Here is a 115,343-nt window from a genome sequence, read left to right on the forward strand (position 1 = left end):
GTGACCACGCCACCGCGGCGACAGGCGCTTCGGAGGGGCGCACCAGTGGAAAGCCCGGGGCGAGAAGCGCAAGCGGTGATTTGCCAGACCGGTTGCGCGGGCCATGCGCACCGTTGGTTGGACCAGCAAGGCTTATGCCGGCGCACGGGTGAAATGTGCCAGCCCCAGGGCAGCGCAGAGGATGGGAGCGGTGGCTCAGATCCAAACCAGTGAAGGCTGAAACGCCGATGGGCGGAGCGGCCTATTGCTTTGCCGCGAAATCAACCCCCCGGCCAGACTTGCCAGTGGTTGTCCCAATGCGGTACCGCGGCTGGTGCGGTAGCCAGTTGGGTGGCCCCGCCTGCGCCGGGCCCGGTGTGCAACACGCCCGTGCTGCCAGCGGCCCACCATTGACCCTCGCTCACGGCCACCGCACACGCGTCGGGCAACGGCAGGTTGTGTGTCCAACGGGCCTGGCCGTCGAAGGCTGCGACCACGTTCGCACGGGGACAGCCGATCAGGAATCCACCACCGGGCATTGCGGTCACCGCGCCACCGTAGCCGCGCAGGTCGGGCGGCTCCGGCGTGGGGCTGAGGCGTTCGCCGTCCCATACCGCCAGCACAGGCGCCTGCCAGCGTTCTTCAGGGGTGGGGTGTTCGGCCTGCAAGGCAATGCCCAGGCGTTTGAAGCGCGCGTCCCAGGCGAGGTGGCGGATGCTCAGGTAGGGGTCAGCGAGCCGCCATTGCCCCAGCAGCTCGCCGCTATTTGGGTTCAGGGCCACCAATGAGGCGTCCATGCGGTCGAGGTGGCGTTTGCTGCGTCCGGTCTCGGGCAGGGTGGGAATGCCGCCATTGGCCACCAGCAGGGTGCCGGCCGGGAAGCGGCCGAGCTGCTCGGGCAGCACCTGCAACTCGTGCGGGTCCATGCCGTGGGTGGCCCATTCATCCGCCTTCTCCAGGCTGCGCGCATCGCGCACACCCAGGCGACCCTGCGCAGTGTCCAGATCGGTTTCAGTGGTCCAGATGTGCGACCCGTCGGCGCTGGCGATCGCGTGGCCGTTGAAGCGTCGGTCGCCCCCTATCCAGTGCCATCGCTGTTGTTCTGGGACACCAGGTCGCCAGCGCAGCAACCAGTCGCCGGGGCGCCGTGCGATCGCCAGCACCGTGCCACCCGGTTCGGTCAGCAGGGCGTGGGGCCGTGTGGGCACCGAGACCGACTGTTGGGCCGTCCAGGTGTCCCCTGCTACTGCGATCAGTCCCACCCGGTATTGGTTGTCGGCCACCCAGGCCGCAACCAAGGTGGTTTTAGAAAGGGACACATCGGCCCAGGCACTGGGCAAAAAAACGCTCCCTGCGGCCGCCTTAAGGCACTGGCGGCGGGAGAGGCCTTTGGGCAGGAACGCGTTCATCGGGGGGGCATTGGCCGTGTTCGGGTTCAGTCGCCATCGGCCGATGAAAACCCGAGCGGCACATCGAGTGCTGCCGCCACTTCGTTTTGGTAGAGCAGAGTCACGGCTTTCATGCGCTGGGTCATGGCCAGCAGCTCGGTTTCGCCGGCCTGTGGCGTGAGCGCAGCGAGGTCGGCGCTGGTGCGGTCAATCGCCTGTGCCCAGCGCTGGGCCAGCGGCCCCAGCCCCTTGCCAATCAGCAGCGCCTCAATGGGCACGAGCGCTTTGCCTGGCAATGGCGGCGCAGCGTACTGGCCGGGTCGCAGACGCGCCATGGTCAGCAGGCTCTGCCATTGCGCGCGCCAGTCGGCGAGATTGGCCTCACGCGAGAGGCGGGGAAAGGCCACGGGTTCGCTGCTCGGCGCTCCGGTGGTGCGGTGGGTCTGAATGGGTTTTTCGATGTGCGCCCACTGCAGCCGCTCAAGCCCGCCCAACCACTGGTTGATCCATTCGGCAAATGCGCTGCCCGCGTCTTCTGGCGACTCGCTCCAGTCCTTTTCGACCAGTGCGGTCACCTCGTGGTCCAGTGAGCGGGCTTCGGCAGCGATGCCCTGGGCAACCAGGCCAGCGTAGTGACAGGTGGCGGGTGCCAGGGCTGGCTCAGAGGCGGTGGCCAGCAATTGTTCAAAGGCCGGAAAACCCTTGGCGGGTGTGCCCACGCGCTCCATGTCGGCCAGCGTCTGGGGTGCCTTGGCCAGGGCTTGTCGCAAAAGTCGCTCTCGCGTGGGCCAAAAATCGATTTCGCGCTGTGAGCGGCGCGTGACCAAGGGCCCGAGCTCGGGGCTGGACAAGGCTTGCCAGCTCACCAGTGTCTGCTGCCACTGCAAACGCAGTTCGGTCAGTGTGGCCTGTCCGCTGCAATGCGCGTTGGTGCGGCTCAGCAGTTGATCCGACGCCTGCTCGAAGGCCTGTGCCTGCGCAGGCAACTGGTGGGCGTAGACGCCTTGAAGCGCTTGCTCAGCACTGTAATAAGGCATGGGCTGGGCGGCGGCCTCGGCGGCCGTGGGCGTGGTGGCAGGCGGGACCAACGCCCCTTGTGCCCAGCCCAGTGGTGACAGCAGGGTGAGGGAGAAAGTGGTGAGGAAGATGGCGGCAGGGTGCTTCACAGGGACTCCACAAACTTCACGAGCGCAGCGCGGTCGGCGGCGTTGAATTTCAGCACGTGCTCTTTCGCGAGCCGGGCTTCGCCACCGTGCCACAACACCGCTTCGAGCACGCCGTTGGCGCGGCCATCGTGCAGCAGACGCTGGTGGTCGTTGACATCCTTGAACAGGCCGATGCCCCAGAGCGGCGGTGTTTTCCATTGACTGCCGCTGGCCAGAAAATCTGGGCGCCCGTCGGCGAGTTCAGGGCCCATGTCGTGCAAGAGAAGATCGGTGTAAGGCCAGATGCGCTGGCCGCTCACGCGGGGGGTGCTCAAGCTCGGGAACAGGGCTTTACCGGTGGTGTAGCCGGGGCGGTGGCAGGCGGCGCATTGCGCCTGAGCAAACAGCGCCTGGCCACGCAACACCTGGGGCTCTCTGGGATGGCGGCGGGCCGGTGGCGCAAGGGTGGCTGTGTAGAACGCCACCTGGGCGAAAGTCTCGTCGTCTATTTCAGGCGGCGAGGTCAAGGCCTGGGCGGCCGGAATAAGCCCCGTGCCGCCCTTGGCTTTTCCGCCGCCGTGGGGCGCAGCCAGGCAGTCTTTCTGGGCTGGTGTGCAGGCTTCGCCAGGGAAGACGCTGGTGGTGATGCCCATGTCGCCATTGAAGGCGCCGGCCGATTGGTGGGCCACAGAGCCCACGTTGGCCTTCCAGCCGAAGCGCCCGACCAGTTCCTTTTGGGCAAAGACGTCCCATACACGGTTGGGCTGGCCCTTGATGGGGCCAGTACTGGCCGCCTGGTCCCGTGCGTTGGCCAGAATTTCGCTTTCAGGAATGGCTTCCAGCAACCCCATGCCGATCATCTGCGGTGCGATGCGCGGGCTGATCATCACGTCTTTGGCCATGGGGCCATAGGCCAGATCGGTCAGTGTGTAGAGGGGTTTTTGCAGCGTATAGGGCGTGCCATCGGCGAAGCGACCACGCGAGGTTTCGCTGCGAATTTCAACCCGCCCTTCGGGCTTCACGCCCTGCACGGCGGCGTTGTTGAACTGGTCTCCGTAGGTGGGTTCCGGCACCACGCCCGCGTGGGCACTGGCCTGGCCTGGAATCGACAGGCGCACCAGCAGTGCCACGGTGTTTTCGGGCTCGGTGCCCAGGGTCTTGGGCCAGTCGGGTGGTGAGCCCCGCCCATCCATGGTGTGGCATGCCGCGCAGGAGCGCGCGATGAAATGAGGGCCCAGCCCGTCGCGCGCGGTGGTGGATGCCGGGGCTTCCACCCAGTTGCGCTTGAAGAAGGAGTTGCCGATCACAAAGCGTGTGCGTTCCGGGTCGCTCAGGTCGGCCAGCGGGAACGAAAAAGCATTGCGGCCAGTGGCGTAGACGGTGCCACTGCCTCCGACCTTCTCCCCCAGAGGATCGGGGTCGGCTTCAGCGCCGGCTTGTCCGTGCAAAGCGAGTACCGCTGCAACAACCGCAGCGGCCCCCATGGCTGGCGCAAAGCGCGTGGCTTTGGGAAGAAGGGTCATGATGGGCGTTTTGGGTTCAAAGGTAGGGATTCAACGCCTGTTCGGAACCGGCTTGGCGAACCTCACGGGCGCCCCTTTTGAAGGGGTGACGCCGAAACGCGGCGCAGGCGCTGCAGCCGTTCAGGGCGCCACCAGTGTCAGCTTGGTGATGCCGACCGCAGACGCTGATTCGCCCAGCAGCTTGGACTGCGCCACCAGGCTGGCCACGGTCTTCTCGATCGCAGGGCGACCGGGTGCACCTTTGGCAATGGCTTGATCAAAGGGGGCAGGAATCGCTTCTGCACTGGTCACCGAGGCGTTGATCTGGGCGGTTGTCTTGTCCGCCAGTGTGGTGTCTTTGACTGCGACCAGATCGCGCAGACCCAGGCCCGTCAGGGACTTGCCGTCGCGCTGCTGGTACCGACCCAGCCAGACGTTTTGAATGCCTTTGGCGTTGGTGACCACATCGCGGTGGGTGTTGTCGGAAAAGCAGGAGTGCTCGTCTTCCTGGTCTTGCGAGTTCAGCGCCACTTCCATGCGTTCGCCCGAGAGCTCACCACGGGACAGGGAACCCAGGCCCACAATCATTTTGCGCACCGATTCTTTGCCGCCTTTTTCAAACTGGGCGCGGTAGTTCTTCGCGTTGGGTGCCCAGGCCTGGGTGACCCCGGTGAGGTCGTCCACGAGCAAGGCGGTGGCGACGGTGAGGTATTGGGCCCGGCGCTCGGCGTTGGCGCCTTTGCCCGCGACGTAGTCTTCAAACGAGCGGTTACCTGGGCCGGTTTCGCTCAGATCCTGACCCCACAGCAGGAATTCGATGGCGTGCCAACCGGCGCTGATGTTTTCTTCGCCGCCGCGCTCGTTGGCCTTGATCAAGGCCGCCTTGGTGATTTTGATTTTGAGGTTGTTCACCAGGCCCGCCTTGGGCTTGCCTTCCACGTAGTCCACATAGGCTTCGTCCAGCGGCCAGGCATTGATCTGGCCTTCGGGTCCATTTTTGTCGTCGATGGGGCCACCGTAAAAACGGAATGCCTCGGTCTGACCGTAGAACTCGCGCGCATCGCGCCAGGCCTGACGGGCCTGCTTCAGCCCGTCTTCCGAGGGCGATTTGACGAACACAGCGATTGCGGCCTGCAGGTCTTGGGCGGACGCCAGCGTGTCGCTGTAGTTGGCAAATACCAGCGCGGCATAGTGGCGGGCGACGGCGTCTGGGCTGGCGGCGGCGGCGGTGATTGCCGCTTGTTCAGGGGCTGCGGCCATGGCAGGTAGGCTGCTCAGCGAGAACGAGGATGCGGCCAAAATGGCGGCTGCAAGGGCATTGAAATGCATGGTGTGTTGAATCCTGTATGTGAATGAGAACGATTCTGGTTTGCATTATGCACGATGGCACCAGCGGTCCATTCAACAGATGTTTGGGACATTGCCGGGCGGGTTGCCGATGAAAACGCGGCTCGGGCGAAGGCGTTTTGCTGTCCGGCGTCCGGCGTCCGGCCGCTCGGTGGCGTGGTGGCGGACCGTAGGCCATCGCCCTGCTCGACAGTGCCGCGAACGGCGGCAAGCCTGGCAAGCCGGGTGAAATCAGGCCGCGGCTGGGTTCGGGTCTTGGGTGAGCCGAACCCGGGGAAACAGCTGCTGAGCATCTTCTCGTCGGGACAGGCCTGTGCTCACCGACATCAGGGCCGCCGACCCGGATGCGACCCCCCAGGCGAACGCGTCCGGCAGCGACAAACCGCTTTGCAGTCCCCAGACCATGCCGCCCACAAAGCTGTCGCCTGCCCCTACCGCACTGGCGACTTCGATGGCCAGCGCCGGGGCGCTCCAAATACCCTCCCGGGTGACCAGCAAGGCCCCCAGGTGGCCCAGGGTCAATGCCACCACCTCGGCCTGGCCCCGGGCCACACACCGAGCGGCCGCGGCTTGCCATTCGACTGGCGTGCGCAGCGCCAGCCCAGTGAACTCGGTCAGCTCCTTGAGGTTGGGTTTCCAGAGAAAAACGCCTTCAGCCAGAGCGGCCGCGAGCGCTGGCCCGGAGCCATCCATCACCAGTTTTGACCCCCGCTCCCGGCACAGCTTGGCCAGCCGTGCGTAGAAATCGTCGGGCACGCCGGGCGGCAAGCTGCCACTGGCCACCAGGTAATCGGGAAAAACCGCCATGTGGGTCAGGTGGTCCAGGCAGGCCTGCCATTCTGACGCCGCGAGGCGCGGCCCAGGCATCACGAAGCGAAACTCTTCCCCGGTCTCTCCTTCGTGAACGCAAAAACTCACCCGGGTCTCTTCGGCAATCGGAATGGTGGTGTAACGCAAACCATCCTGGGCCATGCGCACTTCCAGCCAGTGGCCTGAAGGCCCTCCGGCCGGGCAGACCGAGTCGCAAGTACCCCCGAGGCGTGTGATCACGCGGGCCACGTTGATCCCGCCACCGCCGGCGTCGTGCACCGCATCGCTGCAACGCAATTTGTGGGTGGGCAACACACGGGGCGTCTCGGTGGCCAGATCCACCGAGGGGTTCATGGTGAGGCACAACACGCGAGGCGCTGCCGTTTCGGCAAGGTGTGGAGCGGGCATAGATCGTGGGAAAAGGTGGGGCAGGGTCTGCGGATATGCCATTGTGCGACAGCGCTGTCCACCGACCCTCCGCCTCCCTATACTGAGCCGACCTGGGCCCATTTCGCGACGCGATCTGTTGCTCGGTCATCGTTCGACCCGCCGATTTTTTCACCTGGGCCCACTTCATGAACCCCGATTTCAGCCAGCTTGTTGTGGACTTCATGGGGCGCACCCTTTTCTCGATCGGAACCAGCGTCATCACAGTGGGTGGTTTGACGAGTGCGGTGGTTTTTGTGGTGGTGCTCTGGTGGGTGGCGAGCCTGATGGAGCGCATGGTGCAGCGCATCGTGGCCCGACGCGCAGCGACCGAGCCCTGGAAATACGCCGGCATGCTGATGTTGAGCCGGCTTCTGCGCTATGTCGTCTGGGCGGTCGGTACCTTGATCGGCCTGGAGTACCTGGGCATCGATCTCTCCAGCATCGCGCTGCTGGGCAGTGCGCTGGCGGTTGGTCTGGGTTTTGGCCTTCAACATGTGGTGAGCAACTTTGTGTCGGGCGTCATCATTCTCCTCGAGCGCAGCCTGAAGGTGGGTGACTTCGTGGAGCTGGAGTCGGGTGTGCGCGGCCACGTGAGCGAAATCGCGATGCGCTACACCCGCATCACCAGCAACGATGCCCTCGACGTAGTCGTCCCCAATTCGGAGTTCATCAACGGGCGCGTGGTCAACTGGACTCTGGGTGATGCCTACCGCCGCATGCACATTCCGTTTGGCGTGGCCTACGGCACACCCAAGGAAATGGTGCGCGAAGCCGGCATTGCTGCCGCCAAGCGAATCCCCGGCGTGATGGAAACCGACAAGAAAAAAAGCACGGTCTGGCTGGTGGCCTACGGCGACAACGCCATGAACTACGAGTTGGTCGTGTGGGCCGACCGCATACTCACCACACGCCCCGGATCGGCCCATGCCGACCTCATGTGGGCTCTGGACGACGAGTTGCACCAGCGGGGCATCGCGATTCCCTTTCCCCAGCGCGACCTGCACATCCGCTCTGGCACCCTCGATGTGCGCGTGGCCGCGTCGGAAGGGCGCTCGCCATGGCCCTCAACAGCCGCATCGACGAAGGAACGCGACCGGCTGCAGGACTGAGCTGGGCGGGGGCCCATGAGCCAGCGCGGCAGATGGGACATCGGCTCAATGCACGACAAACCGGTCCAATGCGGTTTCGCCTTCTGCGCCCAGAGGCACACCCTGCGCTTGTCGGTCGCCCCACACGATCCTCGGGTTGCGTGCGTTTCGCTGCGATGCCTTCTGCCGCGCCGACGCCTAGCCTGACTGGGTCAGCGGCCCCATTTCCGAATCTTCGGGATCGCGTTCGATGAGCATTTTCTGGGGCAGCGCCGGCGCCACCCACAGCGATTTGCCTTCCGGGCCCTTGGGCACACCCACCCCAAGGATGTTGTGTCGCATGGTGGCGCGCGCGCGCTCCTGACCGCAGCACAGCAGATGATCGCCCTCTTGCAGCGGCGTGTGCAGATGGGGCAACAAGATGCGCTCTTTGCCGCGCTGCAGCAGCAAAGGAATGGCGCGCACCAGGTACTGGCTGCCATTGGGGCGCACCATCAGTTGCTGCAGTTCTACTGTTTCACCGCGTTTCAAAGCGGTGCACACCGCCCGCGCTTGCGCCGGCATGATGTCCAGGGACCATGACTCCACGACCGAGTCACCAAACGTGGCGCGCATGCGCAGCAACAGCTGCTCCGCCCAGGCTTCGTCTTCGTCCCGTGCCTTGCGCAAAAACGTGGCCAGCTGGGGGGCTCGAATCACGCGCAACACCTCAGCCGCTGCCACGTGACCGTTGAGCATCACCAGTTGGGCCGGGCTGGCCTTGAACACCTGGGTGTTGCGCTGCTGGGTTTGACGCGCCACGATGACCAGCGTCTTGTTGAGCGGGCGCGCGGCCAGGGCGATGGCCAGGTTGTCCACGTCTATTTCGGTGCCCGCCACGATCGCATTGGCGTCTTCGATGCCGGCCTCTCGCAAGACAGAGGGGTCGGTGGGGTCGCCGTGGAAGTTGTGTGCGTCGATGTCTTCGTCGGCCAGGTGCGGGTCAACGATCACTGTTTCGATGTCCAGCCGCTCGAGCTGGCGCCGAAGCGTGCGGGTGAACAGGCCCGTGCCGCAAAGCAGCCAGCGTCCGTGGGGCAGGTCGGGCCGCGCATGCATGGCTGTGCCGTGTTGCAGCGTGAGCGCGTTGTAGATCACCTGCAGGCTGGGCGTGCGGATCGAGGTGGCCACCCGCTCGGCGAACTGGTCGTAAGGATTGATGATGTGGTCCGCGCCAGCGGCGGCCATGCGGGCATGCGAGGCATGGTCCCGTGCGGTCGACAGCACCGGCACCTCCGGGTTCAGCAGGTGCGCTGTGAGCGCGATCTTGGTGTTGACTTGGTCGTCGCCCGTCAGCGCGAGCACGCCAGCGCAATGCGGACTTCTGAGGCCGGCCAGTACCAGCGACATGGGATCGCTGGCATCTCCTTTGAGCGCGGGCACGCTGAAAGTGAGGTCGTCCACCTCCACGGTGTCCACGCGCTGGGGCATGATGTCGATCACCACCATGCGCGCACCGTCTTCCGAGAGCTCGCGGGCCACGCGGCTGCCGGTGTCGTCGTAGCCGCAGATCAGGTAGAACGGCTCGCGGATGCGGCGCACTGCGCGTTCCACGCCGTTCTCATGCAGGATGCGGCGAAACAGCGGGTCTTGCAAGATGCCGAACAGGGCGCCAATGCCGTACAACCAGGCCACCACCGTGCCGTAGATCGAAGCCGTGGCCCACAGGCGTTGCGGGTCGGTGAAAGGGTAAGGGATTTCGCCCAGGCCAATGGTGGTGCCCAGGAAGCTGACGAAATAGAACGCATGCAAAAAACCCATGCGCCACGGTTGGCCGTCGGGCGCCTGGCCTGGGATCAGGGTGAAGCCCAGCACGGCCACGGCGTACACGCCAATGAGCACCACCAGCGGCTGGCGCAGGCGGCGCAGCAGAATGAAGATGCCGTGGCGGGTGCGGTTGCCGGGGGTGATCATCGGCGCAATTTCAGCGGCGCAGGTTGGCCATCTCGATGATGAGCAACACCACCGAGACCACGTTGGCCACCGCAGCACCGATGGACAACGAGACCACCGTTGCGCCTTGGTGGGCGGTGAGGGCGGCGCCCCCAGAAGCGTAAAACCCCCAGGCGGTGGCGGCGGCGATGAGCTGCAGATCGGCCACCAGACTGGTGGCCAGCATGCTGGAGCCCAGAGGGGAGCGATCACCGAACTTCATCACCGTGGCGATCAGGCTGACCACCAGCGCGGCGAAGAGTTCGTAGACGTTGTGGTGGTTGATGTCGTTGATGTCGCCAGCGATGAAACCGACGTTGAGCGTCAGCGCCAGCACGATGACAAAGGCAAACAGAACGCGTTCGGTGCTCATGGGGTGGTGTCTCAGGAAAGTGGCTGGAATCGAATCACGCCATTGTCGCCCGTTCGCCGCAGGAACAACGGATTGAACGGCCCCCACAGCATAAGGGTGAAAGCGTCGCGGGCGTTCAACGCAGGTGCTTGATGCGCTTGGCCTGAAAGGCTTCGCTCACCGTCAGCCCGCGTTGACCGGGCTCCAGTGTGAACGCCTGACCCGCCTGGATGTGGCCTGTTTGCGCCACCGACAGGTAAAAGCCGGGGCAGCCTTGCTGCATCATGCGTTTGCCAGCCTGGGAGAAACCCATGATGGCGGTGAATTTGAAGCAAGGCTCACGCGGCGCTGTCACACGCAGGGCGCAGTCGGGAAAGTGCAGGGTATCGCCGATCCAGACCTCCGCCTCCAGCAGGCCGGAAATGCTCAGGTTTTCGCCCATGAAGCCGAACGGCAGGGGGGCGTCGAACAGGCTCACACGGTGTTCGCACCGCTCTTGCGCCCAGAAAGCCAGGTGCTCGGTCGGGTAGGCATAGACCGCCTTGTCCAGACCGCCGTGAACGCTGGGATCGGCCTGATCGTCCCCCTGCAAACCCATCGCCACGACAGCCACAGGACCCGCCACCGGGGCCTTGCCGATGGCCGACAGCACACTGCGCCCACCGGCCACGCGCAAAGGCCTGGACAGGCCGGTGTTGACGCTCAGCAGTTGCATGGCAGGTGGTCTGGCGTTCAACCGCGCATCAGCGCTTCGATCTCGTCCGCTGTCACCGGCACACCACGGCTGATCAGCTCACAGCCCGTGTCGGTGACGATGGCGTCGTCCTCGATGCGGATACCGATGTTCCAGAACGGCTCCGGCACACCCTCGGCGGGGCGCACATACAGGCCCGGCTCGATGGTCAGCACCATACCCGCCCGCAGGATGCGGCTGGGCCGGTCCTTGATGACTTCGCCTGACAGCGCATCCTTGCGCTCCTTCACCTGGCCCAGTTCACCGGGTTCGACATAGCTGCCGCAGTCGTGCACGTCCATGCCCAGCCAGTGGCCGGTGCGGTGCATGTAGAACGGGAAGTAGCTGCGGTTGGCGATCACGTCCTGCGCGGTTCCGACCTTGTTTTTGTCCAGCAGGCCGACATCCAGCAGACCCTGGGCCAGCACGGCCACCGTGGCATCGTGTGGATCGGTGAAGCGTGCGCCGGCTCGGGTCGCTGCCACGGCGGCCTCTTGTGACGCCAGCACCAGGTCGTACAGCGTGCGTTGTGGGCCGGTGAACCGACCGTTGGCGGGGAACGTGCGCGTGATGTCGCTGGCGTAGCCGTCCAGCTCGCAGCCGGCGTCGATCAGCACCAGCTCGCCGTCGCGGATCGGTGCGGCATCGGCGCGGTAATGCAGGATGCAGGCGTTTGCCCCGGCCGCCACGATGCTGCCGTAGGCGGGGTACTGCGAGCCCTGCTGCCGGAATTCGTGCAGCAGTTCGGCGTCCAGGTGGTATTCGCGCACATCCTGCCCCGCCCGCAACATGGCCGCGCTGCGCTGCATGGCACGGATGTGGGCCCGCGCACTGATCTGCGCTGCACGGCGCATCACATCCTGCTCGTGGGCGTCTTTGATGAGCCGCATTTCGTCGAGCGGCCCGCAGAGATCGCGCTGTTGTTCGGGACACACGGCACCGAAGCGCACCCGCGCGCGCACCGGGTCCAGCCAGTCGTTGACCCGGCCGGCCAGGGTCTTGTGGGTGGCGAAGGGGTACCAGACCGCGCTGCGGTTCTCCAGCAGCTTGGGCAGGCGGGAGTCGAGGTCTGCGCTGGACACGGCAGCGCTCACGCCCAACGTGTCGGGCGCGGCTTCAGGGCCCAGGCGCAGGCCATCCCACACTTCGCGCTCGGCGTCTTTGGGGTTGCAAAACAGCGTGCTCTCGCCCTCGGCGGTCAACACCAGCCAGGCGTTGGGCTCGGTGAAGCCGGTGAGGTAATAAAAATAGGAATCGTGGCGAAACAGGAAATCGCTGTCGCGGTTGCGCGGCTGTTCGGGCGCCGTGGGCACGATGGCGATGCCACCGGCGCCCAATTGGGCAGCCAGGCGTGCTCGGCGTTGGGCGTAAATCGTGTGTGGGTTGGTGTTGTCCATGGTCATGATTGTGCGATGGCTTGGCGATTCTTCGGGGATGAGGGGCAATGGGTGTTCACAGACCCTAGAGCGCCAGCAGCCGCCGTTGCACGTCCAGTTTGAGGGTCAGGACCCGGCGCATGCGCGGGGCGGCAAAGCTGTGCGCCAGCAAAGGATTGTCGAAATCGCGCAGCAGCGGTGGACGGGGCGCGTTGAAGTACAGATCGGCGTTGTGCAGGATTTCCGAGGACGCCGCCTGTTGCACATCCTCCATTGAGGCACAGGGCTGGATCAGACAGGGCGCGTGTGTCAGGCCCAGGGCGCGCAGGGCCAGTGCCCGGTGGTGACCGTTGTTGAGGGCGATCCGTCCGTTGAAGCGCACGGCATTGAGCAGGTTGGCGCTGAACCCCACGGTGAGCGCCACCACCGCTTGCGGGTGTCCCATCACGGGCGCCTGCTGCACGCTCAAGGGCTCAATCACCTGGGCATCCAGAAAACGCATGTCGTGGGCATCTGAGACAAAAGTGAATTCCCGTTCGGAACGCCCGGCCAGGCGAAAGCTGGCTGCGGGCGCTTTCAGGGGCAAGCACAGCTCGGCCAGACGCCGTGGGCTGATGGGTGCCGGGTGCCCGGCTGCGATGTGGTCCACCACCGCCCGGGTCATGCTGTACTGCGAAACGATGAGGGCATCCAGCGGCACGAGCCCGAAGGCGACGGGCACTGTGTCGAAGGTGCGGCTGACGCCCTCGCGCTCGACCAACGCGGCGATGTGCTTGTCCATGGCTTTGGGCAAGGGCTTGACCGCGGGGCGGTCGGCAATGCCGGGTTCGCTGAGCTCCAGCCTGGCGTACTCGGCCTGGCCCGCGCGCCACAAATCGGTCAAGGCAGCGCGGTCCGGCATGGGTTGGCTGAGGCGCAACGCCTCGGCGTCCTCCAGCCAGCTGTCCAGTTGCCCGGGACCCATGAGGAAGCGCTCTTCGGTGGTGGCGACTGCGCCGAACGCTGGCGACGCTGAGGGGTAGGCAGGGCGTGACATGCCGCAATTGTGCGCGCACCCTGCTGTCGCCGGGCGGGCGGGCTTGTCTCATGCGTTTTCGGAAATCCCCGCCCCTCATTTGCCAAATTTGTCACATTGCTTATAATGCCTTTTCCGTACGAAACAAAATGTGATGATTCGTTTTGTACTCATTTTGAGGCGATGTCACATCGCTTGTATGGATGCTGCGGGCGCAAGCCCCTGTGGGGAAACACTTTGAAGGAGAGATGACGATGCGAGTGTTGAATCTGGAAGAAATGACCGAAGTCAGTGGCGGTCGCGGTTGCGGTTCTTCCTGGACCGGAAGCCGCTGGAAAAAGAGCTACGGCAAGGGTTCCGGGAAAAACTCCGGCAAGAACTCTGGCAAGTGCGGGAGCAAGGGTTCGGGCAAAGACTCGGGCAAGGGTTCCGGTAAAGGCAGTGGAAAATGCACGCCGCCGCCCGTATGTGGGCCAGCGGAACCGCCTCAAGTGCCGTGAGCTTGGCTTGACGTCACGTCAACAAATGGGCCCTTTCAGGGGCCCATTTTTTTGCAAAAATCGCAACTCAGGCGTGTCGGGCCTGGTTCAGCTCGGCAAGGCGTTCCGGGGTACCCACATCGGTCCAGGCCCCGGTGTAGAGCTCGGCGCTGACGAGGCCGGCGTCCATCGCTGCGCGCAACAAGGGCGCCAGGGCCGCCGCGCTGCCCTGTGGGTTGCCGGGCCGCGTGTGGCACCACGGCTGCTCAAACAGTGCGCGCCGGTACAGGGCGATGGTGCTGAAGGTGAAGCGCTCTTCGGCCTGGTTGAGTGCCTTGCCTTCGGCGCTCAGACCAAAATCCCCTTGGGGGTTGTGCGCCGGATTCGGCACCAGCCACAGGTGGGCAAGGTGATCACTGGCCCGAAACCGGTCAACGTTGTCCTGGCTGAAAACAAAGTCTGGCACGTAGACGTCGCCTGCGAGCACCCAGAAGACATCGTCGAGCAGCGGCAGCGCGCGGGAAATACCGCCAGCGGTTTCCAGCGCGTAGCCAAAGTCGACACCTTCATGGGAGTACGCGATGTGCGCGCCGGGGTGCTGGTCTGACCACGACGCGAATCGTGCCTCAATCTTTTCACCCAGCCAGGCCGTGTTCACCACCAGCCGGGCACATCCGGCCTTGTGCAGGGCCTCCATGGGCCACTGCATCAATGGCAGGCCTTTGACTTCCAGCAAAGGCTTGGGGCACACGTCGGTCAGTGGGCGCATGCGCATGCCGCGTCCAGCCGCCAGCACCATGGCGCCAGCGGTGTGGGTAGCGGGGTTGGGGGTGGATATCACCTGCGCATTATTGACGAGCGGCGGGCGCTTTGACACCCCGTTGGCACGGGGCGAATAAAATTCAGGGTTTGGCGCCCCGCCGCCGCCTTCCAACCATCTGGGATTCCATGTCCGACGTAGCCAGCACCACCCCCTCCGCAGCAGCCCCGGCGCCAGCGCCAACCACCGTGTCCGCCCAGACCCAGGCCAACGCGATCCGCGCGCTCGCCATGGACGCGGTGCAGGCCGCCAATTCCGGCCACCCGGGCGCTCCCATGGGCATGGCCGACATGGCCGTGGCCTTGTGGGGCCGCCATCTGCGCCACAACCCCACCAACCCCGCCTGGGCCAACCGCGACCGCTTCGTCCTGTCCAACGGCCATGGCTCCATGCTGATCTACGCGTTGTTGCACCTGACCGGCTACAAGCTGCCCATCCAGGAACTGAAAAACTTCCGCCAGCTCGGCAGCAAGACCGCTGGTCATCCTGAAGTTGGACACACCCCCGGCGTGGAAACCACCACCGGTCCGCTGGGTCAAGGCCTCACCAACGCCGTGGGCATGGCGCTGGCCGAGAAGCTGCTGGCTTCGGAGTTCAACCGCACCGTTGGCGATGTTCACCATGCCATCGTGGACCACAACACCTTCGTGTTCCTGGGCGACGGCTGCCTGATGGAAGGCATCAGCCACGAGGCCGTGGCCCTGGCCGGCGCCTGGAAGCTCAACAAACTGATCGCCCTGTACGACGACAACGGCATTTCCATCGACGGCCAGGTCGCCCCCTGGTTCATCGACGACACCCCCAAGCGTTTCGAAGCCTGCGGCTGGAACGTGATTCGTGCCGTGGACGGCCACGATGCCGATGCCGTGGACAAGGCCATCGCCTTCGCGAAAAACTGCGCCGACAAACCCACGCTGATCTGCTGCAAAACGGCGATCGGCCAAGGCAGCCCCAACCGCGCCAACACCGCCAAGGCCCATGGCGAGCCACTCGGCGCCGAAGAAATCCAGCTCACCCGCGAAGCGCTGGGCTGGCCCCATGCGCCGTTCAAGATTCCCAAAGATGTCTACGCCGCCTGGGACGCTAAAGCTGCTGGCAAGGCCATGGAAGCCGAGTGGAACGGCAAGTTCGCCGCCTACAAGGCCGCCTTCCCGGCAGAAGCCAAAGAGTTCGTGCGCCGCATGAAGGGCGACTTGCCCAAGGGCTTCAACCAGCTCGCATTCGACACCGTGGTTGCCGCCCACACCAAAGCCGAGACCGTGGCCAGCCGCAAGGCCAGCCAGATCGCGCTGGAAGCTTTTACCGCGGCCGTGCCTGAGTTGCTGGGCGGCTCTGCCGACCTCACCGGCTCCAATCTGACCAACACCAAGTCGACCCCCAGCCTGCGTTTCGACCTGGCTGGCAATGTGGTGAAAACCGAAGCCGCGAACGGTGAAATGGTGGGGGGCCGCCACATCAACTACGGCGTGCGCGAATTCGGCATGGCCGCGATCATGAACGGCGTGGCACTGCACGGTGGCTTCATCCCTTACGGTGGCACCTTCCTCACGTTCTCCGACTACAGCCGCAACGCCATTCGCATGGCCGCGCTGATGAAGCAGCGCGTGATCCATGTGTTCACGCACGACTCCATCGGCCTGGGCGAAGACGGCCCGACCCACCAGTCGGTGGAACACGCCGCCAGCTTGCGCCTGATCCCCAACCTGGATGTCTGGCGTCCGGGCGACACGGCTGAAACGGCTGTGGCCTGGGCCGTGGCCCTGCAAAACACCACCCGCCCAACCGCTTTGTTGCTGAGCCGCCAAGGCCTGCCCTACGCACCCAAAGACGAACTGGGCGACATCAGCCGCGGCGCTTATGTGCTGTCCGAGCCGGCCGATGTGGGCATGAAGAAAAAGGCGCAAGCCATCATCATCGCCACCGGCTCTGAAGTGCAGTTGGCGCTGAAGACGCAGGAGTTGCTGGCCAAAGAACACAAGATCGCCGTGCGCGTGATTTCCATGCCCAGCACCACCACATTTGACCGCCAGGACGCTGCGTACAAAGCCAGCGTGTTGCCCAAAGGTCTGCCGCGCGTGGCGGTGGAAATGGGCTCCACCGATGGCTGGTGGAAGTACGGAGTGGCCGCTGTGGTGGGCCTCGACACCTACGGTGAGTCGGCCCCGGCGCCGGTGTTGTTCAAGCACTTTGGCTTCACACCCGAGAACGTGGCCGACACGGTGCGCACCGTGCTGGCGAAGTAAGACCTCAAGCAAGTCGGTTTCTTTTTTAATTTTCAGGAGTACAGGACATGACCATCAAGATCGGTATCAACGGCTTCGGCCGCATCGGGCGCAACGTGTTGCGCAGCGCGATTCAGAACTTCGCTGACATCGAAGTCGTCGCCATCAACGACCTGCTGGAGCCCGACTACCTGGCTTACATGCTCCAGTACGACTCGGTGCACGGCCGCTTCAAGGGCGATGTGAAGGTCGAAGGCGGCAACATCGTCGTCAACGGCAAGACCATCCGCCTGACGCAAGAGCGCGACCCTGCCAACCTGAAATGGAACGAAGTCGGTGCCGACATCGTTATCGAAGCGACCGGCCTGTTCCTCACCAAAGAAACCTGCCAGAAACACATCGACGCCGGCGCCAAGAAGGTCATCCAGAGCGCGCCATCCAAAGACGACACCCCCATGTTCGTCTTTGGCGTGAACCACGCCACCTACGCCGGCCAGGCCATCATCTCCAACGCCAGCTGCACCACCAACTGCCTGGCCCCTGTGGCCAAGGTGTTGAACGACAAGTGGGGCATCAAGCGCGGTTTGATGACCACCGTGCACGCTGCAACCGCCACGCAAAAGACCGTTGACGGCCCGAGCAACAAAGACTGGCGCGGCGGCCGTGGCATTCTGGAAAACATCATTCCTTCGAGCACTGGTGCTGCCAAGGCCGTGGGCGTGGTGATTCCTGAGCTGAACAAGAAGCTCACCGGGATGAGTTTCCGCGTGCCCACGTCCGACGTGTCGGTGGTCGACCTGGTGGTCGAGCTGAACAAGGAAGCCACCTACGCCGAGATCTGCGCCGAGATGAAGGCACAAAGCGAAGGCGCGCTCAAAGGCGTGCTGGGCTACACGACCGACAAAGTGGTGGCGACCGACTTCCGCGGCGAGACCTGCACCAGCGTGTTTGATGCCGATGCCGGCATTGCGCTGGACGGTACGTTTGTGAAAGTGATCGCCTGGTACGACAACGAGTGGGGCTACTCGAACAAGTGCCTGGAGATGGTTCGCGTCGTGGCTGGATAAGGCCCACCCCTGCGCCGCACCTGCGGTGCGTCACCCCCTCAAGGGGGCATCACGTGTGGCCCGGCGAAGCCGGTTCCACCGTGATCACTGGGTTAAGGCATTTCGCACCGGAGGCTTTTTCACCTCCGCCGCGCTTCGCGCGACCCGCTCAAGGGGGCAACGCTGGCCGACCGGCAAAGCCGGACCGGCGGCGTTCTGGGTTGAGACACCTCACGCCGGGTTGCACTGCAAAGTGCAGCCCGGCGTTTTCGTTTTTGGAGAGAACGCTCTACCGCTGCCGGAGAGGGTTCTCCAAACGAGGATGCCGCGCTGAAAGCGTGCGCGGGGGGTGCTTTATCCACCACCCCCACAGGACCGCAGTGTCTTGCCAGCCAGGGCGCTGCCCAGGCTCTGCACGGCGGCGCGCTCATCGCTGGTGATGGACGGCAGGCGCAGGGTCACGGAGATGGAGGGGTCGCGCTCCTGGGCCACTCTTGCAGAGCGCACGCCCTTGTTCGTGACGTTCTTCAAGCCCTGTTCAGCGGCGTCTTCGCTGGAGAAGGTGCCCAGGGCCAGTCCGGGGCCCAGTGGTGGGGCGGTCAGTGTGCGGAACTCGATCTTCAAGTCTCGCAATTCTTCCTTTTTGCGCTCCATCAAATCGTCGTTGTAGCGGCCCATGTAAACCACCCAGCGGCCACCGCTGCGCGATTCTTCCAGGCGCCAGCTGCCCTTGGGCAAGCCCAGGCGGGGCAGCGCACGCCTCAAGGCATCGGCTTCGGTTTCATCGAAGCCTGAGGCCAACCAGCAGGCGGTGGTGACCGTGGGTGAAAGGGGCGGCGGCGCGGGCGTTGGATCACCCGGCGATGCAGGCAAAGGGGCTTCGTCGGGTGGGGCTGGCGCGGCAGAGGCGGTGGCGGCTCCGCTGCTGGGTACCGGCGCTAGGGCGCTGTCAGCCGCAGCGGACGGTTGGGGTGCGTCTGCGGGGCGGGGCGCGTTGAGCAAATGCAGCACATCGGGCTGGATCTGGCCAGCCATGCGCTCAGGTTCGCGTTGTTCGGTTGGGGCAAATCCCAGGGGCGCCAGATGGCCCTGGGTCCAGGCGTAGTACACCCCGTTGGCGACCAGCAGCAAACCCACCACCCATCTCAGCATGGCCTCACGCTCACTTCCGAACTGGTGATCGCCTGCACCAGGCCATCGATGTTGACCAGCAAAGCCCCGCTGGCGTCAACGCCCTGGGCCAGGCCCTGTCGGCCGTCGGAAAGCCGCACCGCCTGTTGAAACAAGGTGTCGCGCTCGGCGAATCGCGCTGCGAAGGCCCCAAAGCCCTCGGACTCAAATCGCAACACATCCCGGACCAGGGCCGGCACCACGGCCTCCAGCGTTTCGCCGGCGGTTTGGCCCATGCACACCTCGGCCAGGCCGGCTGGTGGCATGGCGGGCATGCCACCAGGGGCTGCTTCAGGCACCGCGCCGAGCTGGCTGACCTCGGGGCGCGATATGTTGATCCCGATCCCGATCACCACCAGCCGCCGCCCTTCGGCTCCCTGCCCCACGCTGGCTGTTTCCACCAGGATGCCGCCGAGCTTGCGTTGGTACAGCCACAGGTCGTTGGGCCATTTCAGGCGCAGATCGGTGTGCAGCTGTTCGGCCAGACTCAGGCCCACCACCAGCGACAAACCCGACCAGCTGACGGGAGACAGCGGCAACGCGAGCGAGAACGTGAGCGACTGCCCGGCCCGGCTGCTGTGCCAGCCCTTGCCCATGCGACCCCGGCCTGCGGTCTGTTCTTCGGCCGCCAGCAACACCGGATCCAGGGAGCCCTCGCGGGCGCGGCGCATCAGTTCGCTGTTGGTGGACGCGATGCTGGGCACCACCTCGACGGTGAAGCCCGGCAAGAGGTTGACGGTGGACAGCCAGACGTTTTCGGCGTGTTGGGTGAGGTGGGTAGGGCGCATGTCGGTGGCAAGGGTCAGGCCTCGATTGTGGCCTGAAGTTTCAGCGGTGTAACGCGGCCACCTGTTCGGCCTGAACAGGGGCGTTGTGGGGCGGGGGCTGCAGGGCCCACCCAGTCGTGGGGCTGTCGGCCCCAACCCGGCCCTGAGTCGCGGCCTGCAGATGCTCGCTGGTGCGCTGTTGAAGGGCTTTTCCCACATCCAGTTCGCTGAGCTGGTGGTGCTCGTGGCGCACGGCGATGCGCGAGCCGTCTTTGCTGACGAAAATGCCTTGGGCACCACCCTGGGCGGTGTGGCGGCCCAGGTGCGCAAGCGTGGCGGCGCTGAGCTGATCGACCTGTTCGGCGCTGTAGCCCTTGGCCCCCAGGCTGGGCGCCAGCTGGGCGTGGATGGCCTGCACCTGGGCCTGCTGGGCCGGGGACAGCGAGGGTGACGCTCGGGTTGCAGTGCCGGTGTTCAACTCCGCAGCGGCGAGCTCCTTCACCTGCATGGCCTCGGGGTGCCGGGGGTCCAGCGTGACCAGGGTGCGCCGGCCGTCGGTGTGTCGGTGATCGAGCGCCACCTCGCCCGAGGCCACATGGATGCGCATGCGCTGGGTGGAGCCGTCTTCCCGCGCGATCTCGAAGCGGTGGTAGGCCGAGGTGGCGCCGTCGTGGGTCTCCCCGCGCTCGGACTGGTACACCTTGGTCACTGGTGAGGTGCTGAGCTCGGCAAACTGCTGGCGCACCTTGGCGGGGATCGCAGCAAAGTCGACGTGGCCCTCGGGAATGCGGTAGGCACCGCTTTTGGTATCGATGCCCAACCCGTATTGCGCGTCAAACATCGCGCCCATGCGGTGGTCGTTGCCCATGATGGCCAGACCAGCCGCCGCCCCCACCTGGCTGGTCATCAGCGCGGCCTTGAGCAAGTTGGGGATCGCCGCGCCCGGCAGCTGCTGGATGCCGGGTGGCACGGCGTCGCTCAGGTACTGGTTGCGCGCGACGGTGTCGTAGGTGAAGGTCGCTATGTCGTTCGGCGTGCGGATGTCGTGCACCGTGCGCCCGCTGGCCTGGTAGCGGGTCAACGCCGCGTCAAAGCCGCCTGCGTCCTGGAAGTAGCCGCCCTGGATGGTGTTGCGCGCGATGGGCAGGCTGTTGTAGACGTAGGCGTCGAGGTTGTTCTTGAGGGCAAAGCTTTGAGCCATGCCGCCGCCCAGGCTGTGGCCGGTGGCGGCAAAGGTGAACCCTTTGTAGCGCTCATCGGCCTGCAAAGCCAATAAGGCTTTTTGTGCTTGTCCCTCAATGCGTGCGAATTCGCTGGCGCCAGCGTTCCCGAAGTCGGACTTGAAGTTGCTGACATTGTCCGAGCCCTTGAAGTCGAAGGTGATTTGCTGGGTGGTCTGATTGATCGAGACCATGAACTGGTTGATCAGTTTGCCTTGGGCGTCGTGCTGGGTACTCCACCCTTCTTGAGCGGGCTGTCCATTCTGGGCAGGGATGTAAGCATTGAATCCAGGAGGAAGATCATCACCAGGCGCAGCGTGCTTCCACGACTCCGGATATTTTGCAACCTTCTCTGCGGTTTGAATGTCCTTGTGCGGGTACGACCAGAAAGCCAAACGTATCGCGATGGCCGCATCGAGAGGGTTCAACTGGGTGGCTTGCTCGCTCATGGCAGCCTCTTATGGTTTGATCCACTCAAACTGAGGGATCGTGCACTTGCGATGAATGTCCTCCCACAGTTTCTGACGCGCGGGATCTTTCAACAGAACCCGAGAGCCATCCCCGTTGTATTGGAAGTAGCCATTCCTGAAATGTGGCCAGACGTCGTAGGCGATGGAGTAATAGCTGGTCCGGGCCCGACCGTCATCCACGACCAACCTTCGCACGCTGCATTGCTGCTGAACCAGTGGCAGCAGCTGCCCCAAGCCTTGTTCCCATTTGCCCAGGTCTTTGCTCGGCCCATGGCTGTAGTCCAAGCGGCCCGGCAGCGCATCGTCCGACGCCAGCTGCAACGCCAGCAAAATCTTCGCATCCATGGACCCCTTGGCCGCCGCTTTCTCAAACAACGCCGTGATCGCCTGGGGATCGCTCACATCGGCAATCCATCCATCGGAGTTGCCCAGAGCGTAGTAGTAGTCGCCCAGCGGGTCGCCAGCGGCCTGCAGCTTGCTGATGTGGGCCCGCAGCAGGGTGATGCCCTGTGTCGTTTCGCTGATCCGGGCCTGGTTGTCGAGGTTTTGCGCGATGTGAGCGGCGGACATGCAGCCGCTCAGAAGCAGGCTGGCGCACGAAACCCAGGCCAGGCCGATCAGCGCGTGGCGCAGGCGGTTGAGGGCGGCGATAGGGCGCGAAGAGGCGAGAGGTGTTGACATGGCTTCCCTGGGATCAGTGGACCGGCAACACCGCAAGGCGGGACCGGCTGTCGATCCTGCAATGTACCCGAAGGTGTTAGTTTTGGCCGCAGGGGGCCGCGCGTACTCCCTCCCTTGGGGTAGCGAGGCTCAGCCCAGTTGGGACTTCTTGCCCTTTTTCTGGGGCGCCAGCAAGGTGCCGCGGCACTTTTTCGCACCACACCAGCAGGGGTATTGCTTGAGCAACTCGGGTGTGTGGGGTTCATCGATCACCAGGCCGTAGTCGTAAAACAGCTCTTGGCCCGCCTCGATGTTTTTCCTGGCCCGGATGAACACGCGGTCGTTGTCGATCTCGGCTTCGCAGTTGGGCTTGCAGCTGTGGTTGATCCAGCGCGAAGAGTTGCCACCGTGCTTGGCGTCGATCACGTGTTCTTCGTCAATGTGGAAGTAAAACGTGTGGTTGGGGTCTGTGGGATCGTGGGGGTGGCGGTTCAGCGCCTCTTCCCAGGTGATGACCTCGCCCACGTATTCGATCAGCGTCTCGCCTTCGGCCAGGTCCACCACCGCATACACCCCTTTGCCATGCACGCCGGAGCGGCGGGTCTGGATGCGGCGGCCAGTAGGCACAGCGCCAGTCTCGGCGGGCTTGGGCGTTTTGCGGGTGGTTTTCGTCACAGCCAAAATATTTGGTAAGGTTGATTCATGCAGGTGCGCACGTGTGTGTGCGCACCCTTGTGTGTGCGCGCATGTACGTGTGCGCGAGAAAACAGATTGTAGAGATGAAAACCCTGGTCATTGCCGAGAAGCCATCCGTGGCCCAAGACATCGTTCGAGCGCTCACCCCAGTGGCGGGCAAGTTCGAGAAACACGATGACCACTTTGAGAGTGAAACCTACGTGGTCACCTCCGCGGTGGGCCACTTGGTGGAAATCGCTGCGCCCGAGCAGTTTGATGTCAAGCGCGGCAAATGGAGCTTTGCCCATTTGCCGGTGTTGCCCCCCTATTTCGATCTCAAGCCGATCGACAAGACCAAGTCGCGCCTGTCGGCGGTGGTGAGGCTGGCCAAGCGCAAAGATGTGAGCCGCCTGATCAACGCCTGTGACGCGGGCCGCGAGGGTGAGCTCATCTTCCGCCTGATTGAGCAGTACGCCGGTGGCTTGAAAGGTGGGCAATACGCTGGTCTGGGCAAGCCGGTGAAGCGCCTGTGGCTGCAGTCCATGACGCCAGCCGCGATTCGCGATGGATTCGAGCACCTCAAGACCGACGAGCAGATGCAAGGCCTGGCCGATGCCGCGCGCAGCCGCTCCGAAGCCGACTGGATGGTCGGCATCAACGGCACCCGCGCCATGACGGCCTTCAATTCCCGCGACGGGGGCTTTTTCCTCACCACCGTGGGCCGGGTACAGACCCCCACGCTGTCCATCGTGGTCGAGCGCGAGGAAAAGATCCGCGCCCACAGGAGCCGCGACTACTGGGAGATCCACGGTGGATTCCTGGCCGAGGCGGGTGAGTACCCTGGCAAGTGGTTCAATCCCGATTTCAAGAAGCCCACGGCTCAACAAATAGAAGAAGGCGCCGACGCCGAACTGAGGGCCGATCGCCTCTGGAGCGAGCGCGAAGCCATCGAAGTCGCCGACGCAGTGCGCGGCAAAACGGCCAGCGTCAAGGAAGAAAGCAAGCCCACCACGCAAGCCAGTGGCTTGCTGTACGACTTGACCAGCCTGCAGCGCGAGGCCAACGGCCGCTTTGGCTTCTCAGCCAAGACCACGCTGCAGCTCGCGCAGAGCCTGTACGAGCGCCACAAGGCCCTCACCTACCCGCGGACCGACTCGCGCGCGCTGCCCGAAGACTATTTGCCCACGGTCAAAGAAACCTTCGCCATGCTGGCCGACAGCGGCATGAAGCACCTGGCGCCCCACGCCAAGACCGCCATCGATGGCGGCTACATTCGCCCGTCCAAGCGCGTGTTCGACAACAGCAAGGTCAGCGATCACTTTGCCATCATCCCCACGCTGCAAGCCCCGAGCGGGTTGAGCGAAGCCGAACAGAAGCTCTACGACCTCGTCGTGCGCCGCTTCCTGGCCGTGTTTTTCCCGTCGGCCGAATTCACAGTGACAACGCGCATCACTTCCATCAGTGCCCCCACGCTCCCCGCTTCGCGTGGTTCGCTGCCCCCCGAGGGGGCTGCCGAAGTCTTGGGGCGGCCCGGCGACTCGGCCCGCGTCGTCCACCATTTCAAAACCGAAGGCAAGGTCCTGGTCAAACCGGGCTGGATGGCGGTCTACGGCAAAGAAGCAGCCGAAGACGTGACCGATGCCAAAGAGGGCGACAAGGGGCAAAACCTCGTGCCGGTGCGCGAAGGCGAATCCGTGCGTGCTGAAAGCGTCGACCCCAAGGCCCTGAAAACCAAGCCGCCCGCGCGCTATTCGGAAGCCACGCTGCTGGGCGCCATGGAAGGCGCAGGCAAGCTGGTGGACGATGACGAGTTGCGCCTGGCCATGCAGGAAAAAGGCCTGGGAACGCCCGCCACGCGCGCGGCGACCATAGAAGGTTTGTTGACCGAAAAATACATGCTGCGCGAAGGCAGGGAAATGATTCCCACCGCCAAGGCCTTCCAGCTCATGACGCTGCTGCGTGGCCTGGGCGTGCAAGAGCTCTCCAAGGCCGAACTCACGGGCGAGTGGGAATACAAGCTGTCGCAGATGGAGCAGGGCAAGCTCAGCCGCGCCGAATTCATGGGCGACATCGCCTCCATGACCGAGCGCATGGTGATGAAGGCCAAGGAGTACGACCGCGACACCATCCCGGGCAACTACGCCACCCTGGAAACGCCCTGCCCGACTTGCGGCGGTGTGGTGAAAGAAAACTACCGCCGCTACACCTGCACGGGCAAAGACGGTGCCGGCGAAGGCTGTGGGTTCTCTTTCGGCAAATCGCCGGCTGGGCGCACCTTTGAGCCCGAAGAAGCCGAGTTGCTGCTGGCGAACAAACACATTGGCCCTCTGGAGGGTTTCCGCTCCAAAGCGGGCTGGCCTTTTGTGGCCGAAATCGTCATCAAGTTCAACGAAGAAGACAAGAACTGGAAGCTGGAATTCGACTTCGGCGACGACAAGAAAAACGAAGAATCCGGCGAGATCGTTGACTTCACCGGAAGCGAAAGCCTGGGGGCATGCCCCATCTGCGGCAGCCCGGTGTTTGAGCACGGCAGCAACTTCGTCTGTTCCAAGACCGTGCCCACCGAGGCCCAGCCCACACCGAGCTGCACCTTCAAGAGTGGCAAGATCATCTTGCAGCAACCTGTCGAGCGCGAGCAGATGCAAAAGCTGCTGGCCAACGGCAAGACCGATTTGCTGGACAAGTTTGTCTCCATGCGCACGCGCCGTTCGTTCAAGGCCTTCCTGACCTGGGATGCCGAGGCGGGCAAGGTGAACTTCACGTTTGAGCCGCGCACCTCCAAGTTCCCTCCGCGCAAGACGGCGGCTGGAGCCCCGGCCAAAACGGCGGCCGCCAAGAAGGCCGCTCCGGCCAAGAAGGCCGCGGCCAAAAAGACGGCGGCTGCCAAGACGCCCAAAGCACCACGCAAGACCACCGCGGCCAGCGGCAAGCAACCCAGCCCCGCCCTGATCGCCGTGATCGGTGACGGCCTGGTCTCAAGGCCCGAGGTCACGAAAAAGCTATGGGACTACATCAAGGCGCAGGGGCTGCAAGACGCGGCGGACAAGCGCAAGATCAACGCCGATGCCAAGCTGGAGGCCGTGTTCGGCAAGCCGCAGGTGACCATGTTCGAAATCGCCAAGCTGATCGGCCCGCATCTCAGCTAAGCCGATCTAAACCCTTCCCCCATCGACAAGGAAATACGCCCCATGAGCCTGAAACTGTTTTTCGCCCCCGGGGCGTGTTCTTTTGTGCCCCACGCCATGCTGGAAATCGCGGGCGTCAATTTTGAACCGGCCATGATCAAGCTGCACAAGGGCGAGCAGCGCACGGCCGACTACCTCTTGCTCAACCCCCGCGGGCAGGTGCCGGTGCTGGTGGACGAAGGCGATGTGATCACCCAGATCGTGGCCATCCTGCTGCACCTGGACGCCAAGCTGCCGCAGGCCCATATCTTCCCCGCCTCGGGTCAGGCGCGAACCCATGCGCTCTCGATGCTGGCCTGGATGAACAACACCGTGCACCCCACGTTCACGCACTTCTTCATGCCGCAGAAGTTCAGCGACGACGAAGCGGCGCAGCAAGCCATGCGCACGTTTGCCGTGGAGCGTTACCGCGAATGCCTGCAAGAAATTGAAGCCCTGGCCGCCAAGGCTTCACCCTGGCTGTTCGGCGAACACCCGGGTGCTGTGGATGCTTATGCGCTCACCTTGCTGCGCTGGGGTGGTTATGCCGGCATCGATCCGACCACCCTGCCCGCCACGTGGGCGCTGGTGCAGCGCTTTGCCGCTTTGCCCGCCGTGGCGCAAGCGGTGGAGCGGGAGCGCCTGCAGCTGAATGTGTACCAGGCCCCAGCGACTTGATCGCTGGCGGCAACGCTTCGGGTCAGGTTGACCCTGCTGGGCGCCGGGCCTCATAACCGCTTGCCATCCCTGTGAAAACAAGACGGACCAACGCCGTTGTCGCTTTGACCGCAAACGGGTATCAAGCGCCCATGTGTGCGCTTTGCAAGGCTTGCAGAAATGCCTGGGCCATCCGCAGCGGCCCGGGCGCATGGCGCCAGATGCAGGCAAAGCGGCAGTCGTAGCGCAACACGGCGGGCGCCACGGCCCGCATTTGCCCGGCTTCCACAAACTGCCGAGCATAGTGATCGGGCAAAAAACCCACGTAAGCGCCCGAGAGAACGAGCGTGGCCACGGCCTCTTGGTCTGAGGCGGTGGCCGCGCGCTCCAGGCGGCGGGCGTGGGTGAGGGCCATGTTGGGTGAGTGGTATCCCAGGGCAGCGAGTTGTTGCTGGCTCAGGGCCGTCCAGTCGCGGGCGGCGTCGCCCGTGCTGTCGACCCAGGGATGGTCTGCGCTCGCATACAGCTGCATGGTTTCACCAAACAGGTCCAGGTAGTCCAGGCTCTCCGAGCGCCGGTGCTCGGGGATGATCCCCAGGTGGTATTGCCCGTCAATCACACCCCGCTCGATCATGCCAATGGGCCCCACATGCAGGTGCAGGTGAACCTGTGGCGCGATGTCGCGGAACTGGCGAATGGCCTGCGGGATGTGCGAGGCCGGATTGGAGGCGGTTTTTTCAAACAGCGCCACGTGCAGGTCGCCGCCCATGCGGCGGTGGATGTCGTGCAGCTGGCCGCGAAAGGCGTCGGTGGCCGCGAGCAGGTGTTGGGCGGCAGCGTACACCTGGGTGCCCTCGGGGGTCAGGGCGAAGCCGCTGCGCCCGCGCCGGCACAACACCAGCCCCAGCCGGGTTTCCAGGTCCTTCACATGGCGGCTGATGGTGGACATGGCGAGGTTGAGCTCCAGCTCGGCCGCCGCCATGCCGCCGCAGTCGGCCACAGCCCGAAACACCCTCAGGAGGCGCAAATCCACGTCGGCCATCTGGCCGATCAGGGCCTTGGCTTTATGTTGCATAAATTGTCAAGTAAAGTGGTGTGAGTTGTCATTTTCATTGAGTGACAAGATTCTGACAATGGCCTGTCTGACCACCCCTTTCTTGAAAGCCTCGCATGGACCTCAGCGATACCCAGCAATTGCAACAACCCGCCATCCGCACCGACGCCGAGTGGCTGGCGGCCCACTGGATGCCGTTCAGCGGCAACCGCCAGTTCCAGCAGGATCCACGCCTGATCGTGCGCGGCGAGGGCGCGTACTACACGACCGCCGATGGCCGTCAGGTGTTCGACGGCCTGTCGGGGTTGTGGTGTTGTGGCCTGGGTCATGGGCGCAAGGAAATCGTGCAGGCGGTGAGCCAGCAAATCGCCACGCTGGACTATTCGCCTGCGTTCAACTTTGCACACCCGCTCTCCTTTGAGCTGGCCAACAAGATCGTGGAGCGCATGCCCGAGGGCCTCAACCGCGTGTTTTTCACGGGATCGGGCTCCGAGTCGGCCGACACCGCCTTGAAAATGGCCCGCGCTTACTGGCGCGTGCGTGGACAGGCGAGCAAGACCCGTCTGATTGGGCGCCTCAAGGGCTACCACGGTGTGAACTTTGGCGGCATTTCGGTGGGTGGCATTCTGGGCAACCGCAAGCACTTTGGACAGGGCATTGAGGCCGATCACCTGCCCCACACACAGCCGGTGAACGGCACTTTTGCGCGCGGCATGCCCAAGACCGGCGCCGAGCTCGCCGACGAGTTGCTCAACGTGATCGGGCTGCACGACGCGTCCAACATCGCCGCCGTCATCGTCGAGCCGTTTTCGGGTTCAGCGGGTGTGATCATCCCGCCTGAGGGCTATCTGCAGCGCTTGCGCGAGATCTGCACGGCCCACAACATCCTGCTGATTTTCGACGAGGTCATCACTGGTTTCGGCCGCACGGGTTACTGGACCGGGGCCGAAGCGTTTGGCGTCACGCCCGACATCCTCACCTTCGCCAAGCAGATCACCAATGGCACGCAGCCGCTCGGCGGCGTGGTCGTCAAGCAGGACATCTGCGACACCTTCATGGCCGCTGGCGGCCCCGACTACGCCATCGAGTTTCCCCACGGCTACACCTACTCGGCCCATCCTGTGGCCTGTGCCGCGGGCCTGGCTTCGCTGGATCTGCTCGGCAGCGACCATGCGCTGGAGCGCGTGCGCGAGCTCACGCCGGTGTTGGAGCAGGCGGTTCACGGCCTCAAAGGGGTCAAGCATGTGGCCGATGTGCGCAACTTTGGTCTTGCCGCCGGCATCACCATTGACCCGCTGCCGGGCGAGCCCGCGCGCCGGCCTTTCGAGATCGCGATGGCCATGTACAAGAAGGGCTTTTATGTGCGCAATGGGGGCGACACCATCCAGCTCGCGCCGCCGTTCATCAGCACGCCGGCGGAGATCGATCGCATGGTGAGCGCGCTGGGCGAGACGCTGCAAGAACAAGCCTGAGGACCCGGCTGCGTGCCCAGCGTGATGTGGGGTGCATCGATCCCATCACACGCGGTGTTCGCGTTGGCCATCAAGGCACCCGACCCAGGCGCCACGGCTTGAGCTCAGTCCTCTGACGGGTGGGCTTTGGGTGCAAACCGCACCGACACCCGCAAGCCCCGGTGGGTGGGGTTGTTGTGGGCGTCTTCCATGTGCACCGTGGCGCCATGCTGCTGGGCGATTTCATGAACGATGGCCAGGCCCAGCCCCGAGCCGTCGACGTTGGTCCCCAGCGCACGGTAAAACGGCTGCAACACCAGCTCGCGCTCGTTCTCCGGAATGCCCGGGCCGTTGTCTTCCACTTGCAGAATCTGCACGCCGCTGAAGCGGTCGAAGAGCACATGCGCGGTCACCACGCCTCCCTTTCCCGAGTAGTGCACGGCGTTGTCGACCAGGTTGCGCACCATTTCCTGCAGCAGGGTGGGGTTGCCGTCCATGATGCCGTTGGGCGGCATCATGTCGGGGCCGTCGTAGCCGAGGTCGACGCCGTGTTCCAGCGCACGCGGCACCGAGTCGCGCACCACGCCGGTCACCAGCCGGGCCAGGTCGATCTGTGCCGTGGGCAGGGTGCGTCCGGTGGTTTCCGCGCGGGCCAGAGCCAACAGCTGGTTGACGGTGTGGGTCGCGCGCGTGCTGGCGCGTGCAATCTGCTGCAGCGAGCCCCGGATCTCCTGGGGGTCGCTCTCCCGCTGCGCCAGCTCGGCCTGCATGCGCAAGCCCGCCAGCGGTGTCTTGAGCTGGTGGGCCGCGTCCGCCAGAAAGCGTTTTTGCGTGGTGAGCGAGGCTTTCAACCGCGTCAGCAAATCGTTGATCGATGAGACCAGCGGCGCCACTTCCTGGGGGATGAACGATTCTTCGATGGGGCTCAGATCATCGGGCTTGCGGGCCCGAATGCGCTGCTCCAGCTCGTTGAGCGGGCGGATGCCGCGCACCAGCGCCAGCCACACCAGCAACACCGCCAGCGGCAAGATGACAAACTGCGGCACCATCACGCCCTTGATGATTTCCGTGGCCAGGGTGGAGCGCTTGCCCTTGGTCTCGGCCACCTGCATCAGCACCAGGTGGCGGGGATCGCTGGTGCGCGAAAGCCAGGCGTAGGCCACCCGCACTTCGTCGCCGCGCACCGTGTCGTTGCGCAGCATCACACGGCCTGGCTCCGGGGTTTCGTTGTCCTGGGGCAGCGGAAAATCGCCTTCGCCGCTGATCAGCAAGTGGCTGCGCGGGTCCAGCACCTGGTAGTAAACAAGATCGCTGTCGTCGGCCCGCAGCAGATCGCGCGCTTGCGGCGCGAGACGGAAGCTGACCACGTTGTCATGGGCCACCACAAACTGCGTGAGCGCCAGCAGGTTGAACTCCAGCGCGCGGTCAAACGGCTTGCTGGCAATGCCCTGCGCCACAAACCAGGTCAAGGCCAGAGAGAGCGGCCACAGCAAAAGCAGCGGCGTGAGCATCCAGTCCAGGATTTCACCAAACAGGCTGCGTTGTTCCCGTTGGAACAGGCCGAAGGACATCGGACCGAAACGCTCGTCCGCCGGGACGGGCGCCTCACCCGACGCGGCGGAGTCAGGGTTTGTTGACACGGGTTCTTTTTCGAGCGGAAACAGAAGGCGAGCGGTGCCAGCAGAGCTTAGCCGGGGATCTTTTCAAGGCAATAACCCAGACCGCGAACGGTGGCGATGCGGATCGGTCCTTTTTCGATTTTCTTGCGCAGGCGGTGGATGTACACCTCAATGGCGTTGTTGCTGACCTCTTCACCCCATTCGCACAACCGCTCGACCAGCTGATCCTTGCTCACCAGCCGGCCTGAGCGCTGCAGCAAGACCTCCAGCAACCCCAGCTCACGTGCGGACAGCTCGATCATCTTGCCGTCGATGGTGGCCACACGGCCCGCCTGGTCGTATTCCAGCGGTCCGTGCTTGATGCAAGAGGTTGCACCCCCCATGCCGCGTCGGGTGAGCGCGCGCACGCGGGCTTCCAGCTCCTGCAGTGAAAACGGCTTGGCCATGTAGTCGTCGGCGCCGTAGTCCAGGCCTTTGACGCGTTCCTCCACGCTGTCGGCGGCGGTCAGGATCAACACCGGGACGGTGGAGCCTCGCGAGCGCAAGCGCTTGAGCACTTCGAGGCCGTGCATTTTGGGCAGCCCCAGATCCAGGATCAGCAGATCGAACTCGTTGTTCGTCATCAGCGCGGCGTCGGCTTCGCTGCCGCTGGCGACATGATCGACCGCGGCGCCGGCAGCGCGCAAGCTTCGCAACAGGCCATCGGCCAGTACCTGGTCATCTTCTGCAATCAGGATGCGCATCCAAGTCTCCTCGTGGGCCTGCGGAAGGCGGCCCCTTTTGTTGTGACGGACCCCGCTGCAGGGCCCCAGGTCGGTGTTGACCACACGGGCCGCGCCCGAATGGCACATGAAACGCCAGCCTCAAGCCATTCTAGGCCGTGATGCCTCGTGTTTTGCGCCCGTGACCCCCGGGGTTTCACCCAGAGACGCGGCGGGACGGGGGGCCGGAAGCCTCAAGGCCATAGGCCTCCAGACCCAGGGTGACCACCGTGGCCACCTCATTGCCCACCAGTCCGTGGAATTCCGTCTGGGCCTGGTCCACCGCGTGCCGAAAGGCCGCCAGCCACAGCAAACCCGTCGCAGTGAACACGATGCGGCGTGCGCGTGCGTCGAGTGGATCGGGTTCGCGCCGCACCAGATCCCACGCCTCACACTGGTCCACCAGGTGGCCCATGGCCTGCTTGGTCATGCCCGCCGCCTGTGCCAGCACGGTCAGCCGTGAACCCTGCAAACCCAGGTGGCGGGTGATGTGGACATGGGCCGCTCCGATCTGATCGCGGGCGGCCAGGTTGGACAGCGCCAGCGGCACATTCGCGTCGTGCGCCATCAGGTGCAGCACCCGCTCATCAAACCGGCGCAGCGCCAGCCCCATGAGCCGACCCAGGTGCGTTTGGCGCCAGCGGTCATCGGGGGTGTGGGGAGGGCTGTCGGTCATGTGGATCGGTTCAAACGGTTTCCGGGGCGCTCGCCGTGGTCCCCTTGAGGAGGAAGGCGCGAAGCGGCGCAGGGGGGAGGCTCATATAGTAAACTAAACTGACCAAAATATGGCTTGTTGGGGAAGTATCTCGCGATAGACTCCTGTTCAAGCATCCAGCCTGTACGCAATCACACAGGCCGGAAAGCGAACCCCCACTCATGGCACAACAACCGATCATCAAGGAGCCCACCATGGACGCAGCCGTCAAACCCAATCCCCTCAACGCCGAAAAAGCCAAGGCCCTGCAGGCCGCGCTGGCCCAGATCGAAAAGCAGTTCGGCAAGGGCACCATCATGCGTCTGGGCGAAGGCGAGGTGATCGAAGATATCCAGGTCGTGTCCACCGGCTCGCTGGGTCTGGACATCGCCCTGGGCGTCGGCGGCCTGCCGCGCGGCCGGGTGGTCGAGATCTACGGCCCTGAATCTTCGGGCAAGACCACGCTGACCCTGCAGGTGATTGCCGAAATGCAAAAGCTGAGCGGGCAGTGCGCCTTTGTCGACGCCGAGCACGCGCTGGACATTCAGTACGCGCAAAAATTGGGCGTGAACCTGCAAGACCTGCTGATCTCCCAGCCCGACACCGGCGAGCAGGCACTGGAAATCGTCGACAGCCTGGTGCGCTCCGGCGCGGTTGATCTGATCGTGATCGACTCGGTGGCCGCGCTCACGCCCAAGGCCGAGCTCGAAGGCGAGATGGGCGACTCGCTGCCCGGCTTGCAGGCCCGGTTGATGAGCCAGGCGTTGCGCAAACTCACCGCCACCATCAAGAAGAGCAATTGCATGGTGATCTTCATCAACCAGATCCGCATGAAGATCGGTGTGATGTTCGGCTCCCCCGAGACCACCACCGGCGGCAACGCGCTCAAGTTTTACGCTTCTGTGCGCCTGGACATCCGCCGCACCGGCACCATCAAGAGGGGCGACGAAGCCATCGGCAACGAGACCAAGGTCAAGGTGGTGAAAAACAAGGTTGCGCCGCCCTTCAAGACGGCCGAGTTCGACATCCTGTTTGGCGAGGGCATCAGCCGTGAAGGCGAAATCCTGGATCTGGGCGCGGCCAACCGCGTGATCGAAAAATCCGGCGCCTGGTACGCCTACAACGGCGAAAAAATCGGGCAAGGCCGCGACAACTCGCGCGAATTCCTGCGCGAGAACCCCGATCTGCGCCGTGAGATTGAAAACAAGGTGCGCGCCGAGCTGGGCGTACCGCTCCTGCCGGTGGAAGAAGCGCCCGCAGGCAAAGGCGCCAAGGGAGCCAAAGCCGACAAGAGCGACAAGGCCGACAAAGCGGACAAGGCTGAAAAGGCCGACAAAGCAGCAGCCGAGTGACGGTTGCCGTGCGGGGGCCTCTGTCGGATGCTTTGCGCGAGAAGATCATCGCGGTATGTGATGCGAAGCTCGCCAGCAAAGGCCCCGGCGTGGGCTTGTCGTTTTACGCATTTTTTGCGAACAAAAACGATACCCCGGGTCTTTTGATCGAAGTGGCCACCTGGTGGATTCAAACCCAGCAGCTGGATCACTTCGAGAAAGCCTCGAAGATCAAGCAGCTGGTACAAGCGCAATGAGCGCAATGACCCACATCTTCCCTGGCACCCTGGCCAAGCTCGCCAGGTTGCCCCCGTGCTCGCGATACGCCCATGGCATTTGATCAACCATCCATGAAGGGCCGCGCCTTGCGTCTGCTCGGTCAGCGTGAGCACTCGCGCTTCGAGCTGGAGCGCAAGCTGCGCCAGCACGAGAATGAGCCCGGCGAGCTCGCCCGGGCGCTGGACGAGTTGCAGGCCAAGGGCTTCATCAATGAACAGCGGGTGCTGGAGTCGGTGGTGTTCCGGCGCGCACCGCGTCTGGGCGCCCAACGGGTGCGCCAAGAACTGCAGGCCAAGGGTCTGGCGCCCGAAGCCATTGCTCAAGCGGTGGCGGACCTGCAGGGCAGCGAGGTTCAGCGGGCGCACGACGTGTGGCACAAGAAATTCGGTGTACCCGCGGACGATGCCCAGGGTCGTGCCAAGCAGATGCGCTTTCTGGCGGGTCGGGGCTTTGGTGCCGAAGCGATCCGGCGCGTGGTCAAGGGCGCGTTCGACGAGTTTGATTGAAGAAGACCGCCCGTGTGCTGTTCGGGCGCAGACGGGTTTTGAGTCCGGTGTGCTTGTTTTCTAGCGCACAACGCCGCGAAACCGTCCCGGGACCGGCTCGGGGCGCGCCGCCCAGGCCGCGCGGGAGAACCTAAACCCCGAGCATCAGCTGCAGGTTTTGCACAGCCGCGCCGCTGGCGCCCTTGCCCAGGTTGTCCAGGCGGGCGATGACCACCGCGTGGCGGTGTGTTTCGTTGGCGAACACGCGAAGTTCCAGCTGGTTGGTGTCGTTCAACGCCGTGGCGCTGAGCTTGCCGTCGGCGGTCGCTGGTTCCACCCGCACGAAGCCGCCCGCTGCTGCACTCGCGGCGTAATGGGCGTGGAGGGCGTCGTGCAGATCGCTGGCCTTGGGTTGACCGGGCAGCGCATCCAGGTGCACCGGCAATTGCACCAGCATGCCTTGCTGGAAGTTGCCGACCGCTGGGATGAAGATGGGGCGGCGGGTCAGGCCGGTGTAGCGCTGGATTTCAGGGATGTGTTTGTGGGTCAGGCCCAGGGCGTAGGCCTCGTGCAGCGGCGCTTCGCCCTTTTCGTACGCTTCGATCATGGCGCGCCCGCCGCCGGAGTAACCGCTCACCGAAGGCAGCGACACGGCATAGTCAGCGGGCAACAGGCCCGCTTCGATCAGGGGACGCAGGATCGCAATCGCGCCGGTGGCATAACAACCGGGGTTGGCCACGCGGTCGGCTTGGGCCACCTTGGCGGTCTGGTCGGCGCTGAGTTCGGGAAAGCCGTAGGCCCATTGATCGTTGCAGCGGTGCGCGGTCGAGGCGTCGATGATGCGGGGCTTTTTGCCGGGCAGTGCATCGATCATGGCCACCGATTCAAGGGCCGCGTCGTCGTGCAGGCACAAGATCACCAGATCCGCCTGGGCCATGAGCTCGCGTTTGGCCTCGGGATCTTTGCGCCGCTCGGAGGCGATGCTGAGCAGCTCGAACTGGGGAAGTTTTTGCAGTCGTTCGCGAATCTGCAGGCCCGTGGTGCCGGCTTCGCCGTCGATGAAGATGAGGGCCATGGTGTGTTCCGCCTTCCTGGTTGTCAGTTGGGATTCAGTGTAGCGGCAATATAATTATGTATTACGCCTCGCGTGATGCCACTGACTGTTGGTGCAGTGCAACATGATACAGTCATAGGTTGCTGTGTCCAATGCCCCCGCGCTGGTGACCCGAACGGTTGCCAGCTGAAACAACCCTTCATTCCTGAGAGAGACCCTCATGAAGATTCACGAGTATCAAGGCAAGGAAATCTTGCGTCAGTTCGGCGTGCCCACTCCCCGTGGTATCGCTGCTTTCACTGTGCAGGAGGCCGTTGAAGCCGCACAAAAACTGGGTGGCCCCGTGTGGGTGGTGAAGGCCCAGATCCACGCCGGTGGCCGTGGCAAGGGCGGTGGCGTCAAGGTGGCGAAGTCGATTGACGACGTCAAGCGCCTGGCCGGTGAAATTCTGGGCATGCAGCTCAAGACCCACCAGACTGGCCCTGAAGGCCAGAAAGTGCGTCGCCTCTACATCGAAGACGGCGCCGACATCAAGAACGAACTGTATGTGTCGCTGGTCACAGACCGCGCCACGCAAAAGGTCGCCCTGATCGCTTCGAGCGAAGGCGGCATGGACATCGAGGAAGTGGCCCATTCCACGCCCGAGAAAATCATCACCGAGATGATCGACCCACTGGTCGGCATCACCACTGAGCAATCGAAGAAAGTCGCAGCAGCCATCGGCCTGACGGGCGCTTCTGTGGACCAGGCTGTTGACATCTTCGCCAAGATCTACAAGTGCTACATGGACACCGACGCGTCGCTGGTGGAGATCAACCCGCTGAACTGCGATTCCAAGGGCAACCTGATGGCCCTGGACGCGAAGTTCAACTTCGATCCCAACGCGCTGTTCCGTCACCCAGATATCGTTGCTTACCGCGATCTCGACGAAGAAGACGCGGCTGAAATCGAGGCCTCCAAATTCGACCTGGCTTACATCAGCCTCGACGGCAACATCGGCTGCCTGGTCAACGGCGCAGGCTTGGCCATGGCCACCATGGACACCATCAAGTTGTACGGCGCCGAGCCAGCCAACTTCCTGGACGTGGGCGGCGGTGCCACCCCCGAGAAGGTCACCGAAGCCTTCAAGATCATGCTGAAAAACGACAAGGTCAAGGCCATCATGGTCAACATCTTCGGCGGCATCATGAAGTGCGACACCATCGCCACGGGCGTGATCACGGCTTGCAAGGCCACCAACCTCAGCGTGCCACTGGTGGTGCGCATGAAGGGCACCAACGAGCAGTTGGGCAAGAAGATGCTGGCCGAGTCCGGCCTGCCCATCATCAGTGCCGACACCATGGCCGAAGCCGCTGAAAAAGCGGTCGCCGCGGTGAATGCCGCCTAAAGCAGCCTAACGCTCGAAGGAATACACCATGTCGATCTACATCAACAAAGACACCAAAGTCATCACCCAGGGCATCACCGGCAAGACCGGTCAGTTCCACACGGAAAAATGCCAGGAATACGCAAACGGCAAAGAGTGCTTTGTCGCGGGCGTGAACCCCAAGAAGGCCGGCGAGTCGATCTTCAATATCCCGATCTACGCCTCGGTCAAGGAAGCTGCTTCTGAAACCGGCGCCACCGTGTCGGTGATCTATGTGCCGCCAGCCGGTGCCGCCGCTGCGATCTGGGAGGCCGTTGAGGCCGATCTGGATATGGCGATCTGCATCACCGAAGGCATTCCGGTCAAGGACATGCTGATCTTGCGCAACCGCATGAAGGCCAAGGAAGCCGCAGGCGGCAAGAAAACCTTGCTGCTGGGCCCCAACTGCCCCGGCCTGATCACGCCCGACGAAATCAAGATCGGCATCATGCCCGGGCATATCCACAAAAAAGGCCGCATCGGTGTCGTGTCCCGTTCGGGCACGCTGACCTATGAAGCCGTGGCACAGCTGACCGAAATCGGTCTGGGCCAGTCGACCGCTGTCGGCATCGGTGGCGACCCCATCAACGGCCTGAAGCACATCGATGTGATGCGCGCTTTCAATGAAGATCCCGACACCGATGCCGTGATCATGATTGGCGAAATCGGTGGTCCGGACGAAGCCGAAGCCGCCGAATGGTGCCGTGACAACATGAAGAAGCCCATCGTCGGATTCATCGCGGGTGTCACCGCGCCTCCCGGCAAACGCATGGGCCACGCTGGTGCGCTGATCTCTGGCGGCGCCGACACAGCCGACGCCAAGCTGGCGGTCATGGAAGCCTGCGGCTTCACCGTCACGCGCAATCCGTCGGAAATGGCGAAACTGCTCAAAGCGCTGCTCTGATTTCAGGCCGCTTCTGCGAAAAAAGGCAACGCTTGCGTTGCCTTTTTTCCGTTTTAGGCCCAGTGAATTTGATTAGCCTTGTGACCCACTGCAGGCACGCCTTGTCGGGAGGCGAGATATGAAACAAAATGCTACAGACCAAGACATGTCTCGGTTCTGAAGCAGCCCGTCTTCGCCCTTCTTCTCCGTCACGCCACCACACTTTGCCGACCCTCCGTCTTACATGAGTTCGCCCGCCCCACCTGCACGCCGCCGCCGCCGGATGTCCGACGCCGTGCTGGTGATCGCCGTCATGGCACTGGTGGTCCTGGCGCAGGTGACGACGCAGCTCTTCAACGGGCTGGAACTCAAGTTGTACGACGTGGCCAGCACCCGGACCGCTCGCCAACCCAGCGACCGCATCGCCATCATCGCCATCGACGACACCAGCATTGCCAACATCGGGCGTTGGCCCTGGCCCCGCGAAGTCCATGCGCAACTGATCGATCAGCTGACGCAAGCGGGTGCCAAAACCATCGCCCACACCGCCTTTTTCTTCGAGCCACAAACCGACCGCGGGCTCAGCAGCCTGCGGGCTTTGCGGGACCAGGTGCAGGCCACACCCACCACGCCAGGGCTGGACGATCTCGGCCCTGGCGCCCGTGCGCACCTGCTGGGTTTCATCGGACAGGCCGAGCAGACGCTGGACTCGGACCGACAATTGGCGCAGAGCATTGAACGCTCCGGGCGCGTGATTCTGCCGTCGCTGTTCACTTTGGGCGAACCCCAAGGGCCGCCCGACCAACCGTTGCCCGACTTCGCCCGGCGCCAGTCTTTGCCGGACGGCGTCTCGCTGGGCCTGCCGGCCACGGCGTCCCAGCAGCCCTTGCCCGCCCTGGGCGCTGCAGCCCTTGCGGTGGCGCACCTCAACCCATCGGTGGACACCGATGGGGCCGTGCGGGACGAACCCCTGCTGGTGCGGTTCGATGGCGTTGCCGTGCCTTCGATGGCGCTGGCATTGGCCGCCCACAGCCTGAACCTGGGCCCTTCGGATCTTCAGGTGTTGCCCGGTGGGGGCGTGATGATGGGCAAGACGCGCATCGCCACCGACGAGCTCGGTCGCGTGCTGCCCCAGTTCTACCCCGAGCGGGACGGTCGCCCGCCCTTCAGCGCCGACTCGTTTTACGATGTGTTGGCCGGCAAAATCCCCGCGAGCAAGTACGCTGGCAAGCTTGTGATCATTGGCGCCACCGCCGCGGGGGTGGGCACGCTGTTCAACACACCCGTTTCGCCCACGATGTCGCCCGCGGCCATCGTCGCTCACACCACGTCGAGCATCCTGCAAAACCACTTCATAGCCCAGCCGGTCTGGGGCGGCGCCTTGGTCCTCGGCGTCATCGCGCTGATCGCGGCCTACTTGATGGCGGTATTGCCGCGCCTCTCGGCCGGTGTGGGCGCTGGCGTGTCGGCGGCTTTGCTGCTGGGTTTGCTGCTCACCGAATTCAGCCTGCTGTCTCAAGGCGCCATCTGGGTGCAGCTGGTGTTTCCCATGGCCTTGCTGCTGATCGGTCACCTCGCTCTGGTCACCCGGCGTTTTGGGGTCACCGAATCGGGCCAACGCCAGACCCAGGCCGAATCGGCTGAAACCAACCGCATGATGGGTCTGGCCCTGCAGGGCCAGGGCCAGCTCGACATGGCGTTTGACCGCCTGCGCCGCGTGCCGCACAGCGAGGCCCTGATGGACAACCTCAAGCACCTCGCACTGGACTTTGAGCGCAAGCGCCAGTTCAACAAAGCCGAAGCCGTCTACGAACACATGGCCCGGCTGGATGCAGCCGATCCGGATGTGAAAAGCCGCCTGCAGCGCGCCCGCCACCTTTCCGAGACGGTGGTGCTGGGTGCGGGCGCATCCCACCCGGGCGGGACCTTGTTGCTCAACGGCAGCGGCGTTGAGAAACCCATGCTGGGCCGCTACCAGATCGACAAAGAGCTGGGCAAAGGCGCGATGGGGGTGGTTTACCAGGGGCGCGATCCCAAGATCGGGCGTGTCGTCGCGATCAAGACGCTGGCGCTGAGTGCGGAGTTTGAGGGCGCCGAGCTGCAAGATGCCCGCGAACGGTTCTTTCGTGAGGCCGAAACCGCCGGACGCCTGCAGCACCCCCACATCGTCACCATCTACGACGCCGGCGAAGAGCACGATCTCGCCTTCATTGCCATGGAGTACTTGCGCGGACGCGATCTGGTGGAGCATGCGCGGGCGGGGCATCTGCTGCCCGTGGCCACGGTGCTGTCCATTGGCGAGCGTGTGGCCCAGGCTCTGGACTATGCCCACCGCCACCAGGTGGTGCACCGCGACATCAAGCCGGGCAACATCATGTTCGACCCGGCATCCGATACCGTGAAAGTCACGGATTTCGGCATCGCCCGCATCACCGATGCCAACCGCACCAAGACCGGCATGGTGTTTGGCACACCGAGCTTCATGTCCCCCGAGCAGCTGGCCGGGCAACGTGTGGACGGTCGGGCCGACATCTACGCTCTGGGTGTCACACTCTTTCAATTGCTGACCGGCAGCCTGCCTTTTCAGGCCGATTCGCTGGCCGCCTTGATGTACCAGATCGCCAATGAGCCAGCGCCCGATGTGCGCTCGCTGCGGCCCGATCTGCCCGCTGCGCTCACGGCGCTGCTGAGCCGTTGCCTGGCCAAATCACCTGCAGAACGCTGCGCAAATGCGGCGGAGCTGGCGAGCGACTTGCGCGCCCTCATCGTCGTTTCCGACCTTGTGTCTGACACTGTCAGCGAGTTGAACGACAATCGGGGTTCTGCAACCGTTGCTTTTGCGCGAACACAAGCTTTGTCCCCACGCTTACCTGATCCAGTCGAGATGCCCGTCAACGTTGCGCCGAGTGCGCGCGCTGCCGAGCCTCCCCCACGATGACGGGCCACCCCCTCTTGCACTTTTACCCGCATCATGATCTTTGAGTATTTCGCCCAGACAGATCCCGGCATGGTCCGGGACAACAACGAGGACTCCATCGTCGTGGACGAGGACAACCAGTTGCTGGTCCTGGCCGATGGCATGGGCGGCTACAACGCAGGCGAGGTGGCCAGCGCCATGGCCACCACCTTCATCAAGACCGAGCTGGGCCGCTGGCTGGCTGAAGGCGGGCATGAGGCTTCAGGACGAGAGCTCAAGCGCGCAATGGAAATCTGCATCGACAACGCCAACCGGTCCATCTTCAATGCGGCCAATGCCAACCCGACCTATGCGGGCATGGGCACCACCATGGTCATGGGGTTGTTCATTGGCTCAAGGGTGATGGTGGGCCATGTCGGGGATTCGCGCTGCTACCGTTTGCGGGGCGAAACGCTGCAACAGCTCACACGCGACCATTCGCTGCTACAAGAGCAGATCGATGCCGGGTTGCTCACGCCCGAGCAGGCGCAATTCGCGACGCACAAGAATTTGGTCACGCGGGCACTGGGTGTTGAAGACACAGTGTTGCTAGAAGTTAACGAATATCGCGTCGAGGACGGCGATACTTACTTATTCTGTTCGGACGGGCTCAGTGATATGGTGCCCGACGAACGTTTGGCTGCCATCCTGCAAGGTGAGGGCTCGCTGGCAGAACGCGGGAGCGCTCTCGTCGACACGGCCAACGAACAAGGCGGGCGGGACAATATTTCGGTGATACTGGCGCATACCCGTTCCAAGCCGATCCGCAGAGGCTTGTTGTCGCGTATGCTAAGGCAACCGTAGTCAAGTAGCTATTTAGAATTAGTTCATCAGGTTCCAGAGGAGTCGGCCATGCCGAAAATGATCGTTTCCATCGATGGCGTCGTCATCAAGGAAGTCCAGCTGACCAAAGACCGCACCACGCTCGGTCGGCGGCCGTACAACGACATCGTGATCGACAATTTGGCGGTCAGCGGTGAGCATGCTGTCATGCAGATGTCGGGTGCCGAGGTGTTTCTGGAAGACCTCAACAGCACCAACGGCACCTACGTCAACGGCAAAGCCATCAAGAAGCAGCTGCTGCAAAACGGCGACACGGTCGAGATCGGCAAGTACAAGATCAAGTTCGTGCACGACGGCGTGCCCGGGGGCTACGAAAAGACCACGGTGATTCACTCCGGCTCTGTGGTTGGTGAGCCCGAGGCCGCCAGTTCGGTGGGCAGCGCAGCGATCAAGGTGATGTCCGGTGCGGCCACTGGGCGTGAAGTGCCGTTGGTCAAAGTGGTCACCACCATCGGCAAACCGGGTGTGGCGGTTGCGGCCATCACCCGCCGCCCCCATGGCTATGTCGTGGCACTGGTCGAAGGCGCGGTCAAGCCCACCGTCAATGGCACACCCCTGGGCGCCGATGCCATCGGCCTCAAGCATGGCGATCTGATCGAACTCGCCGGCACCCAGATGCAGTTCATCCAGAACTGATGCGTCCAACCCGGCCGTGGCCGGGTTGAGTGCGGCACCCCCGATGTGGATGTTATCGCTGGTGCAAGCCTTGAGCCGCCACGGTGCCCGGGTGGCGGTCACGCTGCTCCCACTCGTTTTTGCGGTGTTGCACGCCGTGGGCGTGGCACCCATGGGGGTGCTGAACCGCCTGGACAACATCATCTTCGACGCGCGCCTGCGCGCCACCATGCCGGGCACGCTGGACAGCCGGGTGGTGATCGTCGACATCGACGAAAAGAGCCTGGCCGAAGTGGGTCGGTGGCCCTGGTCCCGCAACCACATGGCGCGTCTGACCGACATCCTCTTTGAGCAGCAGTCCATCGCGTTGCTGGGCTTTGACACCGTGTTCGCCGAGGCCGACACCAGCTCCGGCCTGGCGCAGTTGCAGGCGCTGGCCCGGGGGGCTTTCGCCGATCAGCCCGGTTTTGCCGAGCGCGTGCAGGCCCTGACGCCAGAGCTCGACCACGATGCCCAGCTGGCCCGGGCCATCCAGGGCAGGCCGGTGGTGTTGGGCTATTACTTCACCAGCGACCGCGATGGCCGCACCAGCGGTGTGTTGCCTGCACCGGTGATGGACAGCAGCGCTTTGGGCGGGCGCAGCGTGTTGGCCACACAATGGGACGGCTTTGGCGCCAACATCGCGCCGCTGGCCCAGGCGGCGCCACGCGCCGGGTTTTTCAACGCAATCACCGACGGCGACGGGGTGGTCCGCTCCTTGCCGCTGCTGGCCGAACACGGTGGGCGTTATTACGAGTCGCTGGGACTGGCCATGTTCCGTTTGTTGCTGGGTTCGCCCCAGGTGGCGCCCGGGTTTGCCCAAGTGGGCCTGTTGCCCCGGTCGTACCAGGCGCTGGAGAGTGTGCAGCTGGTGCGTGAGGGATCGCGGCTGGCGATTCCGGTGAACGACCGGGTTTCAACCCTGGTGCCCTTCCGGGGGCGAGGCGGCCCTCAGGGGGGCTCGTTCACCTATGTGTCGGCGGCTGACGTGCTGGCCGGTCGGCTGGCGCCGGGGCAACTGGCCAACAAAATCGTGCTGGTGGGCACCACCGCGCCCGGTTTGCTGGATTTGCGGGTGACCCCGGTGGGCGAGACCTACCCGGGCGTTGAAACCCATGCCAATTTGATCGCCGGCTTGCTCGATGGCGAACTGATCACGCAACCCGATTACGCGCTCGGCTACGAGCTGCTGGTGCTGGTGTGCGCTGGCCTGTTGCTGGCCCTGGCCTTGCCCCTGCTCAGCGCGGCCCGCGCGGTGGCCCTGAGCGTGGCCGTGGTGGCGGCCATTGTGGGCCTGAACACCTGGCTGTACCTGGGTCATGGCCTGGTCTTGCCGTTGGCCAGCACCCTCGTCATGGCCGGCCTCGCCTTTGCCCTCAACATGAGCTATGGCTATCTGGTGGAGAGCCGGTCCAAGCGGGCGCTGGCGCAGCTCTTTGGCACCTATGTGCCACCCACGCTGGTGGAAGAAATGGTCAAGGACCCGGCCAGCTACTCCATGCAGGCCCAGACCCGCGAGCTCACCGTGATGTTTTGCGACATGCGGGGCTTCACCCAGATCGCGGAAACCATGTCGCCCACGGCGCTGCAGGCCCTGCTCAACCAGGTCTTCAGTCGCCTCACACACATCATCCGAAACCACCTCGGCACCATCGACAAATACATGGGCGATTGTGTGATGGCGTTCTGGGGTGCGCCGGTTGACCTGCCCGACCATGCCCACAAGGCGGTGCAAACAGCGCTCGCCATGGCCGAAGCCATTCATGTCATCAACCGCGAGCGAGCCGCCGTCGGCCTGAGTGCCATTGGGGTGGGCCTGGGGATCAACACCGGCGACATGTGTGTGGGCGACATGGGCTCAGACGTGCGCCGCAGCTACACCGTGATCGGCGATGCGGTGAACCTGGGCGCGCGGCTGGAGGCGTTGTCTCGCCTGTACGGCGTGGATATCGTGGTGAGTGAGGCCACCCGTGCGCAAGCGCCTGCCTATGCCTGGCAGCAGCTGGACCGGGTCCGCGTCAAAGGCAAAGCCCAGGCCGTTGACATCTACACCCCGCTGGGCCTGCGTGAACAGCTGTCGCCGGCGCAGACCGATGAGTTGCGTGAATGGAAGCGGGCCTGGGCCGCGTGGCAAGCGCGCGACTGGGACGCCTGCGAGGTGCATTTGCTCAATCTCCGGCGTCAGAACGAGGAAAAAGTCCTTTACCGGCTTTACGCAGAGCGGGTAGTCTCCTTGAAGCGGTCGCCGCCCAGTCCCGATTGGGACGGCACGACCCAACTGAACACCAAATAACCCCCGCCGGACAGGTTGGCTTGCTTGCCGCTTGTCCGGGCTGAACCAACACCAACGCACACCACCAATGAGGGTCAAAGTCCTGGGCTGCTCCGGCGCGATCGCGCAAGGCTGCCGCACCACCTCTTTTTTGCTGGACGACGATGTTTTGATCGACGCCGGCACCGGCGTGGGCGATCTGAGCCTGGCGGAAATGGCGCGCATCAACCATGTGCTGCTCACCCATTCCCACCTGGACCATGTCGCCAGCCTCCCGCTCATGCTCGATGCCGTGGCCGCCTTGCGCCTGGCCGCGAAAGCACCGCCCCTGCAGGTCCATGCCCTGCCCGGCACCATAGCGGCCTTGCGGGTACACATCTTCAACAACCTGATCTGGCCCGACTTCGCCGCCATCCCCAGCGCCGAAGCGCCCTTGATGCGCTTTGTGCCCCTTGCTGAAGGCGAAGTGCTGGACGTGGGCGGTAAATCCATTGAAGTCTTGCCCGCCGTGCACACCGTGCCAGCCGTGGGTTACGCCGCTGCGTCCCCTACAGGCTACTGGGTCTTCAGCGGCGACACCGAGCGCAACCCGGCCTTCTGGCGCCGGGTCAACCAGCTGCAAGTGGCCATGCTCATCATCGAGACCGCCTTCAGCGACCGTGAGAAAGACCTGGCCCACCGCAGCCTGCACCTGGCCCCCAGTGTGCTGGCCTCAGAGCTCGACCAGATCCGCAGCGATCAGCGCTACCCCATCTACATCACCCACACCAAGCCGGCTGAGACTGGACTGATCATGGAAGAGATTCAGCGCTTCGACGAGCTGCCCAGCCGGGATGGTGGTGTGCGCCACGATATCCGTTGGCTGAGCGCGGGGCAGACGTTTGATCTGTGATGGAAGGGCAGGTGAGGGGGTGGTGGTGCGACAGGGCTGGTTCACCGCTTGAAACACGGTGACAAAAAACGTCACCGCCTATGGAGCCCAGGCCGCACAAATTGTCACCTGGTGGGCCCCAACCGTGAAATAGCGCAAGAAAACCCCGTCATTTCTAGTTGGCACGGTCCCTGCTAAATGCGATCCGTCTTTTAACCATCGTGGTTTTTGTTCCACCCTCAGTCAAGGAGTTTTCTCATGAAGCGCAAATTGCAACAAGGTTTCACCCTCATCGAATTGATGATCGTGGTGGCCATCATCGGTATTCTGGCTGCTGTGGCTCTGCCCGCTTACCAGGACTACACCGTGCGTGCTCGCGTGTCTGAATCGTTGGTTGCCGCTTCCGCTGCCAAAATTGCTGTAGCTGAAAATGCCGCCAACGGGCAAGCCCTTGCATCGGGCTGGATCGCTCCTGCAGCGACGCCCAACCTGGCCAGCGCTGCGATTGCCGCTGATGGTGTGATCACCGTGACGACCACGGCTCGCGCAGGTGGTGGAACGGTTACCTTTGTACCAGATCCAGTGCTGGTTGCTGGCACCATCCCAACCGATCGCATCGGTTGGACCTGTACCGGTGGCACATTGGTCGCGAAGTACCGCCCTGCTGCGTGCCGTTAATACGCTTCCGAAATCCCACGGGGTGCAACGCACCTTAGGGACTAGCCGAAAAGCCAACCACTTGTGAAAGCGGTTGGCTTTTGTTTCTTCGTATTCTGAAAAGTTGGCAAACTTGTTGGTTTGAGGAATGCAAAAATCGAGGTCTTCGCCTGAATCTCGAAGGGAATCTATGCCCCGGCCTCTTGCACTGTGCTGTCCTGATTTCAAGTCTGCACCCTCTCGCGCTCGTTTTGCAGGGCGTTGGGCCTTGGCCCATCTGGGCGTCAGCCAGAGCCCGGGCTGATCATGGAGGAGACCCAGCGCTTTGACGAGCTGCCCAGCCGGGGCGGTGGTGCGCGCCACGATGTCCGTTGGCTGAGCGCGGGGCAGACGTTTGATCTGTGAAGGGTGTGCCGGTTTAGGGGTGGTGCGACGGGGCTGGTTCACCGCTTGAAACACGGTGACAAAAAACGTCACCGCTTACCGCATCAGACTGCACAAAATGTCACCTGATGGGCCCCAACCGTGAAATAGCGCAAGAAAAACCGCCTATTTCACGCTGGCACGGTCCCTGCTGAGTAAACCCCGTCGTCCACCTATCGTGGTTTTTGTTCCCCCCATTCAAGGAGTTTTCTCATGAATCGTTCTATGCAAAAAATGCAAAAAGGTTTTACCCTCATCGAATTGATGATTGTGGTGGCCATCATCGGTATTCTGGCTGCTGTGGCACTGCCCGCTTACCAGGACTACACCGTGCGTGCTCGCGTGTCTGAATCGTTGGTTGCCGCTTCCGCTGCCAAAATTGCAGTAGCTGAAAACGCCGCCAACGGGCAAGCCCTTGCATCGGGTTGGGTTGCACCTTCAGCCACTCCTAATATGACATCTGCGGCGATTGCCGCTGATGGTGTGATCACCGTGACAACCACGGCTCGCGCAGGTGGTGGAACGGTTACCTTTGTACCAAATCCAGTGCTGGTTGCTGGCACCATCCCAACCGATCGCATCGGTTGGACCTGTACCGGTGGCACATTGGTCGCGAAGTACCGCCCTGCTGCGTGCCGTTAATACGTTTCCGAAATCCCACGGGGTGCAACGCACCTTAGGGACTAGCTGAAAAGCCAACCACTTGTGAAAGCGGTTGGCTTTTGTTTTTTCGTATTCTGAAAAGTTGGCAAACTTGTTGGTTTGAGGAATGCAAAAATCGAGGTCTTCGCCTGAATCTCGAAGGGAATCTATGCCCCGGCCTCCTGCACTGTGCTGTCCTGATTTCAAGTCTGCACCCTCTCGCGCTCGTTTTGCAGGGCGTTGGGCCTTGGCCCATCTGGGCGTCAGCCAGAGCCCGGGCTGATCATGGAGGAGACCCAGCGCTTTGACGAGCTGCCCAGCCGGGGCGGTGGTGCGCGCCACGATGTCCGTTGGCTGAGCGCGGGGCAGACGTTTGATCTGTGAAGGGTGTGCCGGTTTAGGGGTGGTGCGACGGGGCTGGTTCACCGCTTGAAACACGGTGACAAAAAACGTCACCGCTTACCGCATCAGACTGCACAAAATGTCACCTGATGGGCCCCAGCCGTGAAATAGCGCAAGAAAAACCGCCTATCTCAAGTTGGCACGGTCCCTGCTCCATAAAACATGTCTTCTTCCCATCGTGGTTTTTGTTCCCCCCATTCAAGGAGTTTTCTCATGAATCGTTCTATGCAAAAAATGCAAAAAGGTTTTACCCTCATCGAATTGATGATCGTGGTGGCCATCATCGGTATTCTGGCTGCTGTGGCTCTGCCCGCTTACCAGGACTACACCGTGCGTGCTCGCGTGTCTGAATCGTTGGTTGCCGCTTCCGCTGCCAAAATTGCCGTGGCTGAAAATGCCGCCAACGGGCAAGCCTTGGCGTCGGGTTGGGTTGCACCTTCAGCCACTCCTAATATGACATCTGCTGCGATTGCCGCTGATGGTGTGATCACCGTGACGACCACGGCTCGCGCAGGTGGTGGAACGGTTACCTTTGTACCAGATCCAGTGCTGGTTGCTGGCACCATCCCAACCGATCGCATCGGTTGGACCTGTACCGGTGGCACATTGGTCGCGAAGTACCGCCCTGCTGCGTGCCGTTAATACGCTTCCGAAATCCCACGGGGTGCAACGCACCTTAGGGACTAGCCGAAAAGCCAACCACTTGTGAAAGCGGTTGGCTTTTGTTTCTTCGTATTCTGAAAAGTTGGCAAACTTGTTGGTTTGAGGAATGCAAAAATCGAGGTCTTCGCCTGAATCTCGAAGGGAATCTATGCCCCGGCCTCCTGCACTGCGCTGTCCTGATTTCAAGTCTGCACTCTCACGCGCTCGTTTTGCCGCACGTTGGGCATTGGCCCATCTGGGCGTCAGCCAGAGCCCGGGCCGATCATGGAGGAGACCCAGCGCTTTGACGAGCTGCCCAGCCGGGACGGTGGTGTGCGCCACGATATCCGTTGGCTGAGCGCGGGGCAGACGTTTGATCTGTGATGGGTGTGCCGGTTTAGGGGTGGTGCGACGGGGCTGGTTCACCGATTGAAACACGGTGACAATTATTGTCACAAAGCCCTAAGGTGACGAAAAACGTCACCGCTTACCGCCATCAGACTGCACAAAATGTCACCTGATGGGCCCCAACCGTGAAATAGCGCAAGAAAAACCGCCTATTTCACGCTGGCACGGTCCCTGCTGAGTAAACCCCGTCTTCCACTCATCGTGGTTTTTGTTCCCCCCATTCAAGGAGTTTTCTCATGAATCGTTCTATGCAAAAAATGCAAAAGGGTTTTACCCTCATCGAATTGATGATCGTGGTGGCCATCATCGGTATTCTGGCTGCTGTGGCTCTGCCCGCTTACCAGGACTACACCGTGCGTGCTCGCGTGTCTGAATCGTTGGTTGCCGCTTCCGCTGCCAAAATTGCTGTAGCTGAAAACGCCGCCAACGGGCAAACCCTTGCGTCGGGTTGGGTTGCACCTTCAGCCACTCCTAATATGACATCTGCTGCGATTGCCGCTGATGGTGTGATCACCGTGACGACCACGGCTCGCGCAGGTGGTGGAACGGTTACCTTTGTACCAGATCCAGTGCTGGTTGCTGGCACCATCCCAACCGATCGCATCGGTTGGACCTGTACCGGTGGCACATTGGTCGCGAAGTACCGCCCTGCTGCGTGCCGTTAATACGCTTCCGAAATCCCACGGGGTGCAACGCACCTTAGGGACTAGCCGAAAAGCCAACCACTTGTGAAAGCGGTTGGCTTTTGTTTCTTCGTATTCTGAAAAGTTGGCAAACTTGTTGGTTTGAGGAATGCAAAAATCGAGGTCTTCGCCTGAATCTCGAAGGGAATCTATGCCCCGGCCTCCTGCACTGTGCTGTCCTGATTTCAAGTCTGCACCCTCTCGCGCTCGTTTTGCAGGGCGTTGGGCCTTGGCCCATCTGGGTGTCAGCCTTGTGGTGGTTTCGCTGGCTGTTTGGTGTGTACTCACGTTATGGTATCCCCGCCCTTGGCGAACCATGCTGGGGATTGCCGGCATTCTGTTGATTCTTCTAGTAGTGGACGTGGTTTGTGGACCTTTGTTGACCTTGGTGCTGGCCAGCCCAAAAAAATCCAGACGAGAGCGCTGGGTTGACCTTTCGGTGGTCGCGATGGTGCAAGTGATAGCGCTGGCATACGGACTGACTTCGGTGTTTGATGCGCGTCCTGTGGTGCTGGCATTTGAGACGGATCGGTTGCTCATAGTGACCGCCAATGAGGTTCAGCTTGAGCGGCTGACTGCTGCGCCAGAAGGCTACCGCTCATTGCCCTTTGTAGGCCTGAATATGGTGGGCGTAAGACAAGCCCGTTCGACTGAGGAAGCGATGCAGAGTGCTGAGAGTTCGCTGCAAGGCGTATCGCCGGGAATGCGGCCGGACTGGTGGCTCCCTGTTGATGCGGTTGTTCCTGCGTTGCTGCTCAAAGTACGCCCGATTGATGATTTGATCGCCGCGCGGCCCACTGACCGCAAAATTCTGGAATAGGCGGTGCAGGCGACCGGACAATCCAGCAAAAGCTTGCGATTTTTACCTTTGACGTCGAGCAAACAACTGGACTGGGTCGCGCTTGTGAACGCCCGGGGTGAAATGGTCGGCTACGCGCCGGTGGACGGCTTCTTTTGAAGGCGCTCCCCTTTTAGCTCGGCGCCACAAAATGCCCGCTTTTCCCACCCATCTTCTCCACCAGCTTCACCCCACCGATCGTCATGCCCCGGTCCACGGCCTTGCACATGTCGTAAATGGTGAGCAGGGCCACGCTCACGGCTGAGAGGGCTTCCATTTCCACGCCGGTCTGGCCGGTGCATTCGGCGGTGGTGCGGCAGCGCACGCTGTTGGAGGCTGTTTCGACCTCGAACTCCACGGCCACGCGGGTGAGGGCGATGGGGTGGCACAGGGGAATCAGGTCGCTGGTGCGCTTGGCGCCCTGGATGCCGGCGATGCGGGCAATGCCGAGCACATCGCCTTTTTTGGCGGTACCGCTCTGGATCAGCGCCAGGGTGGAGGGCTCCATGGTGATGCGGCCTTCGGCCACTGCGGTTCGCTTGGTGCTGGCTTTGTCGCCCACATCCACCATATGGGCCTGGCCTTGCGCGTCAAAGTGCGTCAAAGGGCTGGTGGTGTCGGCAGGGGCAGAGACCAGGGGGGCGATGGGGTGGTTGGGGTCAGTCATGGCGAGATTTGCTTGCGCTTTACGGAAACCTTGCGGCGTTGGCGGCATCATACGGGGATGCACGCACTTGCCACCATGCCCATGCCCACCCCAAAACCCGCCCGCCCGCTGTGGCAACGCCTGACGGCGACCGCACTCGCGGCCATGCTGGTTGCCCAACCTTGGGCGCTGGCTCAGGCGCAAACCACGGGATCGGCGCCGGCGGCGTCATCTGCGTCAGCCTCTGGGAACACGGCTTCACCGCCGCTCGCCTCTGGCGGTTTGCCCGGACTGGGCGACGGCTCCGACATGTCGATCGCCGACGAGCGCCGGCTGGGCGACAGCATTGCCCGCCAGATCTACCAGGACCCGGACTACCTGGACGACCCGGTGCTGGTGGACTACCTGCAGGCGATCTGGCAGCCGCTGCTGGCGGCGGGCCGTGCGCGCGGCGATGTGCCGCCGGAGCTTTCGGAGCGCCTGGCCTGGGAGCTGATGATCAACCGTGTCAAGGAGGTGAACGCGTTTGCCTTGCCGGGGGGCTACATGGGGGTCAACCTGGGCTTGATTGCGGTGACAGATTCGCCTGAAGAGGTGGCCAGTGTGCTGGCACACGAAATGAGCCATGTGTCTCAGCGCCACATCTCCCGCATGATCACCCGCCAGGCGCGTGACGCGCCCTTGTTGATGGGCGCCATGATCCTGGGCGCGCTGGCCGCACGCAACAGCGTGGACGTGGCGAACGCGGCCATCGCGGGCAGCCAGGCACTGGCGGTGCAAAACCAGCTGAACTTTTCGCGGGACATGGAGCGTGAGGCCGACCGGGTGGGCTTTGGGGTGATGACCGCTGCGGGGTTTGAGGGGCGCGGATTTGTCAGCATGTTTGACAAGCTGCAGCAGGCTTCCCGCCTGAACGACGACGGCGCTTTCCCCTATTTGCGCAGCCACCCGCTGACCACCGAGCGCATCGCCGACATGCACGCCCGTTTGCCGCTGGCCGCGGCGGCCACGGCCAATGGACCCGTGGGGCCGCTGCGCACGGCGCCGGTGACGCCGCGCATGGACACGGGCTTGTCAAAGACCTTGCACAGCTTGATGGCGGCGCGCGCGCGGGTGCTCGCCGACAGCGCGCCGGATCGCTGGAGCGCCTGGTTGCAGGCGGGCCAGTTGGCGTCGGCTTCGCTGGGTGATCGGTACGCGGCAGCTTTGTCGGCCTTGCGGCTGAACCAATATGCGCTGGCGCAGAAGCTGGCGCAGTCGTTGCGCGAGGCCGTGCCCGCCGAAGAGGCGCAGACGGTGGATGCCTTGCTGATCGAGATCCTGGTCGCTGCGCCCAATGGCGGCCAAGCCCCCCGCCTGGCGGCGCTGCGCGACAAGGCGCTGGCGGGCGACAGCCGGGCCCAGCTCCTGATGGGTGCGCAGGCCGCTTTGGCCACGCAGGCACCGCAGCTTGCCGCCGGGCGTTTGCAGAGCTGGGTGGTGGGCCACCCGCGCGATGCGCTGGCCTGGCAGACCTTGTCGCGTGTGCAGGCGGCCACCGGCCAGCGCTTGCGCTCGGTGCGATCCGAGGCCGAGGCGCGGGCGGCCGTCATGGATTACGAAGGGGCGGCGGAGCGCTTCAAGGCGGCGCAGGCCTTGCCGGCGGCCGATCGCCAGGCCGACGCCATGGAACTGGCGATCGTGGATGTGCGCCGGCGCGAGGTCGAGGCGCAGCTGAAAGCGTTAGCGCGAGAGAAGTGAGCTCACGGCGGTGTTGACCGCCAGCATCAACACCGAATAAATCACCGAGCCGAGCAAGGCGGCCCAGAAGCCGGCGACGTAGAAGCCGTCGAGCACGCTGGCCGCTGCCCAGAACAGCAGGGCATTGATCACAAACAGGAACAGGCCCAGCGTGACCACTGTGACCGGCAACGTGAGCACCACCAGCACCGGCCGCAGCAGCATGTTGAACAGGCCAATGACGGCTGCCGCGATCAGCGCTGAGGGGAAGCTGCGCACTTCAACGCCGGGGTACATGTAGGCCACCAACAGCAGGGCACAGGCGGCGAGCAGCCAGGTCAGGATAAGTTTCATGGGCGCAGCATAGCACCGGGCGCCGCCGGAGCAAAAAGGGGCTTCATACGGCTTCGGCGGGGGGCTGTTTGCTGGCCAGGGCCTTGCCAATCACCAGCACCAGCAACGCACCTGCCACGGCCGCGCCGTACTTCACGATGGACGATTGAGGGATCTTGGCCATCCACTGCCATTGCTCGGGGTTGGCAAAAACCGGGTCGGTGACCAGCATGCCGCCGGCGATCCAGCCCAGCAACATGCCGCCGGCCACGATGATGAAGGGGAAGCGCGCCATGAGCTTGATCACCAGCTGGCTGCCGGCCACGATGATCGGGATGGAGATCAGCAGGCCCAGCACCACCAGCAGTGTGGAGTGTTCGCCCGAGTTTTGCGCCGCGCCGGCGATGGCGATGACGTTGTCCACGCTCATCACCAGGTCGGCCACGATGATGGTTTTGATGGCGGCAAAAAGCTTGTCGCTGCCCTGAACGTTGCTGTGGTCGTCTTCGTCGGGCGCGATGAGCTTCACACCAATCCACACGAGCAGCAGGGCCCCCACAAACTTGAGGAAGGGCAGGTTGAGCAAGGTCATCGCAAACAGGATGAGCACCACCCGCAAGACGATGGCCCCTGCCGTGCCCCACATGATGCCTTTGGCGCGCTGTGCGGGGGGCAATTTGCGGCAGGCCAGCGCGATCACCACGGCGTTGTCGCCGCCGAGCAGGATGTCGATGATGATGATCTGGCCCAGGGCCACCCAAAACGGGGCGGATGTCAGGAATTCCATATATTGCGCCGAGTAGAGTAAGGAGGGAGAAGCGCGTCCAACGGCTTCATCAAAGCAAAGAAGGGGCTAGTGCAACCCGGTGCAACGAAGGCAAACCCATGACCAAGCATTGCCGAGTCATCTACCTTCTAGAGGAGCATGGATTGTATCGATCGATGGCCGTAGGCGTCGGCCCTTGGCCCGCCTGGTTTTTCCAAGGCTCGCTATCATTCTCGTTGAGGGGGCTCCAATGCCTCCCGCAGTCTGCAAGGGCCGAACCATGGCATTCAACCGCATCCTCACCAACATCTGTTCCGACGATCTGCCGCGCAGCCGCGATTTTTATGTGGAGTTGCTCGGCTTCGAAGTCAAATTCGACAGCGACTGGTATGTGCAGTTGCAAAGCCCTGCACACCCAGAAATTGAATTCGGCATCATCAACCGTACCAGCGAATTGGTGCCGTCTGGGTTCCAAGAGCGGCCTACAGGCATGTATGTGACCTTTGTTGTGCCCGATGTGGACGCCGTCTTCGAAGTCGCTCAGCGCATGCAACTCCCCATTCTTCAAGAACCGAAAAACGAGTTCTATGGCCAAAGACGCTTTCTGATCACCGACCCCAACGGTTGCCTGTTGGACATTTGCTCGCCGTGGGGAGAGGGCGGGTGACGCTCGAAGCCTCACCCACGCCGGGTGTCGATGGCAGGCCGAGCGTCCACATTGCCGACATCGAGGCCTCGATCAATTTTTGGCGCAAGCGGGATCCGGTGGATCAGCACCTGGCGTTGCGCCCCGAACTGGCGGCACTGGCCGAGGTGTATGCCTTGATGGTTTACCACCACCAGACAGACGCAGACGAAGCAAACATGCCCGCTGCAGCGCGCGCGGCGTGGATGGCTTGGTTCGACACACAGCCCGACACGCCTTGCATAGCGATTTGTTCGACCAGCCAGGGCGATGAAGTTTGCAAAGGCTGCGGGCGGTACTTCAATGAAGTCCAGCGCTGGACCGAGATGACCCCGGCTGAAAAGCGGGTCACCTGGCGCCGCATCACCCTGGAAGGCGATTCCTGGCGCTTCAACCGCTACGCCGAGCGCGCCATCGAATAAAGCCGCGACCCGCGCAGCGGCGAAGGGTGGGGGCACAGGCGATTCACCGCAGGGCCGCCCCAAGGTGAATCAGCCCCCTCGGGGGGCAGCGACCCGCGCAGCGGCGGAGGGTGGGGGGACAGGCGATTCACCGCAGGGCCGCCCCAAGGTGAATCAGCCCCCTCGGGAGGCAGCGACCCGCGCAGCGGCGGAGGGTGGGGGCACAGGCGATTCACCGCAGGGCCGCCCCAAGGTGAATCAGCCCCCTCGGGGGGCAGCGACCCGCGCAGCGGCGGAGGGTGGGGGGACAGGCGATTCACCGCAGGGCCGCCCCAAGGTGAATCAGCCCCCTCGGGGGGCAGCGACCCGCGCAGCGGCGGAGGGTGGGGGGACAGGCGATTCACCGCAGGGCCGCCCCAAGGTGAATCAGCCCCCTCGGGGGGCAGCGACCCGCGCAGCGGCGGAGGGTGGGGGGACAGGCGATTCACCGCAGGGCCGCCCCAAGGTGAATCAGCCCCCTCGGGGGGCAGCGACCCGCGCAGCGGCGGAGCGTGGGGGCTTTTTACCTCAGATGCGGCGCGCCAATTCGGCGGCCATGCCGGTGTAGCTGCCGGGCGTCATGGCCAGCAAGCGGTCTTTTTCCGCTTGGGGGATTTCCAGGCTTCGGATGAGCTCGTGCAGGGCTCCGGCGGTCACGGTTTTGCCGCGCGTGACTTCCTTCAGCTTCTCGTAGGCCCCCACCACGCCGTAACGGCGCATCACGGTCTGGATCGGCTCGGCCAGCACTTCCCACGACGCATCGAGGTCGTCGGCCAAGGCCTCTTCGTTGAGCTCCAGTTTGCCCAGGCCCACACCCATGGAGTGGTAAGCCAGCACCGCATAGCCCAGGGCCACGCCCATGTTGCGCAACACGGTGGAGTCGGTCAGGTCGCGCTGCCAGCGGCTGATCGGCAGTTTTTCAGACAGGTGCTTGAGCAGTGCATTGGCCAGGCCCAGGTTGCCTTCGGCGTTTTCGAAGTCGATCGGGTTGACCTTGTGCGGCATGGTGCTGGAGCCGATTTCGCCGGCCTTCAGGCGCTGCTTGAAGTAACCCAGGCTCACATAACCCCAGATGTCGCGCGAGAGGTCGATCAGGATCGTGTTGGTGCGCGCCACGGCATCGAACAGCTCGGCCATGTAGTCGTGTGGCTCGATCTGGATGCTGTAGGGCTGGAAGGTCAGGCCCAGGCCCAGGGGCTCCGGCGTTTCGATCACGTTTTTGCTGAAGGCTTCCCAGTCGAATTCGGGCCAGGCCGAGAGGTGGGCGTTGTAGTTGCCCACGGCGCCGTTCATCTTGCCCATGAGCTTGACGCTGGCGATTTTTTCGCGGGCCAGGCTCAGGCGAACCACCACGTTGGCGATCTCTTTGCCCACGGTGGTGGGGCTGGCGGTCTGGCCGTGGGTGCGGGCGAGCATGGGCACGGCTGCAAAGGCGTGGGCCATTTCCCGCAGCTTGGCCATCAGGCTGTCCAGCGCGGGCAGCAAAACCGCGTCGCGACCGCCCTTGAGTTGCAGGGCGTGGCTGGTGTTGTTGATGTCTTCGCTGGTGCAGGCGAAATGTACAAATTCTGCCGATTTCTGCAGCTCTGGCCGGGCCTCAAACTTCGACTTGATCCAGTACTCCACCGCCTTCACGTCGTGGTTGGTGACCTTTTCGATTTCCTTGATCGCCAGGCCATCGGCTTCGCTGAAGTTCTTCACCAGCCCCATCAGGTAGGTGCGGGCGCCAGGCGACAGCGGCTTGAACTCGTCAAAGCCGGCGTCCGACAAAGCGATGAACCAGGCGATCTCCACCTGCACGCGGCGGTGCATGTAGCCCTGCTCGCTCATGTAGGGGCGCAAGTTGGCCAGGCGGCCGGCGTAGCGGCCATCCAGCGGGGAAAGCGCTGAAATGGGCGACAAAGCGGCAGCGGGGTTGGGGGTGATCGGAGAGGGGGCGGAGGATGTTGGGCGCATCCGGGGATTGTAGGAGGCGAGCGCCGCCGCACCAAACTGGTCGTTCCGACACCGGCACCCAGCGCCGCGCGGGGTCTTTTTCACCCCGTTCACCCCGTTTTCCCCTGTCGCGCCTGGGAAAGCCGTGTGAAAAGGCCCCAGGGAGGGCTTGCGTGCTTGAGCGTGCAAACACAATGGAACCGGTGAATTTTTGCTCGGGGCGAGGCGCAAACCCCGGCCGCAGCCTTTTTCCAGACCGAAAAGCCCCGGTTTTATGTGCCTGGGAGCGTGCAACAACACACAAGGACCCCACCTGAATCCGGCTGTCAGCCACATTGGGCGCATCGCTCGCTAAAATGGGCGGCCCGGGGTTTCTTTCCCTCTTTCTGCACCACCCATGAAACTCATTGGCGCCATCACCAGTCCCTACGTGCGCAAAGTGCGCATCGTTATGGCCGAGAAAAAGCTGGACTACCAGTTTCTGACCGAAGACGTCTGGTCCGCCGATACACAGATCGCCACATCCAATCCACTGGGCAAAGTGCCCTGTCTGGTGATGGAAGGCGGCGAAGCGGTGTTTGATTCCCGTGTGATCGTGGAATACCTGGACACCCTGTCGCCCGTGGGCAAGCTGATCCCAGCGTCGGGCCGCGAGCGGGCCGAGACCAAAACCTGGGAAGCATTGGCCGATGGCCTGCTCGATGCGGCCATCCTCGCGCGCCTGGAGGCCACCTGGCCCGGTCGCACCGCCGAGCAGCGCTCACAGGCCTGGATCGACCGCCAGATGGTGAAAATCCAGGCCGCTCTGAACGCCCTGGGCCAGGGTCTGGGCGACAAGCCGTTTTGCTCGGGCGTGCACTTCAGCCTCTCCGATGTGGCCGCCGGCTGCGCGCTGGGCTACCTCGATTTCCGCTTCCCCGAGATCAACTGGCGCAATGACCACCCGAACCTGCACAAGCTGGGCGACAAGCTGGCGCTGCGGCAGAGTTTCGTCGACACGGCGCCGGTGTAACCCCCGCACCGCGCCGAAGGCGCGTCACCCCCCAGGGGGCGGCACTGGCGGCCCGGTGAAGCCGGTTCCGCGGTGCCCTGGCTGGGGGCATGGCTGACCTGATGCTGGGTTTGATGCCCATGCCCCAGCGGCCCGACAACACGGCATCCCTCGGCCTTGCTGGACGTGCGTCCTGCGTTGGCCGGAGTGGGTTGGTGCGGTGTGGCTGACTGGGGAGAAGCGCAGCCGCTCGCCTTGACTCGGCTCGCGCTGGGCGGAAAAAGAAAGGCCTGCGAAGCGCCCCGTGGCGAACAAGGGGGGGAGGGAGGAGGAGTAGCGCCTCGGGATTGCATTCGGGCCGAGGCCCGAGCGGCTTCGCAGAGCTGAAAACGTTGAGGAGAAACAGGCGGCTGAACCGGGCCCATGCCGCCTGCCCTGATGGAGCGTTGGGCGCTGAAAAAAGTTCCGAAGCCTGCTGCAACAAGACGTTTTCGAACCCGACGCGCGCGTTGAAGCGCTGCCCAGCCCGTCTCAAGGGTGCACGGTTTCCTGCCGCGAAGAGGCCGAAGAGGCCGAAGACGCCGGGTTTCGCCGGGCCGCGCGTTTGTCCCATCGGTCCACCAGCCAGCCCATGAGCAAGCCCAGTCCCAGGCCCCAGGCTGCGCCGGTGAAGTGGGCGGCCTGCACGATGGAGATGTCGTTGGCGCTGTCCCACACCACCGGGTGGCTCCAGCCCTGCTCCACCAGCAGCTTGCCCACCAGACCCAGGCCCAGCAGGCTGCCCCAGCGCCGCGCCTTGGGAATGGGAATGCGCTGGCGCACCAGCTGCATCGCCAGCACCATGGCGCCCGCGTGCAACACGCCCGACAAGCCCGCCGCGTAGCCGATCTGGGGCCACCAGAGCAGGGTGATCTGCGCCAGCGGCCAAGCCAGCAGCCAGGCCATGCTGCAAGCCAGCGTCGGGCGCACCACCCAGGCAAACGCCGCCAGGAAGCCCAGGCCGATCTGGTTGATGATGAGTTGCGGGGTGTTCAGGTGCACCCAGGCGCTGGTCCACAGCGTCCAGGGTTGGGACAGCCAGCCGTCGGCGCGCCAGATGAAGGCTTCGAGCGTGTTCTCACCCGCCCACCACAGCAGCATGCTGGCCACACCGTGCAGCGCGCAGAGCAGCAGCCAGCTGGGCGAGCGGCTGCGGGCGGTGCTGCGGCGCTGAGCCCCGCCGGTTGGTGGAGCCATGCGCCCGGTCATGCGTGGGCAGCGCCCAACACAAACGCCCACAGCGCGCGCACCGCTTCAACCTCCTGCACCACGCGCTCAGGATCGATCTGGGTGGAGGTTTCGTCCAGCCGCGCCCGGTGTTGAATCTTGCGCAGCGTGCGGTAAGCGTCGGCCGAAGTGGTGCCCATGCCCGGCGGCAGCAGGCCCACCCGTTCGGCGCGGTGCAACATCTTGATGTTGCCCAGGTTGGGCTGCATTTCCGGGTGGGCGTGTGAATGCGCCAACACCATGTACTGCACCGCAAACTCCACATCCACCATGCCGCCCACGCTGTGCTTCACATCAAACAGCTCGCTGGGTACCCGGTGTGCCGCGCGCACCTTGTCGCGCATGGCGGCGATTTCATCGGCCAGCGCTTCGGCGTCGCGCTCGGCGGTGATCACCGCCAGCCGCACCGACTCAAATCGCTCGGCCATGGCCGGGCTCGCCAGCACAGGCCGCGCCCGCGTCATGGCCTGGTGCTCCCAAGTCCAGGCGGTGTTGCTGCCGCGTTTTTGCTGGTAGTTGGCGTAGGCGTCGAAGCTGGTCACCAGCAGGCCCGAATTGCCGTTGGGCCGCAGGGCGGTGTCGATCTCGAACAAGTCGCCCTCGGCCGTCTTGACCGTGAGCCAGTTGATCATCTTGCGCACAAACGCGGCGTAGATTTCGCCGGCATTTTCATCGTCGTCGTCAAAGACAAAAACGATGTCCAGATCGCTGCCGTAGCCCAGCTCCTTGCCGCCCAGCTTGCCGTAGCCAATGATGGCAAAGCTGGGTTCGTCGCGGTGGCGGTTTTTCAGGCGGCTCCAGCACCAGCGGGCCGTGGTGCTCAAGATCGTATCGGCCAGGGCCGAGAGGTCGTCGGCCACAAACTCCACCGTCAACACCCCCTCCAGATCCCGCGCCAGGGTGCGGAACATTTCGGCGTGGTGTGCGCGGCGCAGCAGGTCGAGCAAGGACTCTTCGTCGTCTTCGCCGGTGGATTGCAGCGCCGCCCGGCGCGCCTCCATATCGGCCTCAAACTGCACGCCGTCAAAGCGCTCGGTCAGCAGCTGTTCGCTGGCCAGCTCGTCGATCACGCCGGGGTGCTTGATCAGGTAGCGCGCCGGCCACTTGGCCGCGCCCAGCAAATGCAGCAAACGCTCGTGCACCGAAGGCCGTTCCTGCAACATCGCCAGGTAACTCTCGCGGCGCAGCAGCGGCTCGATCCAGTCGGTCAGGCGCAGGGCCTCGGTTTCGGTCACGCGGCCCTCTTCGATCCAGGCGCCGGTGCGCTCGATCAGCCGCACCAGCCGCGCGCGGGCATCGTCCCGCAGCGACTGCACCCTGGGGTGGTCGCCCCACGCGGCCACCTTGGCCGCGAAGGCCTCGGGCAAGAGCGGCAAGACATCGGGCAGGTCCGTCGCCGTCGCCTTGCTGCAACCCTTGCCATTGCAGCGGTCCTGGCTCGGGCCGCCCAGCAGGGTGTCAAATTCCTGGGCCACGGTCTCGCGGTGGGCGTCCAGCGTGTGCAAAAACTCGCACAGGCTGGCGCAGCCCATGGTGGCCGCCAGCCAGGCGAGGTCGTCGTCCCGGGTTGGCAATACATGGGTTTGCTGGTCATCGAGGTATTGCACCCGGTGCTCCACCCGGCGCAAAAACTCATAGGCCGAAGCCAGGGCATCGGCCGTGGCCGGGGCCATGAGGTTGGCGCGGCAGAGCCGCTCCAGCGCGTCCAGCGTGGGCCGGGTGCGCAGCTCGGGAAACTGGCCCCCGCGCACCACCTGCAGCAGCTGCACCGTGAATTCGATTTCGCGGATGCCGCCGCGTGAGAGCTTCACATCATTGGCCCGGCCCGGATTGCCGGCGGCGCGCTTGGTGGCGTGTTCGCGGATCTGCCGGTGCAGGATGCGCAGCGCGTCAAACACGCTGTAGTCGAGGTACTTGCGAAAGACAAACGGCAACACCGCCCCGCGCAGGGCGCTGGCGTTGCCGCCCTTCACGCTGGCGCGCGGCGCGATCACCCGGCTCTTGAGCCAGGCAAAACGCTCCCATTCGCGCCCTTGCACCAGGAAATATTCTTCCAGCGCACCCAGCGACACCGCGCTGGGCCCCGAGTTGCCATTGGGCCGCAGCGCCAGGTCCACCCGGAACACCTGGCCGTGCTCGGTGGTCTCGCCCACGGTGTTGTAGATGTGTTTGACCGCTTTGCCGAAGTACTCGTGGTTGCTGATGCGGTTGCGGCCTTGTTCGTTGCCCGCGGTTTCGCCGTCGTGGTCGTAAACGTAGATCAGGTCGATGTCGCTGGACACGTTGAGCTCGCGCGCGCCCAGCTTGCCCATGCCCACCACCCACATCTGGGCCCGTTGGGGTCCCGGGTCGGGTTCGGCTGCCGCCGCATCCGCCAAGGTGCCAAAAGTGCTGTCCCGGCTGGGGTCGATGATGGGGGCGCCGTGCAGCTCGTCGAGGTAGGCCCAGGCCAGCTTGCAGGCTTCGTCCAGTGCGATCTCGGCCAGGTGGGTCATGGCCAGCGTGATCACCGCGAGCGGGGCTTGCAGCTCGCAATCGAGCACCGCCAGCCGCTCCAGCACCAGCTGGCGCAACACCCGCAGCGCCGACGGCATGTCCAGCCCCCGCTCGCGCAGCGTGATCAGTGCCTGCTTCTGCAATTCCCGGGTCGGTACCCCGGGCGGCAGGCAGGCCAATTCGTCGGCGTAACGCCGGCGCACACGCTGAACGTAGCGCGAATGCATCACCGACGCGCCTTCCGTGGGCGTGCAACCCTCTGGAGACCAAGAAGATGCCCGTGATGCGGAACCTTGGTGGGGTCCGCCCGTCATAATTTGCATAGGATATGAATCAAAGCCCGGCTCCTCTCGCCTCTGCCCCGCGAATCCCCAAAATGTTCTCCATGACCGCGCGGCTGTTGTTGTGGATGGTGATGGCCGTCTGGAGCCTTTTCGCGCTCACCCTGGGCGCGATTCATTTGATCATTGTGCCGCGAATCGATGACTGGCGCCCTGCCCTGGAGCGATGGGCGACCCACGCGGTGGGGGTTCCCGTCAAGGTGGGTGCGATCCGCGCCGAAACCCAGGGCGCTGACGCCGAGCAGGGCTGGGCATGGCTGCCCGCGCTGGTGCCGGCGTTTGAGTTGCGTGACGTGCGCCTCTATGACCCCGCCGGCCGCGAGGCTTTGCAGCTGCCGCAGATCAACGCGTCCTTGTCGGTGCGCTCGCTGTGGCGCCTGGGGTTTGAGCAGCTGGTGATCGATTCGCCCACGCTGGACGTGCACCGCACCGCCGACAGCCGCATCCTCGTGGCCGGGCTGGATTTTTCCGGCCCCGCCGAACAAGGCCGTGGTGGGGCCGACTGGTTTTTCTCGCAAACCGAATTTGTGATCCGCGGCGGCACCGTGCGCTGGACCGACGATCTGCGCCAGCAACCTCCGCTGGCGCTCGGTGAGCTGAACCTGGTGGTGCGCAACACCGCGCGCAGCCACCAGTTCCGCCTCGATGCCACGCCCCCGCCGGAATGGGGCCAGCGCCTGAGCTTGCGGGGCCGGCTGCGCGAACCCTTGCTCAGTTTCGCCGCCATGACGCAGCGCCAGCCGGATGCCGCGCCCTGGGACAACTGGAGCGGTGAGCTGTTTGCCGATTTTGCGCAGGTCGATGTCTCGCGCCTGCAGGCCTATGTGGACCTGTCGGCCTGGAACGTGAGCGTGCGCTCGGGTCAGGGCGCCTTGCGCGCCTGGGCCGATCTCAACAAAGGCCGCATCACCGGCGCCACGGTTGACCTCTCGCTGCAGCAGTTCGCCACCCGCCTGGGCGCGCAACTCCCCGAGCTCGCCATCAGCAGCCTGCGCGGTCGCATGAGCGCCCAGTGGGACGTTGCCGGCTTTGCCGTCGCCAGCGACAACCTGCAGTTCACCACCACCGATGGCCAGGCCTGGCCGGGTGGCGTCTTGCGCCTGACCCACCAGCGCGCGCAGGCGCGTAAAGCCGCATCGTCCCAGCTCACCGCTGACCGGGTGGATCTTGCCGCCCTCGCGGCCATCGCCACCCGGCTGCCCCTGCCCGATGCCAGCCGCGCCCTGTTGCTGCGCCTGCAACCGGCCGGCCAGCTCGAAGACCTGCGCGCCGATTGGCAAGGCGCACCCCCGGCCGGCGACGGCAGCGCGCCGGCCGACGCCCTGGCCGCTGCCTGGCAGCCCGATCGCTACCGCGCCACCGGCAAGCTGGTCGCGCTGGCGCTGACGGGCGAGCCGCGCGCGCAGGCGCCCGGCGAACACATCTTGCCCGGGCGCCCCGGCGTGCGCGGGGCCAACGCAGACTTCGATCTCAACCAGGACGGCGGGACGGCCCGCCTCGTGATCGAAGGCGGCGCGGTCGACCTGCCCGGCGTGTTCGCCGAATCGCTGGTGCCCATGCAGCGCCTGGAGACCCAGGCGCGCTGGGCCATCAAAGGCGAGCGCATCGATGCCTGGTTCGAGAAGCTGAGCCTGGCCAACGCCGACACCGAAGGCACAGGCTCCGTGCATTGGCACACCAGCGATCCCAAAACCAGCAACGCCCAGTCGCGCTTTCCCGGTGTGCTGGATCTGAGCGTGCGCCTCACCCGGGGCACCGCCAACCGCGTTTACCGCTACCTGCCCATCGCCGTGGGGCCAGACACCCAGCGCTACGTGCAAGCCGCCGTGTCAGGCGGGCAGGTGGGCCCGGTCGATTTCCGCATCAACGGAGAGCTCTGGGATGTGCCCTACAACCTGCCCGGCGCCCAGGGCGAGTTCCGCATCGCCGCGCAGCTGCAGTCGGTGGATTTCGCCTATGTGCCCGCCTACCTGCAGGCCGAGGGTGATCTCGCCTGGCCGGGCCTGAAGGGCGTCAACGGCCAGCTGGTGCTCGACCGCGCGTCGCTGCAGCTCTCCGGCCTCACCGCGTCCATCGACGGCGCGCCCGCCGTGCGCCTGAGCCAGGCCGAGGTCGGCATTGCCGATCTCGTGAAAGACCCCCTGCTCACCGTGAGCGCCTCGGCCCAGGGCCCGGCCAACGATGTGGTGGCTTATGTGCGGCGTTCTCCCGTGCATTTTTTCACCGGCCAGGTGCTGGAGCGCGCCACCATCAGTGGCGCGACCGACGTGAAGTTCAAGCTGCAGCTGCCGCTGAACCACATCGACAAAACGGCGGTGCAGGGCTCGGTGGCCTTCACCGGCAACGATGTGCGCATCAGCCCCGACACCCCGATGCTGGCGCGAACCGTTGGCCAGCTCACCTTCAGCGAACACGGCTTCAACATCCCGGCGGCGCGTTCCCAGATTTATGGCGGCGAACTGCGGTTTGAAGGCGGCATGTCCCCCAGCCCCCAAGGGGCGGCGCGCATCCGTTTCAAGGGCCAGGGCACGGCCACCGCCGAAGGCCTGCGCAACGGCGAGCTGGGTCTGGTCTCCCGCCTGGTGGAGCAGGCCAGCGGCAGCGCGGCCTACACCGCCGAGCTGGGTTTTCGCGCCGGCGTGTCCGAGCTGAACGTGCGCAGCAACCTGCAAGGCATGGCCTCCAGCCTGCCGGCGCCCTTGTCCAAAGCCGCCGCCGACAGCCTGCCCCTGCACTACGACAACCGCGTGCTCACCGTGTCCACCGAAGCCAGCGGTGAAGTCGCCCGCACCGACCGCTTTTTCTTGCAGCTGGGCGAGCCCGCGCAACCCTTGGCCACGCTCGACTACGAGCGCAGCCTGAGCGCCGGCGCCGAGCCGCGGGTGGTGCGCGGCAGCATCGCGGGCGGCCTGGCGCTGGGCGAATCGGTGCCCATGCCCGCTGCCGGCGTGCAGGCCAACATCCGCTTTCCCCAGATCGACGCCGACGCCTGGGAGCGCTCCTTCGCCCGCATCACCGGCGTCGACCCCCATGTCACCACCAGCGGCGCCAACAAGGGGACCACCGGGGCCGAAGACGACAGCGCCAGCCTGCGCTACCTGCCGACCAACCTCGCGGTGCGAACCGAGCACCTGCTGGTGGGCGGGCGCACCTTCAACAACCTGGTGATCGGCGGTTCGCGCGAAGGCGGGCAGTGGCGCGCCAACGTCAACGCCGAGCAGCTCAACGGCTACCTGGAATACCGCCAGCCCTCGGGCAATTCGGCCGGCAGCATCTACGCCAGGCTGGCCAAGCTCACCCTCGCGCCTTCGGCCAAAGCCGAAGTGGAGCAGCTGCTGCAACAGCCCAACAGCATGCCGGCGCTCGACATCGAGGTCGATGACTTTGTGCTGGCCGGTCGCCAGCTGGGTTTTGTGGCGATCCAGGCGCAAAACCAGGGCCGCGAAGGGCGCGCACGCGAATGGCGCCTCACCAAGCTCAACCTGCGTGTGCCCGAAGCGCGGTTCAACGCCATTGGCGACTGGGCCCTTTCGCCCGCCACCCCGACCACGGGCAACACCACCGCCAGCGGTACACGCCGCACCGCGCTGCAGGTGGAGCTCGATATCCGCGACGCCGGCGCCCTGCTGACCCGCTTCGGCCAGCCCGGCACCGTGCGCGGCGGGCAAGGCACCATCAACGGCACCGTGGGCTGGGTCGGCTCACCCATGTCGCTCGACTACGCCAGCCTCTCTGGCCAGCTCCATGTCGACATCAAAACCGGCCAGTTCCTCAAGGTTGATCCCGGCGCCGCCAAGCTGCTGAGTGTGCTGAGCCTGCAGGCGTTGCCGCGCCGCCTCGTGCTCGATTTCCGCGATTTTTTCTCCGAAGGGTTTGCGTTTGATTTTGTGCGCGGCGACGCCACCATTGCCCAGGGCGTGGCCCGCACCAACAACCTGCAGATGAAAGGCATCAACGCCGCCGTGCTCATGGACGGCAGCGCCGACATCGCCAACGAAACGCAGGATCTCAAGGTGGTGGTGGTGCCCGAAATCAACGCCGGCACCGCCGCCCTCATCGCCACCGCGATCAACCCCGCCATCGGGCTGGGCACCTTCCTCGCCCAGTACCTGCTCAGCCAGCCGCTGCAAAGCGCGGCCACGCAAGAATTCCACATCACCGGCGGCTGGACCGATCCCCAGGTCGACAAGGTGGACCGCCGGGCCGCTGCATCAAAGCCTGCCTCGACGCCACCCCGCAGCCTGCAGTAAGCTCGCCCCTTGGGTCGGCCTGCGCCCGCCCCACCCAACACCGCCCCCAACGCCACCAGGAAACGCCATGAAAGTTGCTGCCATCCAGATGGTCTCGGGCATCAGCCTAGACGCCAACCTAAGCGAAGCCTTGCGCCTGTTGCGCCAGGCCGCCCAGTGCGGCGCCGAGCTGGCCGTGTTGCCCGAATACTTCTGCTTCATGGGCAACAGCGATGCCGACAAGCTGATGCTCGCCGAAACCCCCGGCCTGGGCACCGTGCAAGATTTTCTCTCCGACGCCGCCCGCGATCTCAAGATCACCCTTGTTGGCGGCACCCTGCCCATGGCCACCGACGACCCCACCCACGCGGCCAACGCCTCCATGGTGTATTCGCCCAAAGGCGCGCAGCTCGCCCGTTACGACAAGGTCCACCTCTTTCGCTACGACAACGGCCGCGAAAGCTACGACGAATCGAAGGTCCTGGTGGCCGGGGAAACGCCGGTGGCCTTCGATTGCCACAGCCGCAGCACCGGCACCGACTGGCGCGTGGGCATGAGCGTTTGTTACGACCTGCGGTTTCCCGAGCTGTACCGTGCCCTGGGGGCCGAAGTGTTGCTGGTGCCGTCGGCCTTCACCTACACCACCGGCCAGGCCCATTGGGAAGTGTTGCTGCGCGCGCGCGCCATTGAAAACCAGGCCTATGTGATCGCCAGCGCCCAGGGCGGCCAGCATGAAACCGGCCGCAAGACCTGGGGCCACACCATGATCATCGATCCCTGGGGCGACGTGCTGGGCCTGCAGGCGCAAGGCGCTGGCGTGGTGCTGGCCGATCTGAGCAAAGACCGGCTGCACAGCGTGCGCCAGCAGCTCCCGGCCTTGCAACACCGCCGCCTCTGAGCCCGCCCGCATTGCATGCCGGCGCTAGGGGCTGTAGGGATGAAGGCACGAAGGCGGGGGCCGCAGCCGCAGCCGCAGCCGTGGATCAGCGCTTGGGGCCACCGGCTTCCTCGTCCTTGTCCTCGCCCTTTTCGCCTTTGTTGCCTTTGTCGACCTTCTCGCCCGCCTTTGGCGCACCGTCAGGCAACTCATCCGCCACATCGCTGGGCAACTCGCCATTCTTGCGCCCGGAAAACATGGTCCACCACACAATGAACAGCAACAACACCAGCGCGCCGAGCGCTTCAAGGAACAACAAGGCCATAGAGCAAAAAGGGGTGTGGGTGGACAGGATGGCAAAAGTGAGCAGCCTCCCGGGCCGTCTTCGGCTCTGGGCTTCGGCCTTGGTTTCGGGCCCAGGCAGGCGTTGGTGGCAAACGGGTTTGACCGCGCTCATTGTAGGAAGCCTGGCCGCCTGTGCCGTGGGGACGCGCGATTCAACCCCGCCTGGTGTGGGCCCGGGCGCGGTCGCCAGCGGCTCGTTGCCGCCCGATGTGCTGCGCGGCGGCAGCCGCTGGACGGCCGTGCAGTGGGCCGATCTGCCCGGCTGGGGCCAAGACCAGCTCTTTGAAGCCTGGAACGCCTGGGTGCGCGGCTGTGAGCGCCCCGCGCCCCAACAAGCCCAGCTCTGCGCAGAAGTCCGCCCGCTGGCCATCGCCACCCCCGAAGAACAGCGCGCCTGGATCGAGCGCCGCCTCCAGCCCTACCGCGTGGTTGAGCCCAGCGGCAGCGCACCCAGCGGCCTGCTCACCGGCTACTACGAACCCATCATGGCCGCCAGCCGTGTGCCCACCGCCACCCACCGCACCCCGCTGCACGGGCCCCCGGCCGGCCTGGCCAAGGGCCAGACCTGGTACACCCGCAAAGACATCGACACCCTGCCCGCCGCCCGGGCCGCGCTGCAAGGCAAGGCCATCGCCTGGGTGGCCGATCCCATCGACGCCCTGATCCTGCAGATCCAGGGCTCGGGCCGCCTGCGCATCACCGAGCCCGATGGCCGCCAGCGCGTGGTGCGCCTGGCCTTCGCCGCCCACAACGGCCAGCCCTACCAAAGCGTGGGCCGCTGGCTGCTCGATCAGCGCGCCATCCGCGAAGCCTCGTGGGAGTCCATCAAAGCCTGGGCCGTCAGCAACCCCTCGCGGCTCAACGACATGCTCTGGAGCAACCCCCGCACCGTGTTTTTCCGGGAAGAAGCGCTGAGTGAATTCGATGCCCAGTTTGGCCCGCGCGGCGCCCAGGGCGTGCCCCTCACCCCCGGCCGTTCCATCGCCGTTGACCCCACCAGCATTCCCTACGGCACCCCTGTCTGGCTGGCCTCACAAGGCCAGGCCTTCAACGGGCAAAAGCTCGTGATGGCGCAAGACACCGGCGGCGCCATCACCGGCGCCGTGCGCGCCGATCTCTTCACCGGCTGGGGCAGTTGGGACGATCCGGCCTACCAGCTCGCCTCAAGGCTGAAGCAGCCGCTGCAGCTGTGGGTCTTGTGGCCGCGTTCGGGCGGCTGACGAAACAAAGCCCCAGCGCCCTGGCGGGGGCTGAGGCTGTTGCCGTTGTTTCAGTTGTTTCGGTAGTAGCGGCTTCGTACGCCGCCGCCGTCAGGAATTGGAGCCGTTGAAAATGCAGACCAGATCCGGGTTTTTGAGCTTGGCTTCCTGGCAGATGACGGCAAATGTGGCCTTGTCGCGCTCTTCGGTGCCGGCGCTCCAGTTGCCCATGCCGGCGCCCAGGCCGATCAAGGGGCACAAAACCGCTGCACCGCCGCCCGTGGCGATCGCTGCGATAACACACAGGTTGTTGGCCGCTGCGCCCCAGCCCAGGGCGCCGTACATGCCCCACAGGCGGGGTTGTTCCATGGGTGGGCTTTCCTTGATCCGTTGGTAGGCCACGGCCTTGAGTCCCAGCGTGACCAGCCCCAGCGGGTTGGATTCTGCGGCGCCGAGCAACAGGCCCATGCCGGTGCTGCCCACGTCAGCCGCCTGGCCAACCACCGCGCTGGTCTGCAAGCCTGCGTTGGGTTCGGCTGCGGCCAAGGGCTGCACGCTGGCGGCCCGGGCATGGGTGTCTGTGCTGGCGACGATGAACGCGCTGTCTTCTGCGTGGGCCAGGCCCAGCGAGGTGCAGCAGACCGCCGCGATCAACCAGACGCGCAGCCCGCTTGACTGGGGCTTGCCCAGGGCGCGAGCCGTGGGGTGCGCATGGCTGGAAGGGGCAGCGGTGAGAGACATGATCGGACTCCAGAAGAGGGGGATTCACCGGCCTGCCTTGCTCAGCGCACTGTGCATCGCGGCCGTGTTGTCTCTCCTGTATCGACAGGGGTCTGGAAAAGTTGCGGTGTTTTTTTGAGGAACCTTCAGAAAAGCGGTGTGAAAGGGGGCGTATTCGGCCCATCCCCGGCTCGCCGAACCCGGTCTTGGCCCTGTGAACAGGCGAAAAAAAACCGCATCAGCTCGCGCTGTGCGGTTTTGAAATCAGCCGGCTGAAACAGCCGGTTGAAAAAAATCAGTTGTTGCTGATGGGGGTGTTGTTGCTCTTGGTCGCAACGGACAGCGCAGCCACGCCGCCGACGGCAGCCGCCACGGTGAGCGGCGTGATGGCGCTGGCGGCGCCAGCGTAGGTGGGCGCGGTGCCCGCGGCCTGAGCGGCCACCAGGGATTGGCAGTTGGCCAGCGTGGCGGTGAACGGGCCACCCGGCACGGTAACGGCGCAGGAGCCGCCGAAATTCAGGCTGACTGCGCTGCCCTGGGGCACCACGATCTGTGCGCCGTTGGGAATGGTCATGCCGTTGGTCAAGGTCTGCAGGGTATTGCCCACGGTCATGGTCGGCACGCCAGTGGCGCCGGTCACGGTGGTGGGGGCCGCAGCGGCCTGGGCCATGGCGGAACCGGCCACAGCCAGGGTCAGCAAAGCGAATACGTACTTTTTCATCAAATTCTCCGTAAGTTGTAACAATGATACGAGTTGGAAAAGTGGGCGGTCAAGCGATATGTCTCTTTTTGCGATGGGATTCACGCCTTTCGTCGGAAAAGGCGGAATTTCGACTTCCATTGGCTCCAGTTGGCTGCAAAAGTGCCCACCGCCCCTGTTGGGGCGGGGGCCTCGGGCAGCGCCCAGTCTTGCGGGGGCCGGTCGTCCAGCACCGCCTGGGGCCGGCCCACCACCAGGCGCTCGGCTTCTTCTTCTCCAAGCAAGCGCCGCGCCAGCTCGCGCGCTTCGCTCAGGCGCGGCAGGCGCCGCCCGGCGGAATGGGCGTCGCTGGCGATCAGGTGGGTGTGGCCCTCGCCCAGAAAGCGTTCGCCCCAGTATTTGGCGCGGGGGCCGAAGGTGCCGGTGAGGGCGCCTGCGGTGAGCTGCATCCAGGCGCCTTGTTCGATCAGCCGCAGAAACGTGGGGTAGTGGGTTTCGACCCAGGTCAGGCGTTCGGGGTGGGTGATGATGGGGGTGTAGCCCGAAGCGATCAGGTTGAACACCGATTCTTCGAGCCGCGGCGGCGGCGTGGTGTGCGAGGGCTCCAGCAAAAAGTAGCGTGAACCGTGCAGCGTGGGCACGCGCCCGCTGCGCAGGCCATCGAGCAGGCCGGGCACCAGGTGCACGTCGGCCCCCACCACCAGTTTCAGCGGTATGCCCTCGGCGTCGAGCGCGGCTTGCAGCGCCACCACCCCCTGCTGAATGCCCGGGCCGTCGTTCATGTACATGCCGGGGTAGATGTGCGGCGTGCAGGCCATGGTGTGGATGCCGTCGGCCACCGCAATGCGGGCCATCGCCAGCGACACGTCCAGCGTTTTGGCGCCGTCGTCGATGCCGGGCAGGATGTGGGTGTGCAGATCGATCATGTCCCGGGGGCCTCGTTGGGTTGCTGCACCAGCTGCAGGTCGTCAAACAGCGCTTCGCCGCGCAGGCCGGTTTTGGCCTCATAGGGGGCAAAGGTTTGCAGGGTGAGCCGCGCGCCAAAGCCGGCGCAGTCAAACGGCATGGTGGCGCTGACTTGCCAGGTGGTCCACTCGCGGCCGGTGGTTTTCAGGGCCGGGGAGCGGGCGAGCTCGCGGCCGTCTTTGGCGCAGCTCAGCACCCAGGCCAGGCCTTGTTCGCTGCGCAAATCGGTGGACTGCATGCGCCCGCTCAGCACATAGCGCCCGGGCAGCAGCAGCAAGTCTTGCCGCAACACCGGGGGCTTCATCGCCTTGCCGGTGAAGCTCACTTCCAACACCTGGCCGCGCTCCTTGCGCCCCACCGTGGCCACGCGTGCGCCCGAGCGGTGGTCGTTGGCATCGGCCACTTCCCAATCAAAACCGCCGCGCACAAACGCCTGCTCAAAGCCGCCGTTGAACACCAGGGGCAGCGGCCGGTTCCAGAGGTGGCGCCACAGGGCGTGGGCCTCCATCCAGCGGTCTTCGCGCTTGAGCTGTGCGATCAGGAACTGGCCCAGCGCCGGCGTGAGCCCGCGTTGTTCCCCGCGTTGCGCCATGAGCGCGAGCACCAGCGGCATCGCGCTGCCCACCGCCAGCTTCTCTTGGGGCATGGCGCGCAAGGGGCGGTCGAGCCAGGCGCCGTCGGTTTTGGCCGCGGTCATCAGCGCGGCCATCAAAGGCTCGCTGTTGCCGGCCTGTGCGATCAACACCGCCAGCAGCCGGGTGGCGTTGGCGTCTGCGTGGTAGCGCGAGAGGCGAATCAATGGGTCGAGCGCCTGGGGCCATTGCTGGGCGCTCACCGCGTCGTTGGCCTGTATGCGCAACACGCGGGCGTCTTGTGGCGCCGCGCGCACGGCCGCCGCCAGCAAGGCCTGCCCATCGAGGCCGGGCGGGGCTTCGGGCTGGCGGGCCCAGGCCGCCAGCGCCACCAGGGCCTGCGAATCGCCCGGGTTCAACGCCAGCCGTTCCTGCAGCCGCTGCACCTGCTCAGCGGGTGTGCGGCCCATGATGTCGTCGCACACCGGCAGGTGGGGCCACTCGTCTTTCCAGCAAGACATCGTGATGTTCACGTCCCAGGCTTTCCAGCCCAGCCACAGCGCGCCCACCAGCAGCGCCACCGCCGCCAGCGTGCGCGCCGGTGTCAGCGGCAGAGCGCTGTCGGGAGTTGAGGCGGGGGTGGCCAGGTGGGCGGTCATGGGGTTTCGGGGCAGGGCGCTTCAGCGGGCGCGGTTGAGCACCAGCTGGGTCAACACCGGGCGGCCGTCTTTGGCCAGGAAATACGCGCTCATGTTCAGCTCTTTTACCTGCTCCACCTGTTTGTCGTCTTGCACGACGAGCTCGACCACGCCGTCCACCACAAAGTGTTCGGCCACATGGCGCGAGCGAAACAACACCTTGCCCATCTGGACCACGCGCTGACCCGCCAGCTGGCGTTGGTAGGCGGTGACAAAGTTGCTGGCCGCCGGGTGGTCGCGCCAATGGCCTTCGAGCCACTGCACGGCGTTTTCGGCTTTGCCGGTTTGCAGGCCGCTCAACACCTGGCTGAGCTTGACCTGCACCTGGGCCATGGTCAGGCGCGCGGCGCCGGTCTCGACCGCTGGTGACGCGGGCGCTGAGGTGGGCGGGGTTGGTGAGACGGGATCAGGGGCTCCGGTGGGGGCGGTTGCAGCAGCTGGGGTTGCGGTCGCTGGGGTCTGTGCCTTGTTTGCCGTGGTGGCGAGCAGGGTCGGCAGGCTGTTGCTCGGAGGGGTGACCGAGGTGGTGCCGATGGACGTGAGCGACAAACGTGTTTCCAGGGCCAGCGCCAGGCGGCTGTTGTCGTCGCCGTCGTTGTTCGTGGCGTTGTCGTTCTCGGGCGCGGCCTTCATGCGCCATGTTCGCGCGGGCTGGCTGCTCGCGGTGTCCGCTGGCGCCTGTGCAGCGTTGGCGAATTCAACGCGGGTGCGGACCGGCGCGCGGCGGGCGGGGGCTGCCGGGGGGGTGCCGGTGTTGGTATCGGTGGCTGTGGCTGTGGCTGTGGCTGTGGCTGTGGGGCCAAGGGCCAGGGCGGTCTTGGTGGTCTTGGTGGCGGTGTCTGGGGCGGGGTTGGGGGTGTCGATCCCTGTTCCCGAGCCCGCGCCCGCGGCTTCCCGCGCCAGGGCGGCGTCGGCGGCGAGCTCGGCTTTGGCCTGCTCGATGGCGCTCATCGGGGCGCTGTTGCTGGAGCGGTTGTTGGCGGCGTTGGTGGTGTTGCCGTTGGGGCGCTGGGCCACCAGCGAGCTGTCGTTGTGGCCTGGGGACAAAAGCCACAGCAGTGCTGCGCAAGCCACGGCGCCGGCGGCGGCCAGGGCCATTTTTTGCGTGCGCCGGCGGCGGCGCACGCGGGCATCGCTTTCATCGTCGCTCTCGAAGCCGCGTGCCACGGTGTGTGCCGAGGCGTGGGCCGGTGGGTGCGCCGCGGTGGCATGGGCGGCCACGGGCTTCACAGCCATGCCCGGGGCTGTGAAGCCCGTGGCCAGGTGGGCGTCGTATTCGCTGCGCTTCACCACCGAGCTCAACACGTCGTTGGCCAGGTTGATGCGCGAAGCGGCATCGGCTGGCCATTCGTCGCCTGCGCCCGCGAAATCGGGGTGGGTGAGCCGGATCATGAGCCGGTAGTGGTCGCGCAGGGCCTCGGGCCCGTGGTCGGGCTGCAGGCCCAGCACGCTGTAGTGGTCTGTGCCGGGGCGCAGCAGCACCGTGCGCACAAAAAACCGCGCCGCCCGCTGCACCGCGCCGGTGTGCTGGCCGGGCATCAGCGGGGGCAGCCCTTCTACCGGTCGGCCCGCTGCCAGCAGCATCACCGCTTGGGTGTGGTCAAACAACACGTGCGGCTCGCGCAGGGCCAGGGCGAAGCGCCCGGGCTGTTGCTCAAAGTCGAGCAGCGTCTGCACCAGGTTGCTCAGATCGGCCGCAGGGCTCCAGAGTGTGGCGGGCGTGGGGCTGGTGCTCATGGTGGCGACAAGGGGCGGGTGGCGGGGGGCAAAAGGTGGGCGGGACTCACAGGCGCATGGGCTCAAGGGCTCACGGCGCATGCGTTCATGGGGCCGTGCGCTCGTGGGTCCAGAAGCTCAGGCCGTGGCCGGCTTGTCGTTGCCGGGGCCGCTCGGGCCGCCGGGCAAGCTGGGCTCCTGGCGCGCGGCGGCGGCAGCGGGCAAGTTGCCTGCAGCGGGCGTGGCCCGGGCCGGGGCTGCCGCTGCGGCGGGCACCGCGTCGCCGTAGCCGTAATAGGCTTCGTAGGCGTAATCGCTGGTGTGCTCCATGCGGGCGTGGGTCAGCGCCACACCCATGGGCTGCAGGCCGGCGTTGCGCAGGCGGCGCAGGCCGTCTTTGATGCTGTTTTTCTTGGTCTCCGAAGCCTTCACCGCAAACACGATGTGCTGGATCTGGTTGCCCAATACGATGGCGTCGGCAATGCCCAGCAACGGCGGGCCGTCGATGATCACTTGCGAGAAACCCAGCGCCTGCGCTTTGTCGAGCAACATGCCCAGCTTGGGGCCCATCAGCAGCTCCACCGGATCGGGCGGGCAGGGGCCGGCCGTCAACACGCCCAGGTTGGGCACGCGCGTGGCCAGGATCAGGCTCTCGGTGCCCATGTCGCCGGTGAGCAGGTTGGACAAGCCGCGCTCGTTGGGCAAGCCCAGCGCCTTGTGCACCGAAGCCTTGCGCATGTCGGCGTCGATCAGCAACACCTGCTGGCCCAGCTGGGCGAAGTTGATGGCCAGCGCCAGCGCCGTGGTGGTCTTGCCTTCGCCCTTGCCGCAGCTGGTGACCATGAAGCGCTTGGGCGCGCCGTCGGTGGTGGAAAACTGCAGCGCGGTGCGCATGGAGCGGTAGGCTTCTGCAAAGGCGCTGCGGGGGTCGGTGTGGGCCAGCAAAGCCACCGCTTCGTTGGTGTTGCCCTTGGGGCGTTTGGTGTGGGGAATCCAGCCCAGCAGCGGCAGGCCAAAGAAGCTTTCGATTTCGTCGGCGTGTTTGATGGAATCGTCCATCTGCTCGCGCAGCAGCGCGGCCAGCATGCCCAGGAAACCGCCCAGCAAAATGCCCAGCGCGATGTTGATCAGCGGCTTGGGTTTGGCCGGGAACAGCGGGGCCTGCGCTTCGTCGATCACGCTCAGGTTGTTGGTGGTGAGCCCGCCGGTCACGCTCACTTCTTTCAACCGCTGCAACAGGCTGTCGTATACCTGCCGGTTGGTGTCGAGCTCGCGCTGCAACAGGTTCATGTCCACGCTGCGGTCTTGCACCGCAATCACCTCGCTGCGCGAAGCCGCTACCCGCTGGCGCAGCAGCTCTTCTTGCCGCTTGGCCGCCTCAAACTGGCCCCGGATCGACGCCAGAATCGTGCCCACCTCGGCCTTGATGCGGCCATCGATCTCTTCGATTTGGGCCTTGAGCTGCACCATCACCGGAAAGCCCGGCTTGTACACGCTCAGGTTTTTGGCGTATTCGGCGTCGATCTTGGCCTTTTGTTCTTTGTAGGTCTGGATCGCCAGGTTGTCGAGCACCTGGGGCGCGCTCGCCGGATTGAGGCGCACCTCGTTGTACTGGCTTTCGGCCTTGAAGCGGTCTTGCTCTGCCTTGGCCAGCGCGCTGGAAAAATCGACGTAGTTTTGCGTGGTGGCGCTGGTTTTGTCGCCCAGCGAAAGAATCGAATTTTTCTTGGCGTATTCGTTGATCACGCGCTCGCTCTCTTCGAGCTTGGCCTTGGTCTGCTTGATCTGGTCTTCCAGAAACTGCCGCGCATACACCGACGATTCCAGCTTGCGCTCCAGGTTGATCGCAATGAAGGCCTTGGCCATGGTGTTGGCGATGCGGGCCGACAACTCGGCGTCGCTGTTCAGCACCTGAATTTCCACCAGCCGCGAATTGCGAATCGGCTCGATCTTGATCGAGCGTTGAAACGCACCGATCGTTGCGCTGCGGCTCAGGGTTTGTGCGTTTTGGCTCGAAGGCGTGAACAGCTGGGCAAAGTTGCCCGTGAGTTGCGCCCACAGGCTGCGCTCGGCCAGCTCACCATTGGCCGTTGCCGCATCAAGGCCAGCGCCGGGCAGCGTGCCACTGTCAACCGCAGCAGCTGCTGCTGGTGCCTCCATGGCGCCGGGCAAAGCGGTGGGGGCGTTGCGCTTGTACAGGCCCAGCTCGTCGATCACGCGCTCGGCCAGGGTGCGGCTTTGCAGCAGCTCGATCTGGGTGCGCAGGCTGATGGCTTCGGAGCTGGCGCCTGGGTCCATCTCGACTTCGCTGTTGAAGCCCACCACCTTTTGCGCCGCCCGGTCGATCTGGATCAGCGTGGTTGATTGGTATTGCGGTGTTTGCCGCAGGGTGAACACCACCGCCGCCAGCGTGCACAGCGCCGTGATGCCCACGATCATCCACTTGTGCTTCATCAGCGTGCGGAAGATGGCCTTGAGGTCGATCTCGTCGTCGGCCTCTGCCGCCGCCTGGGCCTCTTCGCGGGCCAGCACATGCGTTTGCAACATGCGCGGCTGGTGCAGCGCCAGGGCGCCGGCTTGCGGGTGGGGGGGCTGGGCGAGGGGCAGGTGTTCGTTGGCAGACATGGCGGCTGGGGGCGTGTGACAGGCTGGGGCGCGGGCGGGTATCAGCAGCGGAGCAGGGGGCGCCGCGCGCAAAAAAGGAGAGGAAGGGAAAAGGCTTACTTGAAGGGGTTCAAGGTGCTCAACAGATCGCCAAAAAACGAATCGCGCAAGGCCGTGCGTTTCGGGTCTCGCTTGACCACAATCACATCGTCGGCGTTGATGATCGGGTCGGCGATTTCACCGGTGCGGATCTTTTCCAGATCAAACATCTGGGTGTTGGCTTCGAGCGAGCTGCCGCTGCGAAACAGCATCACCTCGTTGAGCAGCGCGTATTGCCCGCCGCCCCCGGCCAGCGCCAGGGCGCGCAGCAAGGTGAGCGTACCGGTGACGGGGTAAATGCCCGGCTTGGCCACCGCGCCCTCAATGGTGATGCGCTGCGAAGTGAATTCTTTGATGAACAGCGACACCTGGGGGTTTTGCAAAAAGTCTTTTTCGTACTTTTGGGCGATCAACGCCTCGGCCTGGGCGGTGTTGAGGCCGGCCAGCGCCACCGGCCCAATCAAGGGCAGCGAGACCACGCCCGAAGCGTTCACCCGCACCGTGCGCTGCATATCGGGCACGCCGTACACATCGAAGTCCAGCAAATCGCTGGGCCCAATGCGGTAATCGGCCCCCACAGAGGCGGCCGAATTCAGCGGCGGCACACCGCCGCTGCCCGCAACCGGCCCCGCCGGGTCTTGCCCTTTGTCCATGCGCAGGGCCATGCCCGGGTTGTTGGCACCCACTGGTGCATTGGCGTTTGGGTCTAACCCCGTGTACACCGGCTGGCGCGAAGCCTCAACCGAGCGCTGCAAGGGCTCAACCGCCTGGGCGCCCAGGGGCTCACCCATGGGCGAGCCCAAGCGAGTGTCTGAAGGTGAAGGCGCACCGGACCGGCCCGGGGCATTGCCAGGGCCATTGGCCGCAGCGGCCTGTTGCGCCAACGCGCTCGCCGGGGCAGCGCCCGCCAGCGCCAAGCCCAGCAGCAACACCGACGCCAGCGCAGGGGAATGTGGGGGCCGCAGGCTTAAAAACCGGCCAAAAAACAGTCTCATCTCAGGTAACACCTTGTTGCAAAAAAATCAACGCTTCAACCTGAGATTTTACGGCCTTTCGCAGTGAGAGGCGGGTCCTCCCCGGGGTATCTGATCAGCGGGAGGGCCTAGCATCACAATTTCCTGCAGTCTTGTGACTTACTTCGGGTTTGCCGGCCCCGGAAGAACGCCGCCCAGCGGCGGTTGGTTGTTCCCGGGTTCCGGCCTCAACCTGGTTTGAAGCCATGGGGGTTTTGCGATTGCCAGCGCCAGGTGTCGACCATCATGGTTTCCAGATCGCGGGTTGCTTGCCACCCGAGTTCGCTGGCAGTCTTTTTGGGGCAGGCCCAGCATTCAGCCAGGTCGCCCTCGCGCCGCGCCACGATCTTGTAGGGCACCTTTTGGCCCGAGGCGGCTTCAAAAGCCCGCACCAGTTCCAATACGGAATAGCCGAGGCCTGTACCCAGGTTCCAGACCTTCACCCCACTGCAGTTCCCCGAACTCAGCGCCTGCAGCGCCTTGATATGGCCGTTGGCCAAATCCACCACGTGGATGTAATCGCGCACCCCGGTGCCGTCTTGCGTGGGGTAATCGCCACCGAAGATCGACAGTTCAGCCAGCTTGCCCGCCGCCACCTGGCTCACATAGGGCACCAGGTTGTTGGGAATGCCGTTGGGGTCTTCGCCAATCTGCCCGCTTTCGTGGGCGCCCACGGGATTGAAATAGCGCAGCAGCGCCACGCTCCACCGCGGGTCAGACGCGGCCAGATCGCTCAACACCTGCTCCACCATCAGCTTGGATCTGCCGTAGGGATTGGTAGGCGAGCCCAGGGGCGCACTTTCGGCATAAGGCACCGGGGCTTCGCTGCCGTACACCGTGGCCGACGAGCTGAACACGAAGCGAAATACACCCGCGTGTGCCGCCGCCCGCGCCAGCGCTATGCTGCCGGCCACGTTGTTGTCGTAATACGTGAGCGGGTCGCGCACGCTCTCGCCCACCGCCTTGAGCCCCGCAAAATGCACCACCGCCGAAAACGCGTGTTCGGCAAACAGGCGCTCCAGCAAGCCAGCGTCGCGTATATCGCCCGCAACCAACACCGGCTCCCGGCCCGCCAGCTTGCCCACGCGCCGCAGCGATTCGGGCGAGCTGTTGCACAGGTTGTCCAACACCACCACGTCAAACCCCGCTTCCAACAGCGCCAGCGTGGTGTGCGAGCCTATGTAGCCCGCGCCACCCGTGATCAATATATTTTCAGCCATTGTTCAGTTTCTACCCTTCTTGTTTGATTCTTGAAGACCGCCGCTGGGCGTTGGCCTCAGCGTTGACTTCGGGCGCTTGGGCCGGCTCGCGCAGAAAAACCCCCAGCAAAAACGCCGCCATCATGGCGTTGGCCGGTATGTGCAGCGGGTAGTCCACCAGCGCATGCAGCGCCGTGGCCAGCGCGCCCAGCACGCAGGCCACGGCCAACCGATCGGCCTCGGCCCAGCCCCCGGCGCCGCGCCGCGCCCCGCGCGCCTTGCCCACCAACTGCACCAAGCGCCGCGCCACCAGCGCCAACACCAGCGCCGCCAGCGCCACAAACACCACCCCCAGTTCCATGAATAGCTGCAAATAATCGTTGTGGGCCATATCGATCACATAGCCCCCAAGCTCGGCCGGGTGAAACGCTGGGAACACCCACCGGTAACTGCCCAGGCCCGAGCCCCAGGGCCAGTGGGTCATGGCCCCTTGCCAAGTGGCTTCGCGCATCAGACCGCGCACCGCGTCGTCGGCCGCCAGGCGCTCGCCTTCAAACCGGGCCAGCCATTCCAGCCCGCCCGTCAGCGCCACCGCCGCCAGCAGCGCCGCCGCGCCCAGCCACACCCAGCGCTTGCCCCTTTTGCTGCCCGCGCCCGTGCCCCTGCCTTGGCTGGAGCGATTGGGCATGAGCAAGCCCACCGAGAGCAAGGCCGTCAGCAGGCCCGTGGCGATGCCGGTGCGCGATGTGCTGAGGGAAATACATGCCAACAACACAAACCAGGCCCCTCCCCACAGCCAGGGCCTGCCACTTCGGCCTTTGCCTGATTCGTTCCCGCCTTGGGCCAGCAAGCCATACACGGCCAGTGGCACCGCCATCACCAGCAGGTTGCTGTAGGTGTTTTTGCTGGCGTAGGTGCCAATGAGTTTTTCGCCGGATTCCAACCCGAACCGCAAAGCCTCCCAGCCACCGAGTTGCATCAGCCCCATGGCGGCTTGCGCCAGCGCCATCCAAAGCCAAGCCAGCCAGAGCGACCGGGTTTGCGCCGGGCTGGCGCTCAGCCCCAGCAGCCACATGGCCGCCACGGGCAAGCCCACCAGTGCAGCGGCCCAGCCTGCGAGCGGTGTGGCGCTGGATGCCCCCAGCGCATTGAGCAGCAGCACCCAAACAGGAAGCGCAGCCAAGGCAGCGAAACCCCACCGCGAAAGCCCCTTGCCCCAGCCTGCAGGCCAGCGCCCTTGCAGCAGCGCGCCCCAGCCCCAAGCCAGGCACACCAACAGGCCCAGCCATTCCAGCGCCAACAAAGGCACATAGCGGTTGCCACCGCGAATGAGCGTGGCGAAAACAATCAGCGCCAGCGCCAAGCCGAATGCAACCGCAAAAGCCCTGTTGGCCCAATGCGCCTGAGCCGGTGTGTCGCCGCTGATGACCGGGGCCGAAAAGTGTGCAGTGGTGCTCATGCCGCGCTGCCTTTTGCGCCAGCTTCAAAAGCCTTGCCCACCCAGGCCAGGTAGGGCGCTACATGCTCATGCAGCTCGCCTGCGTTAGCGCTCCAAGGCACCCAGCGCCAGGCGCTGTGTTGCTCGCCCACGGGCAGCGCCGGCATCAGTGCTTCCACCTCACTCCAAGTGAGCGGCGCCCAATAGGGCAGGTTCACATAATGCGTGGCGGCCGCTTCCGAAAACGCGCTGTCAGCGTAGAAATGATCCCAGGCACCCATAAGCTGCGCTCTCTCAATCAAGTTGCTAGCCAAAGTCCGGGAAGCGCCTAGCTCAACCATAGCCACGCGCAAGAGCGCAGCCGCCAATGCCTCACCTTTGTGTACCCGCCCGCCCGGTGTGAACCAGGCGCCGCGCGCTGGCGCATTCAGCCGCAAGCCGCAAAGCACAGCCCCGGCCGGATCGATCAATACCCAATCGACAGAAATCAGGGGGAGTGCAGCCATCGCCGCTTTGAATACAGCTTGGCTCAAAAAAGGGCTTGGCGTTGAATTCACTAATTGGCAATCATTTAGCGTTCGGCACACGATTGAACAAAATCTGTTGCATTGAGTACCAAATAAATAAGGTATTTGTCACCAAGTATCGCTTCCAAAGTCGACGAGGTTCGCTTGCAAACCGATGTAACCATTCCAAACCGTTGCGTTGCATCCAAAGAGGTGCGCGCTGAATGGTGCCAGCATGGTAATCAAAGGCAGCACCCACACCAACCATCACCGCGTTAATTCGCCCCCTGTGTTCATCCATCCATTTTTCCTGCTTTGGACAACCCAGACTCACCCAAACCACGCCTGCATTTGAATCATTGATGGCCTTGACTGCGGTTTCATCTTCTTCTGCAGTCAATGGGCGGAAAGGAGGCGAGTAACTTCCTGCGATCCGCAGCGCCGGAAAAGCGGCCATCAACCGATCTTTCAAGATGCTTAAGGTGGCTTCCGAGGATCCATAAAGGTAAATTGCTTCGCCACAGTCAGCGGCATGGGCGCAATACTTCCACATTAAATCCGGTCCATTTATCCTTTGCTGATCGCGCGCGCCCAAGCGGCGCAGCAACCAAGCGACGGGCGCACCGTCTGGTGTCGCCAAGTCGGCATTAAAAATTACTTGAGAAAACTCTGGGTCTTGTCGCGCTGTCACGACGGAGTGAGCATTACATATGCAGACCACCTTGCTTTCGCGTGTAAGCGCCCATGTGCTAATGCTGTCTACCGCCTGATCCCAAGAGATGATGTCGATGGGAATGCCAAAAACGTTCCCAATAGAGCGTTTCAAACTAAGCACATCAGGCCTTGCTTCTTTGGTTGTTATCAATGACATCGGTGTAAATACTCAAAAGTTCCTGATAGTTTCTCTGAGGTGTGTAGCGCTCCTCGTAGCGTTCGCGGGCGGATCTCCCCATTCGAGCCATTTCTTGCGGGTGTTCCTGAGCCCAGCGCATCTTGCTAGCCAAGTCTTCTGCATTGCCGGGTTCAAAAAGCAAACCAGTCACGCCGTCCTTTACCAACTCGGCCATTGCCCCATGTCGGCTTGCTATTACTGGCATGCAACTGCCATAGGCTTCCACCAGCGTGCGGGGAAAGTTCTCATAACAAATGCTGGGCAGCACCAGTGCTATAGCTTGGCTCATTTCAGTACGCACCGCGTCACCTGTCAGGGCACCCAAAGCCTGAATGCCCGGCACACCGTTCAGTAAATCAGCTTCCGGCCCCGTACCCGCCACGCGAACCTGCACTTGAGGCAGGCTGCGGGTGGCATTCACAAGCACATCCACCCCTTTTTCGCTAGACAAGCGGCCCACAAACAAAAAGCCGTTTCGTTCTACCGACGGGAGCGCTTCAAAGTCCACAAAGTTGGGCTTCACTACAACGCGGTCCGCTGGCAAGCCACCGTCAATGAACTTCTTGCGGCAAAACTCATTGAGGGCAATGTAGCGGGTGACTTTTTCGTTCCAGGTGCCCATGGCGCGGTGCAGTGTGACCATGCCTGCCAAAAGAGTGCTTTGCACCTTTGATTCCCGGTAACAACCACGCACGGCGCCGCGCCACGGGACCTTGCCCAAACAGTCCTCGCACACCTTGCCCTCCCGCAAAAACATGGCCTGAGGGCACAGCAATCTAAAGTTGTGCAAGGTCTGAATCACCGGCACGCCCGCATGGGTGGCCGCCCAGTACAAAGACGGCGACACCAGCGGAAACGTGTTGTGCACGTGAATCACGTCAGGCCGCTCGTTCTTGATCAAGGCGGCAAGGTCTTTGCTGGTTTGAGAAGACCACAGCGTTTGCCGCGCCACAGAGATAGCTGGCATGTGGCGGATCTCATCATTGCTTCGGGTGTAAACCGCGACCTGATGCCCGTGGGCACGAAGCAAGTCAACCTCTGCTTCAGCGACGGAGTCTTCGCCACCACGTTGTTGGTAGGTGTTGTGGGCAATCAGTATTCTCATTTGAGTGCACCTGTTTGTTGGTTTATCAAGAATTGCTTCAGCATTGCGCCGCAACTTTCGCCAGAAAACTTGTCTCTAAATCGTTGATATGCAGCGCGGCCCGCCATGGCCATCACTTGAGAATCAAGAATCCACTTCAATATTATTTGTGCGGCTTCGTCGGGATCGTTTAAAGGAATAAAGCGTCCTTCTATACCGTCCGAGAAAACTTCAGGTATTCCCCCAACGGCTGGCGCGAAAATTGGGACTCCGCGAGACAGCGACTCAATGAGAGTAATTGGCAGGTTTTCAATGCGGGCGACATGTAAACAAGCCCTATGGGTTTGAAAACTTTCAGCAGCATTCGCTACAAACCCCAAAAACCGAACGTCATCAGCAACCCCAAGGCGCAGTGATGCTGCTTCCAACATTTGACGGTCTGGGCCATTCCCAATCAATGTCAGGCTAAGTGCAGAACCCAGACGACGCGCTGCAGCAAGAATTTCGAGAGCATATATTTGGTTCTTCCGCGATTCCAATGTGCCCACGCATAAAAGTTCAGTCGCTCCAACGGGTCTGGCAAAACAAACTTTCGGATCGGCAAGAAAATTTGGAATCACCTTCCACGGCACCGACTTCACGCTGGGGATTCTCTTGTAAAGAATCTCCCGCATAAATTCCGAAACAAAAATTATGCCATCAAGCAACGGCAGTTGCTCAGATTCCATTTTTTGAATGAAACGATATACAGCCCCATTTTGTCCAAGTCGTCCTTGTCCAACAAATTCATCTGCTTGACTGATATTGAAGTGGACAACCAATACCACCTTCTGATGCGATCCAAATCGCGCTTCTCTGGCCGCCTTCGAGGATACCGGGCATTGCGCGTAGATAACACAATCATCAGCACCTGCAAGAAAGCTTCGCAACCTTCTCTTCAGAATCCAGCCGTGACCCCATCGATAAAGAAGAACCTCAAAAGATGGCGAGAAACGTGCTGTTAATTTCCTCAAAATCAGCATGAATGTAAGGATGATTCGATCAAGAAGATTCCCATCATGAGGGCACACAAAAATAGGATCGCTGTCGTTTTGCTTGAGAAATGGAAAAACTTCGCGCACATGAGTTTGAACACCCGTTGTGCCATTCCACTGCAATAAAGACGCAATAAAAAAGGTCATAAACGTTGTCCAATTGAATTTGACATAATTGTTTCAAAATTTGCCAAAAAGCTTCCAGTTGGAAATGATTTGACGCCAAATTGTTTCAAGACATTCCTCAACTCAACGAGTGAACCGTTTTCATCAGGAGGTGACACAAGAAACGGCGCAAAGGTGTAAATTGGAACACCATCTCCGAGCAGGCGTGGGGCGTTCAACAACACTGTGCTTCGGAATGAAACCAGTGCCGCTGGCCGGGTGGTTTTTGCTAATATTTCAAAAGGAATGTTAGTTTCCAGTAATTTAAACCCCGCACTTTTCGCAGCAGCTAATTGTTCCAGCGACTCAAAATGGTGAGGTTTATAAATTAGTGGTAAATTAAAGTATTCATTAAGACCATGTGCTAGATTGGTATACAAATCGTTCAAATCAAATCTAGGGTCTAGATGAGGTTGGCCCACAAACATAACTGCGTTCAAGTTTTCTCCTGAAAACTCAATTGAGGATGTGTGAGTAGGTAGAAGCTCTATCTGCTTTCCATGTCGAGATAATAGATCAGGATATTCTGCAATAAGCCCAGCTACGTTCGGCATATCCAGACCATGCGGGTGACCACTAATTGTTAGCCCAAAGCTAAATCCATACATCCATGAAATGCATCGAAATATTGAAAATTTAATCTTCCACTTTATAGGTAAAGTTAGTTCAAGATAAGAGCTAATGCCTTCGGCATAAATATAATGGCGGCAATTTTCATTTTTTGAAAAAATAGCATAGATGGCGTTCATAAGAGGATGAAGTAGCCCTGGATATACTATATCCGTGATCGAAACATCCCATGATTTCAAATGTGTCTGTACGGCCCGAAGTGCGTGAACATTTTTTCTATTTAGCCTTCCAGTTGATGATGGAATGGCTGCAATTTTTGAAAATCCATTCTCTTCCGTAATATCTAAATCTTGCGAAGTACCAGTGAAGATTAGATATGCGCTATTTCCTATTCTATTTTGATAGAAATGTCGGAGCACAAAACTAAGCTGAGGTCTTGTGAAAGCTAAATACAAATAGGTAGCCAAGGTAGTGTTCAGGAAATTTTGATTGAAGCATTGGAGGATTTTAAAAAATAGAAGTTTTGCGTTCAATTGCAAGACATCCATTTTTTATGAAACCCTATTTTGTCACTAAATGATGATGAAGATTTTCTATATAGCTTGAAGTCTATTTAATGAAATTTGTGAATCTATCGGTTAAGATAACTACGAAGCAATTACTTTTTTGATCAAATTTGAGAAATTTTGTACGGATTCATAAAATGTGTGCGACATCAACGATGGGCGAATCTTAGAAAGACTGGGAATTGTTAGTGAATCAAGTGATTTAATAATGCCGTTCATTTTTAGTACTAATTCATCATCGTTGCCATATTTAAATATATCGCCATTAATATTTGAACTAATGAGAGCTTTGGCCCCAACTTTATCCGAGCAAAGAACTGGCATACCCGATAAAAGTGCTTCGTTGACAACAGCCCCAAATGCCTCAAACGAGCTAGGAAGCACGAGCAGTTGCCCCACCCTATACCAAGCATAACGATGTAGCCCCTGCACATTTCCGGCAAAAATCACTCGCGATTCGATTCCAAGATCCTTTGCTAGCTGAATAAGGTTGGATTTCTCGGGACCATGCCCAACTATTACAAGGCGGGTCTCAACTATTCGATCATTGACGTTGCCGAAGGCGCGAATTAGGGCCGCTACTTGCTTTTCTACAGAGAGGCGACCAACAAATAAAATGATCCGTTTTCCTATCAGATTATTAGATTCAGCTAGTGATACGGCCAAGTTTGTAGATTCCTCAAGACCTTTTGAAAACTCCGTTTCTTCCTGCAGCATTAGTGATGACTCAATAGGTATTTTTAAACCATAAGTGCTTCTGTAATACTCAGCTGTCTGACTAGAAAGACATATCACACCGTTTACTCTTGGTAAAGTTAAATGTCGGAGGTATTTTCTAATTTTTGAGTCCAGCAACATGAAATCTGGATTGTCATCGGTCCATATAACGTGTTTCGTTTTCTTTGAAATATGGCAATATATTAATGTGATAATTGTTGCTAATGAAAACTCAGAAGTTACAACAACCTGAGGTTTGAACGTATAAATTTCTCTTAATATGCTGGGGCGAAAAGCACGGCGGCCAAGTAATATAAATCCGTCTGTAAGGTACTTGTATCTAACGCGCAAAGCTGCCCTTAGCGCAGCTTGGTCAAAGTTGTTATTCCAAGAGTTTGAAAACTCAAAACATATTTTTAAATTGAATAGAGATCCCAGTGAGTTAAAAAAGTTAACCCTATACGGTGCAAGCACGGGATGGATGATTAGAAGTTGATTATCTATTTTCATGGTACTTTTCTTTTTAGACATTGCTTATTCCTTATTTTTTAATCTCAAGCAATACTTCACAGATAGGCCTAGAAAAAAGCAAAATGGCGCCATGATTTGCGGACGAAGAATTGCGTCAGTCGTCAGGCCTGCAACTAATAATATGAGAAAGTATGATATCGAAATGCTAGATAGGGTGACGACATTCTTGTTATTGGATTTGAGCAACTGGTAAAATATTTTCGATGTAAATAGAAGTATTGATGTGCAAAAAATTAATCCAATTAATCCAAGTGATACAAGGATATAGAGATAAATGTTATGAGCGTTTGCATCTTCAAGTCCTGCAACCTCTGCAAACCCTGATACAAATATTCGATCGGCGTCTAACCCGGCACCAAATAACTGAGTAGTTAGATCCGATGACAGGTAGCCGGCTATCAGTGCATCCCATATTACTGATCTGCCTTGCGTGTTTGACGCTGAAAAAAAGTCAGTAGTTGAAATTACCAAATAATCACCATTATCTGAAAATGCGCTGATTCCAAAGTACATAACAAGCGAAGCTGCTATCGCTAACACTAAGGTTTTTCCAAATATTGATAAATAATTTATATTGGGTCTATCTTTGTTAGAAATTAGGTAGGCTATTATTGGTAGAAGAAAAACAATTGGTATGAAAACTCGTGCGTTGGTTTGAAGAACTACAATCATTGTAGATAGCCAACTGATAGATAAAAGTTTTATGTTTTTACTTCCAGATAGAATTATTGTCAGCAGCATGCATGCTGATAAAGCCAAGTCGGATTTAAAAAAATAGCCAGCCGTAAAGGTGGATACTCCACCCCAATCCTGGTAGCCCACACCTAGAAGACCCATTCCCAAAAATGCTAACAACGCAATGGAAGCAATTATGGATAGCTTTTCAAGTTGAGAAAACACAAGTAAGTTCATTCTTCCTGCGAAATAGGCAAGCAGAAAGAGGCAGAATTTTATTGTGATTATGAGTGTGTCGTCATTTGCATTGAATAGATAGGAGCTGCAAACATAGAGCGTAAATGAAATTGCGAGTAAATCAATCCCAGTAATTGAGAGTCTCAGTTTTCTGCGTGTTACTTTAAGGAATAAAAGCGCTACAAATATTATTAGTATTTGAGAGGCGCTTAGTATTTTAAATTCCCAGAAATAGTCTGATATGAATCTGGAGACTAAGAAAGCCTCAATCATTCCGGATCCTTTGAATTCACTTGAGTTTTGTGAGGGCGCATCTGTATTGTCATTTTTATAGCGCTTATTTCTGGTTGTCTTTAGCAACTTTATTGTTAGATCTTGTAAGAATTATTATTACCACAATTTCACCCAATCCAAGTCCAATTGGTCCGCCGATTGGGCCGTAAATATTTATCAGAATGAAAGAAATGATAATGCTAAAGAAGCCAGATATAGCTGATGCATAAAAGAATTTCTTAAATTGTTTTATTGCGTGATTGTGGAGTGCTGCACCACTTCGCGCTGCTACCATTAGTGCAGCAAAGCACCACCCATACATCGTCCCGTCGAGATCTTCGTATTTTCCTGAAGTTAATAGTTTTGATATTGGTTCAAAGAAAAAAACAAGTGGCGCTATATATGCTAGGGTTACAAATATAAGTAAGAGGCTAACGGCGTAACCAGTATTCTTGGTGCTTAGGATATTTTTTCTCTGTGCGACCATGCGCGGTAAGATGACTTGATTTATTGCGGGTAATAAAACAAAAGGAGGCGTTAGATATAGCTTGGCCGCATTCATGGTGGCGACGCCTATAGGTCCCATTAATAACGCACCGGTTATTGTGTGAGCTTGAGTTTGAATTGCGTTTGCTATAGTCACCAGCACATACCAACCACCGCCACCACGCCAAGACTCCTTGGCGTCTATCAATATTTTTCCGAACTCCAAGTTTTTCATGGAGATTTCTGATCGAGTGAACCCAATGATCGCACCAATTGCATTGCTGCCACCGTAAATTAATAAAGCGTAATTTGAGTTTATTTCAATTTTCAGTAGTTTTAGGGAGAAAACTATTGCCAGCATCGACATTGCAACCCATGCATTAATTATTACTGCATTTGATTCTTTTTGAAGGGTATACGATTTTCGTATAAAGAAATCTTTATACAAAAATCCAAGCGATGCGATTGCTGTTGAGAAAAAGCTAATAGTTTGTAAATTCTCTCCTTGAAATGCATAACTTGTTATAAGAAATAGTATGAATGTTATCGATACAAGAACTATGCTGAATAGTGTTAAGCCTGCCAGCATTCTTGCAAGGTACGGTAATCTATCGTCTTCTTCTTTGTCCCCGAAATTGACAACCATCTGAGTTAGGAATACTGAGTTACCCAGTCCTGCTAGAAAAAGGCTTATGGCCAAGGCTATTCCATAGAATCCAAAGTCGGAAGGGGTTAGCTCTTTTACAAGGTATATTCCAAAGGCGAAATTTGATACACTGCTCAGACCTTGATTGATAATGCTGGTGGATAAGGCTTTTAGTAGTTTGCCATTCTTTGGAAAGAAAAATAGTTCCTTCATCTTCGTGCCATTTATTTTATGCTATTGTTTAGTTTGTAGAAACTAAGATTTTTTTCCAAAAAAGGTAAGATAATTTAAGGTAGATATTAAAATTGATTTTTGCTTTTGGGGGATATTTAATCAAAAATACCAACCCCATAGATTGATATTTTGTTGTCTATTTGTCGAGGAGTAAAAACAGTATTGATATGAGGGTGCCGTCGTTTTAGGCGTTTCCATAGGTCTTGGACTTATCCAGAGTGGCTTTGAGCTTACGCGGCTGGGTGGGTAGGTAGTGTTTTAGCTTGGCGTCTTCAATGGGGCTTTGCTTGTGGTTAAGCAAGGCCACTATGGCGGGCACGATGTCAATCGCCTCCACCTCGTTGTGCTGGGCCAAGAGCACAGCGTTGCTCAGGCCGACCTAGCCGGTACCGACGATAGCGATTTTCATGGTGTGGGGCCCGGTTTACTCAACGCTGACGTTGACGCGGTAGCCGTGGGTCTTCAGCAGAGCGTGCTGTTTGGCCAAGGCCAGGTCGTGTTCGACCATTTCTTTGCACATGTCTTGTGCGGTGATCTCGGGAATCCAGCCCAGGTCTTTTTTGGCTTTGCTGGGGTCGCCCAGCAGGGTTTCCACTTCGGTGGGGCGGAAGTAACGGGGGTCGATTTTGACCACAATGTCGCCCACCTTTAGGGCGGGGGCCTTGCTGCCAGTAATGTCGGCCACTTTGGCAACTTCGTCCACGCCCGTGCCTTCAAAGGCGACGGTAATGCCCAGTGCGGCGGCGCTCCAGGTAATGAATTCGCGCACGCTGTATTGCACGCCGGTGGCGATGACAAAGTCATCGGCTTTGTCTCGCTGAAGCATCATCCATTGCATGCGCACGTAGTCTTTGGCGTGGCCCCAGTCGCGCAGGGCATCGATGTTTCCCATGTAAAGGCACTTTTCCAGGCCCACAGCGATGTTGGCCAGGCCGCGGGTGATCTTGCGGGTAACAAAGGTTTCGCCGCGGCGGGGGGATTCGTGGTTGAACAAGATGCCGTTACAGGCGTACATGCCGTAGGCTTCGCGGTAGTTCACCACGATCCAGTAGGCGTAGAGCTTGGCCACGGCGTAGGGGCTGCGGGGGTAAAAGGGCGTGGTTTCCGTTTGCGGGGTTTCTTGCACCAGGCCATACAGCTCAGAGGTGCTGGCCTGGTAGAAGCGGGTCTTCTTTTCCATGCCCAAGATGCGAATGGCTTCCAGCAGGCGCAGGGTGCCCAGGCCGTCCACATCAGCGGTGTATTCCGGGCTTTCAAAGCTCACGGCCACATGGCTTTGCGCGCCCAGGTTGTAGATCTCGTCGGGCTGGGTTTCTTGAACGATGCGGATGAGGTTGCTGGTGTCGCTCAAATCGCCGTAGTGCAGCTTGAAGTTGGCGTGTTCAATGTGCGGGTCTTGGTAGATGTGGTCCACACGCTGGGTGTTGAATGACGAAGCGCGGCGCTTGATGCCATGCACCATGTAGCCTTTTTCGAGCAGCAGCTCGGCGAGGTAAGAGCCGTCTTGCCCGGTCACGCCGGTGATGAGGGCGACTTTGGGTTTGTCCCCGTTGTTGCTGTTGCTGGTTTCGTTGTTGCTCGACATATCTTGGGTATCGGTTAGGTTCGTGGTCATCGATTTGCGTCTGCGCTGGCTTGAGCGTTGGCCGGTGGGGCTCAGCCGTTGTGCTTCAGGAAGTCTTGGTAGGCCAGGGCCAGGCCGGTGGCCAGGGGCACCTGGGCTTTCCAGCCCAGGCTTTGCAGGCGGCTGCTGTCCATGAGCTTGCGGGGGGCGCCGTCGGGTTTGGTGGCGTCTTGGTTGATCTGGCCGGTATAGCCCACGGTTTGGGCCACGGTTTTGGCCAGATCGGCAATGTTCAGGTCGCTGCCAAAGCCCACGTTGATGTGGCTGAGCATGGGCTGGGTGTGTTGGGCGTAGGTTTCGGCGGGCAGGTTCATCACGTGCACGCTGGCGGCGGCCATGTCGTCCACAAACAAAAACTCGCGGCGCGGCGTGCCCGAGCCCCAGATGACCACCTCGGGCGCGTTGTTGGCCTTGGCTTCGTGAAACCGGCGAATGAGCGCGGGGATCACGTGGCTGTTTTCGGGGTGGTAGTTGTCGCCGGGGCCATACAGGTTGGTGGGCATCACGCTGCGGTAGTCAACACCATGGCTGGCGCCATATTGCCGGTTGTAGCTTTCGCAGAGCTTGATGCCGGCGATTTTCGCCACGGCGTAGGGCTCGTTGGTGGGCTCCAAGGTGCCGGTGAGCAAGGCGTTTTCCGCCATGGGCTGGGGGGCGAGCTTGGGGTAGATGCAGCTGCTGCCCAAAAACAGCAGCTTTTTCACGCCCTGGCGAAAGGCGGCTTCGATCACGTTGGCCTGGATCATCAGGTTGTCGTAGATGAAATCGGCCGGGTAGGTGTTGTTGGCATGAATGCCGCCCACGCGGGCTGCGGCCAAGTACACCTGGGTGGGGCGCGCTTGCTCAAAGAAGGCGCGAACGGCGGCTTGATTGGTGAGGTCGAGCTCGGCGTGGGTGCGGGTGACGATGGCGCTGGGCGCGTGGCCGGCCGCCAGCAATTGGCGCACGATGGCCGAGCCCACCATGCCACGGTGGCCGGCGACGTAGATTTTTTCGGGGATGGAAGGCGTCATCTATGGGAGCGGCTGGCGCGCGCAGCGCGGGCCAGCGGTCAAGTAAAGAGGTAAAGGGCTGGGGCGGAACGGTGGTGGTGGGGCAAAAAGGCGGGCCGAAAAGGCCGGGGCCTATTTGACAACAACCGGGGCAGCGCCAGCAACAACACTCGTTTCATCGCCCTTGCCGATGCCCGCAACGGGGCCGGGCAGGCCGGGGGCCACGCGGCCATAGGTGTCTTCCAGGCGCACGATGTCGTCTTCGCCCAGGTAGGCGCCCGACTGCACTTCGATCATTTCCAGCTCCAGCTTGCCGGGGTTGCGCAGGCGGTGGATCTCGCCAATGGGGATGTAGGTGCTCTGGTTCTCAGACATCAAAAACACATCGGTGCCGCGGGTGACTTCGGCCGTGCCTTTGACCACGATCCAGTGTTCGGCGCGGTGGTGGTGTTTTTGCAGGCTCAAGCTGGCGCCGGGTTTCACGCCGATGCGCTTGACCTGGAAGCGCTCGCCCATATCGATGCTGTCGTACCAGCCCCAGGGGCGGGCCACTTTGCGGTGGGTGGCGGCTTCGGCCAAGCTGAGCGATTCGAGCAGGCTGACCACGTCTTTCACCTGTTCGGCGCTGTCGCGGTGGGCCACCAGCAGGGCGTCGGGTGTGTCGATGATGAGCAGGTCTTGCGTGCCCAGGGCCACCACCGGGCGGTGGGGGGCGTGAATAAAGGTGTTGGTCGAATGCGGGGCGTGGCCCTGGCCTTCGATGCGGTTGCCTTGGGCGTCGGGCTCGCTCAGATCGGCCACGGCATTCCAGCTGCCCACATCGCTCCATTGGCCACTGAACGGCACCACGGCCACGTTGGCGTGGTGTTCCATCACCGCGTAATCGATGCTTTGTGAACGGCAGGCGGCAAAGGCGCCGGGGTGGGGGACCACCCAGGTGACGGCGTTGGCCGGGTCGCTTGCTGGGTTGCCGCTTCCGTTGAGCGGTGTGCCTGAGGCTTCGGGCAGCGAAGCGCGGCAGGCCGCCAAAATGTCGGGCGCGTGCTTGTGCAAGGCTTTGATCAGGGCGCTGGCGCGCACCAGGAAGATGCCGGCGTTCCACAACACGCTGCCTTCGAGCAGCAGGGCCTGGGCCTGTTCGGCGGCGGGTTTTTCAATGAAGCGCGCCACTTGCCGCGCGCCATCGGGGTGGGGGTCGCCTTGGCGGATGTAGCCATAGGCGGTGCTGGGGAAGCTGGGCACCACACCAAAGGTGACGATGGCGCCGCCCTGGGCGGCGCTCACGCCTTGCTGAACCGTGTGGGCAAAGGCGGCCACGTCGGGGATGTGGTGGTCGGCGGGGCAAAACAGCAGCAGTTGATCGGGCTGGCCGCTGGCTTCGGCTTGCAGGGCGGCCAAAGCCATGGCGGCGGCGGTGTTGCGGCCCACGGGCTCCAGCAACACGGTGGCGGGTTTGGGGTTGTTTTTGGGGTTCGGTGCCTGGGCGCTTTGCAAGGCATCGGCCACCAGAAAGCGGTGGGCCTCTGAAGCCACCACCATCAGGCCACCGCCCAGGCCCTGCACCCGCTCCAGCGTGAGCTGCAGCAGGCTCTTGCCGCCAATGAGGGGCACAAACTGCTTGGGAAAACTTTTGCGGCTGAGCGGCCACAGGCGGGTACCGGAGCCGCCGCACAGGATCACGGGGGTGATGGGTGTGGGGGCCGGGGTGGCTGCGGTGGTCGAGTGGTAAGCGGTCATAAAAAATGCCAACGCCGGCGCGGGGCCGGCTGCAGGGGAATGTGGGGATCAGGGACTATCGGAACAGGGGCGTGGCGGCGGGTGCGAAGGTTGGGGCGTGTGAATTCAGTGTTTGAGCGCGCTGGGTTTCAGCTGGCGCCTTCCTGTTTCACGACCACCCGCACGGTGCGCAGCAAGATCACAAAGTCGGTCCACATGGACCAGTTGCGCACATACCAGAGGTCCATGGCGATGCGGTGCTGGAAGGTGCTGGCGCTGCGCCCGCTGATCTGCCACAGCCCGGTGATGCCGGGGCGGGCTTTGCCGTAGGCGTTGATGCTGTTGCCGTATTCGCCCAGCTCGCGGGGCAGCAGGGGGCGCGGGCCCACGATGCTCATGTCGCCGCGCAACACATTCACCAGCTGGGGCAGCTCGTCGATGCTGGTGCGGCGGATGAACCGGCCAATGGCGGTCACCCGGGGATCGTTGGCGAGCTTGAAGTTGCTGGCCAGGTATTGCACGTAGAGGGCTTCGTTTTCGGTTTTCCAGCGCTCCAGGGCGGCGTCGGCATCGAGCACCATGCTGCGGAACTTGATGAACTTGAACAGCTTGCCGTCTTTGCCCACACGCTGCTGCGTGAAAAACACAGGGCCGCCGCCTTCGCGCTTGATGCGCCAGGCCACCCAGGCAAACAGCGGGGCCAGCAACACCAGCAGGGCGCTGGCGCCCACGATGTCCAGCACACGTTTCAGAAACTGGGGGCCGCGGCGCGACAGGCTGTTGCGGGCGCGCAGCAGCAGCACTTCATGGCTGAAGAAGTGCGAGACCTCCATGCCCAGCATCGGCAAACCGTTGAGGGCGGGGATGATGATCACGTCGTCTCGGGTGAGCATGAGCTCTTGGGTGAGCTCGCGCAGCCAGTGGTTGTCGCTGAAGCCCAGCACCGCCACCACCTGGTAAGCCCCGGGCTGGGCCAGCAGCTGGCGCACGGCGGGGGTCAAGGCGATGGGGGCCAGGGTGATCGGGCCCAGCTGGGTGAGGCGTTCGCCGGGATCGGGGCAGACCACGGCCACCGGGGTGTAGCCCAGGAATCGCTCGCTGGCCAGGGCGGTGGCGGCTTGTTCCAGGTCTTCCGGGCGGCCCAGCAGCACATAAGGCTGGGTCAGCTTGCCGGCTTTCAGCAGGCGGATGCGAATGGACAGGCGCGCCAGCGGCAGGGCGCTGAAGATGAGCAGCCAGGTGACCCCGGTCCAGAGCCGGGAAAACTGCCACTTGCCCAGGTACATCAACACGGCATCGGCCATGGCCGCAATGATCACCACGGTGACCATCTGGCGGGCTTCGTCCCACCAGGGCTTGCGGCGCGAAGCGGTGTAGTGGCCCTGTACCGAGCCCATCCAGCCGATCATGCCCACCACGACCACGGCAAAAATACCCAGACGCAGCGGACCACCACCGACCCACCAGATGTTCATGGCCTCGGCCAGGCTCACTTCTTGGCGCAGCCACATGGGCAGGCGCCCGACCAGAAAACACAGCCAGAAGACGCTGAGATCGGTGGCGACCAGCCTGGCCTTGGTCCAGGACTGGTTGCGGCCCCAATCGGCCCAGGGGGCGAGGGCGCGGGCGAGCTCGTGGTCGCTGCGCAGGGGCACCACGGTATCGCGGGGCTCACGGGGTCCGTTTGGGTCACCGCCTTGGGAGGGCTGCGCTGGCTGGGCCGGGTTGTAGGCCGAGCCTGCCTGCAACGGATCGGGCCTGGGGTGTTGGGCGGTGGCGCTCATGCGAGGGCGCCTGGATGGCGGAGCCAGGCTTTGGGGCCGCTGCCGAGTGCCATGCTGAAGCATGCGCTCAAGGTTTCAAGGGCGCGGCCGAAGAAGCGATAGCCGAGGCTTTGGGGCGTGGAAATCACCGGCTGCAAACAGCCAAGCGCAAACCCAGGCAAAAGCCCAGGCGCTTGGGCGTTCGCCTGCCCCTCGTTCGAATCTCTATTCGTGCTCAGCAATGGCCCGTCAGTCATGGCGCTCAACCCCTCCAGCGTGTTTTTTCTATTGGGAGGAATGCCCGGCCCCCCCAAAGCATTCCGCCCCCCCTTCATTGCCTGCAGCCGCATGCCCAAAGGCGCTGGTCAGCGCCTGGGGCCTGTTGAGGCCATAGGTTCCACCTCGCCAAGCGAGACATGTCCATAAAAGCCTAGGGGTATCCCTTAAGTCTAAGGGCTCTAATTACTTTTTGTAACACCGTTGGTCGTATTCACACGATTGGGGGACAAGCTTGGGCATGGACTTGTCTATTGGTGTGAACTGTGAGCATTTGTTGCAGCGCAGCACAAAATGGCGGCGATATGCCTTTTGAGAGCAAACGGTGCGCAATTTTTAACGCTATTTTGGGGTGTTGGCACACGCGCTGAGGCCAATGGCGCCCCGCAAAGGGGCGCCGGCGGGGGCTGAGCGCGCTGGGATGGAGCCGATATCGCCGCTGGTGCTGTGGTGGAAAAAACACGCGACTGGGCGATTGACGCCCTGCCAATTTGGGTACCCCTTGCACAGTACCCAAAGGCCAGGGCCTGAAACTTTGGCTTGATCGCAGGGGGGCGAGCCGCTGCCCGGGGATGGTTTGGGGTGGTTAAGCCAAAGGTACCAAGGGGGCTTGTGAACGCATTGCCTGGGTTGCCGTTGCCGTTTCGACGGGCTTGGGCCGACCGGGGGTGGGTCGGTGGCGGTGGCAAGAAGGGTGGCAAGAAGGTTGGCTGGAAGGGGGCATGTGCCTGTCCCTGGGCCGCCCTTTCTGTGTGCGCTTGTCGCTAAGTCGCTAACCGCTTTTGCTTCGTTGCTTCGCTCAGAGCGCCGTGATGTCGGTTTGCACGGGCCAGGCCATGGCGGTAACGGTTGTGTTGGCGTTGGCTGTGGCCTGGGTGGTCGTGGCGCTGATCGCGGGCTTGAAGCTGTGTTGCAGCAGCAGGCTGTAGCGGCCGGGGCGGCTGGCGCAAAGGCGGTAGCCTTCGGCGGTGGGGGTGAGCAATGTGCCGCTGGCCTCGGCGGTTTGCAGCTGCCACTCGCCAGCCTGGGGCTGGTTGCGGCGCAGGGCCACGCAAAAGCCGTGTTTCATGTTGGACACCACCACCAGCCGCTGCTGACCCACCAGCGCGCCATCGGCCGAGGCCTGGAGCTGGCTGGGGTGGCTGTTTTCCAGCCCCCGCATCACGGGGGGGGTCACCACCCGAAACTGCAGTGTGGCGCTGGCGCCTGAGCCCCCGGCCTGGCCACCGCTGACGCTGAGCCCACCTTCGGCCCGGGCCATGACCGGAACCAGGGCCACACCGGCGGCGAGCGCCAGCAACATGACCCAAAAGCGCAGAGGACTGGGGCGGTGCAAGGTGGTCATGCCTAAGGTATCGGCACACCTTTGAGGAACTTGAAGCGCTCAGAAAAACATTCCGTGCAAGCCGTTCATTCGAGCCTTGTGGATGGGGGGTTCTGGTAGGGCTGAGGTGAAGGAGGTAGGGGCGTTGGCGGTGAAGTGGGGGGCGCAAGCGATCCGGCGCCGGGCCGCCCCAAGCCGGATCAGCGCCCTCGGGGGGCAGCGACCCGCAACGCGGCGGGGTGTGGGGGCACGCAAGCGATCCGGCGCAGGGCCGCCCCAAGCCGGATCAGCCCCCTCGGGGGGCAGCGACCCGCAACGCGGCGGAGCGTGGGGGGCAAGGAACCAACGGGACCGGCGCCGGGCCGCCCCAAGGCCCAGCCCCCTCGGGGGGCAGCGACCCGCAACGCGGCGGGGTGTGGGGGCGCGCAAGCGATCCGGCGCCGGGCCGCCCCAAGCCGGATCAGCCCCCTCGGGGGGCAGCGACCCGCGCCAGCGGCGGGGTGTGGGGGCACGCAAGCGATCCGGCGCAGGGCCGCCCCAAGCCGGATCAGCCCCCTCGGGGGGCAGCGACCCGCGCCAGCGGCGGAGCGTGGGGGCTAAAAGCTCATTCGCTCCGCTGCACCGGCAAGCTCAGGCGGGTGGTTTCTCGCAGGCGCACTTCAACCAAGGCCTGGCCTTCGTTGACCACGTTCCAGGGCAGGGGCAGGGTTTCGTTGCGCAGGGTGACGGTGCGCGGACCGGTGCCCACCAGGGGGAACGAGAAGCGGCCTTGGGCGTCGGTGCGCACGCCGTAGCGGTTGTCGATAAAGACGGTGACATTGGGTACACCGGTTTCGCTGGCTTCCTGGGTGCCGGTGCGGTTGGCGTCGTAATAGACCACGCCTTCGATGAAGCCACCGCCCTCAAAGGCCTGGCCGCCCAGGGGCACGCTGCGGCTGCCGGCTTCGAACTCATAGCGCAGCACCACATAAAACGAGCGGTCGCTGTCGCTTTGCGATGCGGTGGTGGTGATGATGGGGGCGAGGGGGTCTAGCGAGGTGGTGGTGGTGACGCTGCGGCCCAGGCTGCGGTTGAAGTTGGCGTCGAGCGTCCAGCGGGGGTTGATGCGCCAGTTGCCGCCCAGGCTGAGGGCTTGGCGGTTGCGCCCGAGCTGGCTGCGCTCGAGGCTGGCGGTGGCGTTGAGGCTGGCGCGGCTGCCCACGGGGGCGTTGAGGGCGGTCGATGCGGTCCAGAAGCGGTCGCTTTGGGTGAGGCCTTCTTCCAGTGTGTCGCGCTCAACGCCGAGGCCAACGCTGCTGGAAACGGTCCAGCCCTGGGGGGCGGACCAGTCTTGGTCGTAGGTCAAGACCTGGCTGCGGGTTTGATCGCTGTCGCCGCCGGCGAGCTCCAGCCGCAGGCCGCTGTTGCCCCAGCGGTTGTCAAAGCGCCAGTCGCCGTAGGTGCTCCAGGCGTTGCCGTCGAAGCGGCGCACCGAGCCGCCGGCGCCCACGTTGCTGCTGCGGTCAAGGCGCCAGCGCGCGCTGGCCGAGGCGTAGCTGCCGGCGGCGCGATCGCCACTGATGGAGCGCAGCCAGTCGATCGAGCCTTCGGCCTGCCATTGGCGGGTGCGCCAGGCGGTGCTGACGGCGACGCCCTGGAGGTCGTTGGGCATGGTCTGGCCCGCCCAGCTGAGGCCGGGGTCGAGGCGGTAGAGGCTGAGGCCGTGGGTGCGGGGGCCTTCGTCCCACTGGCTGTCGACCCAGAAGCCCTGAGCGCTGCGGGCAATGGTGCTGGTTGTGGTGGTGGTCGCCGTGGATGTTGCTGTCGATGTGGCCGGGACATCCGACGCGCTGGTGATGACCTGGGCCTGGATGCGCTGGCCTTCGCTTTCATGGCGGGCCGCGAGCAGGGTGGCGCTGGCGGCGGTTCGCAGGGCGGATGTGGAGGCGGTGGTTGAGGTGTCGGTGGATTGCACCAGGCCACTCAGATCGCTGGCGTTTTCATGCTGGACGGCGAGGGTCCAGCCGGGGAGTTTGAGCGAAGGCGTGTTGTCTGGGGCGCCGCCGCCAGGGCGCCATTGCGCGCCCAGGGTATGGCGGCGTCCGCCCAGCCCGGTGAATCCGGTGGAGGGCAGGCTTTGCAGCTGGCCGGGCTGGCCGCTGCCGGCGATCACGCTGAGCCCCTGGCCTGCGTTGCGCCATTCGCCGCTGGCGCCGAGCAAGGTGGCCGACGGCAGGTAGACCCGCCCGGGCAGGCGGCTCAAATCGGTGGCGGGCGCGTTGATCACGCCGCCTTCGTGGTTGCCCACCCAACCGCCTTCGAGCGGCAGGCCGCGCTGGCGCAGGGTGAGGTTGCCGCTGCTGCTGCTCGGGGTGTAGGCGCCGTCGAGCGAGAGGGCGCCGTGGTTGGGGGTGTCGATCAGGCCGTAGAGGGCGAGGCTGTTCTGGGTGCTGCCCTCGGTGTCAAACGGCTGGGTGCCGACGCGGGACTCCAGGCGCAGGAAGCGCGGCCAGCCCGAACCGTCGTAGGGCTGGCCACTGGGCGCGCTGCTGGCGGCGGGGGCCAGGCCTTCAATGACGCGGTCCTGGTAAGGCGCGGGCTCGGTGGGGCTGGCGGCGGCTGGGGCCGCAGTGGGGGCCTGGGCGCCGGCGGGGCTGGCGATCCAGCCCAGAGCCATGAGGCCCAGGGCTGCAGCCCCTTTGGGCCTGAGGCGCCGATGGGGCTGAACAACCCCAAGCCTTTCGACAGCCTCAGGGCCGGTCTTCCCCAGCCAGACCCGGGGTTTCATGGGGCGAAGCGGTGATCGATGGGCATGCGTTGATCGGCCCACTCCAGCTGGCCGCTGACGGTGATCGGGAACAGCATCGTGGGCGGGGCTTTGTCTTGCTCGACCACGGGGTTGAGCTCGATGCGGCGGCTTTCTCCGGGGAGTATGGGCATGTCGGCCGGGGCGAGCTCCACGGTTTTGCCGCTGGCGTCGGTGGCGTTGACAAAGCCGTCGAGCCGGCCGGTGGCGTTGCCGGTGTTGCGCACATTGAGGGTGGCTGTGGGCTGGCCTTTGAGGGTGACCACTTGCTGGCCGGTCAGGGTGAGCTCGGGCTTGGCGCCCCCCACGGCGGCGTAAACGATGACGCCAATGCGCCCGCTCACGGGGAAGCTGATGTCGCCGGTGATGCGGGCGGGGTCCAGGCCCTCGATCATGAGGGCGAAGCGGCATTCGCGCGGCGGGGTGCCGGGCGGGGGGGTGATCTCAAAACGGTAGCGGTAGGCGGCGCCCCCGGCCAGGGTGAGGTCGCGCCGTTCAATGGCCACCCAGGGGCGGCAGCTGTCGGGCGCGAGTTCGTTGCTGAAGGTCACGGCGTTGTCGGGGCCGAGCGTCCAGTCGCTGGTGTAGAAGCGGTATTGGCCGGGCTGGTTGCCCACGTGTTGCAGCTCCAGCACCTGTCGCAAGGGCTCACCGGGCTGGACCTGCACTTCAAACCGGGGCGGCGAGACATAGGCCGCGAAGCCCTGGGCCAGCGCCGAGGGCGCCGCGAGGGCGGCCCCGGCGAGCGCCGCGGCCGATGCGCAAGCGCGCGCCACATGGCGGGCTGAAAAGGGGTTGCCGGCGGGGCGACGAAAGCGGGGTGAGAACACGGTCATGCAGGCATGCAGTCTTGCAGGTAAGGAAGGTCAGCGGGCGGAGGTTGAGGCGGTGGGCGCCAGGGGGGCGTCTGCGCCGTCGACGTCGAGCTCGAAATAGAAGTTGAGGCGGCGGCTGGAGGTTTCCCAGTCGGGGGCGGAGCGCAGGCGCACCTGGATCTGGTCTTGCAGGGTGCTGCCGGCAATGCGCCCGGCGTAGACCAGGGCGCGTTCGCCCGAGACCAGCCGGCCGGCTCGCAGGGTGCCGTTGGTGGTCCACTCGGCTTCCATGCTGGAAGCTTGGTCGCGGGGCAAGACCATGTAGACGCGGCCGGTGCGGCCCACCCAGTCGCTGGTGTCAATGCGGACGTTCACGCGCACCCAGGCTTCCACCCCGGCATCGGGCTCGGCGCCGGTCTGGGCGCGCCACTGCATTTGCGCGCTGGCGGGCACGGTGTGGCTGAGGGCATCGTCGAGCCGGTGCGGGTTGGCCACGGCGGGGCCGCTGAACAGCAGCAGGGTGCCGATCAGGGCGGCGACCAGGCTGGGCAGCGGCCTCAGACTGCAGGTTTGGCTTGGGTTCATGGGCTGCTCAGCGTGTAGGTGACCTGCCCGGTGTAGGTGCCGGCGGCCCGCACGGTCTCATTGGCGTAGACAAAGCTGTGGCAGTTTTCGATGTAGGTATTGGCCCGGATAGAGGCCAGCGTGAGCGAACCACCATTGAATGCGCCCGCAGCGATCACATTGCTCTGGGCGCTGCCCGAGGCCGATACGCTCCAGCTGATCTGGGAAAACGGAATGGTGTCGCTGTTGTCGTTGACGAGGTTGGCGGGCGATGTCACGCGCAGGGTGGCTCTCGCCGGGCCGTCTCTGCCGTTGTTGCGGCGGTAAGAGGCGCCGATCAGGATCTGGCTGGCCGGGTTGGGGCAGGTGCTGTAGCCATCGTAGAGGCTGCGCGACTGGGTGCTGTTGGTGGTCATGGCCTGCGGATTGCCGCCGATGAGCTGGGCACTGGTGAGGGTGGACGAGACGGTGTTGACGGTGCCGTTGTTGCCATCGTATGTGCCATTGCCCACGTGCAGGAACACGCGGCGCGAGGCCGAGGCGAGCGACAGGGTCCAGGCGTGGGCGCTGGTGATCTGAGACAGGCACACCAAGGCGAGCGCAGCGGCCCGCCAGGCGCCGCGTGAGGGGTGCAGGGCGGCGGTGCGGTGCAAGGGCGTGTTCATGAGGGTTTCATTGTCTACCAGCCGGCGTGACGCCGTTGCGGCAGCGGATGGGGTGCACGCTGGATGGTCTGAAAGGCAGGGGGGCGGCAAGGGGACGGCTCGGAATCGCCAAGGGCGATGCCAAGAAAAAGGCAGGGCATCAGCGGCAAGCGCTCAGCAAAAAGGGCCGTTGCGAACAACGGCCCTTTTCAAAAATGGCCCCCTTTTCGAGGGGGTTGGCTCGGCCGATGGCCGGGCTTGTGCGCTACAGCGCAGGCTCAGGGCATGGTGGCGGTGTAGGTCACGGTACCGTTGTAGGTGCCGGAGGCGGGCACGGTGTTGTTGGCGTAGCTGTACTTCCAGGTGGTCTGGTGGAGCGTGACCTTGCTGCCCGAGGAGATTGTGGGTTTGGCGGATCCCCCCACGGCTGGCACGTCGAAGTTGGTGGCGTCATCGGACTTTGCGATGATTTCGGCCCAAGGGATGGTGTCGCCAGTGGTGGCGCCCACCAAGCCCTCCACATTCGAGCCCACCGCACCAATTTCGATCTGGCCGTTGTTGCCCAAGACCTTGACGCTGACGTTTTGAGCGGTCGATGCCGTCTTGTTGCCCAGGGTGGCGGCGGCGGCGGCGCTGGCGTAGTTGAAGGTCAGCATGTCGACCTTGGTGTTTCTGGCGAAACCGCTGGCGCCGGTGCCCACGGCCAGGAACAGCACGCGTGGCACAACCACACGGAAGTCAAGTTTGGCGGCGGCGTTGCCGTTGCCGATCACGAGGCGCGATTCGGCCGAAGCGAGCAGGGGGGCGGCCAGGGCCAGGGCAATTGCGGTGTTGAGAATGAGGGCTTTTTTCACGACGTTTCCTTTAGGACTTTTTTTGTAGCGTGCCTGAGTACCTATGTACCCTGCATCGCCGTTTTCTGATGGCCCAAGCTTATGGAAAGTTCAACATTGCTGCAATGCAGCGAAGAGAAAAAAGTCACGTTTATCAACGACTTGGAGCCGATTGTTGCCTCGGCGGTCACATTCCGGGGATAAGCGGTGTCAAAAAAGACTCAAGTTTTGCGGCCACTTGCCGTGGGTAGTGCTTTGGGCAGCAAATGCCCCAGCGGCAAAGCCCCCGCCGCCTTCACTTCGCCCAGCGAAAAGCTGGTGTGCAGGTCTTTCACGTTGGGCAGGTTGATCAGCACATCGCGGGCGAACTGGCTGAAGGTGTTGAGATCGCTGCTGACCACCTGCAGCTCGAAGGTGCCGGTGCCGCTGATGTAGTGGCAGCTGGTGACCTCGGGCAGGCGGCGGATGGCTTCTTCCAGCTTGCCCAGCAATTCACCCGAGTTTTGCGCGGCATCGAGCCGCACAAAGGCCAGCACATCGAGGCCGATTTTGTGGCGGTCGATCTCGGCGCGGTAGCCGCGGATGAAGCCCGCTTCTTCCAGCGCACGCACCCGGCGCCAGCAGGGCGCGGCCGACAGGCCCACGCGCTGCGCAAGCTCGGCGTTGGTCAGCCGCCCGTTTTGTTGCAGTTCGTTCAGAATGATGCGGTCAAACTTGTCGAGTGTTTCCATGGTGGCCTGATTCTAGAAAGAATCTTGCGTAGAAGGGGATTTAAAGGGCATGAAAAGCAAACACCTGTCAGCGCCCGGGTCATACACTGTGCGGCACACTGGAACAGGCCGACGCCGCCCGTGACCCCGTGAAAAAGAGAACCGCCCACAAAGCGGACCCCCGACCTTGGAGACATCACGATGAACGCCCCTCTGCCCGAACACATTCGCCGCGCCCTGGAAACGGTGACGCTGGACGACAAATACTCGCTTGACCACGGTCGGGCTTTCATGAGCGGGGTGCAGGCGCTGGTGAAGCTGCCCATGCTGCAGCGCCAGCGCGATGCCTTGCAGGGCAAGAACACGGCGGGCTTCATCAGCGGCTACCGGGGCTCGCCGCTGGGGGGTTACGACCAGGCCTTGCAAAAGGCCGAGCCTTTTCTCAAGGCGCAAAACATCGTCTTCCAGCCGGGTGTGAACGAAGAGCTGGCGGCCACGGCTTTGTGGGGCACGCAGCAGCTGGGTTTTGCGCCCGAGGGCTCAAACAGGTTCGACGGCGTGTTTGGCATCTGGTACGGCAAGGGCCCCGGGGTTGACCGCTGCTCGGATGTGTTCAAACACGCCAACATGGCGGGCACCACGCCTTGGGGCGGTGTGATCGCGGTGGCCGGTGACGACCACATTTCCAAGAGCTCGACGGCGGCCCACCAGAGCGACCACATTTTCAAAGCCTGCGGCTTGCCGGTGTTTTTCCCGTCGACCGTGCAAGACATTCTGGATCTCGGCATTCATGCCATCGCCATGAGCCGCTTCAGCGGCGTGTGGGCGGGGCTGAAGACGATCCAGGAGATCGTCGAATCAAGCGCCACGGCCGAGATCGACCCGAACCGGGTGAAGATCGTGGTCCCCGAATTCGACATGCCGCCCGGGGGCGTGCACATCCGCTGGCCCGACCACGCACTGGAACAGGAAGCGCGCCTGTTCGACTACAAGTGGTACGCCGCGCTGGCCTACATCCGCGCCAACAAGCTCAACCACAACGTGATCTCGGGGCCGAACGACCGCTTTGGTGTGATCGCCAGCGGCAAGGCCTACAACGACACGCGCCAGGCGCTGCTCGATCTGGGCCTGGACGACGCCACCTGCCAGCGCATTGGCCTGCGCCTGCACAAGGTCAATGTGGTGTGGCCGCTCGAGGCGCAGACCACGCGGGAATTTGCCGAGGGCTTGCGCGAAATTCTGGTGGTGGAAGAAAAACGCCAGGTCATCGAATACCAGATCAAGGAAGAGCTCTACAACTGGCGCGGCGATGTGCGTCCCCTGGTGTTGGGCAAGTTCGACGAGGTCGACGGTGATTTTACCGGTGGCGAATGGAGCATGCCCAACCCCAGCGCCCACCACCTGCTGCGCGCCAACGCCGATCTGAACCCGGCCATCATTGCCCGTGCGATCGCCAAGCGCTTGCGCAAACTGGGGGTGCCCGACGATGTGCAGGCGCGCATCGATTCGCAGCTGGCGATTCTGACGGCGCAGGAGCAGTCGATGCAGACGCTGCTGACCGTGGGTGTGCCCGGCGCCGAGCGCCAGCCCTGGTTTTGTTCGGGCTGCCCGCACAACACCAGCACCAAAGTGCCCGAGGGCTCGCGCGCCATGGCCGGCATTGGCTGCCATTTCATGACGATCTGGATGGACCGCGCCACGGTGGGCTTCACGCAGATGGGCGGCGAGGGCGTGCCCTGGATCGGGCAGCAGCCGTTCAGCAACGAGAAGCACATGTTCGCCAACCTGGGCGACGGCACCTATTTCCACAGCGGCATTCTGGCGATCCGCCAGAGCATCGCTGCGGGCGTGAACATCACCTACAAGATTCTCTACAACGACGCCGTGGCCATGACGGGCGGCCAGCAGGTGGGCGAGCGAGAAGAGGGCCACAGCGTGGTGCAGATCGCGCAGAGCATGCGCGCCGAAGGGGCGGTGAAGATCATCATCGTGACCGACGAGCCCGAGAAGTACGACGGCGTGAGCGGCCTGCCCAGTGGCATCGCGATCCAGCACCGCGACACGCTGGAAGCCGTGCAGCTTGAATTCCGCGAGATCAAGGGCACCACGGTCATCATTTACGACCAGACCTGCGCCACCGAAAAGCGCCGCCGCCGCAAGCGCGGCACGATGGTTGAGCCCACCGAGCGCGTGATCATCAACGAGCTGGTGTGTGAGGGTTGTGGCGATTGCGGTGTGCAGTCCAACTGCCTGAGCGTGGAGCCGCTGGAGACCGAATTCGGCCGCAAGCGCACCATCAACCAGAGCAGCTGCAACAAGGACTTCTCTTGCGTCAAAGGCTTCTGCCCGAGCTTTGTCACCGTTGACGGCGGCAGCCTGCGCAAGAAGAAAAAGGGCGACGCCGCCACCGAATGGACCGGCGGCGATCTGCCCGAGCCGACCCTGCCTGTGCTGAAGGCCGAGGCCTGGGGCGTGATCGTGGCGGGCGTGGGTGGCACGGGGGTCATCACCATTGGCCAGCTGCTGGGCATGGCCGCCCACCTGGAAGGCAAGGGCATCGTCACGCAAGACGCGGCGGGCCTGGCCCAAAAGGGCGGCGCCACCTGGAGCCATGTGCTGATCGGCGCCAGGCAGGACGACATCCGCACCACCCGCGTGGGCTCGGCTTCGGCCGATCTGGTGATCGGCTGCGACCCGATCGTGGCGGCCCACAAAGACACCTGGCAACGCCTGCGCGCCGGGCGCAGCCATGTGGCGCTGAACGCCAATGCGTCGCCCACGGCGGCCTTTGTGACCAACCCCGACTGGCAGAACCCGGCGCAGGCCTGCGTGGACACGCTGGTGAGCAACCTGGGCGGCGACGCGGTGGGTGTGGTGAACGCCGAGATGGCGGCTTCGAAGCTGATGGGCGACGGCATTTACACCAACCCCATGATGCTGGGCTACGCCTGGCAACGCGGCTGGGTGCCGCTGGGTTTTGTGGCGCTGATGCGGGCGATCGAGCTCAACGGCGTGCAGGTGGCGAACAACAAGACGGCCTTTGAATGGGGCCGCCGCGCTGCGCACGATCCCAAGGGTTTTGCGGCTTTGCTGACCGGTGGCGGCGCGCAGGTGATCCAGTTCAAGCCCCGCGAGACGGTGGCCACGGTGATCGAGCGCCGGGTGGCGTTTCTCACCGACTACCAGAATGCGGCTTACGCGGCCGAGTACCAGCACTTTGTGGACCGCGTGCGCAAGGCCGAGGCGCCGCTGGGCAAATCGGACTTGACCATGGCGGTGGCCCGCTACCTCTTCAAGCTCATGGCCTACAAGGACGAGTACGAAGTGGCCCGCCTGCACAGCGACAAAGCCTTCCACGACCGCATTGCCAGCCAGTTTGAGGGCGACTTCAAGCTGCGCGTGCACCTGGCGCCGCCGCTGCTGGCCAAGAAAAACGCCAAGGGCGAGCTGATCAAGCAGAAGTACGGCCCGTTCATGTTCACGGCCTTTGGCTGGATGGCGAAGTTCAAGGGCCTGCGGGGCACAGCGCTGGATGTGTTTGGCTACACCGAAGAGCGCCGCACCGAGCGCGCCCTGATTGGTGAATACCGAACCGCCATCGAAGCCTTGTTGCTCGATCTGGACGCCGACAACTACACCTTGGCGCTGGAGATCGGGCGTTTGCCCGACCAGATCAAGGGCTTTGGCCATGTGAAAGAGCGCAACCTGGCTGCGGTGCGCAGCCGCTGGGCTGAATTGCAGGCGCGCTGGGCAGCGGGTGACGTGGCGGCGCCTGCGCCGGTGGCGGCCAACGCGCGGTAATCCGCAGCAAGGCGGCGCCCCGGGCTTCGTTCGGGCGCGCCCGCCCGAGGCCGCGCGCATCGGGGGTTGTGCCGCGCTTTCTGGGCCCTGGCGTTCTGAAACCGGGTTTGCACTGCAGCTGTCGAAGCCTTTCCACGGGCACAGCCCGAGCGTTGGTGTACCCGTGGGTCAGGTGCCTTCAAAAGCGCCTCGGCACGCAACGAGGGCGCGACATACAATGACCGGTTGTGTCCTGCGTGTGCGGGTGGCCTGGTTTCGGGCTGCTGCGCTGTGGGCCTTTACTGAAACAACCGATCCCGTTGGAGAATTTCCGTGTTCATTTCCTCTGCTTTTGCTCAAGCCGCTACCGGTGGCGATACCCAGTCCACCATCATGGGCCTGCTGCCTTTGGTGCTGATGTTCGTGGTGTTGTACTTCGTGATGATCCGTCCCCAGATGAAGCGCCAGAAAGAGCACAAAGCCATGGTGGCAGCCCTGGCCAAAGGCGACGAAGTCGTCACAGCGGGTGGTTTCCTCGGCAAGGTCTCCAAAATTGGTGAAACCTATGTGGGCGTGGAGCTGGCTTCTGGCGTGGAAGTGCAGATGCAGCGTTCGGCCGTGACCCAGGTGTTGCCAAAGGGCACGATTAAGTAAGCCCACCCCCGCGCCGCGCCTGCGGCGCGTCACCCCCTCCAGGGGGCGGTGCTGGCAGCCCGGCAAAGCCGGTTCTGCGGCACCCTGGGTTGAACCCCTCTCGAGCTGCCTGGCAGTTGAATTGAACCGAACTTGTTCGCCGCGCTCTGAGTTTCATGTGTGCTCTTGCGCCGAAAGCGTCTGATTTATGAACCGATACCCTCTGTGGAAATACGTGATCATCGTGGTCGCCTTGTTGATCGGGGCGATTTACGCCCTGCCCAACCTGTTTGGCGAATCGCCGGCGGTTCAGGTGTCGGCGGGCCGGACCACGGTTCGGGTGGACAGCTCCACCGTGACGCAGGTCGAGCAGGCGCTGGCCGCGGCCAAGGTGACGCCAACGATGATCCAGTTTGAGGGCACCTCGGTTCGGGCCCGTTTCGAGACCACCGACGATCAGATCAAGGCGCGCGACGCGATCGAGCAAGCGCTCAATCCCGATCCGGCCAACCCCACCCACATCGTGGCGCTGAGCCTGTTGTCGCGCACGCCCGCCTGGCTGCAGTCCCTGGGCGCTTCGCCCATGTACCTGGGCCTGGATTTGCGCGGTGGCGTGCATTTCATGTTGCAAGTGGACTTGCCCGCAGCGCTGCAGCGCCGCATGGATGTGCTGGGCGCCGATCTGCGCTCGGCTCTGCGCGAGAAAAACGTGCGCCACGGCGGCATTGCCCGCAACGGCAGCAGCATCGAAGTGCGCGCCCGCGACGCCGAAACACTGGAGGCCGCGCGCGGCGTGGTGCAAGACCAGTTCCCCGATCTGGCGGTGGGCGACGCCCCAGCCGACGGCGATCTGCGCCTGGTGCTCAACCTCAAGCCGGCAGCGGCCAAGGCCGTGCAAGATCAGGCGCTCAAGCAAAACATCACCACCCTGCACAACCGGATCAACGAGCTGGGCGTGTCCGAGCCGGTGATCCAGCAGCAGGGGACCGACCGCATCGTGGTGCAGTTGCCGGGCGTGCAAGACACGGCCAAGGCCAAAGACATTCTGGGTCGCACCGCCACGCTGGAAATGCGCCTGTCCGATGAAAGCACCGAAGGCCGCGCGGCGGCCGACGGCTCGGGCCCGGTGCCGTTTGGTTCCGACAGTTTCCCCATGCGCGATGGCCGTGCAGCCATTGTGAAAAAGCAGGTGCTCACTACCGGTGAAAACCTCACCGATGCTCAGGCCGGCTTCGATTCGCGTGACCAACAACCCAGTGTGACCTTGGTGATGGACGCGGCGGGCGGGCGCATCATGCGCGACGTGAGCCGCGAGAACATCAACAAGGGCATGGCCATCATCTTGTTTGAAAAAGGCAAGGGCGAAGCCATTTCGGTGGCCACCATCCGGGGTGAGCTGGGCAACCGCTTCCAGATTTCGGGCAGCATGGGCATCAACGAAGCCAACGATCTGGCGCTGCTGCTCCGCGCCGGCTCGCTGGCCGCGCCCATGGAGATCATCGAAGAGCGCACCATCGGCCCCAGCCTGGGTGCCGACAACATCGCCAAGGGCATCAACAGCGTGATGTGGGGCTTTGCGGTGATCGTGCTCTTCATGTGCAGCTACTACATGCTGTTCGGCGCGTTTTCCAGCCTGGCGCTGGGCCTGAACCTGTTGCTGCTGGTGGCGGTGCTGTCCATGCTGCAAGCCACCCTGACCTTGCCGGGTATTGCGGCCATGGCGCTGGCGCTGGGCATGGCCATCGACTCCAACGTGCTGATCAACGAGCGCGTGCGCGAAGAACTGCGCAATGGCGCCGCGCCCCAATCGGCGATCAACGCCGGCTACGAACACGCCTGGGGCACGATCCTTGACTCCAACATCACGACGCTGATCGCCGGCGTGGCCCTGCTGACCTTTGGTTCGGGCCCGGTGCGCGGTTTTGCCATGGTGCACTGCATCGGAATTTTGACCAGCATGTTCTCCAGCGTGGTCTTCTCGCGCGGCCTGGTGAACTTCTGGTACGGCCGTCAGAAGAAGCTCAAATCGGTGTCCATTGGCACGGTCTGGCGTGCGGGCGGTAGCGCCACCACCCCGGCTGTCAAAGGCGAATAAGCCAACCGGCGCACGGATCCCCCGCGAACACGCAGGAACACACACATGGAATTCTTCCGCATTCAACGCGATATCCCGTTCATGAAGCACGCCTTGGTGCTGAACGCGATTTCTGCCATCACCTTCTTCGCCGCCGTGATCTTCCTGGTGTTGCGCGGCCTCAACCTGTCGGTGGAGTTCACCGGCGGTACCGTCATGGAAGTGGCCTACGAGCAGCCCGCCGACCTGGGCGCGGTGCGCCAGGTGGTGGAGTCGCTGGGCTATGCCGAAGTGCCGGTGCAGAACTTCGGAACATCCCGGGACGTCTTGCTGCGCCTGCCGATCCAGCCCGGCAAGAGCTCGGGCCAGCAAAGCGAGACGGTGTTGGCCGCGCTCAAGGTACAAAACCCGGCGGTGGAGCTGCGCCGCTCCGAGTTTGTGGGCCCGCAGGTGGGGCAGGAGCTGGTGCAAGACGGGCTGAAAGCGCTGGCGATGGTGATCATCGGCATCATGATCTACCTCGCCATCCGCTTTGAATGGAAGTACGCGGTCTCGGCCATCATCGCCAACTTGCACGATGTGGTGATCATCCTGGGCTTCTTTGCTTTCTTCCAGTGGGAGTTTTCGCTCGCGGTGCTGGCCGCCGTTTTGGCGGTGCTGGGCTACTCGGTCAACGAATCTGTGGTGATTTTTGATCGGATTCGTGAGAGTTTTCGCCGACACCGCAAAAAGACCACGCCCCAGATCATTGACAACGCCATTACGTCGACCATCAGCCGTACCATCATCACGCACGGTTCGACGCAGATCATGGTGCTGTCGATGTTGCTTTTTGGTGGCCCGACACTGCACTACTTTGCGTTGGCCCTGACCATTGGTATCCTGTTTGGCATCTACTCTTCGGTGTTTGTTGCGGCCGCCATCGCCATGTGGCTGGGCATCAAGCGCGAAGACCTGATCAAGACCTCCTCCACGGTGGCGGTGGTCGAGGGTGAAGCTGATGACCCCAACAAGGGTGCCGTGGTCTGACCGTTGTGCAAGGGATCACCGATTTCAATCCCCCGGGGAAAACACCCGGGCGGGTATCGGTGAATTGAGTTCTTTCGTGTCATACTGATTCACCGTGTCATCAACCGACCAGCATGTCTCCTCTCTGGCCAAACAGGCGCGTGAACTCTTTGTTGTTCACGTTGGTCGATCGTTGCCGGAACTGGTCAAGGCTTGCGAAGCCCAACTGACTTCGCTGCTGGACCAGGCCGGGCCCGCCAAAGATATGCAGGACCGGCGGGACACCTGGATGGCGTTCCAGAAAAACCAGACCACCTGGCTCAACCAGTCAAGAAAAGCCCTGCAGCGCACGCTGCTGCCCCGCTTCGGCAATTCAGGCACCAGCGGTTCCGTGCCCGGCCGGCTGGAGTTGCTCGCCGAAGGTGTGATCGACGACCAGATCCTGGCCTCGCGCCTGGCCATGCGGATCCTGGAAAAATCGTCCACCGAACTCAACGATCTGCGCTTGCGCGTGCAACACCTGGAAAAACGCCAGGAACTGCCCCGCGGCGATGTGCTGTTGCCCGATGTGGTTTCGCGCATCCTGATTGATCAGTGGCTCGATGTGCAGTTGACCCGGGACGGCTGGTTGCTGGTGCAGGACGCGCTGGTGCCGAAGTTGTCCGTCAAGATGCTCGAGGGCTACAAGGCGGCCAACGAATTCCTCGTGTCCAGCGGCGTCATGAAAGAAATTGACCTGCAAGCCTTGGTGAAACGCGCCCCGGGGAGCCGGTCTGCGCCGGCGGCCGCCCCGCGGGACAAACAGAACACGCCTGCAGACACCGGTGCTGATCAAGATTCGGGTGGCTATGGTGGCCACAGCGGTGGCGGTTCCCCGGGTGGGAGCTACGGATCATCCGCTGGCGGTGCTCAAGCACGCGGTGGCCAAAGTGGCGCAGCCGGGGCCCGTCAGGCGCCCGGTCGCGACCAGGGGGCTGGCTATGGGCAGCCGAGCCGTTCCTCTGGCCATCCGTCGTCTACCGACCATGGGTCCTTCGGCTCTGAGAGCTTGTCGGGGCAATCGGTCCGCGGAAACCGGGGCAACAGCTCCAGCATGGGTGTGCACGAAGAAACGCGCCTCATGACCCATTCTTCGCCACTGGCGCGCGCGCGCCAGCGCGCCCAGGGCGTGGTGGGGCGCCTCAAGCGCATGCTGATGGACAAGGTGGGCGGTGACTTTGAAGCCACGCAGCTCATGGAGCCTTCGCCGCAGCTGCAGCAGGCCATACAGCGCATGGGTCCCGTGGTGCGCAGCGATTCGGGCTTGCCCCACAGCTCCAGCGCGGCCGCCGAGCCCGGCATCATCGATAACAGCCACGTTGAGCGCACGGCAACGGCTTTGCGCCAGCGCACGGTCGAACTCAAGCAGGCGGCGAGCACCACTTCCGAGAAGGCCACCATCGAAATCGTGGCCCTCATGTTTCAAAGCATCCTGGCCGAAGAGCGCATTCCGCCAAGCGTGCGGGTGTGGTTTGCGCGCCTGCAGATTCCGGTGTTGCGCGTTGCGCTCGCCGAGCCTGAATTTTTCAGTGCCTTGCAGCACCCGGCGCGCCGCCTGATCGACCGCATGGGTTCGTGCGTGATGGGGTTCGAGTCCAGCGTGGGATCCCAGGCGCTTGAAGCGGAGATCAAACGGGTGGTGCAGGTGATCGAGCAATACCCGGAAACGGGTCGGCGCGTGTTCCAGCTGGTGTACGACGAGTTTCAGAAATTCCTCTCAACCTATCTCAGCGGCCAAGGCAGCGCCGGTCGTTTTGTGACGGTCGCCCAGCAGATCGAGCAGAAGGAAACGCTGTCGGTTCAGTACACCATCGAGCTGCGCAAACTGCTCGATGATGTACCGGTGCGCGACGAGGTGCGCGAGTTCCTGTTCAAGGTCTGGGTTGAGGTGCTGGCGGTGGCCAGCGTCAAGTACGGCTTGAAGCACGAAGAGACGGCCTCCCTCAAGAAGGTGGCTTCCGAGTTGCTGTGGGCGGCCAGCGCCAAGCCCCACCGAAGTGACCGTGCGCGCGTGATCCAGCAGCTGCCCAGCTTGTTGCAGCGCTTGCGCCAGGGCATGAACCTGCTGGGGTATCCGCCGGGTTTGCAAGATCAGCACATCAAGTCGGTGAGTGACACCCTGGCCGACGCCTTCATGTCGCGCGCCGAAACCATCTCCCAGGAAAGCCTGGATCAGCTGGCCAACCGCCTGGCCCATCTGGAAGAGTACATGCCCGAGGGCGGCGTGGGCGATCTGGATCTGGACAACGAGAGCATCGAGATGATCACCGGCGTGGACGCCAACAACATCGAGGTGATCAAGGTGGGCGGCAGCCAGCCCAATGAGGCCATGCGCGCCTGGGCTGTGGAGCTGCAGATCGGGGCCTGGTTTGGTCTGGATCACAACGGCAAGCTCAACAACGTGCAGCTGGCCTGGCGCAGCGATCGCGGGCAGTTGTACATGTTTGTCACCAACATCGGTCGCTGTTTCCTCATTCAGGCCACCCGCGTGGCGGCGTATTTGCAGGCCGGTTTGCTGGTGCCGACCGAGGACGAGTCGCTCACGGTGCGCGCCACGCGCGACGCGCTGGCCAAGCTTGAGGCGAATCCTGAGCGCTTGTTGAATTAGGCTCCCCCCCATCGCTGCTCACTGCGTGTGTGGCTCCGCCCCTCGAGGGGCAACGCTGGACGGCCGGCAAAGCCGGACCATCGGCCTGAACTGGGACCACCCCCATCGCCACTCACTGCGTGTGTGGCTCCGCCCCTCAAGGGGCAACGCTGGACGGCCGGCAAAGCCGGACCATCGGCGTTCTGGGCTTTGGGGACACTGCGCTCCGGAGGTGTATTTCCTACCCCCATCGCCGCTCACTGCGGGTGTGGCTCCGCCCTTCGTGGATTTTGACTTGACCGTGGCTGGCGAGGCCGGGGGGAGGCTCAGCCTTGGTTCAGGCGCTGGAACAGGCCGCCGGGCAGGCGGGCGACTTGGCCGTCGAGTTCCAGCTCCAGCAGCTGGGCTTGCAAGTCTGGGGTGGGCAGGCCGGTGCGGGCTTGCAGGGCGTCCAGGCTCACCGGGTCGTGGCCCAGGGCTGTCAGCAGGCTGCTTTCTTCGGCGGGGTGGTCTTCTTCGCTGGTTGCCGCTGCGGGGGTGCGCCGAACCGGGCCGCTGTCCCATTGCAGGTCTTCCAGGATGTCTTGTGCCGATTCCACCAGCTTGGCGCCTTGGCGGATCAGGGCGTGGCAGCCGCGGGACTGGGGCGCGTGGATGGAGCCTGGAATGGCGAAGACATCGCGGCCTTGCTCGGCGGCCAGGCGGGCTGTGATCAGGGAGCCCGACTGCACGGCGGCTTCGACCACCAGGGTGCCTTGCGCCAGACCCGCGATGATGCGGTTGCGTTGCGGAAAGTGGGCAGGCAAGGGCGGTGTGCCCAAGGGGTATTCACTGATGAGGGCGCCGCCTTGCGAGGCGATGCGGTGGGCGAGATCCAGGTGGCGTTTGGGGTAGACGCGGTCCAGGCCCGTTCCGACGACGGCCAGGGTGGGCGCCCCAGCCTCCAGGGCGCCTTCGTGCGCCGCACCATCCACGCCCAGCGCCAGGCCGGAGACGATGCACAAACCGGCCTCGCCCATGGCTCGGGCGAATTGGTGGGCGTTGGCCTGGCCTTGGGGCGTGGGGTTGCGGCTGCCCACCACGGCGAGTTTCTGGCGGTGGCTCAGTGCGCGCAAATCCCCCAGCACATAGAGCATGAGCGGGGGATCCGCCATTTCCAGCAATTCAGGGGGGTACGAGGCATCGCCCAGTGCGATCACGTGGTGATCGGGGGATGCGGCCAGCCAGGCAGCCAGCCGCTCCCGGGCCTCGGGCCAATCTTCGGGGGCTTGTTGCAGCGCCGAACCGAGCCGCTCACCCACGACGGCCTGCAAGGCCGCCGCCGGTTGCTCAAAAATGGCTTCGGGCGATCCAAAGGCCGCCAGCAAACGCCGCGCGGTTTCGTTGCCGACGCCGCGCGTCAGCAGGAGTCTGAGCCAGGCGCCCTGTTCGGCACTGACCACGAGGGTCAAGGATTGACGAAGCGATCGCCGATCTTGACGCCATCGTTGATTTGTAGCACCAACGCGTAGGAAACCTTGTCAAAGGTGCGGAACACCATCATCAGGCCGTTGCGTTCACCTGGCAGGCGCACCTTGGGCCGGCTGTCGTCGGTCTTGTCGGTGACGAGGTTGGTGTCGCGCAGCAAGGCGAAGACGTTGCCGTTGGACACGCCGTGCTCGAGGCCCCGGTTGATGGAAACGACCTGGTTCTGAGCGGCATAGAGCACCGCGTTGCCGTACACCGACACGATGCGGCCATCGATGGGCAGCGCGGGCGCACTGGGAACGTAGTTGCTGAATTCCCGTGGTGGCTCGGGCAACAAGCGATCGCCGACGCGCATTTCTTCTTTGGCGCGAACGATGTCGATGGTGGCGGGCACGATTTCAGTTTTGGGGGCCTCCACTTGCGCGGTGGGCTTGTAGTCGCCTTTGCCAATCGTCTCGGGTGGCATTTCGACGTTCCGGCGGGATTCGTCTCGCACGATATAAGCGCCGCCCACATATTGCGCTTCGTAGCCCAACACTTCCCCGGTGCCGGGGTCTTTCAGTGGCGTGGCATTGCGGAACACCCGGTACTGGCGAGGCTGGCCTTTGGCTGTGCTGAGGGGTTCGCCCTCGCCGTTGGGTCCGTAGAGCGAGCGGGCATAGGCGCGATCACCCGCCGTGAGCAGCACCCGGTTCTCTGGCGTGGCCACGATGCGGGGTGCGCGCGCGAAGGTGTCCTCGTCCACGATCATGGGCTCGGTCAGGAAGGCTTCGATGGCCTGCATGGAAACGGCCGGGATGGCCGAGTCGGACAGGCTTTCCGAGCGAATGCGCGGTGACACGCGCACTTCGGTGGGGGCACCGTCGGGGCGCTTGGTCGTCAGACGGGCGCGACCATTGCTGGTGTCGAGGAACAATTCCTGACCGGGGTAGATCCGGTGGGGGTTTTTGATGTCGTCGAGGTTCATGCCCCAGAGGTCGGGCCAGCGCCATGGGCTCTTGAGGAAGAGGCCGGAGATGGCCCAGAGGGTGTCGCCGCGCTTGACCTTGTAGCTGGCCGGCGCATTGGACGCCAGCTCAGACAATGGAACGCCCGCTTCGGCCACCTGGGTGGCGCGGTCGCGCTGACCTTTGGTGATGGGGTAGTTTTGCGCCCAAACGCTACCACTGGCCAAGGCGCCGAGCAGCAAAACGGCCCCTGCGAGTGGTCGCAGGTGGTGCCGAGAAAGGGATGGATTGGTGCAGCTGGTATTCAATGGCATGTAATGGCCCCCGGGCAAGCACCTGCCTCCAAGTCCGCGCTGAGCTG

General features: G+C 63.0%; 93 protein-coding genes (1 of these 93 only partly in view). 35 read left to right on the forward strand and 58 right to left on the reverse strand.

Annotation, left to right across the window (positions count from 1 at the left end):
- Positions 1 to 213: the end of a hypothetical protein gene (locus tag E5678_RS17825; protein ID WP_136179776.1), read on the forward strand. Its footprint begins 258 nt before the window's first position; only the last 213 of its 471 coding nucleotides appear in the window; its start codon lies off the left edge, out of view; its stop codon occupies positions 211 to 213.
- 47 nt (positions 214 to 260) lie between these two features.
- Here the strand turns inward: E5678_RS17825 and E5678_RS17830 are convergent, their stop codons facing one another.
- The 5 genes from E5678_RS17830 to E5678_RS17850 form a co-directional block, all read right to left on the reverse strand.
- On the reverse strand, positions 261 to 1,388 hold the full coding sequence (locus tag E5678_RS17830; RefSeq protein WP_136179777.1) for a DUF1513 domain-containing protein: 1,128 nt from the start codon (positions 1,386 to 1,388) through the stop codon (positions 261 to 263).
- Between the two features lie 26 nt (positions 1,389 to 1,414).
- Entirely contained in the window at positions 1,415 to 2,533 is a 1,119-nt protein-coding gene (locus E5678_RS17835; protein ID WP_136179778.1) for an imelysin family protein, read from the reverse strand.
- On the reverse strand, positions 2,530 to 4,035 hold the full coding sequence (locus E5678_RS17840) for a di-heme oxidoredictase family protein (protein ID WP_136179779.1): 1,506 nt from the start codon (positions 4,033 to 4,035) through the stop codon (positions 2,530 to 2,532). The genes E5678_RS17835 and E5678_RS17840 overlap by 4 nt, the downstream gene beginning before the upstream one ends.
- A 120-nt stretch (positions 4,036 to 4,155) precedes the next feature.
- On the reverse strand, positions 4,156 to 5,274 hold the full coding sequence (locus tag E5678_RS17845) for an imelysin family protein (protein ID WP_247597047.1): 1,119 nt from the start codon (positions 5,272 to 5,274) through the stop codon (positions 4,156 to 4,158).
- A gap of 318 nt (positions 5,275 to 5,592) precedes the next feature.
- A complete protein-coding gene (locus E5678_RS17850) occupies positions 5,593 to 6,579 on the reverse strand; it encodes a 1-phosphofructokinase family hexose kinase (protein WP_136179781.1) in 987 nt (328 codons plus the stop codon).
- Positions 6,580 to 6,746: 167 nt separating this feature from the next.
- On the opposite strand from E5678_RS17850, the gene E5678_RS17855 reads away from it, so the two are divergent.
- Positions 6,747 to 7,709 carry a mechanosensitive ion channel domain-containing protein gene (locus E5678_RS17855; protein WP_136179782.1) on the forward strand — a complete coding sequence of 321 codons (963 nt, stop codon included), beginning with the start codon at positions 6,747 to 6,749 and terminating at the stop codon, positions 7,707 to 7,709.
- Positions 7,710 to 7,886: 177 nt separating this feature from the next.
- Here the strand turns inward: E5678_RS17855 and E5678_RS17860 are convergent, their stop codons facing one another.
- From E5678_RS17860 to E5678_RS17880, 5 genes are all read right to left on the reverse strand, one after another.
- The gene (locus E5678_RS17860) at positions 7,887 to 9,641 is read right to left on the reverse strand and encodes an NAD-binding protein (RefSeq protein ID WP_136179783.1); all 1,755 of its coding nucleotides are present in this window, start codon (positions 9,639 to 9,641) and stop codon (positions 7,887 to 7,889) included.
- Between the two features lie 10 nt (positions 9,642 to 9,651).
- A complete protein-coding gene (locus E5678_RS17865) occupies positions 9,652 to 10,032 on the reverse strand; it encodes a DUF6394 family protein (protein WP_136179784.1) in 381 nt (126 codons plus the stop codon).
- 115 nt (positions 10,033 to 10,147) lie between these two features.
- A complete protein-coding gene (locus E5678_RS17870) occupies positions 10,148 to 10,726 on the reverse strand; it encodes an MOSC domain-containing protein (RefSeq protein WP_136179785.1) in 579 nt (192 codons plus the stop codon).
- 17 nt (positions 10,727 to 10,743) lie between these two features.
- Positions 10,744 to 12,141 (reverse strand): aminopeptidase P N-terminal domain-containing protein, encoded by a 1,398-nt coding sequence (locus E5678_RS17875; protein WP_136179786.1) that lies wholly within the window; start codon positions 12,139 to 12,141, stop codon positions 10,744 to 10,746.
- A 64-nt stretch (positions 12,142 to 12,205) separates the two neighbouring features.
- A complete protein-coding gene (locus E5678_RS17880; RefSeq protein WP_136179787.1) occupies positions 12,206 to 13,156 on the reverse strand; it encodes a hypothetical protein in 951 nt (316 codons plus the stop codon).
- A 233-nt stretch (positions 13,157 to 13,389) separates the two neighbouring features.
- Between E5678_RS17880 and E5678_RS17885 the strand changes: the two genes are divergently transcribed.
- Entirely contained in the window at positions 13,390 to 13,635 is a 246-nt protein-coding gene (locus tag E5678_RS17885; RefSeq protein WP_136179788.1) for a hypothetical protein, read from the forward strand.
- A gap of 67 nt (positions 13,636 to 13,702) precedes the next feature.
- Here E5678_RS17885 and E5678_RS17890 read toward each other — a convergent pair whose 3' ends face one another.
- A complete protein-coding gene (locus E5678_RS17890; RefSeq protein ID WP_136180845.1) occupies positions 13,703 to 14,413 on the reverse strand; it encodes a nucleotidyltransferase family protein in 711 nt (236 codons plus the stop codon).
- Positions 14,414 to 14,664: 251 nt separating this feature from the next.
- On the opposite strand from E5678_RS17890, the gene tkt reads away from it, so the two are divergent.
- Together tkt and gap are read left to right on the forward strand one after the other, a co-directional pair.
- On the forward strand, positions 14,665 to 16,677 hold the full coding sequence (gene tkt / locus E5678_RS17895) for a transketolase (RefSeq protein ID WP_247597048.1): 2,013 nt from the start codon (positions 14,665 to 14,667) through the stop codon (positions 16,675 to 16,677).
- Between the two features lie 47 nt (positions 16,678 to 16,724).
- Positions 16,725 to 17,723, forward strand: a complete 999-nt coding sequence (gene gap, locus E5678_RS17900) for a type I glyceraldehyde-3-phosphate dehydrogenase (RefSeq protein WP_136179790.1) — start codon at positions 16,725 to 16,727, stop codon at positions 17,721 to 17,723.
- A 333-nt stretch (positions 17,724 to 18,056) separates the two neighbouring features.
- On the opposite strand, the gene E5678_RS17905 is transcribed toward gap, so the two are convergent.
- From E5678_RS17905 to E5678_RS17925, 5 genes are all read right to left on the reverse strand, one after another.
- Complete coding sequence (locus E5678_RS17905) at positions 18,057 to 18,854, reverse strand: SPOR domain-containing protein (protein ID WP_136179791.1); 798 nt, start codon at positions 18,852 to 18,854, stop codon at positions 18,057 to 18,059.
- Complete coding sequence (locus E5678_RS17910; protein ID WP_136179792.1) at positions 18,848 to 19,660, reverse strand: biotin--[acetyl-CoA-carboxylase] ligase; 813 nt, start codon at positions 19,658 to 19,660, stop codon at positions 18,848 to 18,850. Before E5678_RS17910 ends, E5678_RS17905 begins: the two co-directional genes overlap by 7 nt.
- A gap of 40 nt (positions 19,661 to 19,700) precedes the next feature.
- The gene (locus E5678_RS17915; protein WP_136179793.1) at positions 19,701 to 21,308 is read right to left on the reverse strand and encodes a lipase family protein; all 1,608 of its coding nucleotides are present in this window, start codon (positions 21,306 to 21,308) and stop codon (positions 19,701 to 19,703) included.
- 9 nt (positions 21,309 to 21,317) lie between these two features.
- The gene (locus E5678_RS17920) at positions 21,318 to 22,010 is read right to left on the reverse strand and encodes a hypothetical protein (RefSeq protein WP_136179794.1); all 693 of its coding nucleotides are present in this window, start codon (positions 22,008 to 22,010) and stop codon (positions 21,318 to 21,320) included.
- A gap of 129 nt (positions 22,011 to 22,139) precedes the next feature.
- A complete protein-coding gene (locus E5678_RS17925) occupies positions 22,140 to 22,664 on the reverse strand; it encodes an SET domain-containing protein-lysine N-methyltransferase (RefSeq protein WP_136179795.1) in 525 nt (174 codons plus the stop codon).
- Positions 22,665 to 22,768: 104 nt separating this feature from the next.
- On the opposite strand from E5678_RS17925, the gene E5678_RS17930 reads away from it, so the two are divergent.
- Positions 22,769 to 25,810, forward strand: a complete 3,042-nt coding sequence (locus E5678_RS17930; RefSeq protein WP_136179796.1) for a DNA topoisomerase III — start codon at positions 22,769 to 22,771, stop codon at positions 25,808 to 25,810.
- 42 nt (positions 25,811 to 25,852) lie between these two features.
- On the forward strand, positions 25,853 to 26,506 hold the full coding sequence (locus tag E5678_RS17935) for a glutathione S-transferase N-terminal domain-containing protein (RefSeq protein ID WP_136179797.1): 654 nt from the start codon (positions 25,853 to 25,855) through the stop codon (positions 26,504 to 26,506).
- Positions 26,507 to 26,627: 121 nt separating this feature from the next.
- On the opposite strand, the gene E5678_RS17940 is transcribed toward E5678_RS17935, so the two are convergent.
- Positions 26,628 to 27,560 (reverse strand): LysR family transcriptional regulator, encoded by a 933-nt coding sequence (locus tag E5678_RS17940; RefSeq protein ID WP_136179798.1) that lies wholly within the window; start codon positions 27,558 to 27,560, stop codon positions 26,628 to 26,630.
- Positions 27,561 to 27,655: 95 nt separating this feature from the next.
- Here E5678_RS17940 and E5678_RS17945 point away from each other — a divergent pair, with 95 nt between their 5' ends.
- A complete protein-coding gene (locus tag E5678_RS17945) occupies positions 27,656 to 29,011 on the forward strand; it encodes an aspartate aminotransferase family protein (RefSeq protein ID WP_136179799.1) in 1,356 nt (451 codons plus the stop codon).
- A 104-nt stretch (positions 29,012 to 29,115) separates the two neighbouring features.
- On the opposite strand, the gene E5678_RS17950 is transcribed toward E5678_RS17945, so the two are convergent.
- The 3 genes from E5678_RS17950 to E5678_RS17960 all read right to left on the reverse strand — a co-directional run bounded on the left by E5678_RS17950 (position 29,116) and on the right by E5678_RS17960 (position 32,046).
- Positions 29,116 to 30,561 carry a sensor histidine kinase gene (locus E5678_RS17950; protein ID WP_136180846.1) on the reverse strand — a complete coding sequence of 482 codons (1,446 nt, stop codon included), beginning with the start codon at positions 30,559 to 30,561 and terminating at the stop codon, positions 29,116 to 29,118.
- A 116-nt stretch (positions 30,562 to 30,677) separates the two neighbouring features.
- Positions 30,678 to 31,352: a response regulator transcription factor gene (locus E5678_RS17955; protein ID WP_136179800.1), complete on the reverse strand. Its 675-nt coding sequence runs from the start codon at positions 31,350 to 31,352 to the stop codon at positions 30,678 to 30,680.
- Between the two features lie 175 nt (positions 31,353 to 31,527).
- Positions 31,528 to 32,046 carry a MarR family winged helix-turn-helix transcriptional regulator gene (locus E5678_RS17960; RefSeq protein WP_136179801.1) on the reverse strand — a complete coding sequence of 173 codons (519 nt, stop codon included), beginning with the start codon at positions 32,044 to 32,046 and terminating at the stop codon, positions 31,528 to 31,530.
- Positions 32,047 to 32,279: 233 nt separating this feature from the next.
- Between E5678_RS17960 and recA the strand changes: the two genes are divergently transcribed.
- From recA to recX, 3 genes are all read left to right on the forward strand, one after another.
- Positions 32,280 to 33,416: a recombinase RecA gene (recA, locus tag E5678_RS17965; protein WP_136179802.1), complete on the forward strand. Its 1,137-nt coding sequence runs from the start codon at positions 32,280 to 32,282 to the stop codon at positions 33,414 to 33,416.
- Positions 33,413 to 33,652: a DUF6500 family protein gene (locus E5678_RS17970; protein ID WP_247596818.1), complete on the forward strand. Its 240-nt coding sequence runs from the start codon at positions 33,413 to 33,415 to the stop codon at positions 33,650 to 33,652. The genes recA and E5678_RS17970 overlap by 4 nt, the downstream gene beginning before the upstream one ends.
- A 72-nt stretch (positions 33,653 to 33,724) precedes the next feature.
- Positions 33,725 to 34,180, forward strand: a complete 456-nt coding sequence (recX, locus tag E5678_RS17975) for a recombination regulator RecX (protein WP_136179803.1) — start codon at positions 33,725 to 33,727, stop codon at positions 34,178 to 34,180.
- A 130-nt stretch (positions 34,181 to 34,310) separates the two neighbouring features.
- Here recX and argC read toward each other — a convergent pair whose 3' ends face one another.
- The gene (gene argC, locus E5678_RS17980; RefSeq protein ID WP_136179804.1) at positions 34,311 to 35,234 is read right to left on the reverse strand and encodes an N-acetyl-gamma-glutamyl-phosphate reductase; all 924 of its coding nucleotides are present in this window, start codon (positions 35,232 to 35,234) and stop codon (positions 34,311 to 34,313) included.
- Positions 35,235 to 35,433: 199 nt separating this feature from the next.
- Between argC and sucC the strand changes: the two genes are divergently transcribed.
- The 12 genes from sucC (at position 35,434) to E5678_RS18040 (ending at position 49,774) form a co-directional block, all read left to right on the forward strand.
- Complete coding sequence (sucC, locus tag E5678_RS17985) at positions 35,434 to 36,600, forward strand: ADP-forming succinate--CoA ligase subunit beta (protein ID WP_136179805.1); 1,167 nt, start codon at positions 35,434 to 35,436, stop codon at positions 36,598 to 36,600.
- Between the two features lie 28 nt (positions 36,601 to 36,628).
- Positions 36,629 to 37,522: a succinate--CoA ligase subunit alpha gene (gene sucD / locus E5678_RS17990; RefSeq protein WP_136179806.1), complete on the forward strand. Its 894-nt coding sequence runs from the start codon at positions 36,629 to 36,631 to the stop codon at positions 37,520 to 37,522.
- Positions 37,523 to 37,784: 262 nt separating this feature from the next.
- The gene (locus tag E5678_RS22840; protein WP_136180848.1) at positions 37,785 to 40,439 is read left to right on the forward strand and encodes a serine/threonine-protein kinase; all 2,655 of its coding nucleotides are present in this window, start codon (positions 37,785 to 37,787) and stop codon (positions 40,437 to 40,439) included.
- 33 nt (positions 40,440 to 40,472) lie between these two features.
- Complete coding sequence (locus E5678_RS18000; RefSeq protein WP_136179807.1) at positions 40,473 to 41,261, forward strand: Stp1/IreP family PP2C-type Ser/Thr phosphatase; 789 nt, start codon at positions 40,473 to 40,475, stop codon at positions 41,259 to 41,261.
- Between the two features lie 48 nt (positions 41,262 to 41,309).
- Entirely contained in the window at positions 41,310 to 41,936 is a 627-nt protein-coding gene (locus E5678_RS18005; protein ID WP_136179808.1) for an FHA domain-containing protein, read from the forward strand.
- 43 nt (positions 41,937 to 41,979) lie between these two features.
- Positions 41,980 to 44,247, forward strand: a complete 2,268-nt coding sequence (locus E5678_RS18010; RefSeq protein ID WP_247596819.1) for an adenylate/guanylate cyclase domain-containing protein — start codon at positions 41,980 to 41,982, stop codon at positions 44,245 to 44,247.
- A 67-nt stretch (positions 44,248 to 44,314) separates the two neighbouring features.
- Positions 44,315 to 45,118, forward strand: coding sequence for a 3',5'-cyclic-nucleotide phosphodiesterase (locus E5678_RS18015; protein WP_136179809.1), 804 nt, complete (start codon positions 44,315 to 44,317; stop codon positions 45,116 to 45,118).
- A 237-nt stretch (positions 45,119 to 45,355) separates the two neighbouring features.
- Positions 45,356 to 45,775 carry a pilin gene (locus E5678_RS18020; RefSeq protein WP_136179810.1) on the forward strand — a complete coding sequence of 140 codons (420 nt, stop codon included), beginning with the start codon at positions 45,356 to 45,358 and terminating at the stop codon, positions 45,773 to 45,775.
- 615 nt (positions 45,776 to 46,390) lie between these two features.
- Positions 46,391 to 46,819 carry a pilin gene (locus tag E5678_RS18025; RefSeq protein WP_281728079.1) on the forward strand — a complete coding sequence of 143 codons (429 nt, stop codon included), beginning with the start codon at positions 46,391 to 46,393 and terminating at the stop codon, positions 46,817 to 46,819.
- 615 nt (positions 46,820 to 47,434) lie between these two features.
- Positions 47,435 to 47,863, forward strand: coding sequence for a pilin (locus E5678_RS18030; RefSeq protein ID WP_281728080.1), 429 nt, complete (start codon positions 47,435 to 47,437; stop codon positions 47,861 to 47,863).
- Positions 47,864 to 48,507: 644 nt separating this feature from the next.
- Entirely contained in the window at positions 48,508 to 48,936 is a 429-nt protein-coding gene (locus E5678_RS18035; protein WP_281728081.1) for a pilin, read from the forward strand.
- Positions 48,937 to 49,270: 334 nt separating this feature from the next.
- Positions 49,271 to 49,774 (forward strand): hypothetical protein, encoded by a 504-nt coding sequence (locus E5678_RS18040; RefSeq protein WP_136179811.1) that lies wholly within the window; start codon positions 49,271 to 49,273, stop codon positions 49,772 to 49,774.
- A gap of 151 nt (positions 49,775 to 49,925) precedes the next feature.
- On the opposite strand, the gene moaC is transcribed toward E5678_RS18040, so the two are convergent.
- On the reverse strand, positions 49,926 to 50,363 hold the full coding sequence (gene moaC, locus E5678_RS18045; RefSeq protein ID WP_247597050.1) for a cyclic pyranopterin monophosphate synthase MoaC: 438 nt from the start codon (positions 50,361 to 50,363) through the stop codon (positions 49,926 to 49,928).
- 153 nt (positions 50,364 to 50,516) lie between these two features.
- On the opposite strand from moaC, the gene E5678_RS18050 reads away from it, so the two are divergent.
- The gene (locus E5678_RS18050) at positions 50,517 to 52,178 is read left to right on the forward strand and encodes a M48 family metalloprotease (RefSeq protein ID WP_247596820.1); all 1,662 of its coding nucleotides are present in this window, start codon (positions 50,517 to 50,519) and stop codon (positions 52,176 to 52,178) included.
- On the opposite strand, the gene E5678_RS18055 is transcribed toward E5678_RS18050, so the two are convergent.
- Together E5678_RS18055 and E5678_RS18060 are read right to left on the reverse strand one after the other, a co-directional pair.
- A complete protein-coding gene (locus tag E5678_RS18055; RefSeq protein ID WP_136179814.1) occupies positions 52,161 to 52,511 on the reverse strand; it encodes a phage holin family protein in 351 nt (116 codons plus the stop codon). The genes E5678_RS18050 and E5678_RS18055 overlap by 18 nt on opposite strands.
- 43 nt (positions 52,512 to 52,554) lie before the next feature.
- Positions 52,555 to 53,277: a TerC family protein gene (locus E5678_RS18060; RefSeq protein WP_136179815.1), complete on the reverse strand. Its 723-nt coding sequence runs from the start codon at positions 53,275 to 53,277 to the stop codon at positions 52,555 to 52,557.
- A 259-nt stretch (positions 53,278 to 53,536) separates the two neighbouring features.
- Between E5678_RS18060 and E5678_RS18065 the strand changes: the two genes are divergently transcribed.
- Entirely contained in the window at positions 53,537 to 53,923 is a 387-nt protein-coding gene (locus E5678_RS18065) for a VOC family protein (protein WP_136179816.1), read from the forward strand.
- Complete coding sequence (locus tag E5678_RS18070) at positions 53,920 to 54,363, forward strand: DUF3717 domain-containing protein (protein WP_136179817.1); 444 nt, start codon at positions 53,920 to 53,922, stop codon at positions 54,361 to 54,363. The genes E5678_RS18065 and E5678_RS18070 overlap by 4 nt, the downstream gene beginning before the upstream one ends.
- Before the next feature lie 546 nt (positions 54,364 to 54,909).
- On the opposite strand, the gene purB is transcribed toward E5678_RS18070, so the two are convergent.
- A complete protein-coding gene (purB, locus tag E5678_RS18075) occupies positions 54,910 to 56,337 on the reverse strand; it encodes an adenylosuccinate lyase (RefSeq protein ID WP_136179818.1) in 1,428 nt (475 codons plus the stop codon).
- Between the two features lie 376 nt (positions 56,338 to 56,713).
- Between purB and E5678_RS18080 the strand changes: the two genes are divergently transcribed.
- Positions 56,714 to 57,328 carry a glutathione S-transferase C-terminal domain-containing protein gene (locus E5678_RS18080; protein ID WP_136179819.1) on the forward strand — a complete coding sequence of 205 codons (615 nt, stop codon included), beginning with the start codon at positions 56,714 to 56,716 and terminating at the stop codon, positions 57,326 to 57,328.
- Between the two features lie 510 nt (positions 57,329 to 57,838).
- Here E5678_RS18080 and E5678_RS18085 read toward each other — a convergent pair.
- Together E5678_RS18085 and glnE are read right to left on the reverse strand one after the other, a co-directional pair.
- On the reverse strand, positions 57,839 to 58,543 hold the full coding sequence (locus E5678_RS18085; RefSeq protein WP_136179820.1) for a hypothetical protein: 705 nt from the start codon (positions 58,541 to 58,543) through the stop codon (positions 57,839 to 57,841).
- 8 nt (positions 58,544 to 58,551) lie between these two features.
- Positions 58,552 to 61,296 carry a bifunctional [glutamate--ammonia ligase]-adenylyl-L-tyrosine phosphorylase/[glutamate--ammonia-ligase] adenylyltransferase gene (gene glnE / locus E5678_RS18090; RefSeq protein WP_136179821.1) on the reverse strand — a complete coding sequence of 915 codons (2,745 nt, stop codon included), beginning with the start codon at positions 61,294 to 61,296 and terminating at the stop codon, positions 58,552 to 58,554.
- Positions 61,297 to 61,445: 149 nt separating this feature from the next.
- On the opposite strand from glnE, the gene E5678_RS18095 reads away from it, so the two are divergent.
- The gene (locus E5678_RS18095; RefSeq protein WP_247596821.1) at positions 61,446 to 65,660 is read left to right on the forward strand and encodes a YhdP family protein; all 4,215 of its coding nucleotides are present in this window, start codon (positions 61,446 to 61,448) and stop codon (positions 65,658 to 65,660) included.
- Positions 65,661 to 65,727: 67 nt separating this feature from the next.
- The gene (locus E5678_RS18100) at positions 65,728 to 66,537 is read left to right on the forward strand and encodes a carbon-nitrogen hydrolase family protein (protein WP_136179823.1); all 810 of its coding nucleotides are present in this window, start codon (positions 65,728 to 65,730) and stop codon (positions 66,535 to 66,537) included.
- A gap of 85 nt (positions 66,538 to 66,622) precedes the next feature.
- On the opposite strand, the gene E5678_RS22365 is transcribed toward E5678_RS18100, so the two are convergent.
- Positions 66,623 to 66,841, reverse strand: coding sequence for a hypothetical protein (locus E5678_RS22365; RefSeq protein ID WP_168708446.1), 219 nt, complete (start codon positions 66,839 to 66,841; stop codon positions 66,623 to 66,625).
- A gap of 118 nt (positions 66,842 to 66,959) precedes the next feature.
- Between E5678_RS22365 and E5678_RS18105 the strand changes: the two genes are divergently transcribed.
- Positions 66,960 to 68,081: an MltA domain-containing protein gene (locus tag E5678_RS18105; protein WP_247596822.1), complete on the forward strand. Its 1,122-nt coding sequence runs from the start codon at positions 66,960 to 66,962 to the stop codon at positions 68,079 to 68,081.
- A 90-nt stretch (positions 68,082 to 68,171) separates the two neighbouring features.
- Here E5678_RS18105 and E5678_RS18110 read toward each other — a convergent pair whose 3' ends face one another.
- The 28 genes from E5678_RS18110 to E5678_RS18250 all read right to left on the reverse strand — a co-directional run bounded on the left by E5678_RS18110 (position 68,172) and on the right by E5678_RS18250 (position 102,468).
- On the reverse strand, positions 68,172 to 68,801 hold the full coding sequence (locus tag E5678_RS18110; protein ID WP_136179825.1) for a hypothetical protein: 630 nt from the start codon (positions 68,799 to 68,801) through the stop codon (positions 68,172 to 68,174).
- A 274-nt stretch (positions 68,802 to 69,075) separates the two neighbouring features.
- Positions 69,076 to 69,501 (reverse strand): hypothetical protein, encoded by a 426-nt coding sequence (locus E5678_RS18115; protein WP_136179826.1) that lies wholly within the window; start codon positions 69,499 to 69,501, stop codon positions 69,076 to 69,078.
- 80 nt (positions 69,502 to 69,581) lie between these two features.
- A complete protein-coding gene (locus E5678_RS18120; protein WP_210731943.1) occupies positions 69,582 to 70,406 on the reverse strand; it encodes a CpsB/CapC family capsule biosynthesis tyrosine phosphatase in 825 nt (274 codons plus the stop codon).
- Entirely contained in the window at positions 70,403 to 71,677 is a 1,275-nt protein-coding gene (locus tag E5678_RS18125; protein ID WP_136179827.1) for a hypothetical protein, read from the reverse strand. Before E5678_RS18125 ends, E5678_RS18120 begins: the two co-directional genes overlap by 4 nt.
- A gap of 21 nt (positions 71,678 to 71,698) precedes the next feature.
- On the reverse strand, positions 71,699 to 73,453 hold the full coding sequence (locus tag E5678_RS18130; RefSeq protein WP_168708600.1) for a DnaJ domain-containing protein: 1,755 nt from the start codon (positions 73,451 to 73,453) through the stop codon (positions 71,699 to 71,701).
- A gap of 117 nt (positions 73,454 to 73,570) precedes the next feature.
- Positions 73,571 to 76,057, reverse strand: coding sequence for a polysaccharide biosynthesis tyrosine autokinase (locus E5678_RS18135; protein WP_136179829.1), 2,487 nt, complete (start codon positions 76,055 to 76,057; stop codon positions 73,571 to 73,573).
- Positions 76,058 to 76,152: 95 nt separating this feature from the next.
- Positions 76,153 to 77,130: a polysaccharide biosynthesis/export family protein gene (locus tag E5678_RS18140; RefSeq protein WP_136179830.1), complete on the reverse strand. Its 978-nt coding sequence runs from the start codon at positions 77,128 to 77,130 to the stop codon at positions 76,153 to 76,155.
- Positions 77,131 to 77,336: 206 nt separating this feature from the next.
- Positions 77,337 to 78,368, reverse strand: a complete 1,032-nt coding sequence (gene galE, locus E5678_RS18145; protein WP_210731944.1) for a UDP-glucose 4-epimerase GalE — start codon at positions 78,366 to 78,368, stop codon at positions 77,337 to 77,339.
- Between the two features lie 10 nt (positions 78,369 to 78,378).
- Entirely contained in the window at positions 78,379 to 79,806 is a 1,428-nt protein-coding gene (locus tag E5678_RS18150; protein ID WP_136179831.1) for an O-antigen ligase family protein, read from the reverse strand.
- Complete coding sequence (locus E5678_RS18155; RefSeq protein ID WP_210731945.1) at positions 79,803 to 80,318, reverse strand: NUDIX domain-containing protein; 516 nt, start codon at positions 80,316 to 80,318, stop codon at positions 79,803 to 79,805. The genes E5678_RS18150 and E5678_RS18155 overlap by 4 nt, the downstream gene beginning before the upstream one ends.
- Before the next feature lie 34 nt (positions 80,319 to 80,352).
- A complete protein-coding gene (locus tag E5678_RS18160) occupies positions 80,353 to 81,162 on the reverse strand; it encodes a WecB/TagA/CpsF family glycosyltransferase (RefSeq protein ID WP_136179833.1) in 810 nt (269 codons plus the stop codon).
- Complete coding sequence (locus E5678_RS18165; RefSeq protein WP_136179834.1) at positions 81,128 to 82,288, reverse strand: glycosyltransferase; 1,161 nt, start codon at positions 82,286 to 82,288, stop codon at positions 81,128 to 81,130. The genes E5678_RS18160 and E5678_RS18165 overlap by 35 nt, the downstream gene beginning before the upstream one ends.
- Positions 82,285 to 83,448 (reverse strand): glycosyltransferase family 4 protein, encoded by a 1,164-nt coding sequence (locus tag E5678_RS18170; RefSeq protein WP_136179835.1) that lies wholly within the window; start codon positions 83,446 to 83,448, stop codon positions 82,285 to 82,287. The genes E5678_RS18165 and E5678_RS18170 overlap by 4 nt, the downstream gene beginning before the upstream one ends.
- A complete protein-coding gene (locus E5678_RS18175; RefSeq protein WP_168708601.1) occupies positions 83,445 to 84,503 on the reverse strand; it encodes a polysialyltransferase family glycosyltransferase in 1,059 nt (352 codons plus the stop codon). Before E5678_RS18175 ends, E5678_RS18170 begins: the two co-directional genes overlap by 4 nt.
- Positions 84,504 to 84,683: 180 nt before the next feature.
- The gene (locus tag E5678_RS18180; protein ID WP_136179837.1) at positions 84,684 to 85,850 is read right to left on the reverse strand and encodes a glycosyltransferase; all 1,167 of its coding nucleotides are present in this window, start codon (positions 85,848 to 85,850) and stop codon (positions 84,684 to 84,686) included.
- 3 nt (positions 85,851 to 85,853) lie between these two features.
- Positions 85,854 to 87,035 carry an O-antigen ligase family protein gene (locus E5678_RS18185; RefSeq protein WP_136179838.1) on the reverse strand — a complete coding sequence of 394 codons (1,182 nt, stop codon included), beginning with the start codon at positions 87,033 to 87,035 and terminating at the stop codon, positions 85,854 to 85,856.
- Between the two features lie 64 nt (positions 87,036 to 87,099).
- On the reverse strand, positions 87,100 to 88,380 hold the full coding sequence (locus tag E5678_RS18190; protein WP_136179839.1) for a hypothetical protein: 1,281 nt from the start codon (positions 88,378 to 88,380) through the stop codon (positions 87,100 to 87,102).
- Between the two features lie 445 nt (positions 88,381 to 88,825).
- On the reverse strand, positions 88,826 to 89,986 hold the full coding sequence (gene gmd, locus E5678_RS18195; RefSeq protein WP_136180854.1) for a GDP-mannose 4,6-dehydratase: 1,161 nt from the start codon (positions 89,984 to 89,986) through the stop codon (positions 88,826 to 88,828).
- A 71-nt stretch (positions 89,987 to 90,057) separates the two neighbouring features.
- A complete protein-coding gene (locus tag E5678_RS18200; protein ID WP_136179840.1) occupies positions 90,058 to 91,038 on the reverse strand; it encodes a GDP-L-fucose synthase in 981 nt (326 codons plus the stop codon).
- A 111-nt stretch (positions 91,039 to 91,149) separates the two neighbouring features.
- Positions 91,150 to 92,754 (reverse strand): mannose-1-phosphate guanylyltransferase/mannose-6-phosphate isomerase, encoded by a 1,605-nt coding sequence (locus E5678_RS18205; protein ID WP_136179841.1) that lies wholly within the window; start codon positions 92,752 to 92,754, stop codon positions 91,150 to 91,152.
- Between the two features lie 128 nt (positions 92,755 to 92,882).
- Positions 92,883 to 94,517, reverse strand: coding sequence for an undecaprenyl-phosphate galactose phosphotransferase WbaP (gene wbaP, locus E5678_RS18210; RefSeq protein WP_168708602.1), 1,635 nt, complete (start codon positions 94,515 to 94,517; stop codon positions 92,883 to 92,885).
- 1,054 nt (positions 94,518 to 95,571) lie between these two features.
- Positions 95,572 to 96,117, reverse strand: coding sequence for a hypothetical protein (locus E5678_RS18215; RefSeq protein WP_136179843.1), 546 nt, complete (start codon positions 96,115 to 96,117; stop codon positions 95,572 to 95,574).
- Between the two features lie 583 nt (positions 96,118 to 96,700).
- On the reverse strand, positions 96,701 to 98,863 hold the full coding sequence (locus E5678_RS18225) for a hypothetical protein (RefSeq protein WP_136179845.1): 2,163 nt from the start codon (positions 98,861 to 98,863) through the stop codon (positions 96,701 to 96,703).
- Positions 98,860 to 99,717: a hypothetical protein gene (locus tag E5678_RS18230; RefSeq protein WP_136179846.1), complete on the reverse strand. Its 858-nt coding sequence runs from the start codon at positions 99,715 to 99,717 to the stop codon at positions 98,860 to 98,862. Before E5678_RS18230 ends, E5678_RS18225 begins: the two co-directional genes overlap by 4 nt.
- 30 nt (positions 99,718 to 99,747) lie before the next feature.
- The gene (locus E5678_RS18235) at positions 99,748 to 100,281 is read right to left on the reverse strand and encodes a hypothetical protein (protein WP_136179847.1); all 534 of its coding nucleotides are present in this window, start codon (positions 100,279 to 100,281) and stop codon (positions 99,748 to 99,750) included.
- Positions 100,278 to 100,925: a hypothetical protein gene (locus E5678_RS18240; protein WP_136179848.1), complete on the reverse strand. Its 648-nt coding sequence runs from the start codon at positions 100,923 to 100,925 to the stop codon at positions 100,278 to 100,280. The genes E5678_RS18235 and E5678_RS18240 overlap by 4 nt, the downstream gene beginning before the upstream one ends.
- A gap of 257 nt (positions 100,926 to 101,182) precedes the next feature.
- Positions 101,183 to 101,758, reverse strand: coding sequence for a hypothetical protein (locus tag E5678_RS18245; RefSeq protein WP_136179849.1), 576 nt, complete (start codon positions 101,756 to 101,758; stop codon positions 101,183 to 101,185).
- Positions 101,759 to 101,958: 200 nt separating this feature from the next.
- Complete coding sequence (locus E5678_RS18250) at positions 101,959 to 102,468, reverse strand: Lrp/AsnC family transcriptional regulator (RefSeq protein WP_136179850.1); 510 nt, start codon at positions 102,466 to 102,468, stop codon at positions 101,959 to 101,961.
- 180 nt (positions 102,469 to 102,648) lie between these two features.
- Here E5678_RS18250 and E5678_RS18255 point away from each other — a divergent pair, with 180 nt between their 5' ends.
- From E5678_RS18255 to E5678_RS18275, 5 genes are all read left to right on the forward strand, one after another.
- Positions 102,649 to 106,248 (forward strand): indolepyruvate ferredoxin oxidoreductase family protein, encoded by a 3,600-nt coding sequence (locus E5678_RS18255; RefSeq protein ID WP_136179851.1) that lies wholly within the window; start codon positions 102,649 to 102,651, stop codon positions 106,246 to 106,248.
- Between the two features lie 312 nt (positions 106,249 to 106,560).
- Positions 106,561 to 106,881, forward strand: a complete 321-nt coding sequence (gene yajC / locus E5678_RS18260) for a preprotein translocase subunit YajC (protein ID WP_136179852.1) — start codon at positions 106,561 to 106,563, stop codon at positions 106,879 to 106,881.
- A gap of 187 nt (positions 106,882 to 107,068) precedes the next feature.
- Positions 107,069 to 108,955, forward strand: a complete 1,887-nt coding sequence (gene secD / locus E5678_RS18265) for a protein translocase subunit SecD (protein ID WP_136179853.1) — start codon at positions 107,069 to 107,071, stop codon at positions 108,953 to 108,955.
- A gap of 45 nt (positions 108,956 to 109,000) precedes the next feature.
- Complete coding sequence (gene secF, locus E5678_RS18270; RefSeq protein WP_136179854.1) at positions 109,001 to 109,963, forward strand: protein translocase subunit SecF; 963 nt, start codon at positions 109,001 to 109,003, stop codon at positions 109,961 to 109,963.
- A 94-nt stretch (positions 109,964 to 110,057) separates the two neighbouring features.
- Positions 110,058 to 112,589 (forward strand): DUF1631 family protein, encoded by a 2,532-nt coding sequence (locus E5678_RS18275; protein ID WP_136179855.1) that lies wholly within the window; start codon positions 110,058 to 110,060, stop codon positions 112,587 to 112,589.
- Between the two features lie 305 nt (positions 112,590 to 112,894).
- Here E5678_RS18275 and dprA read toward each other — a convergent pair whose 3' ends face one another.
- Together dprA and E5678_RS18285 are read right to left on the reverse strand one after the other, a co-directional pair.
- Entirely contained in the window at positions 112,895 to 114,010 is a 1,116-nt protein-coding gene (gene dprA, locus E5678_RS18280) for a DNA-processing protein DprA (RefSeq protein ID WP_136180855.1), read from the reverse strand.
- 5 nt (positions 114,011 to 114,015) lie between these two features.
- Positions 114,016 to 115,296 carry a LysM domain-containing protein gene (locus E5678_RS18285; protein ID WP_136179856.1) on the reverse strand — a complete coding sequence of 427 codons (1,281 nt, stop codon included), beginning with the start codon at positions 115,294 to 115,296 and terminating at the stop codon, positions 114,016 to 114,018.
- Positions 115,297 to 115,343 lie beyond the last annotated feature (47 nt).

The sequence above is a fragment of the Hydrogenophaga sp. PAMC20947 genome (assembly GCF_004795855.1).
Taxonomy (GTDB): Bacteria; Pseudomonadota; Gammaproteobacteria; order Burkholderiales; family Burkholderiaceae_C; genus Hydrogenophaga.

Coding starts and splice junctions, on each gene's coding strand:
- E5678_RS17830 (WP_136179777.1), bottom strand. CDS start 1,388: ATGAACGCGTTCCTGCCCAAAGGCCTCTCCCGCCGCCAGTGCCTTAAG.
- E5678_RS17840 (WP_136179779.1), bottom strand. CDS start 4,035: ATGACCCTTCTTCCCAAAGCCACGCGCTTTGCGCCAGCCATGGGGGCC.
- E5678_RS17845 (WP_247597047.1), bottom strand. CDS start 5,274: ATGGCCGCAGCCCCTGAACAAGCGGCAATCACCGCCGCCGCCGCCAGC.
- E5678_RS17850 (WP_136179781.1), bottom strand. CDS start 6,579: ATGCCCGCTCCACACCTTGCCGAAACGGCAGCGCCTCGCGTGTTGTGC.
- E5678_RS17855 (WP_136179782.1), top strand. CDS start 6,747: ATGAACCCCGATTTCAGCCAGCTTGTTGTGGACTTCATGGGGCGCACC.
- E5678_RS17860 (WP_136179783.1), bottom strand. CDS start 9,641: ATGATCACCCCCGGCAACCGCACCCGCCACGGCATCTTCATTCTGCTG.
- E5678_RS17865 (WP_136179784.1), bottom strand. CDS start 10,032: ATGAGCACCGAACGCGTTCTGTTTGCCTTTGTCATCGTGCTGGCGCTG.
- E5678_RS17870 (WP_136179785.1), bottom strand. CDS start 10,726: ATGCAACTGCTGAGCGTCAACACCGGCCTGTCCAGGCCTTTGCGCGTG.
- E5678_RS17875 (WP_136179786.1), bottom strand. CDS start 12,141: ATGGACAACACCAACCCACACACGATTTACGCCCAACGCCGAGCACGC.
- E5678_RS17880 (WP_136179787.1), bottom strand. CDS start 13,156: ATGTCACGCCCTGCCTACCCCTCAGCGTCGCCAGCGTTCGGCGCAGTC.
- E5678_RS17885 (WP_136179788.1), top strand. CDS start 13,390: ATGCGAGTGTTGAATCTGGAAGAAATGACCGAAGTCAGTGGCGGTCGC.
- E5678_RS17890 (WP_136180845.1), bottom strand. CDS start 14,413: ATGGTGCTGGCGGCTGGACGCGGCATGCGCATGCGCCCACTGACCGAC.
- tkt (WP_247597048.1), top strand. CDS start 14,665: ATGGACGCGGTGCAGGCCGCCAATTCCGGCCACCCGGGCGCTCCCATG.
- gap (WP_136179790.1), top strand. CDS start 16,725: ATGACCATCAAGATCGGTATCAACGGCTTCGGCCGCATCGGGCGCAAC.
- E5678_RS17905 (WP_136179791.1), bottom strand. CDS start 18,854: ATGCTGAGATGGGTGGTGGGTTTGCTGCTGGTCGCCAACGGGGTGTAC.
- E5678_RS17910 (WP_136179792.1), bottom strand. CDS start 19,660: ATGCGCCCTACCCACCTCACCCAACACGCCGAAAACGTCTGGCTGTCC.
- E5678_RS17915 (WP_136179793.1), bottom strand. CDS start 21,308: ATGAGCGAGCAAGCCACCCAGTTGAACCCTCTCGATGCGGCCATCGCG.
- E5678_RS17920 (WP_136179794.1), bottom strand. CDS start 22,010: ATGTCAACACCTCTCGCCTCTTCGCGCCCTATCGCCGCCCTCAACCGC.
- E5678_RS17930 (WP_136179796.1), top strand. CDS start 22,769: ATGAAAACCCTGGTCATTGCCGAGAAGCCATCCGTGGCCCAAGACATC.
- E5678_RS17935 (WP_136179797.1), top strand. CDS start 25,853: ATGAGCCTGAAACTGTTTTTCGCCCCCGGGGCGTGTTCTTTTGTGCCC.
- E5678_RS17940 (WP_136179798.1), bottom strand. CDS start 27,560: ATGCAACATAAAGCCAAGGCCCTGATCGGCCAGATGGCCGACGTGGAT.
- E5678_RS17945 (WP_136179799.1), top strand. CDS start 27,656: ATGGACCTCAGCGATACCCAGCAATTGCAACAACCCGCCATCCGCACC.
- E5678_RS17950 (WP_136180846.1), bottom strand. CDS start 30,561: ATGTCCTTCGGCCTGTTCCAACGGGAACAACGCAGCCTGTTTGGTGAA.
- E5678_RS17955 (WP_136179800.1), bottom strand. CDS start 31,352: ATGCGCATCCTGATTGCAGAAGATGACCAGGTACTGGCCGATGGCCTG.
- E5678_RS17960 (WP_136179801.1), bottom strand. CDS start 32,046: ATGACCGACAGCCCTCCCCACACCCCCGATGACCGCTGGCGCCAAACG.
- recA (WP_136179802.1), top strand. CDS start 32,280: ATGGACGCAGCCGTCAAACCCAATCCCCTCAACGCCGAAAAAGCCAAG.
- recX (WP_136179803.1), top strand. CDS start 33,725: ATGGCATTTGATCAACCATCCATGAAGGGCCGCGCCTTGCGTCTGCTC.
- argC (WP_136179804.1), bottom strand. CDS start 35,234: ATGGCCCTCATCTTCATCGACGGCGAAGCCGGCACCACGGGCCTGCAG.
- sucC (WP_136179805.1), top strand. CDS start 35,434: ATGAAGATTCACGAGTATCAAGGCAAGGAAATCTTGCGTCAGTTCGGC.
- sucD (WP_136179806.1), top strand. CDS start 36,629: ATGTCGATCTACATCAACAAAGACACCAAAGTCATCACCCAGGGCATC.
- E5678_RS22840 (WP_136180848.1), top strand. CDS start 37,785: ATGTCCGACGCCGTGCTGGTGATCGCCGTCATGGCACTGGTGGTCCTG.
- E5678_RS18000 (WP_136179807.1), top strand. CDS start 40,473: ATGATCTTTGAGTATTTCGCCCAGACAGATCCCGGCATGGTCCGGGAC.
- E5678_RS18005 (WP_136179808.1), top strand. CDS start 41,310: ATGCCGAAAATGATCGTTTCCATCGATGGCGTCGTCATCAAGGAAGTC.
- E5678_RS18010 (WP_247596819.1), top strand. CDS start 41,980: ATGTGGATGTTATCGCTGGTGCAAGCCTTGAGCCGCCACGGTGCCCGG.
- E5678_RS18015 (WP_136179809.1), top strand. CDS start 44,315: ATGAGGGTCAAAGTCCTGGGCTGCTCCGGCGCGATCGCGCAAGGCTGC.
- E5678_RS18020 (WP_136179810.1), top strand. CDS start 45,356: ATGAAGCGCAAATTGCAACAAGGTTTCACCCTCATCGAATTGATGATC.
- E5678_RS18025 (WP_281728079.1), top strand. CDS start 46,391: ATGAATCGTTCTATGCAAAAAATGCAAAAAGGTTTTACCCTCATCGAA.
- E5678_RS18030 (WP_281728080.1), top strand. CDS start 47,435: ATGAATCGTTCTATGCAAAAAATGCAAAAAGGTTTTACCCTCATCGAA.
- E5678_RS18035 (WP_281728081.1), top strand. CDS start 48,508: ATGAATCGTTCTATGCAAAAAATGCAAAAGGGTTTTACCCTCATCGAA.
- E5678_RS18040 (WP_136179811.1), top strand. CDS start 49,271: ATGCTGGGGATTGCCGGCATTCTGTTGATTCTTCTAGTAGTGGACGTG.
- moaC (WP_247597050.1), bottom strand. CDS start 50,363: ATGGTGGATGTGGGCGACAAAGCCAGCACCAAGCGAACCGCAGTGGCC.
- E5678_RS18050 (WP_247596820.1), top strand. CDS start 50,517: ATGCACGCACTTGCCACCATGCCCATGCCCACCCCAAAACCCGCCCGC.
- E5678_RS18055 (WP_136179814.1), bottom strand. CDS start 52,511: ATGAAACTTATCCTGACCTGGCTGCTCGCCGCCTGTGCCCTGCTGTTG.
- E5678_RS18060 (WP_136179815.1), bottom strand. CDS start 53,277: ATGGAATTCCTGACATCCGCCCCGTTTTGGGTGGCCCTGGGCCAGATC.
- E5678_RS18065 (WP_136179816.1), top strand. CDS start 53,537: ATGGCATTCAACCGCATCCTCACCAACATCTGTTCCGACGATCTGCCG.
- purB (WP_136179818.1), bottom strand. CDS start 56,337: ATGCGCCCAACATCCTCCGCCCCCTCTCCGATCACCCCCAACCCCGCT.
- E5678_RS18080 (WP_136179819.1), top strand. CDS start 56,714: ATGAAACTCATTGGCGCCATCACCAGTCCCTACGTGCGCAAAGTGCGC.
- E5678_RS18085 (WP_136179820.1), bottom strand. CDS start 58,543: ATGGCTCCACCAACCGGCGGGGCTCAGCGCCGCAGCACCGCCCGCAGC.
- glnE (WP_136179821.1), bottom strand. CDS start 61,296: ATGCATTCGCGCTACGTTCAGCGTGTGCGCCGGCGTTACGCCGACGAA.
- E5678_RS18095 (WP_247596821.1), top strand. CDS start 61,446: ATGTTCTCCATGACCGCGCGGCTGTTGTTGTGGATGGTGATGGCCGTC.
- E5678_RS18100 (WP_136179823.1), top strand. CDS start 65,728: ATGAAAGTTGCTGCCATCCAGATGGTCTCGGGCATCAGCCTAGACGCC.
- E5678_RS22365 (WP_168708446.1), bottom strand. CDS start 66,841: ATGGCCTTGTTGTTCCTTGAAGCGCTCGGCGCGCTGGTGTTGTTGCTG.
- E5678_RS18110 (WP_136179825.1), bottom strand. CDS start 68,801: ATGTCTCTCACCGCTGCCCCTTCCAGCCATGCGCACCCCACGGCTCGC.
- E5678_RS18115 (WP_136179826.1), bottom strand. CDS start 69,501: ATGAAAAAGTACGTATTCGCTTTGCTGACCCTGGCTGTGGCCGGTTCC.
- E5678_RS18120 (WP_210731943.1), bottom strand. CDS start 70,406: ATGATCGATCTGCACACCCACATCCTGCCCGGCATCGACGACGGCGCC.
- E5678_RS18125 (WP_136179827.1), bottom strand. CDS start 71,677: ATGACCGCCCACCTGGCCACCCCCGCCTCAACTCCCGACAGCGCTCTG.
- E5678_RS18130 (WP_168708600.1), bottom strand. CDS start 73,453: ATGAGCACCAGCCCCACGCCCGCCACACTCTGGAGCCCTGCGGCCGAT.
- E5678_RS18135 (WP_136179829.1), bottom strand. CDS start 76,057: ATGTCTGCCAACGAACACCTGCCCCTCGCCCAGCCCCCCCACCCGCAA.
- E5678_RS18140 (WP_136179830.1), bottom strand. CDS start 77,130: ATGAGACTGTTTTTTGGCCGGTTTTTAAGCCTGCGGCCCCCACATTCC.
- galE (WP_210731944.1), bottom strand. CDS start 78,368: ATGGCTGAAAATATATTGATCACGGGTGGCGCGGGCTACATAGGCTCG.
- E5678_RS18150 (WP_136179831.1), bottom strand. CDS start 79,806: ATGAGCACCACTGCACACTTTTCGGCCCCGGTCATCAGCGGCGACACA.
- E5678_RS18160 (WP_136179833.1), bottom strand. CDS start 81,162: ATGTCATTGATAACAACCAAAGAAGCAAGGCCTGATGTGCTTAGTTTG.
- E5678_RS18165 (WP_136179834.1), bottom strand. CDS start 82,288: ATGAGAATACTGATTGCCCACAACACCTACCAACAACGTGGTGGCGAA.
- E5678_RS18170 (WP_136179835.1), bottom strand. CDS start 83,448: ATGACCTTTTTTATTGCGTCTTTATTGCAGTGGAATGGCACAACGGGT.
- E5678_RS18180 (WP_136179837.1), bottom strand. CDS start 85,850: ATGTCTAAAAAGAAAAGTACCATGAAAATAGATAATCAACTTCTAATC.
- E5678_RS18185 (WP_136179838.1), bottom strand. CDS start 87,035: ATGATTGAGGCTTTCTTAGTCTCCAGATTCATATCAGACTATTTCTGG.
- E5678_RS18190 (WP_136179839.1), bottom strand. CDS start 88,380: ATGAAGGAACTATTTTTCTTTCCAAAGAATGGCAAACTACTAAAAGCC.
- gmd (WP_136180854.1), bottom strand. CDS start 89,986: ATGTCGAGCAACAACGAAACCAGCAACAGCAACAACGGGGACAAACCC.
- E5678_RS18200 (WP_136179840.1), bottom strand. CDS start 91,038: ATGACGCCTTCCATCCCCGAAAAAATCTACGTCGCCGGCCACCGTGGC.
- E5678_RS18205 (WP_136179841.1), bottom strand. CDS start 92,754: ATGACCGCTTACCACTCGACCACCGCAGCCACCCCGGCCCCCACACCC.
- wbaP (WP_168708602.1), bottom strand. CDS start 94,517: ATGAGCGCCACCGCCCAACACCCCAGGCCCGATCCGTTGCAGGCAGGC.
- E5678_RS18215 (WP_136179843.1), bottom strand. CDS start 96,117: ATGACCACCTTGCACCGCCCCAGTCCTCTGCGCTTTTGGGTCATGTTG.
- E5678_RS18225 (WP_136179845.1), bottom strand. CDS start 98,863: ATGAAACCCCGGGTCTGGCTGGGGAAGACCGGCCCTGAGGCTGTCGAA.
- E5678_RS18230 (WP_136179846.1), bottom strand. CDS start 99,717: ATGACCGTGTTCTCACCCCGCTTTCGTCGCCCCGCCGGCAACCCCTTT.
- E5678_RS18235 (WP_136179847.1), bottom strand. CDS start 100,281: ATGAACCCAAGCCAAACCTGCAGTCTGAGGCCGCTGCCCAGCCTGGTC.
- E5678_RS18240 (WP_136179848.1), bottom strand. CDS start 100,925: ATGAACACGCCCTTGCACCGCACCGCCGCCCTGCACCCCTCACGCGGC.
- E5678_RS18250 (WP_136179850.1), bottom strand. CDS start 102,468: ATGGAAACACTCGACAAGTTTGACCGCATCATTCTGAACGAACTGCAA.
- E5678_RS18255 (WP_136179851.1), top strand. CDS start 102,649: ATGAACGCCCCTCTGCCCGAACACATTCGCCGCGCCCTGGAAACGGTG.
- secD (WP_136179853.1), top strand. CDS start 107,069: ATGAACCGATACCCTCTGTGGAAATACGTGATCATCGTGGTCGCCTTG.
- secF (WP_136179854.1), top strand. CDS start 109,001: ATGGAATTCTTCCGCATTCAACGCGATATCCCGTTCATGAAGCACGCC.
- E5678_RS18285 (WP_136179856.1), bottom strand. CDS start 115,296: ATGCCATTGAATACCAGCTGCACCAATCCATCCCTTTCTCGGCACCAC.